General features: G+C 70.5%; 93 protein-coding genes, 2 tRNA genes and 2 pseudogenes (1 of these 97 cut by a window edge). 34 read left to right on the top strand and 63 right to left on the bottom strand.

Going from position 1 to position 115,343, the window contains the following annotated elements; genetic code table 11:
• Both ABT254_RS21475 and ABT254_RS21480 read left to right on the top strand, forming a co-directional pair.
• Positions 1-578: the 3' portion of a hypothetical protein gene (locus ABT254_RS21475; protein ID WP_351472295.1), read on the top strand. The gene continues 37 nt to the left of window position 1, outside the view; only the last 578 of its 615 coding nucleotides appear in the window; its start codon lies off the left edge, out of view; the stop codon is at positions 576-578.
• Entirely contained in the window at positions 578-1,012 is a 435-nt protein-coding gene (locus ABT254_RS21480) for a hypothetical protein (protein WP_351472297.1), read from the top strand. The genes ABT254_RS21475 and ABT254_RS21480 overlap by 1 nt, the downstream gene beginning before the upstream one ends.
• A 202-nt stretch (positions 1,013-1,214) precedes the next feature.
• Here the strand turns inward: ABT254_RS21480 and ABT254_RS21485 are convergent, their stop codons facing one another.
• From ABT254_RS21485 to bldG, 13 genes are all read right to left on the bottom strand, one after another.
• Entirely contained in the window at positions 1,215-2,666 is a 1,452-nt protein-coding gene (locus ABT254_RS21485) for an AAA family ATPase (RefSeq protein ID WP_389073329.1), read from the bottom strand.
• 60 nt (positions 2,667-2,726) lie between these two features.
• Positions 2,727-2,993, bottom strand: a complete 267-nt coding sequence (locus tag ABT254_RS21490; RefSeq protein ID WP_351472303.1) for a hypothetical protein — start codon at positions 2,991-2,993, stop codon at positions 2,727-2,729.
• A 418-nt stretch (positions 2,994-3,411) separates the two neighbouring features.
• Positions 3,412-3,488 (bottom strand) — tRNA-Thr (locus tag ABT254_RS21495).
• A gap of 107 nt (positions 3,489-3,595) precedes the next feature.
• The gene (locus ABT254_RS21500) at positions 3,596-5,179 is read right to left on the bottom strand and encodes an alpha/beta hydrolase (protein WP_351472306.1); all 1,584 of its coding nucleotides are present in this window, start codon (positions 5,177-5,179) and stop codon (positions 3,596-3,598) included.
• Between the two features lie 106 nt (positions 5,180-5,285).
• A complete protein-coding gene (locus tag ABT254_RS21505; protein WP_351472308.1) occupies positions 5,286-6,491 on the bottom strand; it encodes a DNA polymerase III subunit delta' in 1,206 nt (401 codons plus the stop codon).
• 498 nt (positions 6,492-6,989) lie between these two features.
• Positions 6,990-10,205, bottom strand: a complete 3,216-nt coding sequence (gene tmk / locus ABT254_RS21510) for a dTMP kinase (protein ID WP_351472311.1) — start codon at positions 10,203-10,205, stop codon at positions 6,990-6,992.
• 195 nt (positions 10,206-10,400) lie between these two features.
• Positions 10,401-13,235, bottom strand: coding sequence for a type I DNA topoisomerase (gene topA / locus ABT254_RS21515; protein WP_351472314.1), 2,835 nt, complete (start codon positions 13,233-13,235; stop codon positions 10,401-10,403).
• A gap of 249 nt (positions 13,236-13,484) precedes the next feature.
• Entirely contained in the window at positions 13,485-13,682 is a 198-nt protein-coding gene (locus tag ABT254_RS21520) for a hypothetical protein (protein ID WP_351472316.1), read from the bottom strand.
• Between the two features lie 408 nt (positions 13,683-14,090).
• Entirely contained in the window at positions 14,091-15,617 is a 1,527-nt protein-coding gene (locus tag ABT254_RS21525) for a DUF7059 domain-containing protein (RefSeq protein WP_351472318.1), read from the bottom strand.
• A gap of 44 nt (positions 15,618-15,661) precedes the next feature.
• Complete coding sequence (locus ABT254_RS21530) at positions 15,662-16,255, bottom strand: small secreted protein (RefSeq protein WP_351472321.1); 594 nt, start codon at positions 16,253-16,255, stop codon at positions 15,662-15,664.
• Positions 16,256-16,447: 192 nt separating this feature from the next.
• Positions 16,448-18,853 carry a sodium-translocating pyrophosphatase gene (locus tag ABT254_RS21535; RefSeq protein WP_351472324.1) on the bottom strand — a complete coding sequence of 802 codons (2,406 nt, stop codon included), beginning with the start codon at positions 18,851-18,853 and terminating at the stop codon, positions 16,448-16,450.
• 296 nt (positions 18,854-19,149) lie between these two features.
• Complete coding sequence (locus ABT254_RS21540; RefSeq protein WP_351472326.1) at positions 19,150-19,584, bottom strand: ATP-binding protein; 435 nt, start codon at positions 19,582-19,584, stop codon at positions 19,150-19,152.
• 118 nt (positions 19,585-19,702) lie between these two features.
• Positions 19,703-20,044 (bottom strand): anti-sigma factor antagonist BldG, encoded by a 342-nt coding sequence (gene bldG / locus ABT254_RS21545; protein ID WP_003975386.1) that lies wholly within the window; start codon positions 20,042-20,044, stop codon positions 19,703-19,705.
• Between the two features lie 161 nt (positions 20,045-20,205).
• On the opposite strand from bldG, the gene ABT254_RS21550 reads away from it, so the two are divergent.
• Positions 20,206-22,659, top strand: a complete 2,454-nt coding sequence (locus ABT254_RS21550) for a DEAD/DEAH box helicase (protein WP_351472329.1) — start codon at positions 20,206-20,208, stop codon at positions 22,657-22,659.
• Here ABT254_RS21550 and ABT254_RS21555 read toward each other — a convergent pair.
• The 7 genes from ABT254_RS21555 to ssd all read right to left on the bottom strand — a co-directional run bounded on the left by ABT254_RS21555 (position 22,544) and on the right by ssd (position 27,927).
• Complete coding sequence (locus tag ABT254_RS21555) at positions 22,544-22,999, bottom strand: Rv3654c family TadE-like protein (RefSeq protein WP_351472332.1); 456 nt, start codon at positions 22,997-22,999, stop codon at positions 22,544-22,546. The genes ABT254_RS21550 and ABT254_RS21555 overlap by 116 nt on opposite strands.
• Positions 22,996-23,361, bottom strand: a complete 366-nt coding sequence (locus tag ABT254_RS21560; RefSeq protein ID WP_351472335.1) for a TadE family type IV pilus minor pilin — start codon at positions 23,359-23,361, stop codon at positions 22,996-22,998. Before ABT254_RS21560 ends, ABT254_RS21555 begins: the two co-directional genes overlap by 4 nt.
• Positions 23,348-23,557 (bottom strand): DUF4244 domain-containing protein, encoded by a 210-nt coding sequence (locus tag ABT254_RS21565; RefSeq protein ID WP_351472338.1) that lies wholly within the window; start codon positions 23,555-23,557, stop codon positions 23,348-23,350. The genes ABT254_RS21560 and ABT254_RS21565 overlap by 14 nt, the downstream gene beginning before the upstream one ends.
• 78 nt (positions 23,558-23,635) lie before the next feature.
• On the bottom strand, positions 23,636-24,424 hold the full coding sequence (locus tag ABT254_RS21570; protein ID WP_351472341.1) for a type II secretion system F family protein: 789 nt from the start codon (positions 24,422-24,424) through the stop codon (positions 23,636-23,638).
• Positions 24,421-25,281, bottom strand: coding sequence for a type II secretion system F family protein (locus tag ABT254_RS21575; RefSeq protein WP_351472344.1), 861 nt, complete (start codon positions 25,279-25,281; stop codon positions 24,421-24,423). The genes ABT254_RS21570 and ABT254_RS21575 overlap by 4 nt, the downstream gene beginning before the upstream one ends.
• Entirely contained in the window at positions 25,274-26,452 is a 1,179-nt protein-coding gene (locus tag ABT254_RS21580) for a TadA family conjugal transfer-associated ATPase (RefSeq protein WP_351472859.1), read from the bottom strand. Before ABT254_RS21580 ends, ABT254_RS21575 begins: the two co-directional genes overlap by 8 nt.
• Before the next feature lie 371 nt (positions 26,453-26,823).
• Entirely contained in the window at positions 26,824-27,927 is a 1,104-nt protein-coding gene (ssd, locus tag ABT254_RS21585; protein WP_351472347.1) for a septum site-determining protein Ssd, read from the bottom strand.
• Between the two features lie 581 nt (positions 27,928-28,508).
• On the opposite strand from ssd, the gene ABT254_RS21590 reads away from it, so the two are divergent.
• Positions 28,509-29,354 carry an HAD family hydrolase gene (locus ABT254_RS21590; protein WP_351472350.1) on the top strand — a complete coding sequence of 282 codons (846 nt, stop codon included), beginning with the start codon at positions 28,509-28,511 and terminating at the stop codon, positions 29,352-29,354.
• 379 nt (positions 29,355-29,733) lie between these two features.
• Here ABT254_RS21590 and ABT254_RS21595 read toward each other — a convergent pair whose 3' ends face one another.
• A complete protein-coding gene (locus ABT254_RS21595; protein WP_351472353.1) occupies positions 29,734-30,558 on the bottom strand; it encodes a Fic family protein in 825 nt (274 codons plus the stop codon).
• Positions 30,559-30,659: 101 nt separating this feature from the next.
• On the opposite strand from ABT254_RS21595, the gene ABT254_RS21600 reads away from it, so the two are divergent.
• Positions 30,660-31,640 carry an ATP-binding protein gene (locus ABT254_RS21600; protein WP_351472355.1) on the top strand — a complete coding sequence of 327 codons (981 nt, stop codon included), beginning with the start codon at positions 30,660-30,662 and terminating at the stop codon, positions 31,638-31,640.
• 3 nt (positions 31,641-31,643) lie between these two features.
• On the opposite strand, the gene ABT254_RS21605 is transcribed toward ABT254_RS21600, so the two are convergent.
• Positions 31,644-32,915, bottom strand: coding sequence for a polysaccharide deacetylase family protein (locus tag ABT254_RS21605; RefSeq protein WP_351472358.1), 1,272 nt, complete (start codon positions 32,913-32,915; stop codon positions 31,644-31,646).
• A 335-nt stretch (positions 32,916-33,250) separates the two neighbouring features.
• On the opposite strand from ABT254_RS21605, the gene ABT254_RS21610 reads away from it, so the two are divergent.
• The 6 genes from ABT254_RS21610 to ABT254_RS21635 all read left to right on the top strand — a co-directional run bounded on the left by ABT254_RS21610 (position 33,251) and on the right by ABT254_RS21635 (position 41,488).
• Positions 33,251-35,647, top strand: coding sequence for a SulP family inorganic anion transporter (locus tag ABT254_RS21610; protein ID WP_351472361.1), 2,397 nt, complete (start codon positions 33,251-33,253; stop codon positions 35,645-35,647).
• 321 nt (positions 35,648-35,968) lie between these two features.
• A complete protein-coding gene (gene acs / locus ABT254_RS21615; RefSeq protein WP_351472364.1) occupies positions 35,969-37,927 on the top strand; it encodes an acetate--CoA ligase in 1,959 nt (652 codons plus the stop codon).
• A gap of 155 nt (positions 37,928-38,082) precedes the next feature.
• Entirely contained in the window at positions 38,083-39,519 is a 1,437-nt protein-coding gene (nhaA, locus tag ABT254_RS21620) for a Na+/H+ antiporter NhaA (protein ID WP_351472367.1), read from the top strand.
• 56 nt (positions 39,520-39,575) lie between these two features.
• Positions 39,576-40,079 carry a phage holin family protein gene (locus ABT254_RS21625; RefSeq protein WP_351472370.1) on the top strand — a complete coding sequence of 168 codons (504 nt, stop codon included), beginning with the start codon at positions 39,576-39,578 and terminating at the stop codon, positions 40,077-40,079.
• Entirely contained in the window at positions 40,076-41,044 is a 969-nt protein-coding gene (locus ABT254_RS21630; protein ID WP_351472375.1) for an alpha/beta fold hydrolase, read from the top strand. Before ABT254_RS21625 ends, ABT254_RS21630 begins: the two co-directional genes overlap by 4 nt.
• Before the next feature lie 261 nt (positions 41,045-41,305).
• Positions 41,306-41,488 carry a hypothetical protein gene (locus tag ABT254_RS21635; protein ID WP_232649421.1) on the top strand — a complete coding sequence of 61 codons (183 nt, stop codon included), beginning with the start codon at positions 41,306-41,308 and terminating at the stop codon, positions 41,486-41,488.
• A gap of 28 nt (positions 41,489-41,516) precedes the next feature.
• On the opposite strand, the gene ABT254_RS21640 is transcribed toward ABT254_RS21635, so the two are convergent.
• The 3 genes from ABT254_RS21640 to nth form a co-directional block, all read right to left on the bottom strand.
• On the bottom strand, positions 41,517-42,716 hold the full coding sequence (locus ABT254_RS21640; RefSeq protein WP_351472379.1) for a MarP family serine protease: 1,200 nt from the start codon (positions 42,714-42,716) through the stop codon (positions 41,517-41,519).
• 119 nt (positions 42,717-42,835) lie between these two features.
• Positions 42,836-43,531 carry an NUDIX hydrolase gene (locus ABT254_RS21645; RefSeq protein WP_351472382.1) on the bottom strand — a complete coding sequence of 232 codons (696 nt, stop codon included), beginning with the start codon at positions 43,529-43,531 and terminating at the stop codon, positions 42,836-42,838.
• Positions 43,532-43,624: 93 nt separating this feature from the next.
• Positions 43,625-44,602, bottom strand: coding sequence for an endonuclease III (gene nth, locus ABT254_RS21650; RefSeq protein ID WP_450748216.1), 978 nt, complete (start codon positions 44,600-44,602; stop codon positions 43,625-43,627).
• A gap of 336 nt (positions 44,603-44,938) precedes the next feature.
• Between nth and ABT254_RS21655 the strand changes: the two genes are divergently transcribed.
• Positions 44,939-45,613, top strand: a complete 675-nt coding sequence (locus tag ABT254_RS21655) for a Crp/Fnr family transcriptional regulator (RefSeq protein ID WP_115906767.1) — start codon at positions 44,939-44,941, stop codon at positions 45,611-45,613.
• Positions 45,614-45,701: 88 nt separating this feature from the next.
• The gene (locus ABT254_RS21660) at positions 45,702-46,532 is read left to right on the top strand and encodes a nucleotidyltransferase domain-containing protein (protein WP_351472389.1); all 831 of its coding nucleotides are present in this window, start codon (positions 45,702-45,704) and stop codon (positions 46,530-46,532) included.
• On the opposite strand, the gene ABT254_RS21665 is transcribed toward ABT254_RS21660, so the two are convergent.
• The 4 genes from ABT254_RS21665 to sp36 form a co-directional block, all read right to left on the bottom strand.
• Complete coding sequence (locus tag ABT254_RS21665; protein ID WP_351472392.1) at positions 46,529-47,359, bottom strand: MBL fold metallo-hydrolase; 831 nt, start codon at positions 47,357-47,359, stop codon at positions 46,529-46,531. The genes ABT254_RS21660 and ABT254_RS21665 overlap by 4 nt on opposite strands.
• Positions 47,360-47,519: 160 nt before the next feature.
• Positions 47,520-48,413, bottom strand: coding sequence for an NUDIX hydrolase (locus tag ABT254_RS21670; RefSeq protein WP_351472395.1), 894 nt, complete (start codon positions 48,411-48,413; stop codon positions 47,520-47,522).
• A 59-nt stretch (positions 48,414-48,472) separates the two neighbouring features.
• A complete protein-coding gene (locus ABT254_RS21675) occupies positions 48,473-48,937 on the bottom strand; it encodes a RidA family protein (protein ID WP_351472398.1) in 465 nt (154 codons plus the stop codon).
• Complete coding sequence (sp36, locus tag ABT254_RS21680; protein WP_003967454.1) at positions 48,934-49,092, bottom strand: Sp36 family protein; 159 nt, start codon at positions 49,090-49,092, stop codon at positions 48,934-48,936. Before sp36 ends, ABT254_RS21675 begins: the two co-directional genes overlap by 4 nt.
• Positions 49,093-49,187: 95 nt before the next feature.
• Here sp36 and bagA point away from each other — a divergent pair, with 95 nt between their 5' ends.
• Both bagA and bagB read left to right on the top strand, forming a co-directional pair.
• Positions 49,188-50,165 carry an ATPase BagA gene (gene bagA / locus ABT254_RS21685; protein WP_351472401.1) on the top strand — a complete coding sequence of 326 codons (978 nt, stop codon included), beginning with the start codon at positions 49,188-49,190 and terminating at the stop codon, positions 50,163-50,165.
• 58 nt (positions 50,166-50,223) lie between these two features.
• On the top strand, positions 50,224-51,591 hold the full coding sequence (bagB, locus tag ABT254_RS21690) for an ATPase BagB (RefSeq protein WP_351472404.1): 1,368 nt from the start codon (positions 50,224-50,226) through the stop codon (positions 51,589-51,591).
• Positions 51,592-51,605: 14 nt separating this feature from the next.
• Here the strand turns inward: bagB and wblA are convergent, their stop codons facing one another.
• Positions 51,606-51,944 carry a transcriptional regulator WblA gene (gene wblA, locus ABT254_RS21695; RefSeq protein ID WP_185124443.1) on the bottom strand — a complete coding sequence of 113 codons (339 nt, stop codon included), beginning with the start codon at positions 51,942-51,944 and terminating at the stop codon, positions 51,606-51,608.
• A gap of 407 nt (positions 51,945-52,351) precedes the next feature.
• On the opposite strand from wblA, the gene ABT254_RS21700 reads away from it, so the two are divergent.
• Positions 52,352-54,625, top strand: coding sequence for a transglycosylase domain-containing protein (locus tag ABT254_RS21700; protein WP_351472407.1), 2,274 nt, complete (start codon positions 52,352-52,354; stop codon positions 54,623-54,625).
• 66 nt (positions 54,626-54,691) lie between these two features.
• Here the strand turns inward: ABT254_RS21700 and ABT254_RS21705 are convergent, their stop codons facing one another.
• The gene (locus ABT254_RS21705) at positions 54,692-55,159 is read right to left on the bottom strand and encodes a GatB/YqeY domain-containing protein (RefSeq protein WP_351472410.1); all 468 of its coding nucleotides are present in this window, start codon (positions 55,157-55,159) and stop codon (positions 54,692-54,694) included.
• A gap of 119 nt (positions 55,160-55,278) precedes the next feature.
• Between ABT254_RS21705 and ABT254_RS21710 the strand changes: the two genes are divergently transcribed.
• The 3 genes from ABT254_RS21710 to ABT254_RS21720 all read left to right on the top strand — a co-directional run bounded on the left by ABT254_RS21710 (position 55,279) and on the right by ABT254_RS21720 (position 57,161).
• Positions 55,279-56,205, top strand: a complete 927-nt coding sequence (locus tag ABT254_RS21710; RefSeq protein ID WP_351472413.1) for a metallophosphoesterase — start codon at positions 55,279-55,281, stop codon at positions 56,203-56,205.
• Between the two features lie 54 nt (positions 56,206-56,259).
• Positions 56,260-57,045, top strand: a complete 786-nt coding sequence (locus ABT254_RS21715) for a Pr6Pr family membrane protein (protein WP_351472416.1) — start codon at positions 56,260-56,262, stop codon at positions 57,043-57,045.
• 42 nt (positions 57,046-57,087) lie between these two features.
• Positions 57,088-57,161: transfer RNA gene (locus tag ABT254_RS21720), tRNA-Pro, on the top strand.
• Between the two features lie 301 nt (positions 57,162-57,462).
• On the opposite strand, the gene ABT254_RS21725 is transcribed toward ABT254_RS21720, so the two are convergent.
• The 5 genes and pseudogenes from ABT254_RS21725 to ABT254_RS21745 form a co-directional block, all read right to left on the bottom strand.
• Positions 57,463-58,011, bottom strand: a complete 549-nt coding sequence (locus ABT254_RS21725; RefSeq protein WP_351472418.1) for a hypothetical protein — start codon at positions 58,009-58,011, stop codon at positions 57,463-57,465.
• A gap of 417 nt (positions 58,012-58,428) precedes the next feature.
• Positions 58,429-58,674: pseudogene (locus ABT254_RS21730) on the bottom strand (tyrosine-type recombinase/integrase); the annotation flags it as partial.
• Positions 58,675-58,711: 37 nt separating this feature from the next.
• Positions 58,712-59,428, bottom strand: coding sequence for a tyrosine-type recombinase/integrase (locus tag ABT254_RS21735; protein WP_351472421.1), 717 nt, complete (start codon positions 59,426-59,428; stop codon positions 58,712-58,714).
• A 139-nt stretch (positions 59,429-59,567) separates the two neighbouring features.
• Complete coding sequence (locus ABT254_RS21740; protein WP_351472423.1) at positions 59,568-60,842, bottom strand: PIN-like domain-containing protein; 1,275 nt, start codon at positions 60,840-60,842, stop codon at positions 59,568-59,570.
• A 494-nt stretch (positions 60,843-61,336) separates the two neighbouring features.
• Positions 61,337-61,736, bottom strand: a pseudogene (locus ABT254_RS21745) (tyrosine-type recombinase/integrase); the annotation flags it as partial.
• A gap of 55 nt (positions 61,737-61,791) precedes the next feature.
• On the opposite strand from ABT254_RS21745, the gene ABT254_RS21750 reads away from it, so the two are divergent.
• Positions 61,792-61,995: a hypothetical protein gene (locus ABT254_RS21750; RefSeq protein ID WP_351472426.1), complete on the top strand. Its 204-nt coding sequence runs from the start codon at positions 61,792-61,794 to the stop codon at positions 61,993-61,995.
• 77 nt (positions 61,996-62,072) lie between these two features.
• Here the strand turns inward: ABT254_RS21750 and ABT254_RS21755 are convergent, their stop codons facing one another.
• The 8 genes from ABT254_RS21755 to ABT254_RS21790 all read right to left on the bottom strand — a co-directional run bounded on the left by ABT254_RS21755 (position 62,073) and on the right by ABT254_RS21790 (position 71,807).
• Positions 62,073-62,258: a hypothetical protein gene (locus tag ABT254_RS21755; RefSeq protein ID WP_059211561.1), complete on the bottom strand. Its 186-nt coding sequence runs from the start codon at positions 62,256-62,258 to the stop codon at positions 62,073-62,075.
• Between the two features lie 544 nt (positions 62,259-62,802).
• Positions 62,803-63,573, bottom strand: coding sequence for a hypothetical protein (locus tag ABT254_RS21760; RefSeq protein ID WP_351472429.1), 771 nt, complete (start codon positions 63,571-63,573; stop codon positions 62,803-62,805).
• Positions 63,570-64,127, bottom strand: a complete 558-nt coding sequence (locus tag ABT254_RS21765; protein ID WP_351472432.1) for a SigE family RNA polymerase sigma factor — start codon at positions 64,125-64,127, stop codon at positions 63,570-63,572. The genes ABT254_RS21760 and ABT254_RS21765 overlap by 4 nt, the downstream gene beginning before the upstream one ends.
• Positions 64,128-64,158: 31 nt before the next feature.
• Positions 64,159-64,656: a hypothetical protein gene (locus ABT254_RS21770; RefSeq protein WP_351472435.1), complete on the bottom strand. Its 498-nt coding sequence runs from the start codon at positions 64,654-64,656 to the stop codon at positions 64,159-64,161.
• 821 nt (positions 64,657-65,477) lie between these two features.
• Entirely contained in the window at positions 65,478-67,169 is a 1,692-nt protein-coding gene (locus tag ABT254_RS21775; RefSeq protein WP_351472437.1) for a hypothetical protein, read from the bottom strand.
• 178 nt (positions 67,170-67,347) lie between these two features.
• Positions 67,348-67,890: a hypothetical protein gene (locus tag ABT254_RS21780; protein ID WP_351472440.1), complete on the bottom strand. Its 543-nt coding sequence runs from the start codon at positions 67,888-67,890 to the stop codon at positions 67,348-67,350.
• Between the two features lie 29 nt (positions 67,891-67,919).
• Positions 67,920-69,767: an FG-GAP-like repeat-containing protein gene (locus ABT254_RS21785; protein WP_351472443.1), complete on the bottom strand. Its 1,848-nt coding sequence runs from the start codon at positions 69,765-69,767 to the stop codon at positions 67,920-67,922.
• Positions 69,768-69,812: 45 nt separating this feature from the next.
• Positions 69,813-71,807 carry an Ig-like domain-containing protein gene (locus tag ABT254_RS21790; protein WP_351472862.1) on the bottom strand — a complete coding sequence of 665 codons (1,995 nt, stop codon included), beginning with the start codon at positions 71,805-71,807 and terminating at the stop codon, positions 69,813-69,815.
• Between the two features lie 507 nt (positions 71,808-72,314).
• Between ABT254_RS21790 and ABT254_RS21795 the strand changes: the two genes are divergently transcribed.
• Complete coding sequence (locus ABT254_RS21795) at positions 72,315-76,328, top strand: nSTAND1 domain-containing NTPase (protein WP_351472446.1); 4,014 nt, start codon at positions 72,315-72,317, stop codon at positions 76,326-76,328.
• Between the two features lie 175 nt (positions 76,329-76,503).
• On the opposite strand, the gene ABT254_RS21800 is transcribed toward ABT254_RS21795, so the two are convergent.
• The 3 genes from ABT254_RS21800 to ABT254_RS21810 all read right to left on the bottom strand — a co-directional run bounded on the left by ABT254_RS21800 (position 76,504) and on the right by ABT254_RS21810 (position 78,747).
• Positions 76,504-76,971, bottom strand: coding sequence for a hypothetical protein (locus tag ABT254_RS21800; protein ID WP_351472449.1), 468 nt, complete (start codon positions 76,969-76,971; stop codon positions 76,504-76,506).
• A 91-nt stretch (positions 76,972-77,062) separates the two neighbouring features.
• Entirely contained in the window at positions 77,063-77,827 is a 765-nt protein-coding gene (locus ABT254_RS21805; protein ID WP_351472452.1) for a TIGR03943 family putative permease subunit, read from the bottom strand.
• Positions 77,824-78,747: a permease gene (locus ABT254_RS21810; protein ID WP_351472865.1), complete on the bottom strand. Its 924-nt coding sequence runs from the start codon at positions 78,745-78,747 to the stop codon at positions 77,824-77,826. The genes ABT254_RS21805 and ABT254_RS21810 overlap by 4 nt, the downstream gene beginning before the upstream one ends.
• Before the next feature lie 373 nt (positions 78,748-79,120).
• Here ABT254_RS21810 and ABT254_RS21815 point away from each other — a divergent pair, with 373 nt between their 5' ends.
• Positions 79,121-80,989 (top strand): NAD-binding protein, encoded by a 1,869-nt coding sequence (locus ABT254_RS21815; RefSeq protein ID WP_351472868.1) that lies wholly within the window; start codon positions 79,121-79,123, stop codon positions 80,987-80,989.
• Between the two features lie 141 nt (positions 80,990-81,130).
• On the opposite strand, the gene ABT254_RS21820 is transcribed toward ABT254_RS21815, so the two are convergent.
• Positions 81,131-82,945 (bottom strand): S9 family peptidase, encoded by a 1,815-nt coding sequence (locus ABT254_RS21820; RefSeq protein WP_351472455.1) that lies wholly within the window; start codon positions 82,943-82,945, stop codon positions 81,131-81,133.
• A gap of 114 nt (positions 82,946-83,059) precedes the next feature.
• Between ABT254_RS21820 and ABT254_RS21825 the strand changes: the two genes are divergently transcribed.
• Positions 83,060-83,905, top strand: coding sequence for a class I SAM-dependent methyltransferase (locus tag ABT254_RS21825; protein WP_351472458.1), 846 nt, complete (start codon positions 83,060-83,062; stop codon positions 83,903-83,905).
• A gap of 53 nt (positions 83,906-83,958) precedes the next feature.
• Positions 83,959-84,738 carry an SURF1 family protein gene (locus tag ABT254_RS21830; RefSeq protein WP_351472460.1) on the top strand — a complete coding sequence of 260 codons (780 nt, stop codon included), beginning with the start codon at positions 83,959-83,961 and terminating at the stop codon, positions 84,736-84,738.
• A 258-nt stretch (positions 84,739-84,996) separates the two neighbouring features.
• Here the strand turns inward: ABT254_RS21830 and ABT254_RS21835 are convergent, their stop codons facing one another.
• The 4 genes from ABT254_RS21835 to ABT254_RS21850 form a co-directional block, all read right to left on the bottom strand.
• Positions 84,997-86,034 carry a hypothetical protein gene (locus ABT254_RS21835; RefSeq protein ID WP_351472463.1) on the bottom strand — a complete coding sequence of 346 codons (1,038 nt, stop codon included), beginning with the start codon at positions 86,032-86,034 and terminating at the stop codon, positions 84,997-84,999.
• A gap of 113 nt (positions 86,035-86,147) precedes the next feature.
• Complete coding sequence (locus tag ABT254_RS21840; protein ID WP_123966511.1) at positions 86,148-86,753, bottom strand: SigE family RNA polymerase sigma factor; 606 nt, start codon at positions 86,751-86,753, stop codon at positions 86,148-86,150.
• 525 nt (positions 86,754-87,278) lie between these two features.
• Positions 87,279-88,337: an aspartate-semialdehyde dehydrogenase gene (locus ABT254_RS21845; protein ID WP_351472466.1), complete on the bottom strand. Its 1,059-nt coding sequence runs from the start codon at positions 88,335-88,337 to the stop codon at positions 87,279-87,281.
• Positions 88,337-89,614, bottom strand: a complete 1,278-nt coding sequence (locus ABT254_RS21850; protein ID WP_351472469.1) for an aspartate kinase — start codon at positions 89,612-89,614, stop codon at positions 88,337-88,339. Before ABT254_RS21850 ends, ABT254_RS21845 begins: the two co-directional genes overlap by 1 nt.
• A gap of 250 nt (positions 89,615-89,864) precedes the next feature.
• Here ABT254_RS21850 and ABT254_RS21855 point away from each other — a divergent pair, with 250 nt between their 5' ends.
• The 3 genes from ABT254_RS21855 (at position 89,865) to ABT254_RS21865 (ending at position 92,709) form a co-directional block, all read left to right on the top strand.
• Positions 89,865-90,593 (top strand): cyclodityrosine synthase, encoded by a 729-nt coding sequence (locus ABT254_RS21855; RefSeq protein ID WP_351472472.1) that lies wholly within the window; start codon positions 89,865-89,867, stop codon positions 90,591-90,593.
• Positions 90,583-91,785: a cytochrome P450 gene (locus ABT254_RS21860; protein ID WP_351472475.1), complete on the top strand. Its 1,203-nt coding sequence runs from the start codon at positions 90,583-90,585 to the stop codon at positions 91,783-91,785. Before ABT254_RS21855 ends, ABT254_RS21860 begins: the two co-directional genes overlap by 11 nt.
• Positions 91,786-91,974: 189 nt before the next feature.
• Positions 91,975-92,709 carry a TSUP family transporter gene (locus ABT254_RS21865; protein WP_351472478.1) on the top strand — a complete coding sequence of 245 codons (735 nt, stop codon included), beginning with the start codon at positions 91,975-91,977 and terminating at the stop codon, positions 92,707-92,709.
• Positions 92,710-92,894: 185 nt separating this feature from the next.
• Here the strand turns inward: ABT254_RS21865 and ABT254_RS21870 are convergent, their stop codons facing one another.
• The 3 genes from ABT254_RS21870 to ABT254_RS21880 form a co-directional block, all read right to left on the bottom strand.
• Positions 92,895-93,557, bottom strand: coding sequence for a DUF5063 domain-containing protein (locus ABT254_RS21870; RefSeq protein ID WP_351472481.1), 663 nt, complete (start codon positions 93,555-93,557; stop codon positions 92,895-92,897).
• Positions 93,550-94,149, bottom strand: a complete 600-nt coding sequence (recR, locus tag ABT254_RS21875) for a recombination mediator RecR (RefSeq protein ID WP_099930378.1) — start codon at positions 94,147-94,149, stop codon at positions 93,550-93,552. Before recR ends, ABT254_RS21870 begins: the two co-directional genes overlap by 8 nt.
• Positions 94,150-94,229: 80 nt before the next feature.
• Positions 94,230-94,574, bottom strand: a complete 345-nt coding sequence (locus ABT254_RS21880) for a YbaB/EbfC family nucleoid-associated protein (RefSeq protein WP_030942250.1) — start codon at positions 94,572-94,574, stop codon at positions 94,230-94,232.
• A gap of 293 nt (positions 94,575-94,867) precedes the next feature.
• Between ABT254_RS21880 and ABT254_RS21885 the strand changes: the two genes are divergently transcribed.
• Positions 94,868-95,620 carry an SLATT domain-containing protein gene (locus ABT254_RS21885; protein WP_351472485.1) on the top strand — a complete coding sequence of 251 codons (753 nt, stop codon included), beginning with the start codon at positions 94,868-94,870 and terminating at the stop codon, positions 95,618-95,620.
• A 184-nt stretch (positions 95,621-95,804) separates the two neighbouring features.
• On the top strand, positions 95,805-98,522 hold the full coding sequence (locus ABT254_RS21890) for a type 1 periplasmic-binding domain-containing protein (RefSeq protein WP_351472488.1): 2,718 nt from the start codon (positions 95,805-95,807) through the stop codon (positions 98,520-98,522).
• Positions 98,523-98,567: 45 nt separating this feature from the next.
• On the opposite strand, the gene ABT254_RS21895 is transcribed toward ABT254_RS21890, so the two are convergent.
• A complete protein-coding gene (locus ABT254_RS21895) occupies positions 98,568-99,971 on the bottom strand; it encodes a M20/M25/M40 family metallo-hydrolase (RefSeq protein WP_351472491.1) in 1,404 nt (467 codons plus the stop codon).
• Between the two features lie 92 nt (positions 99,972-100,063).
• Entirely contained in the window at positions 100,064-101,950 is a 1,887-nt protein-coding gene (locus ABT254_RS21900; protein ID WP_351472494.1) for a serine/threonine-protein kinase, read from the bottom strand.
• Positions 101,951-102,158: 208 nt separating this feature from the next.
• On the opposite strand from ABT254_RS21900, the gene ABT254_RS21905 reads away from it, so the two are divergent.
• The 4 genes from ABT254_RS21905 to ABT254_RS21920 all read left to right on the top strand — a co-directional run bounded on the left by ABT254_RS21905 (position 102,159) and on the right by ABT254_RS21920 (position 107,578).
• Complete coding sequence (locus ABT254_RS21905; RefSeq protein WP_351472497.1) at positions 102,159-103,514, top strand: aspartate aminotransferase family protein; 1,356 nt, start codon at positions 102,159-102,161, stop codon at positions 103,512-103,514.
• Between the two features lie 137 nt (positions 103,515-103,651).
• Positions 103,652-104,353, top strand: a complete 702-nt coding sequence (locus tag ABT254_RS21910; protein ID WP_351472500.1) for a GntR family transcriptional regulator — start codon at positions 103,652-103,654, stop codon at positions 104,351-104,353.
• Positions 104,350-106,794, top strand: a complete 2,445-nt coding sequence (locus tag ABT254_RS21915) for a dolichyl-phosphate beta-glucosyltransferase (protein WP_351472503.1) — start codon at positions 104,350-104,352, stop codon at positions 106,792-106,794. The genes ABT254_RS21910 and ABT254_RS21915 overlap by 4 nt, the downstream gene beginning before the upstream one ends.
• A gap of 133 nt (positions 106,795-106,927) precedes the next feature.
• Positions 106,928-107,578, top strand: coding sequence for a putative DNA-mimic protein (locus ABT254_RS21920; RefSeq protein WP_351472506.1), 651 nt, complete (start codon positions 106,928-106,930; stop codon positions 107,576-107,578).
• A 12-nt stretch (positions 107,579-107,590) separates the two neighbouring features.
• On the opposite strand, the gene ABT254_RS21925 is transcribed toward ABT254_RS21920, so the two are convergent.
• From ABT254_RS21925 to ABT254_RS21935, 3 genes are all read right to left on the bottom strand, one after another.
• The gene (locus ABT254_RS21925) at positions 107,591-107,881 is read right to left on the bottom strand and encodes a hypothetical protein (protein ID WP_351472509.1); all 291 of its coding nucleotides are present in this window, start codon (positions 107,879-107,881) and stop codon (positions 107,591-107,593) included.
• Between the two features lie 326 nt (positions 107,882-108,207).
• Positions 108,208-110,037: a bifunctional metallophosphatase/5'-nucleotidase gene (locus ABT254_RS21930; protein ID WP_351472511.1), complete on the bottom strand. Its 1,830-nt coding sequence runs from the start codon at positions 110,035-110,037 to the stop codon at positions 108,208-108,210.
• A 156-nt stretch (positions 110,038-110,193) separates the two neighbouring features.
• On the bottom strand, positions 110,194-111,477 hold the full coding sequence (locus tag ABT254_RS21935; RefSeq protein ID WP_115906819.1) for an adenylosuccinate synthase: 1,284 nt from the start codon (positions 111,475-111,477) through the stop codon (positions 110,194-110,196).
• Between the two features lie 195 nt (positions 111,478-111,672).
• Between ABT254_RS21935 and ABT254_RS21940 the strand changes: the two genes are divergently transcribed.
• Entirely contained in the window at positions 111,673-112,503 is an 831-nt protein-coding gene (locus ABT254_RS21940) for a diacylglycerol kinase family protein (protein WP_351472514.1), read from the top strand.
• Here ABT254_RS21940 and ABT254_RS21945 read toward each other — a convergent pair.
• From ABT254_RS21945 to ABT254_RS21955, 3 genes are read right to left on the bottom strand one after another with little or no spacing between them, the layout of a single operon-like run.
• Complete coding sequence (locus ABT254_RS21945; protein WP_351472517.1) at positions 112,481-113,092, bottom strand: Uma2 family endonuclease; 612 nt, start codon at positions 113,090-113,092, stop codon at positions 112,481-112,483. The genes ABT254_RS21940 and ABT254_RS21945 overlap by 23 nt on opposite strands.
• Positions 113,093-113,127: 35 nt before the next feature.
• Positions 113,128-113,892: an ethanolamine ammonia-lyase subunit EutC gene (gene eutC / locus ABT254_RS21950; RefSeq protein ID WP_351472520.1), complete on the bottom strand. Its 765-nt coding sequence runs from the start codon at positions 113,890-113,892 to the stop codon at positions 113,128-113,130.
• A complete protein-coding gene (locus ABT254_RS21955) occupies positions 113,889-115,271 on the bottom strand; it encodes an ethanolamine ammonia-lyase subunit EutB (protein ID WP_351472523.1) in 1,383 nt (460 codons plus the stop codon). Before ABT254_RS21955 ends, eutC begins: the two co-directional genes overlap by 4 nt.
• Positions 115,272-115,343 lie beyond the last annotated feature (72 nt).

A 115,343-nucleotide genomic window follows, 5' to 3' on the forward strand; every position in this document is an offset into this window, starting at 1 on the left:
GTCTGGCCGCCCTCCTCTACTTCGGACGTGGACGGGTACTGGGCAGTGGCCGACGCGGGCTGAAGCGGCGCTTCGGCCCCGAGTACGCCCGCACCGTCGCCCGCCACGACGGCGACACCAAGGCCGCCGAGCAGGAACTCGACAGGCGCGTGGAACGGCACGGGTCCCTCACCGAGCGGCCCTTGTCACCCGACGCCCGCGAGTACTACGTGACTCAATGGGCCGCCGCCCAGGAGCAGTTCGTCGCGTCACCACAACAGGCCGTCACCGAGGCGGACGCGCTTCTGGCAGGCCTGGCAAGGGATCGCGGCTTCCCCGACGGCGAGCAGTTCGAGGACCAGATCGCCGCCCTGTCCGTCCACCACGCCCACTACGTCCAGGGCTACCGCAGCATGCACACCGCAGCCCGCGGCCAGAGCGGCACCGAGGAAATGCGGGAGGCCATGGTCGAAGCCCGAAGCCTCTTCGAGGCGCTGGTCACCGAACAGCCGGCCGACCCGGACCGGCCGACCCCCGACGACCAAGGCCACGCACCGTGGCCACTGACCCGCCGCCATGCGAAGGGAAGCAGCACCTGATGTCGCTCAACGCCGAACACGCACGGCAACCCCGGACCGGGGGCCCGGATGATCCCGCGACGCAAAGCGCCCCGCAGGCACCTCGCACCGAACCCGATCACGCACCGCGTGAGCCCGGCGCCGGCGCCGACAGCCCCGATCGGGGGGCGGGCCAGGACCTGGTCTCGCAGGACGAACGGGACAAGCTCACCCTGCGCCTCCAACAGGCCCTGACCAGCTTCGTCGACAGCCCGCGCGAAGCGGTGGAGGAGGCCGACGCCGTCCTCGACGATGTCGCTGCCCGGTTCACCGACACCCTCACGGAACGGCGCCGCATCCTGCGCGCAGGCTGGCAGGACACCCACGCGCAGACCGAGGAACTACGACTCGCGCTGAGGCAGTACCGGGAGATCACCGAACGGCTGCTGCACATGTCGGCGCCTGCCGGTCAGTGACACCGTCCTCCCCGCAGGAACACCGCCGCCGCAGGCACGTCGCCGACATGTCGTAGTGGCCGCCCGCGTTCAGCCCGACCGTCCGGCGACGGGTCGCGGATGATCGTAGGAGCCCGCGACCTCCTCTCCGGAGAGCCCGAACTCATCATGCGGGTACGTCAACCGGCGCGGCAACCCGCTCCCCAGCGCTGCTGATCAGCAGTCACTCGCCGTGGTAAAGGCGAGGCAGGTCGATGAGTTGGATCGTGCGGTCGTCCTTCGCGAGGTGGTGCAGTTCATCGGTGAAGCCGGTGCCGCTGAAGCACAACAGCCGTGTCGCCTCGGTGGCCGTGCCGCTTCTGGTCAGGAGGGAACGGATGTGCCGGAGACGTTCCAGGTGGCCGGCTCCCATCACGTCGCTCCACTTCGCTTCTCCGATGGCGAGCAGCACCTGGCGGCCCTCGTGGGACTCACCGTGGACGGCGACGTCGACTTCGTGGCTGGTCCTGGCCGCGGGGTCGTTGACGGCACCGCTGGCGACCCGCGTGACGTGCCCTCCGTGAGTGTCGGGCGCAGCGTGCCAGCGGGCCCATTCCCTACAGACCTGCTCGAAGTGCGGGCCGACGACTTTACTGCGGAAGGTGGACTGGGCGCGGCGCCATACGTCGGAGGCCCGCCCGGGGCGTTCCAGATCGCCCCAGGCCGGGCGCATGACCGCGTGGTAGAAGGTGACGAGCGGCTCGGCGATGCGGTAAGCGGAGCGGTTACGGCGAAAGGCATCGGCCTCGTGGGTGATCATGCCGACGTCCTGGAGCACGCTCAGCGGGTGGGCGAGGTCGGTGGACTTGCGCCCCAGGTAGTCGGCGATGCCACCACGAGCGGCGTTGCCGGAGGCGATGGCTGCCAGTACCGAGTGGTACAGCGCGGTGTCACGCAGTTCGGGCTCTTCGGCGAGGAGGTAGCGGGCCTCCCGGAAGAGCGGACGCGCCGGGTTGAGGACGGCACGGATGACCCAGGCGTCGAAGTCGTCCGGCCCGGCAGGGGTGTCCCCCTGTGTGAATTCACGGCGGTAGGCGGGTGTACCCCCGACGATGGCGTTGGTCAGAAGCGCCGTACGCGGGTCGTCGATCTGCCAGAACTCGGCCGCGAGCCGGAAGTCCAGGGTCGGGACCACGAGTTCGAGGCCGGCCCGGCCACGCAGCGGAGCATTGCCGGACAGCAACCGGCCCATGAACGACAGCGCGGAGCCGCACAACAGCAGACGCACGGGAGTGTTGGTGTGCTGGGCAGCAGGGTCCAGAGCGCGCTGGATGATCGAAGGCAGGGAGGGAGACGCCTTGGCGAGGAAAGGGAACTCGTCGATGACCGCCACGGTGGGCCCGCCCGAGTCGGCAATGCGCATGAGTTCCGTGACCGCCTCGTCCCAGTGCGCGAAACGGAACGGAGTGGGCTGCCCGCGATGACGGGCCAGCGCCTCACCGAACTGACGCAGGGCGTCGGCCTCGGTGGTCTCGGTGGCGGTGAACATGAAGCCGCCACTGGCACGAGTGACAGCGTCGAGCAGGAAGGTCTTGCCCTGTCGGCGGCGACCGGAGACCACGCCCAGCGTGGCCCGCGGGCCAGGCAAGGTGGCGAACCGGGTCAGCTCGGCCCATTCGAAAACACGGTCGAACATCTCGGCGGGCTTGTCCACAGCACCACCTCCAACATATAGATGGAGTTATTATAGCTGAACTTATTCGTCACGCCGATCGACGATAACCGTTTCCAGCCGATGCGCCCGTTGAGGATTCCGGCTCGTTCCGCGGTCCTTCCGCGTTCGCGCCGCCGGGCCGCCCTGCGGCTCTTCCGGCCGGGTGGAGGTGTCGTAGACCTTCGATGAGGAGGCGGGCGGGATCGAGCCGAGCAGTGGGGGCACGCCGTAGCCGGAGTTCGAGGCCGCGAGGATCTCCGCATCGTCGGCCTTCAACTCGTGCCGTCCGGACGGCTCCGGGAGTACCACGGTGCACCTCGCGCACGTACGGCATTCACACTCCCGCCCTCGCCCCGGACAGCATCACCGGACCGACGGAACCGACCGAGCCAACCTTCCTGCGCAGGGTTGTGCGACATCGACAACTTGGCCATAGCCAGCGCTTCCCGCTCGGACGCCCGCCATCAATGCCAGCTGCTGCACTACAGATGCACGGATGCGCTCCCCTCCCGCACGCCATTGCCGACCAGAACCGATGAGGCGGCGGCGAGCCCTCGAACCCACAAGGTCAGAGGGGTACCGGCACGCGCACCCCCGCGAACCACACCACCAGAAACCTCCGACCTACGCATTGCGGCTGCACTGGTCAACAGCCGCAATCCCGGCCGGACGAGACAACATGAATGACAGAAAACCCCAGGTCAGAGGCCTGACCCGGGGTTCCAAATGGAGCCGCCTTCGGGATTCGAACCCGAGACCTACGCATTACGAGTGCGTTGCTCTGGCCATCTGAGCTAAGGCGGCGCGCCGTCCGCACTATGGTGCGATCAGCAACGTCGGTAAGTCTACACAGTTTCGGGGGGTGCTCCGTACCAGCCCCGGGCGGGGGTGCCGCGGGGCTGGTAGTAGGCCTATGAGCAGCGCTTTCCCTGGGTCGGAGGGGTTCCGCGGAGCAGGTAGGCGTCGATCGTGGAGTCGATGCAGGTGCTGCCGCGGCCGAAGGCGGTGTGGCCGTCGCCCTCGTAGGTGAGGAGGCGGGCCGAGGCGAGCTGGCGGGACAGGGACTGGGCCCATCGGTACGGGGTCGCCGGGTCGCGGGTGGTGCCGACCACGACGATCGGGGCCGCACCCTTCGCCTTGATGCGGTGCGGGGCCCCGGTGGGCTGCACCGGCCAGTACGCGCAGTTCAGGGAGGCCCAGGCAAGGCCCCTGCCGAAGACCGGGGAGGCCTGCTCGAAGGACGGGAGCGCCTTCTCCACCTGTTCGGGGCCGGCGAAGGCGCCCGGGAGGTCCAGGCAGTTCACGGCGGCGTTGGCGGACATCAGGTTCGTGTAGCGGCCTTGGGCGTTGCGCTCGTAGTAGCTGTCGGAGAGGACGAGCAGGCCCGCGCCGTCCTTCTCCTTCATCGCCGAGGTCAGCGCCTCGCGCAGCTGCGCCCACGTGCCCTGGTCGTACATCGCCGCGATCACGCCGGTGGTGGCGAGGGCCTCGCCCAGCTTGCGGCCGTCGGCGTCGCCGGTGGGGATGGGGTGCGTGTCCAGTTCCTTGAAGAAGGCGCTGAGGTTGTCGCCGACCTGGGCGGGCGTGGTGCCCTTGCGGCCGAGCGGGCAGTCGGGCTGCTGCACGCAGTCCTTCGCGAACGACTGGAACGCCGTTTCGAATCCCGCGGTCTGGTCCAGGTTCAGCCGGCGGCTGCTCAGGGACGGGTCCATGGCGCCGTCGAGCACCAGCCGGCCCACCCGCTCCGGGAAGAGTCCGGCGTACGTCGCCCCGAGGAACGTCCCGTACGACGCCCCCACATACGTCAGCTTCGAGTCCCCCAGCGCCGCCCGCAGGATGTCCATGTCACGCGCCGCCTCGACGGTGGAGACGTGCCGCAGCAGCTGGGCCGAGTGCTGCCCGCAGCTCTCCGCGAACTTCCGGTACGCGCGGACGAGTTGGTTCATCTCATGGACGGAGTCGGGGGTGGTGTCCGTCTGTGTGTAGGCGTCCATCTGCCGGCCGTCGAGGCATTCGACGGGCTCGCTGCGGGCGACGCCGCGCGGATCGACGGCGACCATGTCGTAGCGGGCGCGGACCTCCGCCGGGTAGCCGACACCGGCGTACTGCTGCAGGTACCCGATCGCCGAGCCGCCCGGCCCGCCCGGGTTCACCAGCAGGGAACCGAGCGGCTTGGCCTTGCCGGTGGCCTTCTTGCGGGCGACTGCGAGCCGTACGTCCCCGGCATCCGGCCTGGCGTAGTCGAGCGGGGCCTTCATCGTGGCGCACTCGAAGCCCGTGGGGCCGCAGGTGCGCCAGCTCAGCTTCTGTTCGTAGTACGACGAGAGAGCGGACGGCGTCGACTGCGGCAGCGCGGCCAGCACCGCCTCCGCCGCATTGCCGCCGGTGCTCGCGGTGCCCCCGGAGGAGCAGGCGGAGACGAGCAGTGCGGCCGCGGCGAGGAGGGTGGCTGCGGTTCTGGGACGGCAGGAACGGAAGCTGCGCCTGATGTACATCAGGCGAGCGTAACTCTGCGCATCCATTCAGATGCGGTGCGTGCACGCCGTGGCTCGTATGAATTACCTCGTCAACTTCCCGTTGATCAACGGAGTTCGCGCGCGGTCAGCCCGCTCTGAGGGCCATCGTCATCGCCTCGACCGCCAGCAGCGGAGCAACGTTGCGGTCGAGGGCCTCGCGGCAGGCGGCGATCGCCTCGATGCGGCGGAGGGTGGACTCGGGAGAGCCGGCGCGGGCGAGGCGCTCAAGGGTGTCCTCGGCGTCCCCGTTGGCGAGGGCCACGCGGGTGCCGAGCTGAAGAGCCAGGACGTCGCGGTAGAAGCCGGTGAGGTCGGTCAGGGCCAAGTCGAGGCTGTCGCGCTGCGTACGTGTTCTGCGCCGCTTCTGCTTGTCCTCGAGGTCCTTCATCACGCCCGCCGTGCCGCGCGGCATCCGGCCGCCCTGGGCCGCGCCCAGCGCCGCCTTCAGCTCCTCGGTCTCCTTGCCGTCCCGCTCCTCGGCGAGCTGCTTGGCGTCCTCGGCGGCCGCGTCGACGAGTTCCTGGGCGGCCTTGAGGCAGCCGCCGACGTCCTCGACGCGCAGGGGGAGTTTCAGGACGGCGGCGCGGCGCTCGCGGGCGGCCGGGTCGGTGGCCAGGCGGCGGGCCCGGTCGACGTGTCCCTGCGTGGCGCGGGCCGCCGCGGCGGCGACGGGCGGTTCGATGCCTTCCCGCCGTACGAGCATGTCGGCCACGGCGTCCACGGAGGGCGTGAGCAGGTTCAGATGCCGGCAGCGGGAACGGATCGTGGGCAGGACGTCCTCGATGGAGGGGGCGCACAGCAGCCAGACCGTACGCGGGGCGGGCTCCTCCACGGCTTTCAGGACGGCGTTGGCCGACTTCTCGTTCAGCCGCTCGGCGTCCTCGACGAGGATGACCTGCCAGCGGCCGTTGGCCGGCGAGGTGAACGACTTGCGGACGGTGTCACGCATGTCGTCGGCGAGGATCTGTGTGCCGACGGCCGCAACGGTGGTGACGTCCGCGTGCGTGCCGATGAGCGCGGTGTGGCATCCGTCGCAGAACCCGCAGCCCGGGGCTCCGCCGAGCGCGCGGTCGGGACTGACGCACTGCAGGGCGGCGGCGAACGCCCGCGCCGCCTGGATCCGTCCGGCGCCCGGCGGCCCCGTGAACAGCCAGGCGTGCGTCATCTTCGACGCCTCCGGCGGTGGTGCGTCGGCGGCGGCTGCGGTGACCAGCGCATCGGCGTCCCGGGCAGCGGCGCCGAGCTGCTCGGCCACCTTCTCCTGGCCGACGAGGTCGTCCCAGACGGTCATGCGCTCACCCCGCCCTTTCCTCACGATTCACGTTGCGGGATCCATTGTGCGGCCCGGCACTGACAACGACGGCCGAGCACCCGGTGCCACCCGACAGCTCCCGTGCGACCTGGGCGAGGGAGCGGCTGTGCTGCTGCTCCGCAGCGGGCGAAGCAAGCCCGGGCGGGCCGGCTCCCCGCCCGAGTCCCAGCGCAGAGCGCCGAACCCTGGCGAGCAGGCACCGCAACCTTCGGCCCCACCGGCCACCCCGCCCGGACGCCGAAGCCGCCCGCGTCTCCACGACGCCGGCGGCTTCGCAGTGCGACGCACCGGCCGGCCCCGCGTCAGCAAGGATCCCGCCCGGTCCTCGACGCCGTCCGGGCCTGACCCGCACCCGCTTATCCCTGCAACTCCGCACGGCAACCGCAGCCGACCCGGCACCGGCACCGGCACCGGCACCGGCACCGAGCGAGGCCGGTCCACGCTCAGGCGGCGCGCCCGGCCACGGGCGAGCCGGTCTCAGCCCCGGCGACCCCGGCCGCGCCGCCCCCGGCCCGCGCCGTCGTCGTCGTGCTCGTCCTCGCGCGGGCCGAGCAGTTCGTCCGCCAGGGTCGGCAGGTCGTCCAGCGGTGTCTCCTCGGCCCAGTCGGAGCGGGCCCGTCGCCTGGGCTCGCCGTCCGCGTCGATCTGGGGCATCTCCCGCGTGCGGTCCTCGGCGCCGTCCGGCCGCGCTCCCGTGCGCTCGTCCCGGAAGAGCCCCGGCGGCACCCGGTGCGCGGGGTCCTCGCCCCGCACGGGAGGCAGCAGGGCGGTCTCGTCCTCCGCACCGGACGGCACCGGCGGCAGGACCGCCGTCTCGTCGGCCGCCCCAGGCACGACCGGCGGCAGCACGGCCGTCTCGTCCGTCGCCCCCGTGGGAGCCGGCGGCTGGGGCAGCTTCGCCGTCACCTCGGACTCGGACTCGCCGCCGCGCGCAGCGCCCGGCTTCTCCTCCCGCACCGGCCGCAGCACCGCGGTCTCCTCGACCGGACCGCCCGACGCGTTCGTCGGCGTCACCACCGGTGTCGGCACCGTCGACGCATCCGGCGGCACCGCGGGTGCCGCAGGCCGCCTGGGGCCCGCCTCAGCGGCGGCCGCGGCCTGCTCGGCGAGCCGCCTCGCCTCCTCGGCGCGCAGCAGCGCCTCCTCGGCCTTGCGCTGCTTCTCCAGGCGCCGGGCCTCGGCCTCGGCGTGCAGCCGGGCCTCTTCCTCGGCCTGCTTGCGCCGCCGCTCCTCCTCGGCCCTGCGGCGGGCCTCCTCCTCGGCGCGAGCCTTCTCCTCCGCGAGCAGACGGGCCTGCTCCTCCTCGGCACGGCGGCGCGCCTCCTCGGCCCGCAGCCGGGCCTCCTCCGCCTGCCGTTCGGCCTCGCGGCGCTGGGCCTCCTCCAGCTCGCGCCGCTTGCGCTCCTCCTCCTCGGCGCGCAGGCGCTCGAGCTGCTCCTGGCGCTCGCGCTCCAGCCGCTCCTCCTCGGCCTTGCGCGCGGCCTCCTCCTCGGCCCTGCGGCGGGCCTCCTCCTCAGCCTTCTTGCGCGCCTCCTCCTGGGCCTTCACCTCGGCCTCGGACAGCGGCAGCATCTGGTCGAGCCGGTGCCGTACGACGGTGGTCACGGCCTCGGGCTCCTGGCCCGCGTCCACCACCAGGTACCGCCCGGGGTCGGCCGCGGCCAGCGTGAGGAAACCGGACCGCACGCGCGCGTGGAACTCGGCCGGCTCCGACTCCAGCCGGTCCGGCGCCTCCGTGAACCGCTCACGCGCGATGTCCGGCGCGACGTCGAGGAGCACGGTCAGATGCGGAACGAGGCCGTTCGTCGCCCAGCGGTTGATACGGGCGATCTCGGTCGGTGACAGGTCACGGCCCGCCCCCTGGTAGGCCACCGAGGAGTCGATGTAACGGTCCGAGATGACCACCGCGCCCCGCTCCAGGGCGGGCCTGACCACGGTGTCCACGTGTTCCGCGCGGTCCGCCGCGTACAGCAGGGCCTCCGCGCGATGGGACAGCCCCGCGCTCGACACGTCCAGCAGGATCGACCGCAGGCGCTTGCCCACCGGTGTCGCCCCCGGCTCACGGGTCAGCACGACCTCGTGACCCTTGCCGCGGATCCACTCGGCGAGAGCCTCGGCCTGCGTGGACTTGCCGGCCCCGTCGCCGCCCTCCAGGGCGATGAAGAAACCGTTCGAGGCCGGTACGGTCACCGGGTCGTCGCCGCCCAGCAGCGCGTCCCGCAGGTCGTGCCGCAGCGGCACGCCCGAGCGGTCGTCGACCTTGGCCAGCACCAGGGCGGCCACCGGCAGCAGCAGCGCCCCCACCAGCATCAGGGTGAACGCGGCGCCGCCGTGTGCGAACACGAACTTGCCGTTCTCCAGCCGGTGCGGCCCGATCCCCGCCGCCACCACGGGCGCGATCACGGCGCCGAGCGCCACGCACACTCGTACCACCGCGTGCAGGTGCTCCGTCGTACGCGCCCGCCGGTAGTCCTCGGCCTCCTGGTCGAGCAGCGTGTGGCCGGTGTTGGCGGCCACACCCGCGCCGATGCCGGCCAGCGCGACGATCAGCATGACCGTGGTGACGTCCGGGACGAGCCCGGCGGCCAGCAGCGCGACCCCCGTGAAGGCGATCGCCAGCGCGAGCAGCCGGCGCCGCGACAGCGTGGGCAGCACGGAAGGCGCCGTACGGATGCCGACGACGACACCGCCCGTCAGCGCGAACACCAACAGCCCGTACGTCACCGGACCGCCGTGCAGGTCCGTGGCGTGCAGCACGCAGACGGCGACGGCCGCGGAGACCGCCCCCGCGACGGCGGCGGCCGAAAGCACCAGCAACGGGATGGCGCCCGTACGGCCCTTGTCCACGCCCGCGCCCGTCTTGGGGCGGCGCAGCCCTTCGAGCGGCGAACGCGCGCGCGGGGTGCGCGTGTCGGGCAGCTCCAGGAAGGTCACCACGGACAGCGACGCGGCGAACAGCCCGGCCGCCACATAAGAGGCGAGGGCCGCCTGGTGCTGGTCGAACCAGTCGAGCCCGGTGCCGAGAAGGTTGTTGAGCAGCCCCGCGACGACGAGTGCGGCGGCCGCCAGCGGGATCGCCACGAAGCTCGTGCGCAGCGACAGGCGGCGCAGAGCGTCCATGTGGTCCGGCAGCGGTCGTACCGTCGCGCCCTCCGGGGGCGGGGCCGGCAGCAGGGCGGGCGCCGCGCTCTCGCGGCACACCGTCCAGAAGCGCTCGGCAACCGCCGTGACAAAGGCCGTGACCAGCAGCGCGGCGAGCGCGTTGCCGGGGGTCCAGTCGATCCACAGGGGCGCGACGATCAGCGCGGCGACCCGGACGCCGTCGGCGCCGACCATGGTCCAGCGGCGGTCGAGCGGGCCCTCCTGGGACGTCAGGGAGGTCAGCGGCCCCAGCAGGACGGCTCCGAAGAGGAGCGTCGCCAGGATGCGCACTGCGAAAACGGTCGCCACTGCGAACGCCACGCCCCGGTATCCACCGCCGAACGAGCCCTCGCCGATCGCTGCCTGGAGGGCGAGGAGCACCAGCACGAGGAGGGCGAGCGTGTCGCCGACTCCGCCCACGAGTTGTGCGCTCCACAGCCGTCGCAGTTGCGGTCGGCGCAGCAGGGCGCGGACGGCACGCTCGCGGGAGTCCGCGACAAGGGCGTCGTCGGGGGCCGGGTGGTGGCCCGTTGGCTGCTCGGCTCGCGTCATGCATTCAGCCTATCGGGACCGACTGACAGCCCGGGGCGCGCGTGCGGACGTGCGCACGCCCCGACACCAAAGCGATATCGGGGCGTTCGTTTTGCGAAGCGACCGTGGAGGAAGGTGCCCCGGATCAGTCGTCCCCGACTCAGCCGTCCTTCCTCCGCCGTCCTGACTCAGTCGTCCTGACTCAGTCGTCCTGACTCAGTCGTCCGACGTCGTCTTCGAAGCCGTCGCCTTCTTCGCGGCGGTCTTCTTGGCGGTGGTCGTCTTGGCAGCCGTCTTCTTCGCGGCCGTCGTCTTCTTCGCAGCCGTCTTCTTGGCGGTCGTCGCCTTCTTGGCCGGGGCCTTCTTCGCGGGCGCCTTCTTCGCCGTCTTCTTGGCGGGCCCCTTCGCCCGCTTCTCGGCGAGCAGTTCGAAGCCGCGCTCGGGGGTGATCTCCTCGACGCTGTCGCCGGAGCGCAGGGTCGCGTTGGTCTCCCCGTCGGTGACGTACGGCCCGAAGCGGCCGTCCTTGACGACCACCGGCTTCTCGCTGACCGGGTCGGTGCCCAGTTCCTTCAGCGGCGGCTTGGCGGCCGCACGGCCACGCTGCTTGGGCTGCGCGTAGATCTCCAGGGCCTCTTCGAGCGTGATCGTGAAGAGCTGCTCCTCGGACTGCAGCGAACGCGAGTCCGTGCCCTTCTTCAGGTACGGCCCGTACCGCCCGTTCTGCGCGGTGATCTCCTGGCCCTCGGCGTCCGTACCGACGACCCGCGGCAGCGACATCAGCTTGAGCGCGTCCTCGAGCGTCACCGTGTCCAGCGACATCGACTTGAACAGCGAGGCCGTACGCGGCTTCACGGCGTTCTTGCCGGTCTTCGGGGTGCCCTCGGGGAGCACCTCGGTGACGTACGGGCCGTAACGGCCGTCGCGGGCGATGATCTGGTGGCCCGTCTGCGGGTCGGCACCGAGTTCGAAGTCGCCGCTCGGCTTGGCGAGCAGCTCCTCCGCGAGCTCGACGCTCAGCTCGTCCGGCGCGAGGTCCTCGGGCACGTCCGCGCGCTGGTGCCCCTCGGCGTCCTTCTCGCCCCGCTCGATGTACGGGCCGTAGCGCCCGACGCGCAGCACGATGCCGTTGCCCACCGGGAACGACGACACCTCGCGCGCGTCGATCGCACCCAGGTCGGTCACCAGCTCCTTGAGGCCGCCGAGGTGGTCCCCGTCGCCGTTGCCCGCCTCGGCCGCGCCGCCGATGCCGTTGGCCTCGCCGAAGTAGAACCGCTTCAGCCACGGCACGGCCTGCGCCTCGCCGCGCGCGATGCGGTCGAGGTCGTCCTCCATCCTGGCGGTGAAGTCGTAGTCGACGAGCCGCCCGAAGTGCTTCTCCAGGAGGTTGACCACGGCGAAGGACAGGAAGGACGGGACGAGCGCCGTGCCCTTCTTGAAGACATAGCCGCGGTCGAGGATCGTGCCGATGATCGACGCATACGTCGACGGACGGCCGATCTCGCGCTCTTCGAGCTCCTTGACCAGGCTGGCCTCGGTGTAGCGGGCCGGGGGCTTGGTGGCGTGCCCGTCGACCGTGATCTCCTCGGCGCTGAGCCGGTCGCCCTCGGCGACCTGCGGCAGCCGGCGCTCGCGGTCGTCCAGCTCCGCGTTCGGGTCGTCGGCACCCTCGACGTAGGCCTTCAGGAAGCCGTGGAAGGTGATCGTCTTGCCGGACGCGCTGAACTCGACGTCCCGGCCGTCGGCGGCCGTGCCACCGATCTTCACCGTGACGGAGTTGCCGGTCGCGTCCTTCATCTGGGAGGCGACGGTCCGCTTCCAGATCAGCTCGTAGAGCTTGAACTGGTCGCCGGTCAGGCCGGTCTCGGCGGGAGTGCGGAAACGATCACCCGAAGGCCGGATCGCCTCGTGCGCCTCCTGCGCGTTCTTGACCTTGCCGGCGTACGTCCTAGGGGCCGACGGCAGGTAGTCGGCGCCGTACAGCTGTGTCACCTGGGCGCGGGCGGCGGCCACGGCGGTGTCGCTCAGCGTCGTGGAGTCCGTACGCATGTAGGTGATGTAGCCGTTCTCGTACAGCTTCTGCGCGACCTGCATGGTGGCCTTCGCGCCGAAGCCCAGCTTGCGGCTCGCCTCCTGCTGCAGCGTCGTCGTACGGAACGGGGCGTACGGCGAGCGGCGGTACGGCTTGGACTCGACCGAGCGCACCGAGAACTGCGTGTTCTCCAGGGCGGCGGCGAGGGCGCGGGCGTTCGCCTCGTCGAGGTGGAGGGTGTTCGCGCTCTTGAGTTGTCCCAGGGAGTCGAAGTCGCGGCCCTGCGCGACCCGCCTGCCGTCGACGGTCTGCAGGCGGGCGACCAGCGACGACGGGTCCGAGGGATCCCCCGCGCGGCCGGTCGCGAAGGTGCCCGTCAGGTCCCAGTACTCGGCAGAACGAAAAGCGATGCGCTCGCGTTCCCGCTCCACCACGAGTCGGGTCGCGACGGACTGGACACGGCCGGCCGACAGCCGCGGCATGACCTTCTTCCACAGGACCGGCGAGACCTCGTAGCCGTAGAGGCGGTCGAGGATGCGGCGGGTCTCCTGGGCGTCGACCATGCGCTGGTTGAGGTCGCGCGGGTTGGCGACGGCCTCGCGGATCGCGTCCTTGGTGATCTCGTGGAACACCATGCGCTTGACCGGGACCTTGGGCTTCAGCACCTCCAGGAGGTGCCACGCGATGGCCTCGCCCTCGCGGTCCTCATCGGTGGCGAGGAAGAGCTCGTCGGAGTCGGCGAGCAGGTCCTTGAGCTTCTTGACCTGGGCCCTTTTGTCAGCGTTGACCACATAGACGGGCTGGAAGTCGTGTTCGACGTCCACACCGAGGCGGCGGACCTCGCCGGTGTACTTCTCCGGCACCTCCGCGGCGCCGTTGGGAAGGTCGCGGATGTGCCCGACGCTCGCCTCGACGGTGTAGCCGGGGCCGAGGTAGCCCTTGATCGTCTTCGCCTTGGCAGGCGACTCGACGATGACGAGTCGGCGGCCGCCGTGTGCGGTCTCGCTGGTCGGGGACAACTTCGCTCTTCTCTCCGGTCGACGCTTGGGCCTCCCCGGATGGTTCTCGGTCCCGGGGGCGGGTCGTGGTGACGCTGCGGAGTGTGACGGTACATCCCGCCCCCGTGTCAAACGGGAAAAGCCCGCAACGGCCACTCGAACGGTAACCCGACTACCGCCATTCCTGCCGCCCGGAGTACCCACCGGCCTTTTCGAGCCAGTCCGGAGGATCACCTCTCAATTAACCAAGCCGCAGCTCCGGGGCTGCTTTCAGACCCGGGTCAGGCACCATGTTCCAAGGGCCAGCATGATCACCGCGGCAAGGCCCGCGACGGTCGCCGATGCGACGGGGTTCACACCGTGGGCGACCGGCTCGCGACACCCCACCCGGGCCACGGTCCATGCCAGCAGCGCCCCTCCGAACAGGGCGAACACCACACCTGCGAAGATCGCCGGTCCGCTCTCCATGGCTTGCCGTGCCCCTTTTCTCCCGTTCGCGAGTGCCCCGCCCGGCGAGACTGACACGCGCGGGCGGCGCACAGGCGAACCCGGGGTGAACGCGGAGCCGACGGACTCCGGGACTCACCCGGGACCGGGACCCCGCCCAGCCTTCACACGCGCCCCAGCCGTTCCGTCCCGTCACACAGCCGTACCCGATGCGCTCGGGCCGCGGCGCACAGGTCGACTCGAATTAGTTGCTGCACAGCTCGTTCCCGCTTGTTCCGGCAGGCAGTCCCTGCTTGTTCCGGCGCAACTCGTGCGCTTTGCCGATGACCTTCTCACCGGTCAATTCGTCAGGGGTCGCGAACTGCCGCCGCCACAGACCCGCAAATCCGTGCCCGCGTCCCTAAAACGGCCCCCTTCGCCGTCGCGCCCCTACGCCGGCTCGAGGAATCCCTGCTCCACCAGCAGTCTGATCTGCGCCGGCGTACGGTCGCGCAGCAACACCGGGTCCTCGCCGACCAGTTGGGCGATCGCGTCCAGGATGCGGCCGGCGCTCAGCGAACCGTCGCACACGCCCGCGAAGCCCGCGCCGACGGTGTCCACCTTGGTGGCCCGCCGCATGCCCCGGTGCTGGCGCAGCACGACGTGCTCCGGGTCCTCGGCGCCGGGCAGCCCGACCTGCTCCTGGACGACCTCGGACACGAGCTTGAAGTGCCCTTCCAGCAGGGCCGCGTCGTCGTGCGCCCGCAGATAGTCGAGACGGTCGAAGTGCGCCCGTACCGTGTCGCCGAGAGGCTGCTCGACCGGGTGCGGCCACTCCTCCACGGTGATCGAGGGCACGGCGGCCGTCGTCCTGCGCAGGGTGATCCAGCCGAACCCGACGGCCTTCACCTTGCGCGCCTCGAACTCGTCCAGCCAGGCGTCGTAGCGCGCCTGGTACTCGGCCGGGTCGCCCCGGTGGTCACCGGCGTCCCTGAGCCACAACTCGGCGTACTGCGTGACGTCCTGGACCTCGCGCTGCACGATCCAGGCGTCGCAGCCGCGCGGCACCCACGACCTGATCCTGTCCTGCCAGTCCTCCCCCTCCACGTGCTGCCAGTTGGCGAGAAACTGCGCGAACCCGCCCTCGTTCAGACGGTCGCCCGCACCTTGAACGAGCGTGCGGCACAGATCGTCCCCGCCCATCCCGCCGTCCCGGTAGGTCAGCCGTGCGCCGGGCGAGATCACGAAGGGAGGGTTCGACACGATCAGGTCGTACGTCTCGTCCTCGCGCACCGGCTCGAACAGCGAGCCCTCGCGCAGCTCGGCCGCCGGGGCACCGGAGAGCGCCAGCGTGAGCGCGGTGATGTGCAGCGCGCGCGGGTTGAGATCGGTCGCCGTCACGCGCGTCGCGTGCTGCGCGGCGTGCAGCGCCTGGATGCCGGAGCCGGTGCCGAGGTCGAGGGCGGCGGAGACGGGCGTACGGACGGTGATGCCCGCGAGGGTCGTGGACGCGCCGCCGACACCGAGGACGACGCCCTCCTCACGGCTGCCGATCCCGCCCGCTCCACCGACCGCACACCCGAGGTCGGACACGATGAACCAGTCCTCGCCGCCGGGCCCGCCGTACGGCCGCACATCCACCGCAGCGGCCACCTCGCCCCCGCCGACGGGCACCAGCCAGCCGTCCTCCAGACACTCCTCGACGGGCAGAACGCCGGCCACACGCGCGTGCGGCACGGGCTGCTGCAACAGGAACAGCCGTACGAGCAGCTCCAGCGGCGTGTCCCCGCGGGTGGCCCGGAGCGCGGGCACGGTCTCGCTGCGCGCCAGCGCCGCGTACGCGGGGGCGCCGAGCAGTTCGAGCAGCCCGTCGGCGGTGAAGGACGCCCCGAGCAGGGCGTCCCGCAGCCGGGCGGCGACGTCGGTACGGCCGGGAGCAGGGGCAGCGGGCAGGGCGGGCAGACCTGAGGTACTCACGCCCCCCATTGTGGCGGGGCCGAGGGGCCGGCTGCAGCTTTGGCTCAGCTCACCGCCGGCGAGGGGGCGGTGGAAGCGCTCTTGCAGCTGGACTGCTTGGCCATCGACTTGCCGACGTCGCCCGCCTCGAGGTTCTTCAGGGCGTCGTTACCGCTCGTGCTCAGCTTGTCCAGCGAGGTCGCGATGCCCTTGAGGCCGTCGGCGAACTTGGCCTGGTCCTTGACGTCGAGGCCGTCGACCTGCTTCTTCAGAGCGGCGTACGACGCGGCGATGTCGTCGAGCTCCTTGACCGCGTCCGTCTGCTTCTTCGCACCGTTGTCGACGTCGGGGGCCCCGGCCTTGCGGACCGCGTCGCCGATCGCCTTGTAGGCGTCCGACATGTCCTGGAAGGCCTGGGAGTCGGTCTTCCGGACGGCGTCCGGCGTGCTGTTGTCCGAGGTCTGCTTCTGGATCGCGGCATTGGCGGCCTCGATCTTCTTCGCCTGCGGCTGCACCGCGTCGCAGACCTGCTTGGCCCAGGCATCCAGCTTGTCGTTGCCTTCGCTGCTGCTGGTGCATCCGGACAGCGCCAGTACCAGTACCGCACCGCCGGACAGTGCGGCCGCGAGCTTCTTGTTCACCGGATTGGTCCCTTCCATGGCTCTCGGCCCCGGAACATACACGCCGGGCGGGTGACAGCCGCATACCGAACGACGACTATGACACCATTTATGACCAATTACACCAGGCGAGAGAAGGCTCACGGCGAGGGTGTGAAAACACGAGGCGGGCGGGCGGCGCGTCAACACGCGCCGCCCGCCCGCCTCTTGAGCCGGACCTCGTGGGGCCGCCTACGAAACCACCGCAGGATCGGCCGACTTGGACACCCGCTCGGCGCCGCCCTCGTCGCCCACGGCGATCCCGCGCCGCTTGGAGACGTAAACCGCCCCGACGATGACAAGCAGGGCGAGGATCGCGATCACGATCCGTACCCCGAGGCTCTTGTCCTCGCCGTAGCTGAACTTGATCACCGCGGGCGCGATGAGCAGCGACACCAGGTTCATCACCTTCAGCAGCGGGTTGATCGCGGGACCCGCGGTGTCCTTGAAGGGGTCGCCGACCGTGTCGCCGATCACCGTCGCGGCGTGGGCCTCACTGCCCTTGCCGCCGTGGTGGCCGTCCTCGACGAGCTTCTTGGCGTTGTCCCAGGCACCGCCGGAGTTGGCGAGGAACACCGCCATCAGCGTGCCCGTGCCGATCGCGCCGGCCAGATAGGCGCCGAGCGCGCCGACACCGAGCGTGAACCCGATGAAGATGGGCGCCATCACGGCGAGCAGACCAGGCGTGGCGAGTTCCCTCAGCGCGTCCTTGGTGCAGATGTCGACGACGCGCCCGTACTCGGGCTTCTCGGTGTAGTCCATGATCCCGGGATGCTCGCGGAACTGCCGCCGCACCTCGTAGACCACGGACCCCGCCGACCGCGACACCGCGTTGATCGCCAGCCCCGAGAAGAGGAAGACGACCGCCGCGCCCGCGATCAGGCCGACGAGGTTGTTGGGCTGCGAGATGTCCATCATCAGGCTCATCGGGGCGCCCGCTCCGGAGAGCTTCTCGCCGACGTCCTGCGCGCCGGTCGTGATCGCGTCACGGTACGACCCGAAGAGCGCCGATGCCGCGAGGACCGCGGTGGCGATGGCGATGCCCTTGGTGATGGCCTTGGTGGTGTTGCCGACCGCGTCCAGGTTGGTGAGCACCTGGGCGCCGGCGCCTGTGACGTCGCCGGACATCTCGGCGATGCCCTGCGCGTTGTCGGAGACCGGGCCGAAGGTGTCCATCGCGACGATCACGCCGACCGTGGTGAGCAGGCCGGTGCCGGCCAGCGCCACAGCGAACAGCGCAAGCATGATCGACGTGCCGCCGAGCAGGAAGGCCCCGTAGACGCCGAGACCGATCAGCAGGGCGGTGTACACGGCCGATTCCAGACCCACCGAGATACCGGCGAGGACGACGGTGGCCGGGCCGGTCAGCGAGGTCTTGCCGATGTCCATGACAGGGCGGCGGTTGGTCTCGGTGAAGTAGCCGGTCAGCTGCTGGATCACAGCGGCCAGCACGATGCCGATCGCCACCGCGACGACCGCGAGGATCCGCGGGTCGCCGTCCTTGGCCTTGATGGCGGCATCGGTGACGCCGTCGAGGTCCGAGTACTTGGACGGGAGATAGATGAAGACGGCCGCCGCCACCAGCACGAGCGAGATCGCCGCGGAGATGAAGAAGCCCCGGTTGATCGCAGTCATGCCACTGCGGTCGGCCCGGCGCGGGGCGACCGCGAAGATGCCGATCATGGCGGTGACGACACCGATCGCGGGCACGATCAGCGGGAAGGCCAGTCCGGAGTCGCCGAAGGCCACCTTGCCGAGGATCAGCGCGGCGACCAGGGTCACGGCGTACGACTCGAAGAGGTCCGCCGCCATGCCCGCGCAGTCGCCGACGTTGTCGCCCACGTTGTCGGCGATGGTCGCGGCATTGCGCGGGTCGTCCTCCGGAATGCCCTGCTCGACCTTGCCGACCAGGTCGGCGCCGACGTCGGCGGCCTTGGTGAAGATGCCGCCGCCGACACGCATGAACATGGCGATCAGGGCGGCCCCGAGGCCGAAGCCTTCGAGCACTTTCGGCGCGTCGGCCGCGTACACCAGCACCACGCAGGAGGCGCCCAGCAGACCGAGCCCCACTGTGAACATGCCGACGACGCCGCCCGTACGGAAAGCGATCTTCATGGCTTTGTGCGAGACGGCGGTGAGATCCTTTTCCGGCTCACCCTCCGCCGGGGTCGCTTCCCGGGCCGCCGCGGCGACACGGACATTGCTGCGCACGGCGAGCCACATACCGATATAGCCGGTGGCTGCCGAGAACGCCGCGCCGATCAGAAAGAAGATCGATCGTCCGGCGCGCTGATTCCAGTCGTCCGCGGGCAGCAGCATGAGCAGGAAGAACACGACGACGGCGAATACGCCGAGCGTGCGCAGCTGCCGGGCCAGATAGGCATTCGCACCTTCCTGGACCGCTCCTGCGATCTCCTTCATGCTGTCGGTGCCCTCGTCCGCCGCCAGCACCTGGCGGACCAGGATGCCTGCGACCACGAGCGCGGCCAGCGCGACGACCCCGATGACCGTCACGATGATCCGGTTGTCGTCTGTCAGTACTGCGGCTGCGAGGGTCGTGGGGTGGTCAAACTGATGAGGGGTAGAAAGCCCCGCCATTCGTCCTCCTTGACGCTTGGGCTGAGCTCAAGATGTGGACGGATTGTAGGTACCGCGACCTGATCAAAACAGTCCACGGTAAACGGAATTGGCCTTCACATGCTCTTCAGCAAATGATCGACGTCAAGCCACAGAACCCGAAAGAGGTAATGCCTCAAAGGCATTGACGCCTGCATTGACGCTTGATCAAATTATCGGGTGATTGATCGTGAATTCCTTCACGAATTCCCGGGAACGGCCGGAAAAACACCAAGGGCCCTGCTCAGCAGGGCCCTTGGACGTCTTGCGAGGGTGAGTCAGGCGAGCACCGCAGCGGGCGGTGGCGTGGTCGGCCAGGTCATGCGGATCAGCCCGCCGTGCGCGCCGGCGGACACCTCCACGTCGTCGACGAGTCCGCTGATGACCGCGAGGCCCATTTCGTCCTCCTCGGTCTCCACGTCCTCACCCGACGAGCCCGGCGCCCCGTCCCCGGGGGACGAGCGAGGTGCCTCGTCGCCGACCTCGATGGAGAACTGTTTCTCCTCCTCGACCAGCTGCACCTTCACCGGCGCCGTGATCCCGGCGCTCTGGTGCAGTCCGACGGCACGGCTGCAGGCCTCGCCGACGGCGAGTCTGACCTCGTCGAGGACGGCCTCGTCCACTCCGGCCCTGCGCGCCACCGCTGCCGCCACCAGCCGTGCGGTCCTGACGTGCTCGGGCAGCGCGCTGAAGCGGAGTTCAACGGTGGCCATGCATCCCCCTCGGAACTACGGGCGTGCGGTCGGGGGACCGGGCTGCCGAAAGCCCGGACCCCTTCATTGAACTTCTTCCGCCTTGGGAGCGGTCCTTTCCCGCTCCCCGGGGCGGTGGTCAGTCGGTGGCCGCCACCGCTTCCTCGACCGAGGTGTGGATCGGGAACACCTTGGTGAGGCCGGTGATACGGAAGATCTTCAGAATGCGCTCCTGGTTGCAGACCAGGCGCAGCGAGCCCTCATGGGCACGCACCCGCTTCAGGCCGCCGACCAGCACGCCGAGCCCGGTGGAGTCGAGGAAGTCCACGCCCTCCATGTCGACGACGAGGTGGAAACTCCCGTCGTTCACCAGCTCGACCAGCTGCTCGCGCAGCTTGGGCGCGGTATATACGTCGATTTCTCCACCGACCTCGACGACCGTACGATCGCCGACGGTACGGGTCGACAGGGACAGGTCCACGGATCCTCCAGCACCTTGCTACTCGAGCGGTCGCCCCTCGGGACACCTCGGCAGAGCCCCCGGAACGGTTCGCCAGCCGCGATGGCATTCAATCACTTACGGCAGACGTGCACGACGCCTTGGTCCCATTGTCCGTCACGCCGGTGACACACTCGGTGCCGATGGCCAAGAATCACCGATCCGATCGATCCCCTGTGGACCCCGTGTCCCGGCTCGCACCGGGCACGATCCTGGGTCGGCTCGCCTCCGGGCCGAGCCGGGCTTCGCGCATCACTCATACGGAGCACTTGCCCCCGCGCGAGGGTCGGCATGCCGTCTGGCCTGACCGGATTCGGCCGGAGGTCATCGCGGCGGTGCAGGCCTGCGGCATCGAGCACCCCTGGGCCCACCAGGCACGCGCCGCCGAGCACGCGCTGGACGGCGACTCGGTGGTCGTCGCCACGGGCACGGCGTCCGGCAAGTCCCTGGCCTACCTCGTCCCGGTGCTCTCGACGCTCCTGGACGGTTCGCAGGCCCCGAACGGCCGCGGGACGACCGCCCTCTACCTGGCTCCCACGAAGGCTCTCGCGGCGGACCAGTGCCGTTCCGTGAAGGAACTTTCACAACCTCTGGGAAATGCCGTACGTCCTGCGGTGTACGACGGCGACACGCCCTTCGAGGAACGCGAATGGGTCCGCCAGTACGCCAACTACGTCCTGACCAACCCGGACATGCTGCACCGCGGCATCCTCCCGTCCCACCCCCGCTGGTCCTCCTTCCTGAAGTCGCTGAAGTATGTGATCATCGACGAGGTCCACACCTATCGCGGGGTCTTCGGCTCGCACGTCGCCCAGGTGCTGCGCCGCCTGCGCCGCCTGTGCGCCCGCTACGGCGCCTCCCCGGTCTTCCTGCTGGCCTCCGCGACCGCCGCGGAGCCCTCGGTCGCCGCCCGGCGCCTGACCGGCCTCCCGGTGGTCGAGGTGGCCGACGACGCCTCACCGCGCGGTGAACTGGTGTTCGCCCTCTGGGAGCCCCCGCTCACCGAGATGCAGGGCGAGAAGGGGGCACCCGTCCGCCGTACCGCCACCGCCGAGACGGCCGACCTGCTGACCGACCTCACGGTGCAGGGTGTCCGCTCGGTCGCCTTCGTCCGCTCCCGGCGCGGCGCCGAGCTGATCTCGGTGATCGCCCAGGAACGCCTCGCCGAGGTCGACCGCTCCCTCGCCCGGCGTGTCGCGGCATACCGCGGCGGCTATCTCCCCGAGGAGCGCCGCGCCCTGGAACAGGCCCTGCACTCCGGCGAACTCCTCGGCCTCGCCGCGACCACCGCGCTCGAACTCGGCATCGACGTCTCGGGGCTGGACGCCGTGGTGATCGCCGGGTATCCGGGCACGCGCGCGTCCCTGTGGCAGCAGGCGGGCCGCGCCGGACGCGCCGGGCAGGGGGCCCTGGCCGTCCTGGTCGCCCGGGACGACCCCTTGGACACCTTCCTCGTCCACCACCCCGAGGCCCTCTTCGACCAACCCGTGGAGTCCACGGTCCTCGACCCCGACAACCCCTACGTCCTGGCCCCGCACCTGTGCGCGGCCGCGGCGGAACTGCCGCTGACGGACGAGGACTTCGAGCTCTTCGGCCCCGCCTGTGAGGAGCTGCTGCCGCAGCTGGAGGCCGCGAAGCTGCTCCGTCGCCGTACGAAGGCCTGGCACTGGACCCGCCGGGAGCGGGCCGCCGACCTCACCGACATCCGCGGCGAGGGCGGCCGGCCGGTCCAGATCGTCGAGTCGGGCACGGGCCGCCTGCTCGGCACGGTCGACGCGGGCGCCGCCCACACCACCGTCCACGAGGGCGCGGTCCACCTCCACCAGGGACGTACCTACCTCGTGCGCTCCCTGGACCTGGAGGACTCGGTGGCCCTGGTCACGGAGGCGAGTCCCTCGTATTCGACGGTCGCCCGGGACACGACGTCCATCGCCGTCCTGGAGACGGACACCGAGATCCCCTGGGGCGACGGGCGCCTGTGCTACGGCTCCGTCGAGGTCACCAACCAAGTGGTCTCCTTCCTGCGTCGTCGGCTGATCACAGGCGAAGTGCTCGGCGAGACGAAACTCGACCTCCCTCCTCGTACGCTGCGCACGCGCGCGGTGTGGTGGACGGTCACCGAGGACCAGCTGGAGGAGGCCCGGATCGACCCGGAGATCCTCGGCGGCGCCCTGCACGCCGCCGAGCACGCGTCGATCGGCATGCTGCCCCTCTTCGCGACCTGCGACCGCTGGGACATCGGCGGGGTCTCCGTCCCGCTGCACCCCGACACCCTCCTCCCGACCGTCTTCGTCTACGACGGCCACCCAGGCGGCGCGGGATTCGCCGAGCGCGCCTTCCACACCGCCCGCGCCTGGCTCACCGCCACCCGCCAGGCCATCGCGTCCTGCGAGTGCGAGGCCGGCTGCCCGTCCTGCATCCAGTCCCCCAAGTGCGGCAACGGCAACGATCCGCTGCACAAGAGGGGGGCGGTGCGGCTGCTCACGGTGCTGTTGCGGGGGGCGCCGGAGGAGAAGTCCGGCCAGAACCCGGTGGCGGAGCCGGGTCCGGGGGCACCGTCGGCGTCGGCGGCCCCGCAGGTCCCGCCCGTGCCCTGACCTCCGCCGCGAACGGCCCCCGCCCCGAGGCCGCCGTCACGTCCGAGACCTCGCCGGCGATCACGCACCGCACCAGCCGGACGCCCTGCGCGCGGGCCACCCGGTCGGCCCGGGCGCAGGCCGCCGCGGTGCCGTCCGCCCAGTGGTCCGCCGCCGCGAGTGCCGCGAGGTCCGCACCGCCGGCAGCACGGTGCCGGACCACGACGGCCTGCCCCAGGGCGAGCACGACCCCGAACACCACGCACAGCACGGTGATCGCACCGAGGCTCCAGACGGTGGCGGAACCGCGGTCCCCGCCCCGGACGACGGCCCACCGGCGGGTGAAGAAGCCGCCGGTCACGGCCCCACCCCCACGGTCTCCTCCGCCGCGGCCACGGCCTCCTCCCGTACGTCGAAGGGCAGACCGCGCAGCAGCGGCGGTCTGGCCGCCACGACCACGCGGACCTGGTCCCCCTCCCGGTCGACCGTGACCTTCGCGCCGCGCGGGGCCGCCTCACGGGCCACCTGGACGACCTTGTCGCCCGGGTCCTGGCGGGCCGCCGCACGCGCCCCGGTGCGCGCCGCGTCCACGCACTGGATCTGAGCGGCCACGACCAGCAGCGCCCACACCAGGGCCATCGCGAACATCACCAGCACGGGCAGCACCATGGCCGACTCCGCGGTCACGAACCCGCTGTCCCCGCCCCGCTCACATCTGCGCATCGAGCGCCCGCTTCACGATGCCCTGCAGCTCCGCGCCGACCTCTCCGCTGGTCACCACCTTGTAGAGGACCACCGCGAACGCCACCGCCGCCACGATCCCCATCGCGTACTCCGAGGTGACCATCCCCGCGTCCCTGCGCGCCGCACGCGCCCTGCACACCAGGGCACGCAGCCGCGCCCATACCGCTTCGTACATCTCAACCCCCGTGAGGTTCAGTCCTGTTGACCATTCACTGCTCGATGCCGGCGCCCGGGCGCCGTCCGCTGCGTCCCGTCATCCACCACCCCCTCCCAGCACCCCACCGGCGAGCCCGATCACCACGGGCAGTACGCCGACCGTGATGAAGGCGGGCAGGAAGCACAGGCCCACCGGTGCGGTGACCATGACGGCCGCCCGCCGGGCGCGTGCCGTCGCCGTGCGGGACCGGTCGGCGCGGACGTCCGCCGCGAGCCGTGCGACCGGTGCGGCTGCGGGGAGTCCGGACACGTCGGCCCGTTCCAGCAGCCGGGCCAGGGCTTCGGCGCCCGGCAGCGCGGCCAGCCGCTGCCAGGCCTCGGCCGGTTCGCCGCCGAGCCGCACCTCGGCCGCGCCCCGCGCCAACGCGTCCCCGACAGGGCCGCCCAGGGCCTCTCCCACGGCCTGCGCCGCGACCACGGGCCCGGCACCGGCGGCGATGCACGCGGCCACCAGATCGGCCGAGAGCGGGAGTTGACGAGCCGCCTCCGCCGGGTCGCAGACCTCCGCGTCGCTCCCGGCCGGCCGTCGGCCACGCCACCACCACAGCCCGCCCGCGACGGCCAGCCCCACCGCGAGGCCGGCGAGGCCGCCGACCAGGACCCATCCGGCGCCCACGACGCCCACCGCGGGCAGCCACCGCCGCGCCGCATTCCGTGCCTCGAAGCGCGGCCGACCCCGCGTCACCGCGGCATCGGCCACCAGTCCGGCCAGCCGCCTGCGCACTCTTCGCTCACGCCGTACGGTCTCCAGCCGGCGCAGCAGCCACCCGAGGACGAGCAACATCCCCACGGCCGCCCCCAGCCTGTGGACAACTTCCGTGCTCACGCCGCCTCCGCTCGTCGCACGATCCGCATCGCCCACCACATCCCGAGGCCTTCCAGCAGACCGCCGACCAGCAGGCAGCCGAGCCCTGCCCCGGTGTGCAGCAGCACGTGCAGGGGGTCGGCCCCGAGGGCGGTTCCCAGGGCGAGACCCAAGGCCGGCAGTCCCGCGAGCATCACCGCCGTGGACTTCGCCCCCGCCAACTGGGCCCGCAGATCCGCGCGTTGTTCCCGCTCGGCCCGCAATGCCCCTTCGAGCCGGTCGAGCCCGGCGGCGAGTCCCGCGCCCTGGTCCACGGCCACCCGCCAGCACGCGGCGAGGCCCAGCAGTCCCTCGGCGCCCGGCTGCCGTGCCGCCGCCGCGAGCGCGTCCGGGACGTCGCCGCCGAACCGCGCCGCCGCCAGCACCGCAGCCTGCGCGTCCCCGAGCCCGCCGGAGTCCCGCGCGGCACGCGGCAGCGCGTCTCCCGGCTGCCGCCCGGCCCGAACCTCCCCGGCGAGCGCCCCGCACAGCGCGATCACCGCGTCCCCGCGGCGCTCCCGGTCCCGCCGGGCCTCCCCGGCCAGCCGCACACGCCGCAGCAACGGCACCCCGGCCGCCCCCGCGACGACCGGCAGCACCGACGCACCCAGCACCGCGAGCACCACCCCGACGGCCGCCGCCCACCACTCGGGCCGCAGCCGCCCGCGGATCCGCCGCAGCCCTCCGGCGACCTCCCGCCAGGCCGGCGGCCCGGTGCTCACCACCCCGCCGCCCGCGAGCAAGAGCTGCGCCCGGCGCGCCCCGGAGTGCCACCCGCCCATCAGCAGGGCCGCCGCGCCGACGCACAGCACGCCCGCTCCCATCGCCGTCTCACCCATGACGTCCCCCTTCGAAGGTCTTGCCGGACCCGCTGTGCAGCAGCTCCCGCAGCCGCTCCCAGCCCCGTTCGTGCACGAACGCCTCCGCGCCCCACCGCAGCGCCGGCACCGTCCGCACCAGCCCCGACGGTTCCCGCTCCAGTACGTGCACCTCGGCGATGCGCCGCCGTCCGGTCCGGTCCCGCACGAGATGCAGGACCACCGACAACGCCGCCCCCAACTGGCTGTGCAGCGCGGCCCGGTCGAGCCCGGCCGCCGTACCGAGTGCCTCCAGCCGGGCCGGTACGCCGGAGGCGGCGTTCGCGTGGACGGTGCCGCAGCCGCCCTCGTGGCCGGTGTTCAACGCGGCCAGCAGATGCACCACTTCGGGCCCGCGCACCTCGCCCACGACCAGCCGGTCCGGCCGCATCCGCAGTGCCTGCCGCACCAGGTCCTGGAGCGTGACCAGGCCCGCGCCCTCCTGGTTGGCGGGTCTGGTCTCCAGCCGTACGACGTGCGGATGGTCCGGCCGCAGCTCCGCGGAGTCCTCGGCGAGCACGATCCGCTCGCCGCGTCCGACCAGTCCCAGCAGCGCGCTCAGCAGCGTCGTCTTGCCGCTGCCCGTCCCGCCGCTGACGAGGAAGGACAGCCGTGCCTCGAGCAGTGCCCGCAGCACGCGGTCACCGCCCGGCGGTACCGTGCCCGCCGCGACCAGCTCGTCGAGCGTGAACGCCCGGGGCCGTACGACGCGCAGCGACAGACAGGTGCAGCCGACGGCCACCGGCGGCAGCACCGCATGCAGCCGCGTCCCGTCGGGCAGCCGCGCGTCGGCCCACGGCCGTGCGTCGTCGAGCCGCCGCCCGGCCACCGCGGCCAGGCGCTGCGCGAGACGTCGTACGGCGGCCGCGTCCGGGAAGGACACCGACGTCAGCTCCAGTCCGCCGCCCCGGTCGACCCAGACCCGGTCCGGGGCGGACACCAGCACATCGGTGACCGACGGATCGACGAGCAGCGGTTCCAGAGGCCCGCTGCCGACCAGTTCGGACCGCAACTGCTCGGCCGCGCCGAGGATCTCGGCGTCCCCCAGGACCCGCCCCTGTTCCCGCAGGGCCTGCGCCACGCGCGCGGGGGTCGGCTCGGCCCCACTCTCCACCAGCCACTGCCGTACGCCGTCCAGGAGACCGGAGGGCATCTGCGCAGCCACGGCCGCGGAGGCAGAACCGCCGCCCGCTCGCCACAGCCCCGCCGAGCCGGGCCCTGGTACATCACCCGGACCCGACACCTCACCCAGCCGCCCAGCCGTCTGGGAGGACACACGCGGCCCAACCCACGACGGCACACGCGCCGTGTCGGCGCCCGGCCGCCACCGCCCCGCCACACCGGGCCCCGGCACATCACCCGCATCCGACACCTCACCCAGCCGCCCAGCCGCCCCCGGCGACACACGCGCCCCGGCCCACGACGGCACACGCGGCGTGTCGCCCGGCCGCCGCACCGCTCCGGAAGCCCCCCGCACCGGAGCGGCCCCCGAACCGCCCGTCCCTTCGCCTCCCCCATACGTGCTCATGCGCTCCCCGCCTCCGTCAGCGCCCGCTCCCAGAACTCCTTGCAGAAGCGCGCCAGGGGCCCGCGGCCGTCCGCGGCGGGCGGCGTCCTGCCCTCCCCCGGGCGCAGCAGCCCCGCCTCCACGGGCAGCTCGCCGGCCAGGGGCAGTCCGAGCAGCCGGGCCACCTCGCGGTCGTCCAGTCCGGGCGCGTACGGCCCTCGTACCGCGACCCGCAGATCGCGCACGACCATGCCGACGGCGGACGCCACCCGCCCGGCCGCGGCGACGGCGCGCAGTTCGCCGGGGGCGACCAGGAGCCCGAGGTCGAGCTGGGCGAGGGCCTCGGCGACCCCGTCGTCGATGCGGCGGGGCAGATCGACGACGACGGTGCCGCCCCGTCGCCTGGCCGCCGCGAGTACGGCCCGTACGGCCTGTGCCGGGACCGCGATGCGGTCGCCGCGGTCCCAGCTGAGCACCCGCAGGGAGTGGAGCTGCGGCAACGACTCCTCCAGGGCCCCGCTGCCGACCCGGCCACGGGAGGCGGCGAAGGCTGGCCAGCGCAGTCCCTCGGCGCTCTCGCCGCCGAGCAGTACGTCGAGTCCGCCGCCCAGCGGATCGGCGTCCACGAGCAGGGTGCGCAGCCCCTCGCGTGCGGAGGTGACGGCGAGGGCGCACGCGAGGGTGGACGCCCCGGCCCCGCCGCGGCCACCGATGACGCCCACGGTGAGCGCCGGACGGCCCACGCCCTCGGCCACATCGGCGATGCGGTCGACCAGCCACTGTTCGCCGTCCGGCAGGACCAGCACGTGGTCGGCGCCGATCTCCACGGCCCGGCGCCAGACCCCGGAGTCGTCCTGGTCGCGGCCGACCAGCACCACTCCTCGTCTGCGGGCGGCTCCGCGCAGCCGCCGCGCGGCGTCGTCGCCGACCAGGACGAGCGGTGCGGCCTCCCAGCCGCCGGCGCGCTCCGGCACCGAGTGATGGACCTCGGGTGTCGCTCCTGCCGCGGCGCACAGGCGCAGCAGGTCGTCGAGGAGTTCGACGTCCTCCGTGACGATCAGTGGTCCTGCCTGCCGCCCCGAGGCGGCGGGCGGCGGTTCATGTGTGACGGCTCCGGCCACGGTCCGAGTCCCCCTTCGCTGCATCTCTCGCGCAGCCCCTGCGGCCCCGCGATTCCCAAACGTGTGAAGAACCGGCAACCGGTCTCCATATGAGCGGCCGATACGAACCGGCCAAACCCGCCCGACAAACCGGAACCGGTCTTGAACTCGGCGTGAGCGGGACGCGTTTGAATCACGGTGCAGCGATCCCGGAAATCTTGCGGATCATGCTCGATAACTGTGGACAAGTCGGTGGTTGTGAATAAAGCCATCACCCATACCGGTGACCCCTGCGCCCACGCGTGCGTGCCTTCCACAGAGCATCCCGACGACTACACACGGTGACGGATCATGGGCATGCGGAAGGGGCGGCCGCAGCCGCCTCATCACGGCCGTACAGCCGCGCCAGGAAGTGAAGGGAGTGGAAAAACCCGCCCGGACATGCGACGACCCCCACCGGGGGGGAGAGTGGGGGTCGTCTCCACGGCCGACTCGGGGGGGGAGGAGCCGGACCGGGTTAGCACGGTCGCGAACGATCCGTGACTTCCATGGTGTACCCGAGACCCTTCTCAGGCAAACCCACGCGCCCCACCTTACGCCGAATGGGCTGCGCCTATGCTCGGGGCGTGGAAAACCACTCCTTGCCCCGCACAGCGGCCTTCTTTGACCTGGACAAGACGGTCATTGCGAAGTCGAGCACGCTCACGTTCAGCAAGTCGTTCTACCAAGGCGGCCTGATCAACCGCCGGGCCGCCTTGCGTACCGCATACGCCCAGTTCGTCTTCCTCATCGGCGGCATGGACCACGACCAGATGGAGCGGACGCGCGAGTACCTGTCCTCGCTCGTCCGCGGCTGGAACGTCCAGCAGGTCAAGGAGATAGTCGCCGAGACCCTGCACGACCTGATCGACCCGATCATCTACGACGAGGCCGCCTCCCTCATCGAGGAGCACCACACCGCCGGCCGCGACGTCGTCATCGTGTCGACGTCGGGGGCGGAGGTGGTGGAGCCGATCGGCGAGCTGCTCGGCGCGGACCGCGTGGTGGCGACGCGCATGGTCGTGGGCGAGGACGGCTGCTACACCGGCGAGGTGGAGTACTACGCGTACGGCCCGACGAAGGCCGAGGCGATCAAGGAACTGGCCCGGTCCGAGGGGTACGACCTCGACCGCTGCTACGCCTACAGCGACTCGGTGACCGACCTGCCGATGCTGCGGGAGGTCGGCCTTCCGCACGCCGTGAACCCGGACCGCGCGCTGCGCCGCGAGGCACTCGCGCGCGGGTGGCCGATTCTCGATTTCCACCGGCCGGTCCGGCTCAAGCAGCGGATCCCCGCATTCTCCGTACCGCCGCGCCCGGCCCTCGTCGCGGCCGCGGCAATAGGCGCCGCGGCGGCTACCGCGGGTCTTGTCTGGTACGCCAGTCGGCGGCGGGCAGCGATCGTCTGACCTGGCGGTTCGCCGACAGCAAGAATCTGTTCGACATCCCGGCGCCCGTTTACAGCCTATTTGAGACCAAAAGTAAAGAAGTGCAGCCAGGGCTTCCGCTTGCTTCGGACCTGGAGTACAAAGGGGTTAACGGCCCGCGAGACCAAGGACATCCGAAAGGATCACCTTAATAACGCATTTGGCCCCACGGACCGAGCATGAACACCGGGCACCCACGCGACGTCGACCCGTCGATTACGGGCCAGCCACACCAGGCCACGGGCAAAGTTCCCGGCCTGATGGGCAACATATCGAGGACGCTTGGTAACTCGGTGAGCATGCCAGCGGCGGTACGAATCCTCGTACCGCCGCAACCCTTTTCCGGACCCTGCCGAGCTTCCTACGCCGCCCCGCGCTGCAGTGCCTCGCACACGGCCGTCGACTCGCGCGCCCCCAGCTCGACCGCCCTGCCGCAGTGGGCGATCCAGGCGGCCATGCCGTCCGGCGTACCGGAGACGTATCCCTCGAATGCCGCCAGATAGGCGGCGCGCCCCAGCTCGGCGTGCCCGACCTCGGCCGGGCAGACGGACTTCGGGTCGAGGCCGCTGCCCACCAGGACGATGCGCTCGGCGGTGCGCGCGACCAGGCCGTTGTGGGACGCGAAGGGGCGCAGCGCGAGGAGTTCGCCGTGCACGACGGCGGCCGTCACCAGGGCGGGCGCGGAGCTGCCGGTGATGATCAGCTCCGCGAGGCCCTCCAGTCGGCCGTGCACCTCGTCGGCGGCCGGCAGCGGCAGCTCGATCAGCGGCTCGTCGACCGGCTCGCCCGCCAGCCGCGGCCGCCCGACCTCGTCCCCGTTGGTGGCGGCGGCCACCAGGTGGAGCCGGGCGAGCACCCTCAGGGGCGACTGCCGCCACACGGAGAGCAGTTGGCCCGCCTCCGCGGTCAGCCTCAGGGCGGCGCCCATCACGCGCGCGTCGTCGTCACCGCTGAAGTCGGTGCGCCGGCGCACCTCCTCCAGGGCCCAGTCGGCGCCGGACAGCGCGGCGGAACCGCGGGCGCCGCGCAGCGCCGCCTCGGAGGTGATCTCGTTGCTGCGGCGCCGCATGACCCGGTGCCCGTAGACCCGGTCCACGGCCTTGCGCACGGATTCCACGGACTCGGCCACCCCGGGCAGCGAGCCCAGGGCCGCGAGCGGATCGGCGTTCGCGCCTGTCGTACTCATGAGTACGACACTAGCCACCCCCGGGGCGCGCCCCACGATTGAGTGGTCTTCCTCACGCCCGTCTGCCACATACAGCTATCCCCCCATTACCCTTGGTGAACATGAAAATTGCTTTCGTCGGGAAGGGCGGCAGCGGCAAGACGACCCTGTCCTCCCTGTTCATCCGCCATCTCGCGGCAACCGGAGCGCCGGTCCTCGCCGTGGACGCGGACATCAACCAGCACCTGGGCGCCGCGCTGGGCCTCGACGAGGCGGAGGCCGCCGCGCTGCCGGCGATGGGCGAGAGGCTGCCGCTGATCAAGGACCATCTGCGCGGCTGCAACTCGCGTATCACCTCCGCCGAGACGATGATCAAGACCACCCCGCCCGGCGAGGGCTCGCGGCTGCTGCGGGTGTGCGAGGACAACCCGGTCTACGAGGCCTGCGCGCGGCCGGTGGAACTCGAAGGCGGTGCCGTGCGTTTGATGGTCACCGGCCCCTTCACCGACGCCGACCTGGGGGTCGCCTGCTACCACTCCAAGACGGGAGCGGTGGAGCTGTGCCTGAACCACCTGGTGGACGGGCAGGGCGAGTACGTCGTGGTGGACATGACGGCGGGCTCGGACTCCTTCGCCTCCGGCATGTTCACCCGCTTCGACATCACGTTCCTCGTCGCCGAGCCGACCCGGAAGGGCGTCTCCGTCTATCGCCAGTACAAGGAGTACGCCCGTGACTACGGCGTCGTCCTGAAGGTCGTCGGCAACAAGGTGCAGGGGCCGGACGACCTCGACTTCCTCCGCGCCGAGGTCGGGGACGACCTGCTGATGACCGTCGGGCACTCGGACTGGGTGCGCGCCATGGAGAAGGGCCGGCCGCTCAGGTTCGAGTTCCTGGAGGACGCCAACCGCCGGGCTCTGCGCGCCCTCCAGGTCGCCACCGACGCGACGTACGAGCTGCGCGACTGGGAGCGCTACACACGGCAGATGGTGCACTTCCACCTGAAGAACGCGGCCTCGTGGGGTGATGCCCGCACCGGGGCCGACCTGGCCGCGCAGGTCGACCCCGGGTTCGTACTCGGTGAGGGTGTCGCCGCCTCCGCCTGACGGCTACTGCTGGGCGGCCGGCGCCCCGGGAACGCCCTTCGGGGCCGGGGCCGGGTGGCCCGACAGGAAGGCCGCCCAGCCCTGCTTGGGCGCCTGGCCCACCTTCAGGGTGCGCAGTTTCGCCAGCGTGTGCGGGTCCTGGGCGTCCAGCCAGTCGACCAGCTGGTGGAAGGACACACAGCGCACGTCGGGCTTGTTGCAGACCTTCTCGACGACCTCGTCGACGGCCCGCATGTAGGTACCGCCGTTCCAGGACTCGAAGTGGTTGCCGATGACCAGGGGTGCGCGGTTGCCCTTGTAGGCGCGACGGAAGCCCTTGAGCAGGCCGTCGCGCATCTGGTCGCCCCAGTAGTCGAACTTGTCGGGGTCGCCCTGGGTCTGCGTGCCGGACTGGTTGACCATGAAGTTGTAGTCCATGGTGAGCTGCTCGTAGGAGTGCCCGGGGAAGGGCACGAGCTGCATCGACAGGTCCCACAGCCCTTCCCTCTTCTTCGGCCAGACCTGGTCGTTGACCCCGCTGGTGTCGTAGCGGAAGCCCAGCCGGCTCGCGGCCTTCACGAAGTTCTTCTGGCCCTCCAGACAGGGCGTGCGCGCGCCGATGAGCTCCTTGTCGTAGTCGAAGGGCAGTGGGGCCGCCTTCTCCATGCCGGAGTTGGTCTTCCAGCTCTTCACGAACTTCTTGGCCTGTGCGATCTCGCTCATCCACTGCGCGACCGACCACTGGCCGACGCCGCCGTTCCTCCCGCAGAAGTGGCCGTTGAAGTGGGTGCCGATCTCGTTGCCCTCCAGCCACGCCAGGCGCAGCTGCTTCACGGTGTCGGCGATGCCCTGCTCGTCGTTGAAGCCGATGTCCGAGCTGCCCGGCGAGTGCTCCGGGGGCTTGTAGAGGTCGCGTTTCTCCTCCGGCAGCATGTACACGCCGCTGAGGAAGTACGTCATGGTCGCGTGGTTGGCCTTGGAGAGCTTGCGGAAGTGGGAGAACAGCTTCTGGCTGTCCTCGCCGGCGCCGTCCCAGGAGAAGACGACGAACTGCGGGGGCTTCTGGCCGGGCCGCAGACGCTCGGGTCTGGGCAGATGCGGCTGGGCTCCGGTGTACGCCGTGGAGCCGTCGCCGATCAGGCGGACCACGCTCCCCTTCGCATGGACCGGACGGACCTTCTGCGGACCGAGAGCACCTGCCTTGGGACCGTGGGAGCCGATCGCACAGCCGGCGACCCACGCGGCACAGGACGCGGTGATCACGACGCCCACGGCGATCCTCTGGGTGGCGGTCATGTTCCGCTCACCTTCTTCCTTCTCTCAGGCCAACGCCGATGAGGGCGTTTTCTGGTGGTATGCCGGGGCAGCCCGACAGCGCCGCCAAGGTCGCACGGGGCCGAGAAGGAATTAGTACGACAAGCCGATGAAATGACCGCTTCACTCATTAGAGTGAGCGGTTACCCCATTTGCCAGGAAAGTCTATGCCTGGCCTTTACTCTGAATTACGATCCATTTACCGAGCGTTGATTCATCCCGCCGCTGCACGCCGTGACCCATGGCCGCGTCCCGACCCCCGCCCATCGGCGGGGACGACCTGATCCGCGACCGCGCTGCCCGGAGGAGACGGGAACATGTCAGCCTGCGCCCCCACCCGCGCCACCGACCCGAGTCGGACCCGGTCCGACCACCAACCCCACAGCCCACCGCCGGGCCCGCGCCGCCGCTTCCGCATCGCGGGCGCCGACGTGTCGGCCGCGGTCGCGGTCTTCCTGATCGCGCTCCCGCTGTCGCTGGGCATCGCCCTCGCCACCGGCGCCCCGCTCCAGGCCGGCCTGGTGGCCGCCGGGGTCGGCGGGCTCGTCGCCGGCCGGATCGGCGGCTGTCCGCTTCAGGTCAGCGGCCCGGCCGCGGGACTCACGGTGGTCACCGCCGACCTCATCCACCGCTACGGCTGGCGTACGACCTGCGCCATCACGGTCCTCGCCGGCCTCGCCCAACTGGGCCTCGGCTGCCTGCGCGTGGCCCGCACCGCGCTCGCCGTCAGCCCCGCCATCGTGCACGGCATGCTCGCCGGAATCGGCGTCACCATCGCCGTCGCCCAGCTGCACATCGTCCTCGGCGGCACCCCGCAGAGCTCCGTCCTCGCCAACCTCCGGGCCCTGCCCGCCCAGTTGGCGAACCTGCACCCCGCCGCCGCGACCGTCAGCGTGCTGACCCTGACCCTGCTGCTGCTCTGGCCGCGGATCCCCGGCCGGGCGGGACGCCTGCTGCGCAGGATCCCGGCCGCGCTCGTCGCCGTGGCCGGCGCCACCACGGCCGCCTCGCTCTCGGGGGTCCGCGTGCCCAAGGTCGACCTGCCGTCGTGGAGCAGCCACGCCCTGGCCGGTCTTCCCGAAGGCCCCGCGCTCGGCCTGACCGCGGCCGTGCTGACCACCACGCTGGTGTGCAGCGTGCAGTCCCTGCTCGGCGCGGTCGCCGTGGACAAGCTGGTGGCCGCGAGACCAGGACTGACCGCCCGCGTCAAACGCGCCGACCTGGACCGCGAACTGCTCGGGCAGGGCGCCGCCAACATCGTCTCCGGCACGCTCGGTGGACTGCCGGTCGCCGGTGTCGCCGTGAGAAGTTCGGCGAATGTGAACGCGGGGGCGGTGAGCCGGAACTCCACGATGCTGCACGGCGTTCTCGCAGTGATCGCCGCGCTGCTGATGGTCCCGCTCCTGGAGCTCATCCCGCTCGCCTCGCTCGCCGCCCTGGTGATGGCCGTCGGCATCCAGATGGTGTCCCTGCACCACATCCGCACGGTGACCCGCCACCGAGAAGTGCTGGTGTACGCCGTCACCACACTCGGCGTGGTGTGCCTCGGCGTCCTGGAGGGCGTGAGCCTCGGGATCGCCGTGGCCGTCGCCGTCGCCCTGCACCGCCTCGCCCGCACCCGCATCACCCACGAAGAGAAGGAGGGAGTCCATCACGTACATGTCCGAGGGCAGTTGACGTTCCTCGCGGTGCCACGGCTCAGCCGGGCCCTGCATCTCGTACCCCAAGGCGCGCACGCCGTGGTGGAGTTGGACGGTTCGTTCATGGACCACGCGGCGTACGAGTCACTGCAGGACTGGCAGAACGCGCACACCGCACAGGGCGGCTCCGCCGAGGTGACCGGGCGCCGGATCGGAACCCGGCCCCTCACCGAACCCATGCCGCACGGCGAGGAGCACGGGGAGTCCTCCGTCGGCTGCCGCTGCCGTCCCTGGACGCCATGGCGCAACCACCAGTGCGAGCCCCCGCAGTCCGCACCGGACACCGGTCGCCCCGGTGCGCCCGGCGACCCGGGTGGGCCGGACGGGTCCGGTCCCGGCGGCCGGAGCGGGCACCAACTGGCGCGCGGCATCAGCGCGTTCCAGCGCAACACCGCACCGCTCGTGCGCGGTGAGCTGGCCCGGCTCGCGCGGGAGGGGCAGCGGCCGTCCCAGCTCTTCCTCACCTGCGCCGACTCGCGCCTCGTCACGTCCATGATCACCTCCAGTGGACCGGGGGACCTGTTCGTGGTGCGCAATGTGGGCAACCTCGTTCCCCTCCCTGGTGAGGAGAGCGGCGACGACTCGGTGGCGGCCGCGATCGAGTACGCGGTGGACGTGCTGAAGGTGCGGTCCATCACGGTGTGCGGGCACTCCGGGTGCGGGGCCATGCAGGCCCTGCTCGACGCCGAGCCCGGCGGCGCCGGGACACCGCTGAAGCGGTGGCTGCGACACGGGCTGCCGAGCCTTGAGCGCATGGCCGACGAGAGCCGGCCGTGGGCGCGGCTCGCGGGCCGGACGCCGGCCGACGCGGTCGAGCAGCTCTGTCTGACCAATGTGGTGCAGCAGTTGGAGCATCTGCGCGCCCATGAGTCGGTGTCGCGGGCCCTGCGGGACGGGACGCTGGAGCTGCACGGAATGTACTTCCACGTCGGCGAGGCCCAGGCATATCTGCTCACGGAGGCGGAGTACGGCAAGGTGTTCGGCGTCGTGGAGGCGGCTGACCGGTCCGCCTGACGGACGGCGGTTCACCACGGGTGTGCGGCCCCGCTCGGTGCGGTCGCGCACCCGTGGTGTGTCCGGTCCCGGGCTGTCCCGACACGCCCGGGCCGGCAAAGACGTGACCGTCTCCGCGCGGGACGGGTGCACTGGGACGCGAGAGGCGCTGCAAGTGCTGAACTCCGCCCCGTCGGCGTCCGTGGGTACGGATGACCCCGGACACCTCAGCACACCGCCCACAGGTCTAAACCAATTTCCGATCGGCCCTTGTCATCGGCACCCCGAGTCTGATGAGCTGTGGCCTGGGACACAACGGACACCCTGAGAAAGGGAGATGTCGTGAGCAACGAAAGCCTGGCCAACCTCTTGAAGGAGGAGCGACGCTTCGCGCCGCCGGCTGACCTGGCTGCGAGCGCCAACGTCACGGCGGAGGCGTACGAACAGGCCAAGGCTGACAGGCTCGGCTTCTGGGCCGAGCAGGCCCGGCGGCTGACCTGGGCCAAGGAACCGACCGAGACGCTTGACTGGTCGAACCCGCCGTTCGCCAAGTGGTTCAAGGACGGCGAGCTCAACGTCGCGTACAACTGCGTGGACCGGCATGTCGAGGCGGGCAACGGCGACCGGGTCGCCATCCACTTCGAGGGCGAGCCCGGTGACAGCCGTGCGATCACCTACGCCGAGCTCAAGGACGAGGTGAGCAGGGCCGCCAACGCGCTGCTGGAGCTGGGCGTTCAGGCGGGCGACCGGGTCGCCGTCTACATGCCGATGATCCCGGAGACGGCGATCGCGATGCTGGCCTGCGCGCGGATCGGTGCCGCGCACTCCGTCGTCTTCGGCGGTTTCTCGGCCGACGCGCTCGCCACGCGCATCCAGGACGCCGACGCCAAGGTCGTCATCACCTCCGACGGCGGCTACCGGCGCGGCAAGCCGTCCGCGCTCAAGCCGGCCGTCGACGAGGCGATCGGCAAGGTGGACAACGTCAACCACGTGCTGGTGGTCCGCCGTACCGGCCAGGAGGTGGCCTGGACCGAGGGCCGCGACGTGTGGTGGCACGAGATCGTCGAGCGGCAGTCGGCCGAGCACACGCCCCAGCCGTTCGAGGCCGAGCACCCGCTGTTCATCCTGTACACCTCCGGCACCACGGGTAAGCCGAAGGGCATCCTGCACACCTCAGGCGGCTACCTCACCCAGACCGCGTACACCCACCACGCCGTCTTCGACCTCAAGCCGGAGACCGACGTGTACTGGTGCACGGCCGACGTCGGCTGGGTCACCGGGCACTCGTACATCGTCTACGGCCCGCTGGCGAACGGCGCGACGCAGGTCATGTACGAGGGCACTCCGGACACCCCGCACCAGGGCCGCTTCTGGGAGATCGTGCAGAAGTACGGGGTGACGATCCTGTACACGGCGCCGACGGCGATCCGTACGTTCATGAAGTGGGGCGACGACATCCCCGCGAAGTTCGACCTGTCCAGCCTGCGGGTGCTCGGGTCCGTGGGTGAGCCGATCAACCCCGAGGCCTGGATCTGGTACCGCAAGAACATCGGCGCCGACCGGACGCCGATCGTGGACACCTGGTGGCAGACCGAGACCGGCGCGATGATGATCTCGCCGCTGCCGGGCGTCACCGCGACCAAGCCGGGCTCCGCGCAGACACCGCTGCCCGGCATCTCCGCCACCGTCGTCGACGACGAGGCGAACGAGGTGCCCAACGGCGGCGGTGGCTACCTGGTCCTCACCGAGCCGTGGCCGTCGATGCTGCGCACCATCTGGGGCGACGACCAGCGCTTCCTCGACACGTACTGGTCGCGCTTCGAGGGCAAGTACTTCGCCGGTGACGGGGCGAAGAAGGACGACGACGGCGACATCTGGCTGCTGGGCCGCGTGGACGACGTCATGCTCGTCTCCGGGCACAACATCTCGACGACCGAGGTGGAGTCGGCGCTCGTCTCGCACCCGTCGGTGGCCGAGGCGGCCGTCGTCGGCGCGGCGGACGAGACGACGGGCCAGGCGATCGTCGCCTTCGTGATCCTGCGCGGCACGGCGAACGCCGAGGACGAGAACCTCGTCGCCGAGCTGCGGGGCCACGTCGGCGCCACCCTCGGCCCGATCGCCAAGCCGAAGCGGATCCTGCCGGTGGCGGAGCTGCCGAAGACCCGCTCCGGCAAGATCATGCGGCGACTGCTGCGGGACGTCGCCGAGAACCGCCAGCTCGGCGACGTGACGACGCTGACGGACTCGACGGTCATGGATCTCATCCAGGCGAAGCTCCCGGCGGCACCCAGCGAGGACTGACCCCCGTAGTCCCTCGGTCCCGGAGGGGCGCCCGGCGCGAGAAAGCGCCGGGCGCCCCTTTTAGGTAAACTAAGCAAAACTGCGTGACCCTCAAGGTGTGCCGGGAAGTCTGGTCGGCAAGCAGCACTCCCCTGCCATCGACCGGAGGTCTCCCCGTGACCGCGCCCCGCACCACCGCCCCCCGCAAGGTCCTCGGACGTCTGTCGCTGCCCGAGCGGACCTTCGTCGCGGACGCGCTGCGCACCGAGACCGTCGGCGGTGTGCTGCTGCTCATAGCCGCGATCACGGCTCTGATCTGGGCGAACATACCCGCGCTGCACCACAGCTACGAGAGCGTCAGCCACTTCCACCTCGGCCCCGGCGCCCTCGGCCTGCATCTGTCGGTCGCCCACTGGGCCGCAGACGGGCTCCTCGCGGTGTTCTTCTTCGTCGCCGGCATCGAGCTCAAGCGCGAGCTGGTCGCCGGTGATCTCCGCGACCCCAGGGCGGCCGCGCTGCCGGTCGTCGCGGCCCTGTGCGGGATGGCCGTACCGGCGCTCGTCTACACCCTCACCAATCTGAGCGGCGGCGGCTCGTTGCAGGGCTGGGCGGTGCCCACCGCCACCGACATCGCGTTCGCACTGGCGGTGCTCGCCGTCATCGGTACGTCGCTGCCGAGCGCCCTGCGCGCCTTCCTGCTCACCCTCGCGGTCGTGGACGACCTCTTCGCGATCCTGATCATCGCGGTCTTCTTCACGAGCACGATCAATTTCGCCGCGCTGGGCGGCGCGGTCGTGGGCCTCGCCGTCTTCTGGCTGCTGCTGAGGAAGGGCGTGCGCGGGTGGTACGTGTACCTCCCGCTCGCGCTCGTCATCTGGGCGCTGATGTACAACAGCGGCGTCCATGCGACGATCGCGGGTGTGGCGATGGGCCTGATGCTGCGCTGCCACCGCGAGGAGGACGAGGCGCATTCCCCGGGCGAGCACATCGAGCATCTCGTACGGCCCCTGTCGGCAGGTCTCGCCGTCCCCCTCTTCGCGCTGTTCAGCGCCGGTGTCGCCATCTCGGGCGGCGCGCTCGGCGACGTGTTCACCAAGCCGGAGACGCTGGGTGTCGTCCTCGGGCTCGTCGTCGGCAAGGCGCTCGGGATCTTCGGCGGCACCTGGCTGACGGCCCGATTCACCCGGGCCTCGCTCAGCGAGGACCTCGCCTGGGCCGATGTGTTCGCGGTGGCGACACTGGCCGGTATCGGCTTCACCGTGTCGCTGCTGATCGGCGAACTCGCCTTCGACGGGGACGCCGTACTGACCGACGAGGTCAAGGCCGCCGTACTGACGGGCTCCCTCATCGCCGCGGCCGTGGCGACGGTGCTGCTGAAGATACGGAACGCCAAGTACCGCAGGCTGTGCGAGGCCGAGGAGCGCGACGAGGACCTCGACGGCATCCCGGACATCTACGAGGAGGACGACCCGGCGTACCACCTGCGGATGGCCGCGATCTACGAGAACAAGGCCGCCGAGCACCGCCGGACCGCCGAACGGAAGGCCGCCGAACGACGCGCGCTTGCCGAAGTGCCGGGCGGGGCAGGCGAGGACGACGACCGTCCGGCATGATCTGACGGGACGGTACAAAAGGACCGTACACAAGCAGTAGGACGAGGGAGACCCCGATGAGCGCACCCGACGGCAGCCCGGTCGGCGCCGAACGCAGCATCGGCCAGCTGTTCGCCTCGGCGACGACCGAGATGTCGGCACTGGTGCATGACGAGATCGCGCTGGCCAAGGCGCAGCTCAAGCAGGACGTCAAGCGCGGCGCGACGAGCGGCGGCGCGTTCACCGGGGCCGGCGCGGTCCTGGTGTTCTCCCTGCCGATGCTCAACTTCGCGCTGGCGTACGGCATCCGGACCTGGAGCGGCTGGAACCTCGCCGTCTGCTTCCTGCTGTCCTTCGCGGCGAACGTGCTGGTCGCCGGCTTCCTCGCACTGATCGGCGTGGTCTTCGCGAAGAAGGCGAAGAAGAGCAAGGGCCCGCAGAAGGTCGCGGCGTCGATGAAGGAGACGGCGGGGGTCCTGCAGAAGGCCAAGCCGCACCCGCGGCCGGAGCCGTCCGACACCCCGGCGCTCGAGGACCGGGCCCCCGCGGCCATCGAGGCTGTGGCACGCTCGTCCTCATGACGGGCTCCTCCCCCTCCCCGGGGCAATCACCTTCGGCGCAATCCACCTCGGTCGTACGGCCGGAGGCCCTGCCCGACGGGACGAAGGTGACCCATCGGGACGTGGCCGCCAACGGCGCCCGCTTCCACATCGCCGAGGCCGGCGACGGGCCGCTGGTGCTGCTGCTGCACGGCTTCCCGCAGTTCTGGTGGACCTGGCGGCACCAGCTGACCGCGCTGGCCGACGCGGGCTTCAGGGCCGCCGCCATGGACCTGCGCGGCGTCGGCGGCAGCGACCGCACCCCGCGCGGCTACGACCCCGCGAACCTCGCCCTCGACATCACCGGCGTGATCCGCTCCCTGGGCGAGCCGGACGCCGCGCTGGTCGGGCACGACCTGGGCGGATATCTGGCGTGGACCGCGGCCGTGATGCGCCCGAAGCTGGTCCGGCGGCTCGCGGTCGCCTCCATGCCGCATCCCCGGCGCTGGCGCTCCGCGATGCTCTCGGACGTCAAGCAGACCCGCGCCGGCTCCTACATCTGGGGGTTCCAGCGGCCCTGGATCCCCGAGCGGCAGCTCACCGCGGACGACGGCGCGCTCGTCGCCGAGCTGATCCGGGAGTGGTCCGGGCCGAACCCGCCGGACGAGGAGGCGGTTCAGACGTACCGCCGCGCGATGTGCATCCCCTCGACCGCGCACTGCTCGGTCGAGCCGTACCGCTGGATGGTCCGCTCGATGGCCCGCCCGGACGGCATCCAGTTCAACCGCCGTATGAAGCGCCCCCTGCGGGTGCCGACCCTCCATCTGCACGGCTCACTCGACCCGGTGATGCGCACCCGCAGCGCCGCCGGCTCCGGCGAGTACGTCGAAGCGCCGTACCGCTGGCGGCTGTTCGACGGACTGGGGCACTTCCCGCACGAGGAGGATCCGGTCACTTTCTCAACCGAGTTGGTCAACTGGCTCAAGGACCCCGAACCGGACCGGTGAACCACGGCTGCGCCAAGCACTGCCGGGGGTCCGGGGGTCGCCCCCCGGGAAAGCACAGCCTGCACGAGGAGGATCCGGTCGTTTTCTCGACAGAACTGGTCAACTGGCTGAAAGACCCCGAGCTCGATCGGTGACCGAGCCGATGCGCCCGGTATCCGGATCTGAACATGTGTCCTACGAACAGCCAATTGCCTGGCGCATAGGCCAATTGGGGGCTCAGGGCGCGGTTATCGACCTTGGGGTGGGGGCAGACGTCGGGGTATGGGCTGGACGCACGACTACAGTGACGCAGCACGCAATCGCCGCTCGGCCAGTGGCCTGAGCCCCCACCAGCGAGGCGGTGCACCGCAGATGGCGGGCACAGACCTCAGGGTGGGCATTCCGCGCATTCTGCGCCGCCGGGCCCGCTGGGTCTCGGTACGCCTGCGCCATCCCCGAGGCTGACCCGCCTCAACTTTCCCCGAACGGCGGCTCACAGCGCGCAGCTGTCGCTGTCCACCTGCTGGTTCGCGGTACGCCCCTTGGTGATGTCCTCCTGGATCTCGTCCGCGGTGAGGGCGTACCCCGTGTCGGCGTCGTCGAGGGACTTCGCGAACACCACCCCGTACACATTGCCCTTGGGCGTGAGCAGCGGGCCGCCGGAGTTGCCCTGGCGGACGGTCGTGTACAGCGAGTAGACGTCCCGGCGGACGGTACCGCGGTGGTAGATGTCCGGGCCGTTGGCCGGGAGGCGGCCACGCACGCGTGCGGCCCGGACGTCGTACGACCCGTTCTCCGGGAAGCCCGCGATGATCGCGTCGTCGCCGCTGCGGGCGTCCGTGGTCGTGAACTTCAGGGCGGGCGCCTTGAGATCGGGTACGTCGAGTACGGCGATGTCGCGGTGCCAGTCGTAGAGGACGACCGTCGCGTCGTACTTCCTGCCCTCGCCGCCTATCTGGACGGTGGGCTCGTCGACGCCCCCGACCACATGCGCGTTGGTCATGACGCGGCGGTCGCCGAAGACGAAGCCGCTGCCCTCCAGGACCTTGCCGCAGCTCTGCGCGGTGCCCATGACCTTGACGATGGAGCGCTTGGCGCGCGAGACCACGGGGCTGTTCGCAAGGGCCGGGTCGGGGGGACGGACGTCGTTGATCGGCTCGTTCGAGAACGGGCTGAAGACCTGCGGGAAGCCGTTCTGCGCGAGGACCGAGGAGAAGTCCGCGAACCAGGTGTCGGCCTGATCGGGCAGGGCCCGGGCGACACCGAGGAGCACCTTGGAGCCGCGGACCTCCTTGCCGAGGGTCGGCAGCGTCGTACCGGCCAGGGCCGAGCCGATCAGCCAGGCCACGAGGAGCATCGCCACGACGTTGACCAGGGCGCCGCCCGTCGCGTCCAGCGCGCGGGCAGGCGACCAGGTGATGTAGCGGCGCAGCTTGTTGCCGAGATGGGTGGTCAGAGCCTGGCCGACGGAGGCGCAGACGATGACGACGACCACCGCGACGACGGCGGCCGTCGTGCTCACCTCGGCGTTGTCGGTCAGTGCGTCCCAGATGACAGGGAGGACGTAGACGGCGACGAGACCGCCGCCCAGGAAGCCGATCACCGACAGGATGCCGACGACGAACCCCTGGCGGTAGCCCACGATCGCGAACCACACGGCGGCGACCAGCAACAGGATGTCCAGCACGTTCACCGGTTCGAGCCTCGCCTCATCACTCTGCGGTCACCTCAGGTCGGCCGGGGGCCGGCCCGCCGCGCAGCGGCGACCGATCACGGTGTCCCCCGGGAAGACACAGCACGGCAGACACCCTGTCATGACCGCCAGTCGAGCGGGACCTGCTTCTCCCGGTCCCAGGGCCGCTCCCAGCCCGCGTAGTGGAACAGACGGTCGATGATCCCGGCCGTGAAGCCCCAGACCAGGGCCGATTCGACCAGAAATGCCGGGCCTCGGTGGCCACTGGGGTGGACGGTGGTGGCCCGGTTGGCCGGGTCCGTGAGATCCGCCACGGGGACGGTGAACACCCGGGCCGTCTCGTTCGGATCGACGACCCCGACCGGGCTCGGCTCGCGCCACCAGCCCATCACGGGCGTCACCACGAAGCCGCTGACCGGGATGTACAGCCTGGGCAGCACGCCGAAGAGCTGCACACCGGAGGGGTCGAGCCCGGTCTCCTCCTCGGCTTCGCGGAGAGCGGCCCGCAGCGGCCCGTCGGCCTTCGGGTCGCCGTCCTCGGGGTCGAGGGCACCGCCGGGGAAGGACGGCTGCCCGGCGTGGGACCGGAGCGAACTCGCCCGTTCCATGAGCAGCAGCTCGGGGCCGCGCTCACCCTCGCCGAACAGGATCAGTACGGCGGACTGCCGCCCCGCCCCGTTCTCCGGCGGCAGGAAGCGGCTCAGCTGCAGCGGCTGCACCGTCTCCACGGCCCGCACCACCGGATCCAGCCACTCGGGCAGCCCCTCCTTGCTGAGCACGACCGGTCCACCCTGCGTATTACTCGCGCGCGTCATCGCCACCCCCGTCCTGCCGAGTCCAACGCCCCGAAGGCGCGAGATCGTTCCTGAACCCGCGCCGTCCGGCCCGGGCCCGTGCCGTGCCGCCCGTCATCCGGCCCCCAGCGGCGGCGCCGGTTTGCCCCCGGCGTCCAGGTACGACTGCGGGGGCTTGAGGCGCTGGCCGGGGAAGCCGCCCTTCTCGTACTTGAGCAGCTTCTTCGCCTTCTCCGGATCCGTCTCGCCCTCGCCGTACGCCGGGCAGAGCGGGGCGATGGGGCAGGCGCCGCAGGCGGGCTTGCGGGCGTGGCAGATGCGGCGGCCGTGGAAGATCACGTGGTGCGAGAGCATCGTCCAGTCGCTCTTGGGGAAGAGCCCGCCGACAGCGGCCTCGATCTTGTCCGGGTCGGTCTCGTCCGTCCACTGCCAGCGCCGCACCAGCCGCTGGAAGTGCGTGTCCACGGTGATGCCGGGCCGCCCGAAGGCGTTGCCGAGCACGACGAAGGCGGTCTTGCGGCCCACACCGGGCAGCTTGACCAGGTCTTCCAGACGGCCGGGGACCTCCCCGCCGAACTGCTCCACCAGCGCCTTCGACAAGCCCATGACCGACTTGGTCTTGGCCCGGAAGAAGCCGGTCGGACGGAGGATCTCCTCGACCTCCTCGGGGTTCGCGGAAGCCAGGTCCTCCGGGGTCGGGTACTTGGCGAACAGCGCGGGCGTCGTCTGGTTGACCCTGAGGTCGGTGGTCTGGGCGGACAGGACGGTGGCGACCACGAGCTGGAAGGGGTTCTCGAAGTCCAGCTCGGGGTGGGCGTACGGATACACCTCGGCGAGCTCGCGGTCGATGCGGCGGGCGCGGCGGACCAGGGCGGTGCGCGACTCGTTCTTCGGCGGCCTGGCGACGGACTTCGCGGGAGGGGCGCCCTCGACGGCGGCAGTGGCCTTCTTGGGCGCGACAGTGGCCTTCTTCGGCGCGGCGGCAGCTTTCTTGACGGCCGCCGTCTTTTTCGCGGTCGTCTTTTTCGCCGCGGGCTTCTTCGCGGCCGGCTTCTTCACAGCAGCCTTCTTCACTGCGGCGGCCTTCTTCACCGCAGCGCTTTTCGTCACTTTTGCCGGTTTCTTTCCGCCACCGGAGTTCTGTTCGCCCACAGCGGAATCACGACGTACAACCACCCGCCCAGCCCCCTTGGCCTGTGCTCTCACCGGCGATTTGGACACCCGGCCAGCCTAAAGCCCGGCACTGACATCCGCCCCGGACCGGGGAGATCGGCCCCCAATTGGACCCCTGCCGCTTACCTCGGGACAGGTGTGCGGCATCCTTGTGACAGATCACACTGTTTGGACCGTCCGGCAAAATGGGGAACACGGTCCCCTGGTACCAAGGGGGAGCAAGATCCCCTGAGCAGGTCGACAAGGAGAGAACTCGTGGACGACGTTCTGCGGCGGAACCCGCTCTTCGCGGCGCTCGACGACGAGCAGGCCGCGGAGCTCCGCGCCTCCATGAGTGAGGTCACCCTCGCGCGCGGTGACTCGCTCTTCCACGAGGGCGACCCCGGTGACCGGCTTTACGTCGTCACCGAGGGCAAGGTGAAGCTCCACCGCACCTCCCCCGACGGCCGCGAGAACATGCTCGCCGTCGTCGGCCCCAGCGAGCTGATCGGCGAGCTGTCGCTCTTCGACCCGGGCCCGCGCACCGCCACGGCCACCGCCCTGACCGAGGTCAAGCTCCTCGGTCTCGGCCACGGCGATCTGCAGCCCTGGCTGAGCGCCCGCCCCGAGGTGGCCGGCGCCCTGCTGCGCGCCGTCGCCCGCCGGCTGCGCAAGACCAACGACGCCATGTCCGACCTGGTCTTCTCCGACGTCCCCGGACGCGTCGCCCGCGCCCTGCTGGACCTCTCGCGCCGCTTCGGCGTGCAGTCCGAGGAGGGCATCCACGTCGTCCACGACCTGACGCAGGAGGAGCTGGCCCAGCTGGTCGGCGCCTCGCGCGAGACGGTCAACAAGGCGCTGGCCGACTTCGCGCAGCGCGGGTGGCTCCGCCTGGAGGCACGGGCCGTGATCCTGCTCGACGTCGAGCGGCTGGCGAAGCGCTCGCGGTGACCTCGGCTGGGGGCTGCCGCCCCCAGACCCCCGCCTCGGCCTGAACGGCCTCGTCCTCGAACGCCGGACGGGCTGGTGCAGTGACCCCGTGTCCGAGAACGCGACCTCCAGAGGCCTCGACGCCCAGGGCTGCATCCAGCGCGAAGGCTCCCTCGCGCGCGTGCCGCACGCCTTCCGGCCCGTCGTGGCCGCCGCGCGCGACGGGCTGCTCGAGGTGTTCGGGGTGCGGCTGGACAGCGCGTACCTCTACGGGTCCGTTCCGCGTGGCAACGCGCGCGTGGGGCGCAGTGATCTGGATCTGCTGGTCGCGCTGCGGCAGGAGCCCACGGCCGCGGACCGGGAGGCCACCCGGACACTCGGTGAGGCCCTCGACAAGGAGTTCCCGCAGATCGACGGGGTCGGCACGCTGCTCTACGGCCGGTCGCGGCTGCTGAGCGAGCTGGAGACCCACGACCTGGGCTGGTTTGTCGCCTGTCTGTGCACGCCGCTGCTCGGTGAGGACCTCGCCGAGTACCTGCCGCGCTACCGCCCCGACTCCCTGCTCGCCCGCGAGACCAACGGGGACCTGGCCCTGCTGCTGCCCCGCTGGCGGCAGCGGATCGCGGACGTCGAGAACGCCGAGTACGCGGCCGAGGGCCGGCGCCCCCTCGTGCGGTTCATGTCCCGGCATCTCGTCCGCACCGGATTCACCCTGGTCATGCCCCGCTGGAACGGCTGGACCAGCGATCTCGCGGAGATGGCGGAGGCCTTCGGCGCGTACTACCCGGAGCGGGCCGAGCAGATGCGCGCGGCGGCCGTCCTCGGGTACGAGCCCCGGGGCGATTCCGCGGTACTGCGGTCGTACGTGGACGACCTCGGGCCCTGGCTAGCCGAGGAGTACGCACGCGTGCACGGCATCAAGGCGCCGCGGCCCGACTAGATGAGCCCGTGCTCCTCCAGGTAGTCCAGCTGCGCCCGCACCGACAGCTCGGCCGCCGGCCACAGGGAGCGGTCCACGTCCGCGTACACGTGCGCGACGACCTGGGGCGGTGTGCGGTAGCCGTCCTCGACCGCCGTCTCGACCTGGGCGAGGCGGTGGGCGCGGTGGGCGAGGTAGAACTCGACGGCTCCCTGGGCGTCCTCCAGGACGGGGCCGTGGCCCGGCAGCACCGTGTGGACGCCGTCGTCGACCGTGAGCGACCGCAGCCGCCGCAGCGAGTCCAGATAGTCGCCCAGGCGGCCGTCGGGGTGCGCCACGACGGTCGTACCGCGGCCCAGGACGGTGTCTCCCGTCAGGACGGCCCGGTCGGCCGGGAGATGGAAGCAGAGGGAGTCGGAGGTGTGACCGGGGGTCGGCACGACCCTCAGCTCCAGGCCGCCGACCGTGACCACGTCCCCGGCGCCGAGCCCCTCCTCGCCCAGCCGCAGCGCCGGGTCGAGGGCCCGCACCTTCGTGCCGGTCAGCCCGGCGAAGCGGGCGGCGCCCTCCGCGTGGTCCGGGTGGCCGTGGGTCAGCAGGGTCAGGGCGATGCGCTTGCCGGCCTTTTCGGCGGTGTCCACTACATTGCGCAGGTGGCCGTCGTCCAGGGGGCCGGGGTCGACGACGACGGCCAGGTCGGAGTCGGGCTCGGAGACGATCCAGGTGTTCGTGCCGTCGAGGGTCATCACCGAGGCATTGGGGGCCAGGACGTTGACGGCCCGGGCGGTGGCTGGGCCGGTGAGTACCCCGCCCCGCGGCTGGCCGGGAAGGGCTGCTGCGTCGGTCATACGTTCTCTTCCGTCGGCGTCGTCAGTCCGTCAGGTCGTCGGCCACACCCGGGCGCAGCACCCCGCCGCGCCGGATCCGCCCCTTCCATCGCCTGCCCGCGCTGCGGCGCCAGGAACACACCAGGAACCCGGCCCCCACCCGGAAGGGCTGCTGCGTCCGTCATGTGGAGGCTCCACCGGCGGACAGGTCGGTCGGACTGGCGGTCGGAATGTGCTTCGTGAACTCGTCGTGGCCCGGCCAGGACAGCACGATCTCGCCGTCCTTCAGCCGTGCCTGCGCGAGGACGGGCGTCAGGTCGCGGTCGGGGGCCGCGGCGAGCGCGTCGGCGGCCGAGGCACAGGAGGCCAGCTGGCGCAGGGTCGCGATGGTGGGCGGCATCATCGTCAGCTCGCCCTTGTCGTACGAGGCTGCCGCCTCCCCCGGGCGGATCCATACCGTGCGGTCGGCCTCCGTGGAGGCGTTGCGGGTGCGCTGGCCGTGCGGGAGGGCGGCCACGAAGAACCAGGTGTCGTAGCGCCGGGACTCGAACTCCGGGGTGATCCAGCGGGTCCAGGCACCGAGCAGATCCGAGCGCAGGACCAGGCCACGGCGGTCCAGGAACTCGGCGAAGGAGTACTCGCGGGCGGCCACGGCCGCACGGTCGGCCTCCCAGTCCTCGCCCGTGGTGTCACCGACCACGGAGTCCGCGGACGGTCCGGCGAGCAGGACGCCCGCCTCCTCGTACGTCTCGCGCACGGCCGCGCAGACGATCGCCTGGGCCGCCCTCTCGTCGACGCCGAGCCGCTCGGCCCACCACGCGCGCGTGGGCCCCGCCCAGCGGACGTGATGCTCGTCGTCGCGGGGGTCGACGCCGCCGCCCGGATATGCGTACGCGCCTCCGGCGAAGGCCATGGAGGCGCGTCTGCGCAGCATGTGCACGGCGGGGCCGCGGTCGGTGTCCTTCAGGAGCATGACGGTGGCCGCGCGCTTCGGAGCGACCGGGGTGAGCGTGCCGTCCGCGAGCCCGCGGATGCGTTCCGGCCAGTCCTGCGGAAACCACTGCCCATTCGCCATGGGCGGAGGCTATCCCGTGGTGCGCGAATGTTCGAGAGGTCCCCGAGGTCAGAGCGCCGCTACGGGACGAGCTCGACCTGGATCTCGACCTCGACCGGTGCGTCCAGCGGCAGCACCGCCACACCGACCGCACTGCGCGCGTGCACGCCCTTGTCGCCGAGGACCTCACCGAGCAGTTCGCTGGCCCCGTTGACCACACCGGGCTGGCCGGTGAAGTCCGAGGCCGAGGCGACGAAGCCCACGACCTTCACCACGCGCGCGATGCGGTCCAGGTCACCGGTGACGGACTTCACGGCGGCCAGGGCGTTCAGCGCGCAGGTGCGGGCGAGTTCCTTGGCCTCCTCGGGCGTGACCTCCGCGCCGACCTTGCCGGTGACGGGCAGCTTGCCCTCCACCATCGGGAGCTGTCCGGCCGTGTACACGTAGGCGCCGGACTGCACGGCCGGCTGGTACGCGGCCAGCGGCGGCACGACCTCGGGCAGGGTCAGACCGAGCTCGGCCAGCTTCGCCTCGACGGCGCTCATGCCTTCTCCCGCTTCAGGTAGGCCACCAGCTGCTCGGGGTTGTTCGGCCCGGGCACGACCTGGACGAGCTCCCAGCCGTCCTCGCCCCAGGTGTCCAGAATCTGCTTCGTTGCGTGGACGAGCAGTGGCACAGTCGCGTATTCCCACTTGGTCATGTGGCCGACTTTAGCCGCTGCCCGCCCCCCGCCCGCTGTCGCGTTGTCCACAGGCTGTCGCGTGCTCGGCACACAGACTGGTTAGGCTCGAAGACGTGAGCAGGCTCCAGGTCGTCAGCGGCAAGGGCGGGACCGGAAAGACCACGGTCGCCGCCGCTCTCGCGCTGGCCCTCGCGACCGAGGGGAAGCGGACGCTTCTCGTCGAGGTCGAGGGGCGCCAGGGCATCGCGCAGCTCTTCGAGACGGAAGCGCTGCCCTACGAGGAGCGGAAGATCGCCGTCGCTCCAGGGGGCGGGGAGGTGTACGCCCTCGCCATCGACCCCGAACTGGCCCTTCTGGACTACCTCCAGATGTTCTACAAGCTGGGGGGCGCCGGCAGAGCCCTGAAGAAGCTCGGCGCGATCGACTTCGCCACCACCATCGCGCCGGGCCTCAGGGACGTGCTCCTGACCGGCAAGGCGTGCGAGGCGGTGCGGCGCAAGGACAAGGCCGGGCGGTTCGCCTACGACTACGTCGTCATGGACGCCCCGCCCACCGGCCGCATCACCCGCTTCCTGAATGTGAACGACGAGGTGGCGGGCCTCGCCAAGATCGGCCCGATACACAATCAGGCGCAGGCCGTGATGCGGGTGCTGAAGTCGCCCGAGACGGCCGTGCACCTGGTGACGCTGCTGGAGGAGATGCCCGTCCAGGAGACCGCGGACGGGATCGCCGAACTGCGCGCCGCGAGGCTGCCGGTGGGCCGGGTCATCGTGAACATGGTGCGGCCCGAGGTGTTGGACGCGGAGGATCTGGAACTCGTACGCAGCGTGCCGCGTTCTTCTGTTGCCAGGTCGCTGTCGGCGGCAGGACTCGGCGGTGCGCGCCGCGGCGGGAACGCGGAGAAGCTGGTGGACCCGCTGCTGCAGCAGGCCGACGAGTACGCCGAGCGGTATGCGCTGGAGCACGAGCAGCGGGCGGTGCTGGCCGAGCAGGGCCTGCCGCTGCACGAACTGCCGCTGCTCGCCGAGGGCATGGACCTGGCGGGGCTGTACGAGCTGGCCACCGAGCTGCGGGAGCAGGGCCTGTCATGAGCCGGGGCACGCGGAGCACGAGCCGTCAGCAGCACAAGCAGCAGAAGCAGGGGATGTCATGAGTCCGGAGCCGTCCCACACACAGGACACCGCCCGCCACCACCTGACCCCCGCGCGGGTGCTGGACGTCGACCCGCTGCTCGACGACCCCGAGACGCGGATCGTGGTGTGCTGCGGCTCGGGCGGTGTGGGAAAGACCACGACCGCGGCCGCTCTCGGCCTCAGGGCCGCCGAGCGCGGGCGCAAGGTGGTCGTGCTGACCATCGACCCGGCGCGCCGGCTCGCCCAGTCCATGGGCATCGACTCGCTGGACAACACCCCGCGCCGGGTGAAGGGCGTCGAAGGCGACGGTGAACTGCACGCCATGATGCTCGACATGAAGCGCACCTTCGACGAGATCGTCGAGGCGCACGCGGACGGCGAGCGGGCCGCCGCGATCCTGAACAACCCCTTCTACCAGTCGCTCTCCGCGGGCTTCGCGGGCACGCAGGAGTACATGGCGATGGAGAAGCTGGGGCAGCTGCGCGCGCGGGACGAGTGGGACCTGATCGTCGTCGACACCCCGCCCTCCCGCTCGGCGCTGGACTTCCTGGACGCGCCCAAGCGGCTCGGCTCGTTCCTCGACGGCCGGCTGATCCGCCTGCTGACCGCCCCGGCCAAGCTGGGCGGGCGGGCCGGCATGAAGTTCCTGAACGTCGGGATGTCGATGATGACCGGCACGCTCGGCAAGCTGCTCGGCGGTCAACTCCTCAAGGATGTCCAGACGTTCGTCGCCGCGATGGACACGACCTTCGGCGGGTTCCGCACCCGCGCGGATGCGACATACCGGCTGCTGCAGGCGCCCGGGACGGCGTTCCTCGTGGTGGCGGCCCCGGAGCGGGACGCACTGCGGGAGGCCGCGTACTTCGTGGAGCGGCTGGCCGCCGAGGACATGCCGCTGGCCGGTCTGGTGCTCAACCGGGTCCACGGCAGCGGCGCCGCCCGGCTGTCGGCCGAGCGCGCGCTCGCCGCCGCGGAAAATCTTGTGGAGCCCCGCATTGTCGATCAGGACGGCGGGAAAGCTGGACTTCGTAACTCTCCCGACACGTACGGCAGTTCAGGCTCCCCCGCTTCCGAATCCCCTGCCGGCGGGTCCGCCGAGCCTCTCGCGTCCGAGAACCACTCCCCCGGTCCGGATCAGGAGGACGAGGGCGCCCAGGGCGTCGAGCGGCTCACCGCCGGCCTGCTCCGGTTGCACGCCGAACGTATGCAGCTGCTCTCCCGCGAGCAGCGCACGCGTGACCGCTTCACCGCGCTCCACCCCGAGGTGGCGGTGGCCGAAGTGGCCGCGCTGCCCGGCGATGTGCACGACCTCGCAGGGCTCAGGGACATCGGGGACCGGCTCGCGGCCAACCGGCCGGAGCTGCCCGAGGCTGCCGTCGACTGAGCCGAGGGGTGCCCTCAGCTCACCGCCGCGTAGTTCTCGTACACCTCGTCGTCGTCGAGCGGCAGGATCCCCACGCCGCGTTCGTACTCCAGACGAGCCGTCTCAAGAAGCCGGCGCCAGGAGGTGACGGTGGGTCGCCTGCGCAGCAGTGCGCGGCGCTCCCGCTCCGTCATGCCTCCCCACACGCCGAACTCGACGCGGTTGTCGAGCGCGTCGGCCAGGCATTCCGTGCGTACCGGACATCCGGTGCACACCGCCTTGGCCCTGTTCTGCGCTGCTCCCTGAACGAACAGTTCATCCGGATCGGTAGTGCGGCAGGCGGCCTGCGCACTCCAGTCGGTTACCCAGCCCATACCGGCGCCGTCCTCTCCCGAATCGAGGCTCCCCCACGGCGGCAGCGGCATATTCACCGCCGCCAGTTGAGGACGTTACGGAAGGTGGGCACAGCGCAACACCCCCTTCGGGCCCAATCTTGAATGGCCCGAACGGACTATGCGTAAGCGGCAGATCACCCGGGGGAGTGAGCTGGCGACATAGGTGACTTTCCCCGCAAAACGGGACAGTTCAGTTGAGTCACAACGGACGCCAGGTGACACACAAGGCGGATTCGGACACGCCCCCATCAAAAAGTTGGGGAACCTCCGGAACGATTCGGGGTCGCCGGACGTATTGATACGTGGCCCTACTGCTGTGACAGTTGAGAGCAGCTTAGGCCAAGGCATATACGCGTGTCCGGCGAATGAGAACGTAGGCTGCCCTCATGCCAAAGAAGCGCTCGGGCGGTGGCCTGTCCCCCACGCAGCAGGCCGCCAAGTTCCTCGGTGTCAGTGTGCTCGCGGGGGCCGTCCTGGCCGGTATCGCGCTGCCTGCCTTCGGCGCGCTGGGACTTGCCGCCAAGGGTTCGGTGGAGAGTTTCGACGAGCTGCCCGCCAACCTCAAGACGCCACCCCTGAGCCAGCGCACCACGATCCTCGACGCCGACGGCGGCCAGATCGCCACGGTCTACTCGCGTGACCGCACGGTGGTCGGCCTCAAGGACATCTCGCCGTACATGCAGAAGGCGATCGTCGCGATCGAGGACTCGCGCTACTACCAGCACGGCGCGGTCGACCTGAAGGGCATCCTGCGCGCGCTGAACAAGAACGTGCAGAGCAGCGGGGTCGCCCAGGGCGCCTCCACGCTCACCCAGCAGTACGTGAAGAACGTCTTCGTGGAGGAGGCGGGCGACGACCCGACGAAGGTCGCGCAGGCCACCCAGCAGACCCTCGGCCGCAAGATAAAGGAGCTGAAGTACGCGATCCAGGTGGAGGAGGAGCTCGGCAAGAAGAAGATCCTCGAGAACTACCTGAACATCACGTTCTTCGGTGAGCAGGCCTACGGCGTCGAGGCCGCGGCCCAGCGCTACTTCTCCAAGCACGCCAAGGACCTGAACGTGCAGGAGGCCGCGCTGCTGGCCGGCATCGTCCAGTCACCCAGCCGGTACGACCCGGTCAACGACTCGACGGAGGCCACCAGGCGCCGCAACGTCGTCCTCCAGCGCATGGCCGACATGGGCGACATCTCGCAGGCGGAGGCCGACAAGGCCAAGAAGACGCCGCTGGGCCTCAACCCCAGCCAGCCGAAGAACGGCTGCATCACCGCGGTCAAGGGCGCCGGCTTCTTCTGCGACTACGTCCGCGAGGTGTTCCTCAACAACCCGATGTTCGGCAAGACCAAGGAGGCCCGGGCGAAGGTCTGGAACCAGGGCGGTCTGACGATCCGTACGACGCTCGACCCGCAGGCCCAGTCCTCGGTCCAGGCGTCCATCAAGGAGCACGTCTACAAGACCGACGACGTGGCCACCGCGGCCACCATCGTCGAACCCGGCACCGGCAAGATCCTCGCCATGGGCCAGTCCCGCCCGTACGGCTTCGGCAAGCACGAGACGCAGATCGACCTGTCGGTGAACCAGGACATGGGCGGCGGCGCGGGCTACCAGCCCGGTTCGACGTTCAAGCCGATCGTGGCCGCGGCCGCCATAGAGGGCGGCACGCCGGCGACACAGACGTACTCCTCGCCGTACGAGATGGACTACCCGGCCCCGGTCCAGGCCTGTGACGGCAGGACCTGGAACGAGAAGGGCGTCAAGCTCACCAACGAGAACATCGAGGAGCACGGCCCGTACTCGATGAAGGAGGCGACCGCCAAGTCGGTCAACACCTACTACGTGCAGCTGATCAGCGACATCGGCATCTGCCCGGTGACGACGATGGCGCAGAAGATGGGCGTCAAGCGGGCCGACGGCAAGAAGATCCAGCAGGCCCCGTCCATCGCGCTCGGCACCCAGGAGATGTCGCCGCTGACGATGGCGAACGCGTACGCCACCTTCGCCTCCCGCGGCATGTACTGCACGCCGGTCGCCATCGAGTCCATCACCCGGACCGTCGGCAGCCAGAAGAAGTCCCTCGCGGTGCCGAAGACGACCTGCACGCGCGCGATGTCGCAGAAGACCGCCGACACCGTGACCACCCTCCTCAAGGGCGTGGTCGAGGACGGTACGGGCCAGGAGGCGGGCCTCGACAACCGCCCGAGCGCCGGCAAGACCGGTACCACGGACAACCGGTACGCGGCCTGGTTCGTGGGCTACACCCCGAACATGGCGGGCGCGGTCTGGGTCGGCGACCCGGCCCACAAGCGCCAGATGAAGGACATCACCATCGGCGGTGTCTGGAACGAGAAGGTGTACGGCGGCAAGGTCCCCGGCCCGATCTGGCGCGACATGATGACCGGCGCCCTGGACGGCAGGCCGGTGGAGGACTTCAACCTCGTCAACATCCCCGACCCCAACAAGGGCAAGGGGAAGGGCCACGACGACGGGAACAACGGTGACAACGGCGGCACCACGGACGGCGGCCTCATCGGCGGTCTGACCGGCGGCGCCACGGACGGGGGCGCGAACGGGGGCACCACCTTCCCGACGCCCACCTACTCCTTCCCGGACAACCTGTTCCAGGGCCAGAGCAACGGCAACGGGAACGGGGGACGGCACGGCTGACGCTCAGGCCCGGGCCACGACGGCCCGGGCCTGACACACGTCTCCCGGCGGTGCGTCCCGCGCCGCTCAGCCCGCGAGCAGCTTCTTCACCGCGGCGGCGACCCGGCCGCCCTCGGCCAGGCCCGCGACCTTCGGGTTCACGATCTTCATGACGGCGCCCATGGCACGCGGGCCCTCGGCGCCGGCGGCCCTGGCCTCACCGACGGCCTGGGCGACGATGTCGTCCAGCTCCTCGTCGCTGAGCTGCTTGGGCAGGTACTCGGCGAGCACCTCGCCCTCCGCCTTCTCCCGCTCGGCGCTCTCGGCCCGGCCACCCTGCGCGAAGGCCTCGGCCGCCTCCCGGCGCTTCTTCGCCTCCTTGGTGATCACCTTCAGCACCTCGTCGTCGGAGAGCTCGCGCTTCTCCTTGCCCGCGACCTCCTCCTTGGTGATCGCGGCGAGCGTCAGCCGGAGCGTCGAGGAGCGGAGCTCGTTGCGCTCCTTGATCGCGGCGTTGAGGTCTTCCTGCAGCTTCGACTTGAGCGTGGTGGTCATGGATCCGATTGTCGCAGGTGCGCAACGTCCGACGCCCGTTCATTTAAAGGGCGGTGGGGCTCGGGCCTCCCAGGGGCGGCGCGGCTCGAGGGGTCCCGCGGGTCTGACACGATGGATGTATGCGCGCTCGATACGGAGTACCTCTGGGGATCGCGGCGGCCGGTGCCGCCGGTGTGGTGTACGCGGCGGGATTCGAGGCCCGCTCCTTCCGGCTGCGACGGGTGACGGTTCCCGTCCTGCCGGCCGGCATGCGTCCCCTGCGGGTCCTCCAGGTCTCCGACATCCACATGGTCGGCGGCCAGCGCAAGAAGCAGCGCTGGCTGCGTTCGCTGGCGGGCCTGCGCCCCGACCTGGTGATCAACACGGGCGACAACCTGTCCGACACGGAGGGCGTGCCCGAGGTCCTGGACGCCCTCGGCCCCCTGATGGACTTCCCGGGCGCGTATGTCTTCGGCTCCAACGACTACTACGGCCCCAGGCCCCGCAACCCCGCCCGCTACCTGCTGGAGAAGGTCCAGGGCCGCCACGGCCTGAACGGCAACCCTCCGGTGGTCGGCGCGATCCACAATCCGTGGGAGGACCTGCGGGACGGCTTCGACGCGGCGGGCTGGCTGAATCTCACCAACACGCGCGGCACCCTGAAGATCGAGGGCGTCACCCTGGAGCTGACGGGCCTGGACGACCCGCACATCAAGCGCGACCGCTACACACAGGTGTCCGGCGGCCCGTCCGCCGGCGCGGACTTCTCGATGGGCGTCGTGCACGCCCCGTACCTGCGGGTACTGGACGCCTTCGCGGCGGACGGCTACCCCCTGATCCTGGCCGGCCACACCCACGGCGGTCAGCTCTGCATCCCCTTCTACGGCGCCCTGGTCACCAACTGCGACCTGGACCCGGCGCGGGTGAAGGGCCTGTCCACGCATACGGCGGAAGGCCGTACGTCCTATCTGCACGTCTCGGCGGGCTGCGGCACCAACCGCTACACGCCGGTACGGTTCGCCTGCCCGCCGGAGGCGACTCTGCTGACGCTGGCGCCCAGGGAGTAACCCGGTCGCCCCACCCACATCGCGACATATGCCCCCTTTGCCTAGCTTGGGGGCATGACCGCACCCATACCCAGGGACATACCGGACCTCCCGGCACTGCCCGGCGGGTCCCTGTTTTCGCCCTCCTACGTCCCCGCCTCCGCGGTGCTGGCCCCCGTACACCGCCCCCTCGCCGCTGTGTACCGCCTGCTGGTCGCCCTGGCGGCAGCGGCGGCCGTGACGATCGAACTGCTCCTCGGCAGCCCGGTCCACGTCCTGAGCTACTTCGCGATCCAGAGCAACATCCTGCTGGCCCTGGTCTTCACGCTCGCGGCCCGTCGCGCCTGGGCGGCCCGCCGCCCGCTCCCCTCCGCCCTGACGGGTGCGACGCTGCTGTACATCACCATCACGGGGCTGGTGTACCACCTGCTGCTGAAAGGGGCCTCGCCCCCGTTCTCCATGACGGGCGGCACCACACCCCCGGCCGGCTTGCAGTGGATCAGCAACCAGATCCTGCACACGGCCGTCCCCGCCGCCGCACTGCTGGACTGGCTGCTCCTGACGGCCCCCGGCCGCCTCCACCTCCGCCAGGCACCGACGTGGCTGCTCTACCCCCTGGCCTACCTGGCGTTCTCCCTCGGCCGGGGCGAACTGATCATCCCCGGCACACCGGGCCGCTATCTCTACCCGTTCCTGGACGTCGGCCTGCACGGCTACAAGAGCGTCCTCGGCAACGCCCTCCTCCTCGGCCTCGCCTTCTACGGCCTCGCCGTCCTCATGGTCGCCCTCGACCACATCCGCCCGAACCCCGTCCGCCACCGCGCGAAAACCGGATTTCGTCTCCAGCCACCAGTGGGCTAAAGTAAACGACGTCGCCGCGACAAGCAGGACATGCGACGACATCGGGGTGTAGCGCAGCTTGGCAGCGCGCTTCGTTCGGGACGAAGAGGTCGTGGGTTCAAATCCCGCCACCCCGACGCTGGTCAGAGGGCCATTCGCATGATCGCGAATGGCCCTCTGACGTGCTCGGGGGCCAAACAGGGGCGAAACGACGTTGATCAGACCCCGCCCCCGTGCTGCCGCTCGCGGCGATCTCACCACGACGCGTCGCGATCACCGCGCCAGATGCCTGAGGCCCTTCGCACCGTCCTCGGCTGGCCGCGGCCTCGACCCGGACGGCGGACGTGAGCCACACGTGGCAGTCGGTGCGGGAGCACGGTGGGAGAAAGGCGAACCAGGCCCCCGGCGCTGGGCCGATACTCTGCCAGAGAACAGGCTTCAGAGAATTCCGTTACACACCTCCGTTGCGCGAATCGCGGACACTAATTCCACTCCATAGGTGGGAGCTGAATCCCTTAGTCCTTGGCATTGCCGCTTATCCGTGAAGACAGAGTAGATATACTCACTCCACGCGGCCCAGCCATCGCACCTGTCGGCTTCCGCCGGAGAATCGTCACGTAAGACGAGGTGTCGATCCGCGGGCGCGCAGTCTACCAAGTCGGGCAGTATCTCATAAAGATAGTCAACATACACGAGCTCCCATCCCAAAACATAGGAAACTCGCGTACGTTCAGCTTCATCTTTTATATCTTCCAGTGGCGTGCCACGAAATACATAGTCGGTCACCTTTGCATTATCCGGAGACCCGAGAAAATCCTTCCTTGACAAGAGATGCTCATACAATCCATCAAGACGCTGAGCTGTACTCTGCTTGACGGCTTCCTTGCTCTGCCTTGCGGCTTCCTTCGCTTGCTCATTCGTAGCAACTGTTTGGAACCCCAAAAAGACCAGGGTGACGAGCGTCAGCACGCCAACGAAGATTTCCACTCCGAACTTCCATCGATCGAGAGCAGAAATTAACGAGGAGCCCTGGGGGTCACCTGGATCCGACGGGGGTTCCGGATTCGAGTCAGGTGGCGGCGCGGGGGTCGAAGGCGGATCCGGGGGGCCCGAAGGCTCTGGAACAGACATACGAATCTCCGTCCTTCCAACCACACGATCGACTAGGAATTTTAAGCGTTGGCCGAAAATTCGGAGAAGAGTGCGTGAGCGCTTAAGTCAGTTACCGCAAACGTCTACTGCGCAGGCGGCGTCAGTATTGACCAGACTTCCTCCTCGCTTCGCGTTTAGCTCCCTGCGTAGCAACCAGCTCGTGAACTGCTGACACATGCGTCAACCTAGTTGCACATCAGCCCAATAGGCAGCCGAGCGCCGGTAGCCAAACAGGGAGCTAAGCTCAGCGGGTCAAGCGGCGTCCCCGCCCTCTTCCTGATCACTAGCGAAGATGTCATCCATCGCTTCGGCGCCCGCTGTGATCACCGGACGGAGCTGCTTGCGGTAGACCGCCTCCGTGGTGGCCTGGCCGCTGTGGCCGACCAGGAGCGCGATTTGCTCCAGCGGGATGCCGTGGTCAGAGAGAAGGGACACGAAGCTGTGCCGAAGCTCCCGCGGGGTCCACTCCGGCTTGAGTCCTGCCTCCTTGGCGATGGCCTTGAAGTCTCGCCGGACGTTGGCCGCGTCGAGCGGCTCACCGCTCCGTGCCGTGAAGACGCGGCCGGGTAGGGCTCCACTGCATCCCTCTCGATGACCGCTCCTGCTTCTGCCATCGCATGTGCTCTTCGAGAACGTCGGCCACCTGCTTCGGCAGTGCGATGGTTCTGCGGCTTCTCCTGGTCTTCGTCTCACCGTTGCGCACTGAGCGCCACACCGCGACGTGGGGCGGAGTGCCGTCCTTCGTCTCCAGGAAGACGTGATCCCAGGTGAGGGGCCGCGCCTCTTCCGTGCGGACACCTCTCAGGAGCGAGAGCACGAGGTAGGCATACAGCCGTGACGGGCGGGCGGCAGTGAGCACGGCTTTCGACTGCTCCAGGTTCAGCGCCTTGCTCGGACGGCCGGGGCGCCCCTCCGGTGCGGTGACCAGTAGGGCGACGTTCCGGGCAGCCTTGTCCCGGCGCTGAGCGTGCGCGATGGAGCGGCGCAGGATGGCGAGCAGGTCGCGCAGGCTACGCGTCGCCAGGAATTCGGCGCGGTCGTCCAACCAGTCGTCGACGTCGTCCCCGCTGAGTTCCTTCAGCTTGGCCTTGCCGATGAACGGGATCAGGTGCTTGTTTGCCATCGAGCGGTTCTTGCCGATGGTGCCCTTCTCATCGCGCCCCTTCAGCCCGCGCTCCAACCAGTCGTTTACCGCGTCGGCCACGGTGTAGTTGGCCGGCGCCTTGACGCCGGTCTGCACCTCCTTCTTCAAGTCCCGGATCTTCTGGCGGCCTCGGGCAAGAGAAGCCCGGCTTCATGCCCCGCTGATTTCTCTCCTGCCCTCGTTGCTGAGCCTACTCGCCTTGTAGGCAGGAGAGAAACTACGGCGCCTCGCCAACCATCTACAAAAGTTACTGATCCCTCAAGCCTTCGATTTCGCCCTGGAATGCAGATCGTCTAGCTTCCAGTGAGGCGTAGCTACTCTCCGTCGATCGCAAGATATCCAGGATTCGATACAATTCCTGTCGCGCCGCATCTCTATTATGCAGGAGACTACGGACGGTAGCATCTTCGAGGAGATCCGCACCATCAGTACCGTCTTTAATCTTGACTAGAGCCAATGCCTCCTCCGTCATTTGCACTCGCTGCTCTGCCGCGCCCGCTTGGGATCGATAATTAGCCATCATCGCCCGCATGCGATCCAAGTGGACTTCCAGCTCAGCAGCTTCCTGACGCAACGCGAGTTGCCTAATTTCCTTCCGTCTCGCCTCATTCCTCCTCTCCTCGACATTCCGCATATTGACCTGGTCAATGGTATCTTGACTTACCTTGACATCCAGGACACGCGCTGCGCGAGTTAGGAACACAGCCAGGGGTAGCTGATGATAATCCGTCCCCGCCACTCTGCGCATTTCGCGTACCAGTTCCACCCTTGGGCCCACTGAAAGGCCACACTGGATCCTGACCCAGTCCTCCTTTGTGTCCGTTGAGACGAAAAGGATGTCGACAGAGTCAGATTTCGCTTTATCTAGCATCTGACTCCAAATAAAGTAGTCACCAACCCCCTCCTCTTTCTTTTTGCGTACATCTACATAACCAGGGGGCATTTCCTGTTCCCCCCTCCTTAGGGCTTCCCTCTTGGCCTCTTCACGCTCTTCTTCGGAAAATTCAGGACCCACCCTCCCGTCAAAAAATGCAGCCAAGTGCTCCAGGATGGGATCACCGGAAAGAATTCCTTGAGGCGTCAGATCGAATTCTGCCACCTCTTTCTCGACAACTTGAGTGATCTGTGCGATTGAATCATTGAGTGGAGCTAGATATTCATTCGCCCTGCCATCGGCAAGCGAGTGCAGCTTATAGAAATCCCGCAGTGCCGCCTTCAGCCCCTCGGCCGCCTCGGAGACTGCCTCAGACTTCTTCGTGAGTGAGGTCACATGGGCCGCGACACTCGATAGCCGGTTCTCATAGAATTCGTCAGCCACCTGCCTTGGGATCCAGATCCGCGGAGCGATCTTCTTGAGTACCTCAAGGTATTCACCTCTAGCAGAAGGTTTCATACGGTAGAGATTCAATACTGCATTCGTGTCCAGTACGATTACGCTCGACCTGATGGCATCATCGACTTCCTCTACAGGCTTCCGAAGAAATTGCTCATAGCCTGACGTAAACGATCCATAATTAGTCATTTCATTCCCCTCCCGAACGCCCCATCAGGTTATGCGCATCTAGGAACGCTCGCCAGCAAGTTTCAGGAATACGTGGTGTGCTCAGGTTCATTCACCACAGGAGCTAGCCGGATCACAAGCCGCGTACACGCCCGGTCAGGACGCAGACGGAGCCCAGGTGATCTCTCACGTTCTCAAGACCCGATACGGCGGGCATGTGCTCTGACCAGCGTCGCTCTCGCATCAGATGGGGGCCAAACGGTGAAGCCGCACGAGGACCGTGTCGGACAGTAATGGACTGGCCGACGAACGAGCAGGTCAGTACCCCCGAAGCAAGGTCACAGGGGGCCCAATCGCGTTCGGAACGAAGAGGTCGTGGGTTCAAATCCCGCCACCCCGACAGCTGAAACACCAGGTCAGGGCCGGTTATCCTTCACGGGAAACCGGCCCTGACTCGTTCCGCAGGGTCCTGGGGAGTGGATGGGGAGTGGATCAAGGAAATCGGCTCCCCAACGTCACTCGCCGTTCGCCCTAAGCAGCGCATCGAGAGCGTGCACCGATGACAGCGGGTGCATGGCATACCGTGCCGCCAACGCCAACGCCTCCTCCCACTGCTCGGCCAGTTCGTTCATGAGCCGGTTTTTCATCCGCGCTGTGATGTGCGAGTAGCGGGCTTGCACCGAGCTGTCCTCGTGTCCCATCCGTTCATCCATGAGTTTGGGCGGGGTCCCGAGTTCCTCCATGACTGTCCTATGGGAGTGCCTGAGCCCATGCGGAGTGAGACCCCGTGCGATCGGCAGCCAGCACGCGTCGGCACGGCCCGAGGCATTCCGGCCCCGCGCCGGCACCCCGGGCCAGGGGTGCGCCATCACGGGTACGGGGTGCGCCTCCCGCGGGGGCCTTCTTCGGGTACCACAAGGCGCCTTATCGGCGGCATCAGTACGCAACGGCGGCAGCTCTCAAGGTCGACGTGACGACGCTCTGGGACGACGACCGCAATGCCGCGAGTGCATCGGACCTGGCGAAGGCCGAGATCGTCACCGCCTATCCGCATCGTCACACGGTGCCGTCATATCTCTGGCGCGAGATGTGCGAGCGTGCCACGGCGCGCATCGACATCCTCGTGTATGCCGGCATCTACCTGGCGGAGGACCCTCACTCTTCTCGACGCTGAAGAAGAAGTCCGAGAGCGGCGTCCGCATCCGAGTTCATCGCGACCAGCCGCGCCACGCGCGTCGAGGCATTTCGGGCTTATCGGCGGTCAACCGTCCCGGTGTCGTCCACCTGCTCGCCTTCCGCCTGGGACGGCTCAGTCCTGGGGACATCTGGATGCATGGCCGCCCGTTCGGCAGGATCGTCCCGCTCGCCCTCAGCCTGGGAGGGCGTGTGAGAGTACAGCCACGGTTCGTAGTCCGAGTCCGAGGCGCCAGTTTTCATGGCAGGCCTCCTTGGTCGCTTGCCTTCCATGCTCCTCCTAGGACCGCAACAGAGCTAGGGCGGCAGCAGGCTCTGGACGAGACGTGGACGAAAAGTCGGCGTTTTGAATACTGGACGCACGTCCCTGCTGGTCGGAGGGGGTGCGAGCGAGTGACCTTGAGGGGACTGTAAATCTGCCGGCTCAGCCTTCCCAGGTTCGGATCCTGGCGCCGCTACACAGGCCCCTCGTCGTGCTCATGGTCGATCAGGTGGACTGCCTTGCGCCGTCTCATGGTCGAGCGCCCCGTCTCGATGTGTGTGGACGGAGCGTTGACGGGATTTCCGACCCGCTGCCCGGTGCGCCGCAGGCGGGCTGGGGTTTTGGCGTTCGCCACCGGCGCCGTCCAACCCCTGGTCGACGCCGCTGTGCGGGCCTCCGTAGCGGGCGTGGGCCCTGCACGGTTTCTCCCCGCAGGGGCAGGAACACGCGGCCGTACTCGCGCGCCTCCTCGTGCAGCGGCGTCACTCGCTGGAATGCGGCTTTTCAGCTGCCGGCAGTGGCTGGTCAGTGCCAGTTGGTGTCGTGGGTGAGTCGCTTGTCGTGGGTGTCGTACTGGTCGACTGCGGTGATGGTCTGTCCGTTGGGGATGGGTGCGGCCCAGGCGCGGTAGGTGGTGCCGGGGACGGTGACGGTGGTGGCTTTGACGTGGCTGCCGTCGGAGAGGGAGAGGACGCCGTAGGCGACGTCGGCTTCGGGGTTGGAGACCATGAGCCGGCTGCCGCTGAGGCCTTTGTCGTGCAGGCCCCACAGGCCCATTTCGACAGAGGCGTGGGGGTCCTGTGTGCCGGTGACGGGCTGGCAGTCGCTCCAGGGGCCGCCTTGGTGGTCGATGCGGACGCCGCCGATGTACATGCGCTGGCACAGCAAGGATGTGGCCTGAGTTTTTGTTCCGTCGGGGAGTGTGGGCAGGGTGTAGCCCTTGGGCAGTGTCCGGTGGAACTCCAGCGCCACCGACCAGCGGTGCCCGTCTGTCGTCCCTTCGGCCACCCGGGCACGGACCGTGCCGGGAGTCGGGGTGCGGGGTGAGCTCGCGACGGGCGAGGGCCGGCGCGCGGGGGCGACTTCACCAGGCGGTGGCTTCAGGAACGCAGCCATCAGCCCGAGGCCCACGACGCAGGCGGCACTCAGCACGGCAGCCGCGGCACGGCGGCGGTTTCTGCGGGCCCGCGCTGCCGTCAGGATCTGGCCGATGGGGGCCTGGGACGAGGGGTAGGCCTCGCGTGACCGGGCGAAGGCCTCGCGTGCCCAGTCTTCTTGGCCATGGTCTGGAATCATCGTGCCTCTGCGGGGCGGCTGTGCGGGTAGTTGCAGGCGAGGGTCGACCGGCTGCGCAGCTTGGCCAGGGCTCGGGACGCCTGGCTTTTCACGGTGCCGACCGAGCAGCCGAGGACGTCTGCCACTTCCTCTACGGACAGGTCCTCGCAGTAGCGCAGCACCACGACCGCTCGCTGCCGCTCGGGCAGGTCGGCGAGTTCGCGGGCCAGAGTGTCGTACACGTCCACGCCTCCGGCACCGGCCCCCTCGTCGTGGACGGGGCCGGTGTCGGGCAGCGAGGGGAGAAGGAGGTGGGTGATCCTGCGGCGGCGGTGCCGGCTGCGGTTGGTGTTGACCAGTGCGCGGCGAACGTAGTGTTCGGCGCCCTCCGGTTCCAGCCGCTGCCAGTGCGGGTACACCTTCGCCAGCGTCGTCTGCACCAGGTCTTCGGCTTCGTGGAAGTCACCGGTGAGCAGGTACGCGGTGTGGGTCAGGGCCCGCCAACGGGCGGTGACGAACCGGGTGAACTCCGAGTCCGGTCCGCCGTCCGCGGCCTTGCGGTCACTTGGCTGCACAGCAGGAGGTGCCCGTCCTTCGTCTGACTGGTCAGCGCCAGTTGGTGTCGTGGGTGAGTCGGTTGTCGTGGGTGTCGTACTGGTCGACTGCGGTGATGGTCTGTCCGTTGGGGATGGGTGCGGCCCAGGCGCGGTAGGTGGTGCCGGGGACGGTGACGGTGGTGGCTTTGACGTGGCTGCCGTCGGAGAGGGAGAGGACGCCGTAGGCGACGTCGGCTTCGGGGTTGGAGACCATGAGCCGGCTGCCGCTGAGGCCTTTGTCGTGCAGGCCCCACAGGCCCATTTCGACAGAGGCGTGGGGGTCCTGTGTGCCGGTGACGGGCTGGCAGTCGCTCCAGGGGCCGCCTTGGTGGTCGATGCGGACGCCGCCGATGTACATGCGCTGGCACAGCAAGGATGTGCCCTGTGCCGAGGATCCGTCGGGAAGTCTGGGCAGGGCGTAGCCCTTGGGGAGTGTCCGGTGGAACTCCAGCGCCACCGACCAACGGTGCCCGTCCACTCGCCCGCTGCCGATCACCTGCGTGACCACCTCCGGCACCTGTCGGTGAGCGGAAGCAGGCCGCTTGGCAACGACGGATGCGGGTGCTGACGCCGGGTGTGCCGCCGGGCCCGACGCCGCCTCGCTCGCGGAGGCACCGAACGAGATCCCTCCGAGCGCGGCGACTGCGACGGTCGCCATGGCTGCCTTCCTGGCAAAACTGAGAGCCACGGAGCATTTCTCCTTCAAAGCTGCCGCCCGGCGCCACGCCGGGCGGTCCTCGACGGCCGGCGCGCTGGGCCCGCGTGCCGACCTGCGGCAACCACCGGGAGCGGTGGCCGCCGCTTGGACGTCCACCCGTAGGTACTCCCAAACACTCACAGCGGGTTGCACGCCGCGCGACATCGCTTCGCGGCATCCCCGCTCGCCAGTGCCTGGGACCCATCGGGCGCCAGGGCCGGCCAGGGGGGCATCCATGGGGCGTCCGGCCGCCGTGCCGCCGTATGGCCAGGCCATGCACACTCTGCCGAGCGGTCGGTAAATCTGCCGGGGACCGTGCAGCGGGGCCGCACTAGATCTTGGTCGGCTTCCCAGGAGGGGATCTCCGGTGGCGCGGGGCGAGCTCGGCCGGAGCGCGCCGAACCCGGCCAGCCCTCGCCTGCCCGGCCCTCGCCAACCCGGTCACCGACTACCGCGTCGCCCTGAAGGACGCGGACAGCGGCATCCCGGAGGCCCGGCCCCACGGAGGACATCCTCGGCACCCCACCAGACCGGCGCACGGCCGACTACGTGTCGTCCGCCTCTGCTGACGCCCTCCGGCGTGGAGTCCGGATCGCGGAGAAGAGGCCGGACGCCGGAGGGGTGAGCCGCCGTCAGCTCACTGTGATCTTCACCGAGGAACTGTGTGCGGCGGCGAAGGCGGCCGTTGCCGCTGTGAGCAGTCGGTAGGTGAAGGTGCCCTTCGTCTTCTCTCCCAGGGTGAAGGTGACCTGCCCCGTGGCGGACTGGGGCTTGGCCGCGATGGTCGTCCAGGTGCCGCTGCGGTACACCTGGAGCTTCACCGTGGCGCCGGTCTCCCTGGAGGAGACGGTGCCGTTGAAGGTGACCGTGGTGCCGCGCCTGACGCTGGTGGCGGATGCCTTCAGTGTCACCTTCGGCGAGACGGACACCTTGAGGGCGGCCGAAACAGGCTTGGTCCCGGCCACGGCGACCAGGCGCAGGCTCTCGTTGCGGGCGGGCCTGGTGGTCAGCGCGATGAGGCCGTTGCCGTCCGTCGTGCCGGTGGTCACGGTCTTCCAGGTGGTGCTGCCTGCCGGCCGGGCCTGAAGCGAGACCGTGCGGGAGGCCAGTGGATTCCCCGTGCCCGCGGTGAGCAGGCCGCTCACCTTCACGCTCTGGCCGAGCACGACGGCGCCCGGGGCCGTCGCCGTCAGCTTGTCTGCCGTCACGACCGCCTGCACGGAGGAGGTGCCGACCGCGCCCGTGCTGTCCGTCACCGTCACCGTGACGGTGTGCTTGCCGACCGGCCAGGCCGAGGTGTCGAGGGCGTCGCCCCAGCTGGTGTCGGCATAGTGGCCCTCGCTCCGTACCTGGAGCGGGGAGAAGGGGGTGTCACCGTCGGCGTAGGAGCGCACGGTCGTACCGTCGACCGCGACCTCCTCCTTGGTCAGCCACACCTCGTAGTACCTGGGGTCGGAGACCGTCCTGTTCCAGCCGTACGGCAAAGCGGCCGTCCACTCGATGTCCATGGAATCCGCACCGCCGTAGGCGAGTTCGGGCGTGCCCGTGGTGGCCGCCACGGTCGGGCCGGGCGTGGCCGTGAGCCGCAGAGACACCGGGGCCGAACGGTAGCCGTCCTTGTCGACGGCGACGGCCTGGATCACCGGGTGGTACGCCATGGCCGAGTAGGTGCTGGTGTAGCTGTACGGCGCGGTGTCGTCCGTCGCGCGGGGCTTGTTGCTCTTGGAGAACAGGGCCGTCTCGTAGAAGTCGACGTGGTCGATCGCGGAGCCGCCGGTGGCCGACCGGGCGTCCACGGTGTACGTGGTGGCCCCCCACACGAGCGCGTTCGGCTGCGGGGAGGTGAACGCCGCCGACGGATTGGCGACGGTAAGGCTGACGGTGCCGCCGATGGTCTGGGCCGCGGCTCCGGAGCCGGTGTCGTCCGGGGTTTCGGTGACCGTGACGTTCAGGGTGTTGAGGCCGTCCGGCAGATTCCGCGTGTCCAGCTTGAAGTAGCCCGTGCCGACGGAACCGACCGTCACCGAGCTGTAGTTGTCGGATCCCGCGCGCGTGGTGTACGCCGCCTTTCCCGTACCGGCCTCGAAGTGGAAGCCCGCGTCGGCCACGGCAGTGAAGCGGACGAGGACGTCACCCCGGTAGGCGCCCGAGGCGTCCTGGGCCTCCTGAGCACCGGTGACCGAGTCCGCCTGTTCGGCGACGCTCGGGTCACCGACCACGCCGGTGCCCGAGGGACCGTCGTCAGCCAGGGCGGGCCCGGCCGCGGAGGCGGAGAAGAGGAGGACCACGCCCAAGGCTGTGGCCGCACGCAGGGAAGACCGCACCGTGGCGACTCCGTAGGGGAAGGGGCGACGTCGGCCGTCCCGGATCACTGAGGGAGCCATACCGTACATACGTTCCCCGGACATCGAGAGACCGGGGCGCCGTCTGATCGATGTGGACGCCATACGCGGCCCTCAGTCAGGACGAACCAGGTGCCGCGCAGAACCGGAGATGCGACGTTCAGCCAGGGAGCGTCCTGCCGCGCCGGCGCCTGGCGACCGCGAAGCCCGCCAGTGCCAGTACGGCGACGCCGGCGCCGGTGGCCGCCACCGTGGTGGTGTTCATCGCGGATGATCCCGATGCCTGGGGGCAGTACGGGCCGCCCCCCGCGACGGTGATGGTCGTATGCCTCTGCTCGGCGGTGAGTCCCTTGCGGGGGGCGGCGATGTCGACGGGAAAGCTGCCCGGTTCGAGGCCGCAGCGGAGGGTTCCTGCGCCCTGGCCGAAGCTGTTCTTCTGCAGGGTCACCTCGACCGGGTGCCGGAACGCCGGGGAGGTCACCGTGAAGCTGCCGTTCCCGTCGGCGGCCAGGGACGTCAGGTCGACTCCCGAGGTGACCTCGACGGGCGCGCCCGGCCTCAGCGGCCCGTCGGGGGTGCTGTCGCCGTCCGTGGGGGCGAGGCTGACGGCGAGGCCCGGGTCCCCGGCCGCGTGGGCGCCCGGGGCGACCGCGAGACCGAGGACGGCCGCGGTGCAGAGGACGCCGACCGCGCGCAGGTACATCCGTGGTACCTCGCCTTCCTGAAAGGTGATCAGCCGGCCTTGGGCGGGACGAGCATGTGTTCGTGGCCGAGGGTCGTCGTGGTGTCGGTGTAGAGGGTGGTCTCGCCGTCGGACCAGCGCACGAGGAGGTCGTCGGGGCCGCCGGGTGTGTAGGCGCCGGCGGTCATGACGGCCGCGTGCGTCCACAGTGTGTTGGACGACCTCAGCTTGATCTCCGTTCCCACTCCGGAGGCGGAGGAGTCGCGGTAGAGGCTCAGTCCGCCGTCGGACGAGCGCACGACGACGTCCCAGTTGGCGCCTCCGGTGAAGTTCCCGGCGGCGAGGAGGGTGGCGTGGCGCCAGGTGTCGTTGGGGGGCCGCAGCCGGTGTGCGTGGAGGAATCCGCGGCCGTCGACATCGGTGTAGAGGGTGGTTCCGCCGTCGGACCAGCGGACCATGACGTCGTCGGGCGAGGCGTTGGCGCTGTAGCGTCCGGCGGTGATCTGGACGGCGTTCTTCCAGGTGCTGCGGGGCTTGGCCAGCTGGGTTTCCCCGGCGAAGCCGCCGTTGCCGTCGCCGGTGTAGAGGGTGACCTCGCCGTCCGTCCAGACCACTACGAGGTCGGAGGCGTCGTCGCCGTCGAAGTTCCCGCCGGCGATGGTCCTGGCGTGGGTCCAGGTCGAGGACTTGGCGATCCGGTGTTCGCCTGAGAAACCGCCGTTGCCGTCCCCGGTGTACAGGGTGACCTCGCCGTCCGACCAGACGACGATCATGTCGGTCCTGCCGTCGCCCGTGTAGTCGCCGGAGGCGGTCTTCCTGGCCTGCTGCCACACTCCCCCGCCGGTGGGGTACATGCTGTAGCCGCGCGGGTACTGGGTCGGAGTCGTGTTGTTCTGCGCGGCCGCGTAGATCTCGAGGGCCCGCTGGTCGAAGGTCGTGGAGAACGAGATGCGGTCGCTGTTGTTCTCCAGGCCGCCGCCGTAGTAGCCGCCGAGGTTGCCGATGACGGTCCCGCTGCCGGTCGTCCTGTTCAGGCCGGTGATCCAGGGGCTTCCGGAGGTGCCTCCGTAGAAGCCGCCGCAGTCCATGCGCATCTGGTGGTAGCCGGGCAGCCGGCGGGTGTTGACGCCGGCGCAGATGAAGGGCCGGTTCTTCGGGTTGTGGCTGCCCGGGTAGCCGATGACGGTGACGTTCTGCTTGTACCGGCCGTTCACCTGGCCGAGTCGCAGCGCCGCACCGACGGCGTTCTGCACGCTCTGCCCTCGCCCGTTGGCGGCGACCCGGGCGAAGGCGTAGTCGAAGTCGGAGTAGGCGTCGCGGGTGGGGTGGCCCGCGGCCTGGTACCAGCGTGTGTCACGGACCCAGTTCTGCACCGCGAACCGGCCGTAGGGGGCGGGGTTGTTCGCGCTGCCGTCGTAGCGGGGCACGAACATGCCCTTGGTGCCGCCGGAGCAGTGCGCGGCGGTCAGGACGACGTTGCCCTGCGGGCTGTCGACGACGCTCGCGGAGCAGAAACGCCCCGTCAGCCGGTCGGTGGCCGGGTCCCTCACGTAGTGGAAGAACGTTCCCACCGTGGGGACTCCGGCGAAGTAGGCGCCGTTCTTCTGAGCGGCCGCACCCGTCACGGCGGCGGATTCGGCCTTCGCGGCGGCCGGGGCCTCGCCGCGGGGGCTGTCCGGGGTGGCCCTGGCCATCCGCTCGGGGGTCCAGAACTTCTCGGCCTCGGCACTCGTCCATGCTCCTGCCCGGCCCGCGTCGTGCGCGGTCGACACGGCCGGCACCGTCCCGGTGGCGTCGCCGGGGTGCGCGGAGGCGGGGGACGCCGCTGCGAGGAGGAGAGCACAGGCCGCTGTCGCGGCACGGGTTGCGAACGTGCCGCGGAGGGTGGGTATTCGCACGGTTTCCTTGTCTGTGGGCACAGGTGTGGCGAGAAGCGCCCGGTCTCAGCTCGTGAAGATGAAGTACTTCCACGTCCCGTAGGTCGTCGAGTTCACGTTGTCGCCCGACGTCGTGTCGATGTAGGACGACCGGATGCGGAAGCGGACGCCCGTCGGTGGGGTGCCGGTCAGTTCGAGGGTGTCCTGGCCGCCCGAGCCGAGTACGAGGTACTCGCTGTGCGTCCCGCGCCAGGCGCCGTCCTGGTAACCCTGCACCTCGACCCGGTACTTGCGGTTCGGGTACGGCGTCATCGTCGTGTCGAACACGGGGTCCTTGGACTTGTGGAAGTAGCGGTACGTCTGGTTCCACGCGGTCTGGGACTTGTAGTAGCCGCTGAGCGCGGTCGAGACCCGGACCCGTGCGCCCACGGTGCTCGTGACCGTGGCGGGCGCGTAGCGGGTGTCGCCCGCGAACTTGGCCGTCAGCTTGGTGTCGCGGGTCAGGTAGAGGCTCACGGACAGGTTTCCGGAGGAGTCGACCGCTCCGGACTTGACCAGCTTGTTGGGCTTGTCGCCGCCGTACGGGTCGGCGTAGATCTCGACGGTCCGGTTCTTGTATGTCGTCCCCAGGTGCGCCGTGAACTTCACCTGGGTGTTGTACGAGTACACCTTGCCGTTGTTGTCCAGGGTCAGGGCGGTCGCCGTCTTCGTGACGTTCACCGTGCTGGTGGCGGTGGTGCTCGCGTGGTAGTCGTCGCCCGCGTAGCCGACCGTGTACGTGACCTGCCCGCCGGCCGGCGGGGTGTCCGCGAAGGAGTACGAGCCGTCGGCGCCGACCGTCGCCGTGCCGAGCGCCTTGCCGGACGGGGACTCGTCGTCCGTGCGGCGGACGGAGAGCGTCGTGCCGGGCGGGAAGGAGGCGTCCGAGGTCAGCTTGCCCGTGACGGACAGGGCCTGGGCGCGCGGCGCGGTGGCCGGGGCGCTCGCCGTGAGGGTGGTGTCCGCCTTGGCCGGGTTGTCGAGGACGCGCAGCGAGTACACGTCCGAGTCGTTGTACGACACCGCGAACAGCTTGCTCGCGTCCGGCGCCCAGGCCAGGCCCGAGGCCGCGAGGGTGTCGGCGGCGCTGCCGCCGTCGGTGTTCGGGAAGTCGTACTCCCGCACCGGCGTGGAGATGCCCGGCCTGAAGATGTGGACGTCCGGGTCGTACCAGGAGAAGGTGCCCGCGGCGACCGCGCCGTCGGGGGCGATGTCGACCGCGTTCGGGTACGGGTTGGTGGGGTAGCTGCCGTCGTCGGAGAGGTCCGAGAGCTTGAAGACCTCCTGCTTGTACGGGGCGCCGCTGGCCGTGACGACGTCCTTGCCGTCGGGGGTGACGGCGAGGTCGGTGAGGTTGCTGCTGTCGCCCGGGTCCCAGACGTACGCGGTGCGGGACGCCGAGCCCGACGACACGTCGAACACCGCGAGTTCCGCCGGGCTCTGTCCGGGGGCGCCCGCCACGACGGTGTTGGGGGCGCCCGGCGAGGAGCCGAGGATCGGGGCGTCGTTCCAGGTCTTGTCGGTGTCCTGGTGGAGCGTGACGACCGCGTCGGTGCCGCTGAGGTCGAGCGAGCCGATGTTTGCGCTGCCGCCGTTGCGGTAGCCGAACCAGAGCTTGCCATCGGCGAGCGCCGGGTATTCGGGCTGGGTGCCGGCGCCCGTCGGGTAGCGGTGGGCCTCGGTGGCGGTCGCGGTGTCGATGGCGACGATCGCGTCGGCGTCCTCGACGGCCGCGTACAGGGTCGCGGAGTCGGCGGAGAGCTCCAGGCCGCGGACGCCGGGAAGGGACTCGATCGTGCCGACGACGGTGCCGCTGTAGTCGGTCGCGACGACCTTGCCGCTCTTCGGGTCGCTGATGAAGACCCGCCGGTGGACGCCGTCCACGACGACGTCACCGGTCGAGGTGACCGGCAGGAGGGTGCTGGAGTCGGCCAGCGCGGGCACGGCCGAGGTGAGCGCGAGCGCGGTCGTGCCGAAGAGGACCGCGAGTGCGGTCGCGGCCGTGAGAGTACGGGTGCGGATGCGCACGGTGGTTTCGAACCCCCCGGAACGAAAAAGAACCCCTGTTGAACTGGGGAAGTGAGCGGAGCGTAGGTCACGCCGGTGACGGCTGATGCAAGGGAGGGTCAACGGTGATCAAAAAAGTCCGCGATGGTGATCAACCTCGCAGCGACTCGGCCACACAGTGATCAAAAGCACTCCGCGCCGTTCGGCTCCGGTCCCTCCCCTCGTGGGGACCGGTGTCGAACGGCGCGGATCTCGGAGGCTCAGGCGAAGGGTCCGGCGCCGCCGTCCCGTGGCTTACGCGGAAGCCTGGCCGAGAAGGTTCGGCGCCGTGCGCTGTCTTCCTGAGCGCTGAGCTGATGGCCTGCGCGGACGGTGCCCGACGGGTTCGCCCTTGCGTCGTGATCCTGCCAGCTGTGGCTTCCCGTGAGGAGATTCCGGTGCCGGTCCGGAGGCTTTCGCCGCAGGTCAGCCGTATAAAGTGAGTTTTCCGGTCCGGATGACCAAGCGCGGGGGGAGTAAGGAGTGGAGGCCTTGGGTTCCGACTCAGGGGCACGTACTGCCTTCGCGGAGCGGCTCGCTCTGCTGTACAAGGAGGCGGGCAACCCTCCTCTCGCGCGGGTGGCCGAGGCGGTCGTACAGCTTCAGCGGGTGGACGAGCGGGGGCGCCCCGTACGGGTCTCCGCCCAGCGGATCAGCGACTGGCGGCGGGCCAAGAACGTGCCGGCCCAGTTCGCCGCCCTCACCGCGGTGCTGCACGTCCTGATCCCGCAGGCGCGGCGGGCCCGGCCCACGCCGGTCTCCGCCGGTCTGTACGACCTGGGGCAGTGGCAGCGGCTGTGGGAGCGTGCCCTGGCCGACCCGGCCGGTGACCGTCCCGCGGCGGCCGCCGAAGCGGACGAGCGGCCTCCGGTCGAGGATCCGGTCGCCCCCAGTGTGTGCCCGTACCGCGGGCTGGCCTCCTACCGGCAGCAGGACGCCCGGTGGTTCTTCGGCCGGGAGCGCAGCACCGGCGCCCTCGTCGACCAGCTGCTCGCGGCGGAGCAGACCGGTGGGCTCGTCATGCTCGTCGGTGCCTCCGGGGCGGGGAAGTCGTCCCTGCTCAACGCCGGTCTGGTGCCCGCCGCGCAGAACGGCGCGCTGGGCGGCGACGACAGCCGCCCGAGGACGGTCGTACAGCTCGTGCCGGGAGCGGATCCCGTCGGGGAGCTGACCCGGTGCATCCCCGAGCTCGCCCCCGTCATGTCCGAGGCGGACGGCTCCGCGGCCGCGGAACCCGGCACTCCCGCGTTCGCGCAGGCCGTCCGGGGTGCCGTCGCCGAGTGGGCCCGGCGCGAGGCGCCCTCCGGCGAGCGTCCGGTCCTCATCGTGGACCAGTTCGAGGAGGCGTTCACCCTCTGCGCCGACGAGGCGGTCAGGCACGCGTTCGTGCAGATCCTGCACGCCGCGAGTTCGTCAGCCGGAGCGGACGACCCGGCCGCCCTGCTCGTCGTCCTCGGCATCCGGGCCGACTTCTACGAGCAGTGCCTGCGCTATCCCGAACTGGCCGATGCGCTGCAGCACCGGCACATGGTGCTCGGACCGCTCAGCACGGCCGAACTGCGCGAGGCGGTGACCGGGCCGGCCAAGGCCGTGGGCCTCGAGCTCGAACCGGGGCTCGCGGAGCTGATCGTCCGGGAGGTGAGCGCCGACGGGCCGCGCGGGGCGCACGACGCCGGGGTGCTGCCGCTGCTCTCGCATGCGCTGCTCGCCACCTGGCAGCGGCGCAAGGCGGGTCGGCTGACGCTGGCCGGTTACCGGGCAGCGGGCGGCATCCAGGGCGCGGTGGCCGCGACCGCCGAGCAGGCCTGGTCGAGCCTGGACCCGCCGGCGCGCACGGCCGCGCGGCTGCTGCTGCTGCGGCTGGTCCGGCTCGGCGAGGACACCCAGGCCACCCGCCGCCGGGGGACCCGGCGGCAGCTGGCGCAGGAGTCGACGGATCCCGGCAAGACGGAGGAGTCGCTGGAGGCGCTGGTTCGCGCCCGGCTGGTGACGCTCGACGCGGAGACCGTGGAGATCACCCACGAGGCGCTGCTGACCGCCTGGCCGCGGCTGCGCGACTGGATCGACGAAGGCCGCGGCGATCATCTGCTGCGCCAGCGGCTGGAGGAGGACGGCCGGGCCTGGGAGGGCTCGGGGCGCGACTCCTCGCTGCTGTACCGGGGTTCGCGGCTGGCCCAGGCCCGCAGCTGGGCGAAGTCCGCCGGCGACACCTTCCTGACCCGCAGCGCGGTGGAGTTCCTGGCCGCTTCGGTACGGCTGCGCAAGCGCACCCTGGTGATGCGGCGCGGGGCGGTGTCCGCGCTGGTCGTCCTGTCGGTCCTGGCCGTCGGCGCGGCGGTCATGGCCTGGCAGCAGCGCAATGACGCGGTGTTCGAGCAGGTGGTCGCCGAGGCCGACCGCGTCCAGTACACCGATCCCTCGCTCTCCGCCCAGCTGGACCTGGTCGCCCATGATCTGCGGCCGGACGACGCGGGCACCAACAACCGGCTGGTCTCGATCGTGAACGCGCCGCTGGCCACGCCGCTGCTCGGTCACACCGGTGCCGTCTACCTCACCTCGTTCAGCCCGGACGGGAAGCTCCTGGCCACGGCCAGCTACGACCGCACGGTCCGGCTGTGGGACGTCGGCGACCGCACGCACCCGAAACCGCTGGGCAAGCCGCTCACCGGCCACAGCAGCTGGGTGAGCACCGCACTCTTCAGCCCGGACGGCCACACCCTGGCCAGCGCCGGCGACGACGGCACCGTCCGGCTGTGGGACGTCCGGGACCCCGCGCACCCCAAGCCGCTCGGCACGCCCTTGAACGGCCACACCGGCACGATCTATCTGCTCGCCTTCAGCCCCGACGGCCGCACGCTCGCCGCTGCCGGCGAGGACCACACCGTACGGCTGTGGGACATGACCGACCCGGGCCGGCCTGCGGCGCTCGGTGCGCTGAGCGGGCATTCCGCGGCCGTGCGGTCCGTGGCCTTCAGCCCCGACGGCCGGCTGCTGGCAGCGGGCGGCGACGACAACACGATCATGCTGTGGGACATGTCCGATCCGCACCGCCCGAAGCGGGTCGACAGAGTACTGAAGGGGCACACGGACACCGTCCACTCGGTGGCCTTCAGCCCCGACGGCCGCACTCTCGCCAGCGGCAGCGCGGACGACACCATCCGGCTCTGGGACGTCACCGACCCGCGCAACGCCACCGAGCTCGGCTCGCCGCTCACCGGCCACACCGGTCCCGTGTGGTCCGTGGCCTTCAGCCCGAGGGGCGGCTTGCTCGCGGCCGGCAGCGCGGACAGCACGGCCAGCCTGTGGAACGTCAGCGACCCGGCCTCCCCCTCCCAGGTCGGCGAGCCGCTCGCGGGCAGCAGCGGCGAGATGTACGCCGTGGGCTTCAGCCCCGACGGCCGCACCCTCGCCACCGGCAGCGGCGACAGCAAGGTCCGCCTGTGGTCGGTGCCGACCTCGGACATGGTCGGCGCCTTCGGAGCGTTCCGCCCGGACGGGCAGGTGCTCGCGATGGCCGCGCGCGACGGGCGGATCCGGCTGTGGAACGTGAGGGTTCCCGGCCGGCCCGTGGCGATGGGCAAACCGTTCATGCCCCCGGACGGCGGCCAGCGCCAGCTGGCCTTCTCCCCCGACGGCCACACACTCGCCGTGATGAGCGGCCGCCAGAAGCTGTATCTGTGGAACGTCACCGACCCGGCCCGGCCGGTCCTTCACGGGACGCCCCTCGCCATAAGGACCCGCTTCACAGGCACCGACGCGCTGGCCTTCAGCCCGGACGGGCGCATCCTGGCGAGCCCCTACGACGACCGCACCATCCAGCTGTGGAACGTCGCCGACCCCTCCCGTGCCGTCAAGTTCGGCGCACCGCTCACCGGTCACAAGGGCTTCATCAACAGCCTCGTCTTCAGCCCGGACGGCCATACCCTCGCCAGCGGCAGCGCGGACGCCACCATCCGCTTCTGGAACGTCACCGACCCCCGTCGTGTCACCTCCCTCGGCACACCGCTCACGGGGCACGGCGGACCGGTCAACGTCCTCGTCTACAGTCCGGACGGCTCCACGCTGATCAGCGGCAGCGACGACGACACGGTCCGGCTGTGGAAGGTCACCGACCCCCGCGAGGCGACCGAGGAGGGCAGCCCCCTGACCGGTCACACCGAAGCGGTCGTGTCGCTCACCCTCAGCCAGGACGGCCGCACCCTGGCCAGCGGCGGCAACGACAACACCGTCCGCCTCTGGAACGTGGCCGACCCGTCCGAGGCCGCCCCCATCGGGCAGTCGATGAGCCCCAATGCCAAGACGGGCAACTTCCTGTCGTTCAGCCCGAGGAGCCATCTGCTGGGGGTGTCCAGCGGCTCCGACACCGTGCGGCTGTGGAATCTGGACACGGACGACGCGATCCGGCACATCTGCTCGACCACACAGCGTGTTCTGACACCGGAGAAATGGCACGAATATCTGCCACGCCTCTCGTACAAGCCTCCGTGCGGTCAATAGTCCGACCTGGTGGAAGCCCTGGTGACCGCCCCTGGTCAACAGGGCCGACCCAGTGATCCCGGCCACATCCCCGCGGCGCGGCAGAACAGTCGACTCCCGCCGGGCCTTCGGCCTTGTTACGCTTGGCCACAGCCCGATCGCTGGTGCATCCCCCGTCGCCAGCGGTCGGGCATTCTCATGTCCGGCCGGCGCTCAGCCACTGCGCGACCCTGCGCACCGTGGTCTCGTCGAGTCGCTCGACGAGGGCCTGTACGGCTGCGTGGTCGTCCGGTGCGAGGTCGTAGAGCCCTGCCTTGCTCAGCCCGGCCATGAGCACCTGCTGCCGCCGGCCGCTCATCCGTTCCGTCAGCGTCCTCGGCTCCTCGGGGCCGGCCGACGGCGGCTGCGGCGCAGGGGCTGTGGTCGGGGTCGACACGTCGAAGCGCTGCCACGCCCCGTCCGTCGGGCCCCACAGGCCGACCTCGAAGTCGCCGCCGCGCGCCCGGACGGTCTGGGCCATCTCGCCGAGCGCGTACTCCACGGGAGCACGGTGCGGGGCCTCGGCACACACCTCCCAGGAGGCCGAGGAGGGCCGGTAGAACTGCGCGACCCAGCGGGGAGCCCCGGTCGGCTGCGGACTGGCTGGACGTGTCGTGGTCTCCACTGCGCTCACCCCTTCATTCACCCGTTCCCCCACCTGCTTTCGGACTGCACAGCAGGGGGACGGTAACTGACGGGCCGTCAGATATCCAGGGTCAGTTGTTCCAGGACTCGTCGTACGGGTCCTTGGGCGTCGGCACGGGTGTCGCCGCCGTGACGCGGAAGTACGGTATCGGGCCGTTGTTGACGGGGTCCTTGGTCTGCCCGGCGGTGTAGGTCCCGGTCACCTGGAGCCACTTGTCCGGTTGCAGCACCGGCGGGATCGTGCCGGTCAGGGCGATCTTCACCGGCTGGGCGTCCGCGGCACAGCAGTTGAGGGCCATCCGGACCAGATACGGGTTGCCCGTACGGTCCAGCGCGACGAACCCGGTGACCTTGATCCGGCGGCCGTCGATGGACCGCCCGTGGTCGTAGACCGCGCGGCTCGCGTAGTCGACCACGGTGAGGTCGAGCGGGCCGGTCGCGGGCAGCCGGTTGTAGCCGTAGGGCTGCTGCAGGGCCGTACCGGTGCGCATGGCGCTGTAGGAGCCGAGGGCCGGCGGGGCGACCAGGATGAGGGCGAGGAGAGGCAGGACGAGGAGCCAGGAGACGCGGGGTTCGCGGTGGACGTGACCGTCGCCGTGGTGGTGGTCCTGTCCCCCGCCGTGATCGTGGCCGTGCCCGTCCGCCCGGTTCTCCCTCCGCCCTCGCCACTCGTACCAGACCGTGGCCAGCGCCGCCGCGATCAGCACCCCGCCGGACAGGAGCAACAGCGGCTGCAGACCCGCCTTGACGTAGCGCAGGTACAGGTTGGTGAAGCCCGCGTGCAGCAGGGCCGCACCCGTCAGGAACAGGACCGCCGCCTGTGCCTGCCGGTTCACAGCAGCACCGCCCCGGTCAGGACCGCGCCGGCGATCGCGAGGGCGAAGGTGGCGGGGGCGAAGCGCAGGGCGAAGCCCCGGCCGAAGGTGCCCGCCTGCATCGCGAAGAGCTTGAGGTCGATCATGGGGCCCACCACCAGGAACGTCAGCTTGGCCGTGAGCGAGAACTGGGTCAGCGACGCCGCGACGAACGCGTCCGCCTCCGAGCAGATGGACAGCAGGACGGCGAGGATCGCCAGGGCCAGGATCGCGACCAGCGGGTTGGCCGCCGCCGTGCGCAGCCAGCTCGCCGGGGCGAGGGCCTTGAGCGTCGCGGCGGCCATCGCGCCGATGACCAGGAAGCCGCCCGCGTGCATCACGTCGTGCCGGACCGAGCCCCAGAAGGCGGCCCCCTTGCTCTGGCCGTCGTAGTGCGGACGCTCCGGCGGGCGCAGCCAGTCGGTGCGGCCCAGGCGTTGCCACAGCCAGCCCATCAGACACGCCACCAGCAGGCTGCCGACGAAACGGGCGAGGACCATTTCCGGGTTGCGGGGGAAGGCGACCGCGGTCGCCGTCAGCACGATCGGGTTGATCGCCGGGGCGGAGAGCAGGAAGGCGAGCGCCGCGGCGGGGGTGACGCCCCGGCGCACCAGCGCGCCCGCCACCGGCACCGACGCGCACTCGCAGCCCGGCAGCACCGCGCCCGCGAGCCCCGCGACCGGCACCGCCAGCACGGGCCGCTTCGGCAGCGCGCGGGCGAAGAACGACGCCGGTACGAACACCGCGATCGCCGCCGACAGCAGCACCCCGAGGACGAGGAAGGGCAGCGCCTGCACGAGCACGGCCACGAACACCGTCATCCAGCTCTGCATCACGGGTGCGGAGAGCGCCCCCCGGATGGGGCCCTGCAGCAGCACCAGCAGGAGCAGGAGCATGGTCAGGACGAGCGGGGACTTCGACTCTGGGGATTTCGCGTCGGAGGTCGGGTCGGAGGATTCCGGGTCGGAAGGTTCCGCGTCGGAAGGCTTCGGATCCGACCGTTTCGGGTCGGGTGATCTCGTGGCGGGAAGGCCGTCCACCGGCTCATGGCTGTCCGCCCCCGCAGGGGCTGCTTTGGTGATGGCCACGGGCGTGGTACCTCCGGTGGTGGGGAAGGGCGCTGGTTTCCCTCCCCATCCATACGGTGGAGAAGGCGCACCCGTTCAGTGACTACGGTCGGTTGCTTCTGGAACCGCTTCTCGCGCCCTGGCACTCTTCTCACTCGTGGGGAGCGTTCCGAATCAAGGTGCGGCAAGTGGTGACGTGTCGGCGCACATGGTGGTGTGCGGCGACGACGGACTGGCGCATCGGCTGGCCGCCGAACTGCGGGGGGTGTACGGCGAACAGGTCACGCTCGTGGTGCCGCCCGCCGACCGCGGGGTGCGGCCGCCGGTGGTCGGGCGCGCGCGGGCGACGACAGCGGCACTCTTCGACCGGATGGTGAACGCGGCCGTCAGCCGGGCGAACGGCGCCGCCGCCGAACCCGTGGGAAACGCCCAGGTCGTGGAGGCCGCCGAGGCGACCGAGGAGGTGCTCGGCGCGGCGGGCGTGGAGCGGGCCGCCGCGCTGGCGCTCGTGTACGACGACGACGAGACCAACATCCGTGCCGCCCTCACCGCCCGCCGGCTCAACCCCCGGCTGCGGCTCGTCCTCAGGCTCTACAACCGCCGGCTCGGCCAGCACATCGAGGAACTCCTCGACCAGGCGGCCGCGTTGGCGACCGGCGACGGCGCCTCCTCCGGCAACGACACCTCCACCACCGTGCTCTCCGACGCCGACACGGCCGCGCCCGCGCTGGCCGCCACCGCCGTCGCCGGCACCAGCAAGGTCGTACAGACCGACGGGCTGCTGCTGCGGGCGGTGGAACGGACGCCGCTCGCGGGGCAGTTGGCCCGGCCGGGGCTGGCCACGCTGGCGCTGCTGTCCGCGGACGGCGCCGACAGCGGCGGCGAGCACGGGCCGGAGCTGCTGCCCGACGCGGCGGCGGTCCGCGCCGCGACCGGCCGCGGCACCGTCGTACTGGAGCAGGTGTCCTACGCCGGACCCCAACTGCCCCCGTCCCGCGGGGCTTTGGCGTTCTCCTCGCTGTTCTCGCGGCGGCTGCGGTGGTCGCTGGCGGGCATGGCGGGTTGCGTGATCGCGCTCGCGGTGGCGTTGTGGCTGGTGACGGGGGTGCATCCGCTGAGCGCGTTCTATCTGACGCTGCTCGATCTGTTCGCCATCGACGACCCCGCCATCGGCCAGCCCGTCGGGCGGCAGATCCTTCAACTCCTCTCCGGGCTCACGGGGTTGCTGCTGCTGCCGGTACTGCTGGCGGCGGTGCTGGAGGCGCTGGGCACCTTCCGGACCGCGGGTGCGCTGCGGAAACCGCCGCGGGGGCTGGGCGGGCATGTGGTCCTCCTCGGGCTCGGCAAGATCGGTACGCGGGTGCTGACCAGGCTGCGGGAACTGCACATCCCCGTGGTGTGCGTCGAGTCCGACGCGGATGCCCGGGGACTGGCCACGGCGCGGCGGCTGCGGGTTCCCGTGGTGCTCGGGGACGTCACCCAGGAGGGCGTTCTGGAGGCCGCCAAGATCCACCGTGCGCATGCGCTGCTGGCGGTGACCAGCGCGGACACGACGAACCTCGAGGCCGCGCTGTACGCGCGGTCCGTGCGGCCCGATCTGCGGGTCGTGCTGCGGCTGTACGACGACGACTTCGCGACCGCGGTGTACCGCACGCTGCGGGCCGCTCATCCGCGCGCCTCCACGCGGAGCCGCAGTGTGTCCCACCTGGCGGCGCCCGCCTTTGCCGGAGCGATGATGGGGCGGCAGATTCTGGGGGCGATTCCGGTGGAGCGACGGGTATTGCTGTTCGCCGCGATGGATGTGGCCGGGCATCCGCAGCTGGAGGGGAAGACGGTTGCGGAGGCGTTTCGGGCGGGGGCTTGGCGGGTGTTGGCGTTGGATACGAGCGCTGCGGGTGGCCGCCGGGAGGAGCCCGCGGCGGAGGAGGCGTACGAGGACGTACGGGGGTCGGGGCTGGTGTGGGATCTGCCGGACGGGCGGGTGCTGAAGGGGACTGACCGGGTGGTGCTGGCGGCCACCCGGCGGGGGTTGGCGGAGCTGTTGGGGCGGCGGCCGCGGGAGCGGGCCGGGGCTTGAGCGGCACCCGGCGCCTCGGCTGGGGGCGGGGGGCGCTGGCCGGGTGCCGCCTGCGCCCACCCGTGCCGCCCCAGCGGCACGACTGCCCGCAGGCTAGGGCGGCGCGACCGCCCGCAGACTCCCGCGGCACGATCGCCGTAGCTACGCCAAGTAGCGCTCCGCGAACTCCAGTTCCAGTCTCACCTGCTTGATCCGTTCGTCCACCACCAGGGAGCCGTGGCCCGCGTCGTAGCGGTAGACCTCGTGGGTGGCGCCGCGGGCTTCGAGGCGTTTGACGTAGTTCTCGATCTGGCGGATCGGGCAGCGGGGGTCGTTGACGCCGGCCGAGATGTAGACGGGGGCTCTGACCTGGTCCACGTAGGTCAGGGGGGACGAGGCCTCGAAGCGTTCGGGGACCTCCTCGGGGGTGCCGCCGAGGAGGGTGCGGTCCATGGCCTTCAGGGCCTCCATCTCGTCGTGGTACGCCGTGACGTAGTCGGCGACCGGGACCGCCGCGATGCCGAGCGACCAGGCGCTCGGCTGGACGCCGAGGCCGAGGAGGGTGAGGTAGCCGCCCCAGGAACCGCCGGTGAGGATGAGGCGGTCGGGGTCCGCGAGGCCGGAGTTGACCGCCCAGGCGCGGACCGCCTCGATGTCCTCCAGTTCGATGAGGCCGACGCGGTGCTTGAGGGCGTCGGTCCAGGCGCGGCCGTAGCCGGTGGAGCCGCGGTAGTTGACGCGGATCACCGCGTACCCGTGGTCGACCCAGGCCGCCGGGCCCGCCGCGAAGGCGTCGCTGTCGTGCCAGGTGGGGCCGCCGTGGATGTCGAAGACCGTGGGCAGGGGGCCCAGGGCGCCTTGCGGCTTCTGGACCAGGGCGTGGATACGGCCGCCGGGGCCGTCCACCCACACGTCCTCCACCGGCACCGAGCCCGGGGACTTCATGCCGGGCGGGTCGAGGACGACCGCGCCCGTGGTCGAGCGGACCGCGGACGGTTCGGCGGCCGAGGACCAGAGGTACTCCACGCTGCCGTCGGGCCGGGCCGTGGCACCGGAGACCGTGCCGGGCGGGGTGGGGATCTTCGTCAGGGCGCGGCTCGCCAGCTCGTACCGGAACATTTCGCTGCGGGCCTCGAAGCTGTGCACGATGAGCAGGCCGGTACCGTCCGGGTACCACTCCGCGCTCACGTCGCCGGGCAGCTCCAGGGCCAGGTCGGTCTCCTCGCCCGTCGCCACGTCCCACACCAGGGGCTCCCAGCGGCCGCGGCGCTGGTGGCCGATGAGCAGCCGGGTGTCACCCTCGACGGGGGCGAAGCCCAGGACCTCCAGGCCCAGCTCGACCGTGCCGCCCTTGGTGTCGTCCAGCTCGGCGACCGCCGTGCCGTCGAGGCGCAGCACGCGCAGCGCGGAGTGCATGGCGTCGCCGTGCTCCGTGTGCTCGATGGCGATCAGCGAACCGTCGTGGGAGAGGTCGCCGACGCCGGCCGACTCGCGGTGGCGGTAGATCTCCACCGGGGCCTCGCCGGTGCGCGCGAGATGGATCGTCGTACCGTCCTCGTCCGTGGAGCGGCCGACGATCGCCGTACGGCCGTCCCGGGCGAGGGCCAGGCCCGCCGGGTAGGAGGCCTCCAGACCGGGTGCCGCGAGCTCGTCCGCACCGCCCTCGAAGGGCTGTCTGCGCCAGACGCCGAACTCGTCGCCGTCCTTGTCGTCGAACCACCAGATCCATGCGCCGTCGGGGGTGAGCAGGCCCTCCGTCGTGCCGTTCGGCCGGTCCGTGACCTGGCGTTGTCCGCCGGTCGCACGGTCCCAGGCGTACAGCTCGTACGTCCCCGTCGCGTTCGACACGAACAGGGAGCGGTCCGGTGCGTCCTCCGCCCAGTCGGGCAGCGACACCCGCGGCGCCCGGAAGCGCTTCTCCCAGTCCGGCATGTCCTCGTTCCGCTCCGGCGCGGCGGAGGCGTTGCTCTCAGTCATGGCCCCATAGTGCCTGGCCCCGCAGACAATTCGCTGGCGAGGCCCCCAGCCTGTGGATAACTTCTACCGGGCATTTACCGAACGCACGTCCAAGCAGGTCAGGATCCTCGACTCATGTCTTCTCCCAGCGCTTCCCCCGCCCCTGCCGACTGGCGCGAGGCCAACCGCGCCAACTGGGACGAGAGGGTCCCGCTGCACACCGCCGGCGACTACTACGACCTCGACGGCTTCCGGGCCGGCAAGGACCCCCTGCGCCCCTTCGAACTGGCCGAGGTCGGTGACGTGACCGGCAGGTCGCTGCTGCATCTGCAGTGCCACATCGGCACCGACACCCTGTCCTGGGCCCGGCACGGCGCCGCCCGCGTCGTCGGCCTGGACTTCTCCGAACCGGCCGTCGCGGTCGCCCGGGATCTCGCCGCCGACCTGGGCCTCGGACCCGAGCGGGCGCAGTTCGTCGCGTCCGACGTGTACGACGCGGCCTCCGCGCTGGCTGCGATGCCCGAGTCCTCGTACGACATCGTCTACACCGGCACCGGTGCGCTGTGCTGGCTGCCCGACATCCGGCGCTGGGCCGAGACGGCCGCAGGCCTGGTGGCGCCCGGGGGGTTCCTCTATCTCGCCGAGTTCCATCCGCTGACCGATGTCCTCGACGAAGAGACCGGCTCGCGGGTCGTGCGGGACTACTTCGACCGCGAGCCGCAGGTCTACGACTTCCCCGGCACGTACGCGGCGGAGAGCGCCGACACGGTCCACAACCGGACCGTGCAGTGGACGCACCCGCTCGGCGAGGTCGTCTCCGCGCTCGCCGCGGCGGGTCTGCGCATCGACTTCCTGCACGAGCACGACGTCTCGGTGTTCAGGCAGTTCGAGGCCTTCGAGGAGCGGGACGGCTACTTCCGTCTTCCCGCGGGACGGCCCCGGTTTCCGCTGATGTACTCGCTGCGGGCGGCCAAGGCCTGATCGTCCGAACCCCGCGGCCGGGCCCGGCGGGGCCGCCCCGTACCGTTGACGGTGTGTACCGGTTTCTGCTGACGCCCCGTTGGTGGGGGATCAACGTCTTCGTGCTGCTCGCCATCCCCTTCTGCATCTTCATGGGGTCGTGGCAGCTGAGCCGGTTCGAGGACCGGGTGCAGGCCCATCGGGACGCGACCGAGCAGGTCACGACTGACCGGCACGAGGCGGCCCGGCCGCTGCGGGAGCTGCTGCCCGTGAACAAGGCGACCTCCGGGCGGCAGGCCACCGCGACGGGGCGGTACGGCAAGCAGCTGCTCGTGCCGGACCGGCAGCTCGACGGCAGGCGCGGTTTCTACGTGCTGACGCTGCTGCGCACCGACGGCGGCAAGGCGCTGCCGGTGGTGCGGGGGTGGCTGCCGGGGTCCGCCGACGCGGCGAAGGCGCCTGCCGCGCCGAGCGGGGAGGTCACCGTCACCGGTGCGCTGCAGGCGTCCGAGACGCCGGGGGACAACGGGGTGAGTGCGCAGGGGGGGCTGCCGGGCGGGCAGACCGCGGCGATCAGTTCGGCTTCGCTGGTGAATCTTGTGCCGTACGACGTGTATGACGCGTGGGTCACGCTGGACAAGGCGGATGCCGGGATGACTGCTGTGCCGGCGACGGCGCCTGCGGACTCGGGGCTCGATCTGAAGGCGTTCCAGAACCTGGGTTACACCGGGGAGTGGTTTGTCTTCGCCGGGTTTGTGGTGTTCATGTGGTTCCGGCTGCTGCGGCGTGAGGCGGAGTTTGCGCGGGATGCTGCGATGGGGCTGGTGGCCGAGGAAGAGGGCGTGGCTGTCTGAGCCCGGCTCTCGGTGACCCGGCGCTGCGGCTTGGGGGGTGTTGCTTGCCCGCGCTTGCGGGGGGCCGCCTGTCTTTGGGACGGGAGCCGCCCCAGGCGGCACGACTGCCCGCAGGCTGGGCAGGGTACGGCGGCACGGATGCCGCAGGCTGCGCGGGCCGCGGTGGCGGGCTGCCCGCCGGCTGCGCAGGGTACGGCGGTACCGATCCCCGCAGGTTGCGGCGGGGCGGCTGGCTCGCAGGGTGGAGGGCCTCGGGGGCTACGACCCGGCCAGTACCCCGGTGTAGATGACCGTCCCCGCGCAGGCGTTGGACACCGTCGCCGAGACCGTTGGGGAGCCGGCTGCTGTTGTGTGGGAGACGATCACGCTGCCGTCTGCCGTGCCGTCCGCTCTCATCATCTGGGTGGTGACGCCGCTGTCCGTGCCGGTGGAGGTGGTGCCGGACGAGCTGCCGGCGTCCTCGGTCGGGCTGGGGCTGGCGGTGGAGCCGCCGTCGGTGGTGCCTCCGCTGGGGCCGCCCGTGGTGGGACAGGCCTCCGAGGGGACCCAGGCGAACTTCAGCTCGTAGGCCGCCCCCGGCTGCAGCTGCAGCCCGGTGATCTCGGTCGACGGGTCGGGCAGGCCGGGCGCGGCGTCCCCGGCCGCATGCCGTGCCGTGGAGACCTTGGTGCCGTCCGCGGCGCCCTGCGCGAGGGCGTTGACCGTGCCCACGCCGCCGACGGTACAGGCGGAGGTGGAGATGTTGACGACACGGAAGGTGCCGTAGACCACGCCTCCGGCGTCGGGGGCGGCGAGGGACTCGGTGGGCGAGCCGAGCTGGTCGGCCGTGCAGACGGGGGCGGCGGCCGCGCTGGTGGAGGCGGGGTTGGTGCTGCTGCCCGGGCCCGTACCGGGGCCCTTGCCGTCGCCCTTCGAGTCGCCCTTGCCCTTGCCGTGGGACTTGCCCGGGTTTGCGCCGGCAGTGCTCTCACTGCCGCCCGCGTTTTTTCCCTGGCTCGCCCCACCCTGTGCCTGCGAGGCCTGGCCGGCGACGGACGGGTTGACATCGGAGCCGGTGGAGTTGGAGACGTGCACCAGGGCCGGGACGGCGGTGCCGAGGAACAGCGCGGCGGCCGCCATGCCGACCATCGCCTGCCGCTTGCGGGCGCGCCGTGCGGGCACGGCCCGCCGCAGGTGGTCCAGCGTGCCGTCGCGCGGTTCGACCGTCTGCACCGCCTGGTGCAGCATCCTGCGCAGAGCCAGCTCGTCCGAGTCGAGCCCGCCCTCGGGGCTCTGGTCGTCGGGGCCGTGGTTCACAGTTCCGTTCCCAGCGTGCGATTTCCTGTGCTCTTGCTCTTGCGTTGCCGTCGGCTCGTGCCATGCGTAGGGCTCATGGCGGTCATGGGAGTCACGTCCCTCGCCGTGCTTGTTCATGCCGGTGCCTCCATCGCGAGGCGCAGGGCCGCGATGCCGCGCGAGCCGTAGGCCTTCACCGAGCCCAGCGATATCCCGAGCGTCTCGGCGACCTGCGCCTCGGTCATGTCCGCGAAGTAGCGCAGCACCAGGACCTCGCGCTGGCGGCGCTGGAGGCCCTTCATCGCCTTGATCAGGGAGTCGCGCTCCAGCTGGTCGTACGCGCCCTCCTCGGCGCTCGCCATGTCGGGCATCGGCTTGGACAGGAGCTTGAGGCCGAGGATGCGCCGGCGCAGGGCGGAGCGGGAGAGGTTGACGACCGTCTGACGCAGGTAGGCCAGCGTCTTCTCGGGGTCGCGGACCCGTTTGCGTGCCGAGTGCACGCGGATGAAGGCCTCCTGGACCACGTCCTCGCAGGAGGCGGTGTCGTCGAGCAGGAGGGCCGCGAGACCGAGCAGCGAGCGGTAGTGCGCGCGGTAGGTCTCGGTGAGGTGGTCGACGGTCGTACCGGCCGCCGCTGTGTCCTCGGCGTAGTCGGCGCCGTCACGCTGATTCGGTATGCGGGCGGGCCGCGCTGCGGGCATGGGCGCGATCACCGGCATGCCGCCGGGCGCGCCGGGCATGCGGGGTCGGAGCGACGGGCGGGGCGGCCGTAGGGCCGTACCGCGGGTCGCCGCCTGGAAGTCGAGAACCTCTGCCACGCCAGTTGGACACGTTCCCCCCCGTCAGGGTTGTACGTGCCGGGCGTCACTTTTGCGTCATGTGCCGCAGCCGGCCGTCCGGTGTCAGGCAGCGCAACTGACCGTGCGTCGAACGCCCTCATGCCTACCCGCTCTTCCCCTATATCCCGAATGTCCGAGGCGTCCCCACGCCTCACCGCGCATCCCCGCGCCCCCGAAGGGCGTTCGCAAAGACGCTCCCCGCCCTTCGCGTGGTTGCGAAGAGCGGGGAGGGAAATCTTCGGATGCCTTGGTGGCCCGAGGCAAGTGGTACGGACCATTGGCCGGGCCACATGTCGCCCACAGATCCTACAAACCAAACAGCCCACGGCCAGGACTTTTCCGGCAGTAATCCCTTACTTGTACATGTGTTGCAGGCAACACGGCACGTCATGGGAGCGCAACCATGGTCACAGCCCGTCACGCGGACTACCGGAATTCCGTCGCCACCAGCTCCGCGATCTGCGCGGTGTTGAGGGCCGCACCCTTGCGGAGGTTGTCACCGCAAACGAAGAGTTCCAGCGCCGTGGGGTCGTCGAGGGCGCGCCGCACCCGGCCCACCCAGGTCGGGTCGGTGCCCACGACATCGGCGGGGGTGGGGAACTCGCCGGCCGCCGGGTCGTCGAAGAGGACGACTCCGGGGGCGGTGGCGAGGATCTCCCGGGCGCCGTCGACGGTGACCCCGCCCTGGAAGCGGGCGTGGACGGTCAGGGAGTGCGTGGTGACCACGGGGACCCGTACACAGGTCACGGCGACGGGCAGCTTGGGCAGGCCGAGGATCTTGCGGGACTCGTCCCGCACCTTCATCTCCTCCGAGGACCAGCCGTCCTCGCGCAGGGATCCGGCCCACGGTACGACGTTCAGCGCGACCGGCTCCGGGAAGGGCCCGGTGTTGTCCCCGACGGCCCGCCGCACATCGCCGGGGCTGGTCCCCAGCTCCGTACCGGCGACGAGGGACAGCTGCTGCCGCAGGGTCTCCACCCCGGCCCGGCCCGCACCGCTGACCGCCTGGTACGAGGAGACCACCAGCTCGCGCAGCCCGAACTCGGCGTGCAGCGCACCCAGAGCGACGATCATGGAGAGGGTCGTGCAGTTGGGGTTGGCGATGATCCCGCGGGGCCGGCGGCGGGCGCAGTGCGGATTGACCTCCGGGACCACCAGCGGCACCTCCGGGTCCATCCGGAAGGCACCCGAGTTGTCCACCACCACCGCGCCCTTGGCGGCGGCGATCGGCGCCCAGTGCGCGGACACCTCGTCGGGTACGTCGAACATGGCGACGTCGACCCCGTCGAAGGCCTCCTCGGTCAGGGCGACCACCTCGACCTCCTGACCGCGCACGGCCAGCTTGCGGCCGGCCGAGCGCGGTGAGGCGATCAGACGGATCTCGCCCCAGATGTCCGCGTGCTGGGACAGGATCTGGAGCATGACCGTGCCGACGGCTCCGGTCGCTCCCACGACCGCGAGCGTCGGCCGTACGGGCCCGGGCATCAGCGTCCGGTGCCGCCGTAGACGACCGCCTCGGCGGTGTCGGAGTCCAGGCCGAAGGCGGTGTGCACGGCGCGCACGGCCTCCGGCACGTCGTCGGCGCGGGTGACGACCGAGATACGGATCTCGGAGGTCGAGATCAGCTCGATGTTCACGCCCGCGTCGGACAGCGCCTCGAAGAAGGACGCCGTGACACCCGGGTTGGTCTTCATGCCGGCGCCGACGAGGGAGATCTTGCCGATCTGGTCGTCGTAGCGCAGCGAGTCGAACCCGATGGCCGTCTTCGCCCGCTCCAGGGCGTCGATGGCCTTGCGGCCCTCGGTCTTGGGGAGGGTGAAGGAGATGTCCGTCAGCCCGGTGGAGGCGGCGGACACGTTCTGCACGACCATGTCGATGTTGATCTCGGCGTCGGCGATGGCGCGGAAGATCGAGGCGGCCTCGCCCGGCTTGTCCGGGACGCCGACGACCGTGACCTTGGCCTCCGAGGTGTCGTGCGCGACACCGGAGATGATGGCCTGCTCCACCTTCTTGTCCCCTTGCTCGATCGGCTCACTGCTGACCCAGGTGCCCTGCAGCCCGCTGAAGCTGGACCGGACGTGGATCGGGATGTTGTAGCGGCGGGCGTACTCCACACAGCGGTGGAGCAGCACCTTGGAGCCGGAGGCGGCGAGCTCCAGCATGTCCTCGAAGGAGATCCAGTCGATCTTCTTCGCCTTCTTCACCACGCGCGGGTCGGCGGTGAACACGCCGTCGACGTCGGTGTAGATCTCGCACACCTCGGCGTCGAGTGCGGCGGCCAGCGCGACGGCCGTCGTGTCGGAACCACCGCGGCCGAGCGTGGTGATGTCCTTCTTGTCCTGGCTGACGCCCTGGAAGCCGGCGACGATGGCGATGTTGCCCTCGTCGAGGGCCGTGCGGATACGGCCGGGCGTGACGTCGATGATCCGGGCTTTGTTGTGGACGGAGTCGGTGATGACGCCTGCCTGGCTGCCGGTGAACGACTGGGCCTCGTGGCCCAGGTTTTTGATCGCCATGGCCAGCAGTGCCATGGAGATCCGCTCTCCGGCGGTCAGCAGCATGTCGAACTCACGCCCGGCCGGCATCGGAGATACCTGCTCGGCGAGATCGATCAGCTCGTCCGTCGTGTCGCCCATCGCGGAAACGACGACGACCACCTGGTGGCCGTTCTTCTTCGCTTCCACGATTCGCTTGGCGACGCGCTTGATGCCCTCGGCATCGGCTACGGAGGAGCCTCCGTACTTCTGCACGACAAGGCCCACGTGCGCTCCTCGCTCGTCCCGTATGTGTCGGCTCATTTTACCGAGCGCCCGGTTACGACCTTTGTGAAACCACATGGTGAGACCCGGCGCTCCAGCCCAGCCCCTGCCCACCCGGGACGTGAACAGTCCGCAAAGTGGGCCAGGTCACCCGTTGACGCTCTGAGTAGCCGACCGATAACTTCGCGTCGTCGTCGCCACACCAGGAGCACAAGGCTCCATCGGGACTAGCGACGCGAAGGATTCTCCTTCCTTGACGACTGCGACCGTTTCCGAGATCCAGCACGTCACACCGGCCGACCTCTTCCTGGTCCGCCCCTTCACCCCGCACTGCGAGGTCATCCGCACCGCCGCCGACCACGCCGTCATCGGCGTCTCCCCCGGCAACAGCTATTTCTCCGCACAGCGCATACACGACCTGGCCCGCTGGGGCCTCGCCCTCTTCGAGCGCGTGGACTTCGTCTACACCGACCTGCACGTGGCCGAGATGTACGAGGCCTCCGGCTATACGGCCGACGACGCGCGCCGCAAGGCGGTGAAGAACCTGCGCGGAGTACGCGCCAAGGTCCTCGCCGCCGTCGAGGCCGCCGACCCCGGCGGCACCCGTCTGAGGGCCCACGCCATGTCCGGGCTGCGCGACAACCCGGCGTACCGGGAGATCCACGAGGACCTGCGCTCCCGGCTGTCCGGCGACGACGAGTTCCGTACGACCTGCGAGAAACTCGTCGACTCCTTCCTGTCGACCAAGGCGCGGGAGGTGACCGCGCGGCAGCGGGCCGTGTGCATGGAGTACGTCACCGCGGAGGCGCCCCTCTTCCTGGACACCCCCGCCATCCTGGGTGTCCCCTCCTCCCTCAACTGCTACCACCAGCTCCTGCCGATGGCCGAGCTGCTCTACTCGCCCGGCGCGGGGCTGCGTGCCTCCCGCAACCAGGGCCACGCCATCGTCACGCCCGCCGAGGGAGCCACCGATGCCCGCTGAGACCATGCCCACCGAGGAACTCATCGACTTCCCGTTCTCCTGGCGCGGCGACCAACTGCCCGCCGAAGTCGCGGAGTTGCGCGAGTCGACACCCGTGCGGCGAGTGCGCACCATCGCGGGTGACCAGGCCTGGCTGGTGTCCTCGTACGAGCTGTGCAAGCAGGTCCTGGAGGACCCGCGGTTCAGCCTGAAGGACACCTCGGCCCCCGGGGTTCCCCGCCAGTACGCGCTGACGATCCCGCCCGAGGTCGTCAACAACATGGGGAACATCACCGGCGCAGGACTGCGCAAGGCCGTGCTCAAGGCCCTCAATCCGAAGAGCCCCGGCCTGGTGGAGTGGCTGCGGTCCTACGCCGACGAGCTCGTCGAGGGCCTGGTGCGCGAGGGTGCTCCCGTGGACCTGCGGGGCGGTTTCGCCGACCCGTACTCGGCGGGCATGCACTGCCGCATCCTCGGCATCCCGCAGGCGGACGCACCCGGGCTGATGCGGAGCCTGGACATCGCGTTCATGAACTCGGCCTGTCCCATAACGGGCGCCCGGCTCAACTGGGACCGCGACATCGCGTACATGACCGAGCGGCTGGACGACCCGGCGACCACGGGTCTGATGGCCGAGCTCGCCGCCCTGCGCGCCGACCCCGACTACGCCCATCTCACCGACGAGATGCTCGCGACGGTCGGCGTGACGATGTTCGGCGCGGGTGTCATCTCGACGTCCGGCTTCCTGACCATGGCCCTGGTGTCGCTGATCCAGCACCCCGAGCTGCAGGAGGAGCTGGTCGCGGACCCCGGGAAGATCCCCGCGGCCGTCGACGAGCTGCTGCGCGTCAACCTCTCCATCGGCGACGGGCTGCCGAGGCTGGCGACCGAGGACGTACTCCTCGGTGACGTGCGGGTGGCGGCGGGTGAGCTGGTCCTCGTCCTCGTCGAGGGCGCGAACTTCGACCCGTCCGCCTTCCCCGACCCGCACACCGTCGACCTGACCCGCGCCAACTCCACGGCCCACCTCTCCTTCGGCGGCGGCAGCCACTACTGCCCCGCCACCGCCCTCGGCCGCAAGCACGCCGAGATCGCACTGGAGCGGCTGCTTCAGCGGATGCCCCGGCTGCGTCTCGCGGTGCCGATCGAGCAGCTGGTGTGGCGGACCGGGTTCATGAAGCGGATCCCGGAGCGGCTGCCCGCCATGTGGTGATCCACCCGGACTCGGCGGCCGGTCGTCCTCGACTTTCAAGCATTGGGGTGCGCCTGTTGCGCGTACTTCTGGTGGAAGAGGATGAGCCGGTCGCCGAGTCCCTCCACCGCGGGCTTGGGGCACCACGGGCGGCGCCGCGCTGCGTACAGCGCGGATCCAAGGCCCTGCCAACCCGCTGGGGGTGACCACTTGACCGCGACCGACGTACTCCTGGCGGGCATCGTGCTGCTCGGTTCCAGCGTGCAGTGGCTGACCGGCATGGGCTTCGCGCTGGTCGCCGTACCCGCGCTGGTGCTGCTGCTCGGGCCCGCCGAGGGTGTCGTGCTCGCCAACTGCGCGGCGGGCGCCATCAGCGTCGTGGGGCTGGCCGGCGGCTGGCGGCGGGTGCGGCCGGGCGCGATGCTGCCGCTGTGCGCGGCGGCGGCCTGCACGGTACCGGCGGGCGCCTGGCTGACCCGCCAACTCCCCGAGCCCGTGCTGTTGTTGGCGATGGGCGCGCTGGTGACGGCCGCTGTGCTGCTGGTGATGCGGGGTGCGCGGGTGTCGGCGTTGCGGGGCACGAAGGGGGCGGTGGCCGCCGGCGCGGTGGGCGGGCTCATGAACTCGGCGGCGGGGGTGGGCGGCCCGCCGGTGTCCTTGTACGCGGTCAACGCGGGTTGGACGGTACGGGAGTTCGTGCCGAACGCGCAGTTCTACGGGGTGGTGGTGAACGCGTTCTCGGTGGCGGCCAATGGGGTGCCGGAGCTGGGCGGGGCGCGGTGGGGGTGGGTCGTCGCCGCGATGGCGGTGGGCGCGGTGATCGGGCGGGGGCTCGCCGAGCGGATACCGGAGGGACGGGCCCGGCTGCTGGTGTTGGGGCTGGCGCTGGCGGGCGGGGTCACGGCGGTGGGGAAGGGGGTATGGGGGCTTTGGAAGCAGACGTAGGCGCGCGGGCGCTCGACCTCCGCCTGGCCGCTCCCGGTGACAACGGCTGCCGTATCCATGCCGGTTCCTCTCCCTCGACGGCCGGGGCGCTGTGCCCCGGCACATGAGTGGAGAGTCCCGACGGGGCGTCGGCGTGCAACACCGACACGGGATGTGAGGCCGGGCCTCACCCGCCCGCTTGCCGCCTACTTGCCGGGCTGCAGCCCCAGCGGCCCCCCGATCTCCTCCTGCATCACCTTGCCGGCTTCGAATTCGAGCGTCTCGTCGCCCATCGGGGTCTGGTCCGTGTCCAGGCCGTCCAGTTCCTCCAGGGGCTGGTTCAGGCGGACGTGGGCCACCACCGACTGCAGGGCCCGCAGGGTGGCCGAGGCCGTCGAGCCCCAGTTGGAGAAGTAGGAGAACTGCCACCACCACAGGGCCTCCGTGGTGCGGCCCGCGCGGTAGTGGGCCATGCCGTGGCGGAGGTCGGTGATGACGTCGGTGAGGTCGTCGGAGATACGGGCCGGGACCGGGGCCTTGCGCGGCTCGTAGGGGTCGAAGACCTCCGAGTAGACGTCGATCGGGTCCAGGAGGCGGGCCAGGTTCTCGCGGAGTTCGTCGACGTCGGCGTCCGGGCCGGTGTCCGGCTCGTAGCGCTCGTCGGGGACGATGTCCTCGTGCGCGCCCAGGCGGCCGCCGGCCAGCAGCAGCTGGGAGACCTCCAGGAGGAGGAAGGGCACGGCGGAGTCGGGCTCGTCACCCTTCGCCACCTCCGTCACCGCCACCAGGAAGCTCTCCACCTGGTCCGCGATCTGGACCGCGAAGTCGTCCGGGTCCTGCGTCGCGTCATGCAGCGTGGCGTCAGACATCTAGGAGTCGTCTCCCCTCGAAGGCGCGGCCAAGGGTCACCTCGTCCGCGTATTCCAGGTCTCCGCCCACCGGGAGGCCGCTGGCCAGGCGGGTGACCTTGAGGCCCATGGGCTTGATCATGCGGGCGAGGTACGTCGCTGTGGCCTCGCCCTCCAGGTTCGGGTCCGTGGCCAGGATCAGCTCCGTGACCGTCCCGTCGGCCAACCGCGCGAGAAGTTCCCGTATACGGAGGTCGTCGGGGCCCACGCCCTCGATGGGGCTGATGGCCCCGCCCAGGACGTGGTAACGGCCGCGGAACTCGCGGGTCCGCTCGATCGCGACCACGTCCTTCGGCTCCTCCACCACACAGATGACGGAGGGGTCGCGGCGGCTGTCGCGGCAGATGTTGCACAGCTCTTCCTGCGCGACGTTGCCGCAGGTCGCGCAGAAGCGGACCTTCGCCTTGACCTCCATCAGGGCCTGCGCGAGCCGCCGTACGTCCGTCGGTTCCGCCTGCAGGATGTGGAAGGCGATCCGCTGGGCGCTCTTGGGACCGACGCCGGGCAGCCGCCCCAGCTCGTCGATCAGGTCCTGCACCACGCCTTCGTACACGGACTGCCGTCCTTCCCGGGGTTCCTTACAAGTACGTACGGTAGTTGGCGGACGCCGCTCTTAGAAAGGCAGGCCGGGTCTCAGAACGGCAGGCCCGGGATACCGCTGCCGCCGCCCAGGCCCTGGGCCAGCGGGCCCAGCTTCTGCTGCTGGAGGTTCTGGGCGTTCTCGTTGGCCGCCTGGACCGCCGCGACGATCAGGTCCGCGAGGGTTTCGGTGTCTTCGGGGTCCACCGCCTTCGGGTCGATCTTCAGCGCACGCAGTTCGCCGGAGCCGGTGACGGTGGCCTTCACCAGTCCGCCGCCCGCCTGCCCGTCGACCTCCGTCTGTGCCAGCTCCTCCTGCGCCCGCTGCAGGTCCTGCTGCATCTTCTGGGCCTGCTGGAGCAGCTGCTGCATATTGGGCTGGCCACCACCGGGAATCACGATCAGCTCCTGGTTTCGTACGGCTGTATGGGCGAGGTTTTCCCGCCTGGCACGAGCCTACGTGGTCCAGGCAGCCATCGCCCCAGCACTCTTTCGAGTGAGGCGTTGCCGAGTCCTATACCTGATCAAGACCCACTTACGGGCGGAATAGAGGTGAATTAGGGGGCCGAGCCACCCATTGGGCGGTAGGAAGGGTCGGGCACATCGGGATCGGATGTCACGCAACGTGTTCGGTCCTGGTCAGCCTCGTGATCAGTCTCGTGATCAGCGTCGTGATCAGTAGGGAGTGCCGTGTGGGTCAGCCGGAGATGCAGCCCGAGGGGCCGGCTCAGGACGGGTGGGGCGAGGGTGCGGCCGGGCTGCGGCCGGGCGATCTGATCGGGCGGTCGTTCCCGCTCGGGGACTGGGGCGAGCCGGCCGAGCGGCTGCACGAGCTGTATCTGTGGGTGGAGCGCGGGGCGCTCCAGACGGCGGCCTGGTATCTCGCGGACCGGGTGTGGAAGCGGCGGGGTGCGCGGGCGCTGCGCACGGGGGCCGCGGTGGGGGCGGTGACCGGGGCCGCGCTGCCGCTGCTGGATCTGACCGGGGTGATCGCCGGGATGGCCGCCTGGGGGTATCTGGCGCTGCTGTTCGCGGTGGCGTGTGTGGCCGTGGACCGGTTCTTCGGTGTGACCTCGGGCTGGATAAGGGATGTGGCGACCGCGCAGGCCGTGCAGCGGCGGCTGCAGGTGCTCCAGTTCGACTGGGCCTCGGAGAGTGTGCGGGAGGTGCTGGGCCCCGCGGAGGGCACGGCGAGCGAGGCCGTCGAGCGGTGCCTTGCGGTGCTGCGGCGCTTCTCGGAGGACGTGACGGAGCTGGTGCGCGCGGAGACGGCCGACTGGATGGTGGAGTTCCGGACCGGCGGCTCGGCCCCGATGGGGATCCAGTCGGCGCCGGCCGGGGCGGGCCGGCAGGAGACGGGCAGCGCGCCGGGCCGCTTCCCGCTGCCTCCGGGGGCGGGCTCACGGCCGAACATGCCGCGTCAGCGGCCGCCCGAGCCGCGGTGACGGCCGGTGCCCCGCTGTTCCGCCGGGGCGCCCGACGCACGCAGGGGGCGTGCGTGAGGAGGAGAAGAGGCCCGTGTGAAAGTTATCGAAGCGCTTCACTAACGCGTTGTGATCCGACGACACCTGTCGGTATCCTCCAACTTCCTTTATGGAAAGGCCTGTTGGCGACGTTGGGGGCTTCTGTATGGCTGCGGCGCATGACGACCTCGACGGTTTCCCGGACGACAGCAAGGCCGACGTCTTCGTACAGCGGTTCTCGACGGCAGTGGCTCCCGCGAACCGCGCTCACCTGGCCACGAAGCCCCCGATGATCCTGCTGCGCGTCCCGGGCGACCGCGACGCCTACGAGGCAGGTACCCACCGGGTCGTCGAAGCTCTCCGCCGGGCCCTCGACCAACGGGGACCGCTCGTTCCGTATGCGCATCTCGGCGCCGCGGAGGAGGACGACGTGCTGTTGTCCGAGCGCGCCGGGCTCGTGCTGCAGGACGCGCCGCCGGAGCACATGACGCCCGACCACTTCCCGCACTTCACCCTGATCTGCGATCTCGTCGACTACATCCGCAGGGACATCCGCGCGAACCCGCAGCTCTGGCCGGGCTCACATGCAAGGCAGCTGCGCGAGTACGCCTGTGACCAGCAGAAGGCCAACAAGCGTGGCCTGTTGGGGGTGCTGCCGAAGAGCGGTCCGCCGCCGGGGAGCCTCAAGGACTGGCTGCTGCTCATCTGCTGGCTGTGGGCTACCAGCAACCTGCCCCGCCGGCTCTGGTCGGACTGGATGTCCCGCCGGGTGATGCGCCGCTGGCTCGGCGACCAGCCGGTGGCAGACGGCGGCAGCAAGCTCTTCCGCGTGGTCGACCACGTCGCCAACCTGCAGTCCACGCGCCTCAAACGGCCCGCCGACGACCCGCGCCACGAGGAGGCGCTGCAGGAACTCGACCAGCTCGTCACCCGCGCCCTCCTCGAGGACCTGCGCACGCCCAAGGTCGGCGGACTGCCCCTGCCCCGGCGCAGGCGCCGCACCGCGCGTCCCGTACTGCTGGTGGAGCTGCCTCCGGCGGGCGCGACGGGCTCCCGCGCGGCCGAGCGCTTCCTGCGCGCCCTGCACCAGGCCCGCGCCACCATGAGGGACCCCAAGGATCCCGGGCCGCTCGTCATCGCCGTGGGGCAGCCGTCGGTCGCGCTGCTGAACGACCTGGGCAATCCGGGCGAGAGCAATTTCTCGCAGGCCGGGATGCACCTCAGCCAGAAGGACGGGCCACCGGTTCTGGTGACCTTCGACGAGAACGCGCTGCGCGGCCCGGGCATCCCCATCCCTCCGGTCGAGATCGACCGCCGTTTCAAGACCAGCTGGCGTACCACGACGTCGCTCCTGGCGGGCGGACTGGCACTGGCACTTGTCGGCGCGGGGCTCGCGGTCGCCAAGGCCGTCGGACCCACCCCGGACACCTCCTGCGTCGGCGGCAGCGAGTCCGTGGCCGAGTCCGCCCGCCGCTCCCCCATCCCCCTGGACCCCGGTGGCTGGTACAAGGCGGCCCAGAACGCGATCGGCAGAGAGAACGCGCGTGTCCTCAACTACGAAAGACACGGCCGGACCGTACGAAGGGTCGTCGTGTTCGTCTCCAACAGCCCGACGAACGAGAACGACGTCCGCTTCGACGGCACCATCCCCGAACTGCGCGGCATCGCGATGTGGCAGAACACGCTGAACACCAACGCCCAGTCCGACCAGTCCGCGGTCCCCCTGTACGTCGACGTGCGCCGCACCGGCGAGGCGTTCCGAAACGCGGTCGCCGCGGCGCGCGACCTCGTCACCGAGGTCAGGGCCGAGCGACCGGACACGAAGGGCTCCGACAGGGTCGTCGGCGTCCTCGCGTACGCGCAGAGCCGGGAGGGGACCCGCGCCGCCCTCGACGTACTGGGCCAGGCCCGGATCCCCACCATCGGTACCACCGCGACCGCCGACGAGATGCTGTCAGGCGCCGCGGGCCGCAGCTACTGGCCCTTCACTCCGAGCAACAGCCGCGAGGCCAGGATCGAGTCGTCCTTCGCGAGCCGCAAGAACATCGTGGCCCGGGCGGACAACCCGAACGCGTGCACGCCCGCCAAGAACGCCATCGTGATCGAGAGCTCCGCCGACCTCTACAGCAGCAGCCTCGCCTCGAAATTCCTGGCGGACTTCCCCGGCACCCACCAGATCTTCAACTTCAACCAGGACGACGACTTCGACCCCCCGGCGCCCGACGGTGCCGAGAACCAGTCCAACCCCGACGCGCTGGCCCGACGGATCTGCCAGGCGCTGAAGGCCAGGCCCGAGTCGGTGGTGTACTGGTCGGCGCGGGCCAAGGACTTCACTGCGTTCGTCAACTCCATGCACACGGAGGGAACCTGCACCACGAACGCCATCACGGTTCTCGGCGGCAACGAACTGACCAACGTGGCACAGACCGGAGCCTTCAAGGACAAGAACTGGCTGCGCCTCTACTACTCCGCGCACCGGCTGCCCTCCTACGACCCCCGGGCGAGTTCGAAGACCAAGCAGTTCGTGGGCCTGTACGACGACTTCGTGAGGACCACCACGAAGGGCACCGACCCCTGGCGGGAGGACGGCCACTCAGCGGTTTCCTACGACGCCTTCCATGTGCTGTCGCAGGCCGTCACCGACGCCGGGCAGGACGACCCGGCCATCAGCCGCACCTCCGTCCTCCTCACACTCAGCAGCGGCGTCTCCTTCGACGGTGCCACCGGATTCGTCAGCTACGCCAACGACGTCCACGCACCGCCCACCGACAAGACACTCGTCCTGCTGCGGCAGCTGGGGGACCAGCCGGAGGCGGTGGTCGCCTGTGGGACGTACCGCCAGGGGGAGTCGAGCGCGAGCCAGGGGGTGCCGTGTGCGGGCTGAGCCGCGCATCCTGCCGGTGCGCCCCGCTCCTGCGGAACTGCCGGATCAGGACTGCGGGCTCGGGAAGGCCACCGGGCTGCGCAGACCGGCCCGGTTCACGGCCCGCACCCCGAAGAACACGTTGTCCTTCGACAGGTCCACCTCGTACGCGGTGACGTCCCCGGCGGGGATCACATGCGTCCACTCCGGTGCGGTGGTCTCGCGCCAGACGATCTCGTAGCCCGCCAGGTCGGGTTCCGTGCCCCGCGTCCACACCAGCCGGGTGGAGTTGGTCAGGGCGGAGGTCACGATCTTCGCCCCGCGCGGCGTGCCCGGCGCCTGGGCGAGGGTCCACAGGGCGGCCGCGTTGACCCGCGCGACCCGCTCGACGAAGTCGAAGTCGCAGAACTCCGGCAGGTCGCCGTACTGCTTGCCGCTCTCGTCGACGCGGACGTCCTGGTGCTGGTGGGCGAAGTCCTCGGCCGGCTCGGTGAAGCGGGCGGCCGGGTAGGCGCGTTCGAGGAAGGGGATGTGGTCGCCGCCGCGGAGGTAGCGGTCGCGGCGGTGGACGACACGGACGTGCATTCCGGTGGCGTCGTTGTCGGCGACGTCCCGCACGAAGCGGGCGAGCTGGCGGGACGGGGAGTCGTTCTCGCCGCCCACCGACCTGCGGACGGCGGCTTGTTCCGGGGTCTCCGAGGTCGGGACGCCCTCCGCGAACAGCCGGATGGTGTACGGGTCCTTGGTGCCGTCGTCGGCCGTGGAGCTGCCGACGATGTCGTTGGTGAACATCCCCTGGACATCCGTGCCGGCCGCCTTCAACTGCTGGGCCAGATACGTCGATCCGTACAGCCCCTGCTCCTCCCCCGCCACCGCAGCGAAGATGATCGTCGAGGCCGGGCGGCGGGTCGCCATCACCCGCGCCAGCTCCAGTACGACGGCCACCCCGGACGCGTCGTCGTCCGCGCCCGGCGCGTCGGCGGTGGCGTTCATGACGTCCGTGACCCGGGAGTCGTAGTGCCCGGAGACGACGTACACGCGCTCCGGGGTGACCGAGCCGCGCAGGGTGGCGAGCACGTTCGTGATCCTCGTGGGGGTGGGGATGCGGGAGGCCGGTTCCTGGACGTACGACTGGAGTTCGGCCGTCATCCGGCCGCCGGAGGTGGCGGCGCAGGAGCGCAGCTCGGCGAGGAGCCAGTCGCGGGCGGCGCCGATGCCGCGGTCCGGATTGTCCTGGGCGGAGAGGGTGTGGCGGGTACCGAAGGAGACCAGCTTGCTGACGGTGGCCTCGATGCGGGCGGAGTCCAACTCCCGTAGCAGTGTGCGAAGTTCGCGGCTCGGGGGCTGTGCGGTGGCGGGCGGGCGGTGGCCCGGCGTGGCGGCTTCGGCCGGGCCCGGCGCCGCCCCGAGCGCTGCCGCGCCGGCCGCTGTCGCGGTCAGGACCGTTCTCCTGGTGGGGCTGGGACGCATGTGTCCTCCCGTGGCTGCCGATGCCGACGCTCCGCCAATCGTCATGGACACGCCACTACGGCACAAGGGTGCCCGCCGGCCCCGCAACGGCCTCACTGCCGGGTGTACTTCAGCTTCTCCCCGTTGCTGGTGTTCTCGCGCTGCAGGCTGCCGTCCGGCAGCAGGCTGAGCTCGGTGGCGTCGCCCGGCTTGCAGTAGCCGGGGTCGCCGGACGTCACGGTGGACGGGCCGATCTCCAGGGAGCCGCCGCTGCCCGGTGCCGCGGTCAGATCGGCCTGGAACACACAGTGGTAGGTGCCGCTGCTGGTGGGGCCGTCGGCGACGAGGGAGAGGACCGTGTCGCCCACCTCGCCCTGCTGGATGGTGAGTTCGCGGGTGTTCTCGCCGTCGGCGTTGGTGATGGTGGCCGTCCAGGTGCCCAGGTAACCGGACGGGATCGCACCGTCCGAGGGTGCGGAGGTGGTGGGCTGCGCGCTTGTCGGGGTCGTCGGGCTCGGCTCCGGCTCCGAGGGCGCCGCGCTGGTCGGGGCCGGGCTCGGCTTGTCGTCGGCCTTGTCGCTGCCGCCGTTCATGAGGGCGTAGACCGAGCCGCCGGCGCCGAGCGCGACGATCAGGGCGACCGCGATCAGCGCCGCGGTGGAACGGCCGCTCCGGCGGGGCGGTTCCTGCGGGGCGGGCGGGACCGGGCCGGTGTAGGACGGGCCGTAGGGCGGGGTGGAGCCGAGACCGCCGTAGCCGCCGGGCTGTTGGGGGTAGCCGTAGCCGCCGAGCTGCTGCGGCGGGTAGCCGTAGGCGGGCTGCTGCTGGGGGTGCTGCTGCGGATAGCCGTAGGCCGGGGGTGTCTGCGCATGGGCGGGCGGGGGTGTGGGTGCGCCCTGGCCCGCGACCATGGTGGGGAGGTGGTTCAGCGGCGCGCCGCTGCCCGGCTGCCCGGGCGGGGGCGGCCCGGCGGGCGTGCCCGTTTGCGGTGCGGAGTCGTCGGCGGCGGAGGCGTGCTCGGGCGGGGCCTCGGGCGCCGCCTTCCGCAGCGAGGGCCCGGCGGGCGCCGCCGCGCCCTCCTCGGGGTCTTCCGCGTCCAGCAACTGCACGGCGTGACGGCCGAGTTGGGCGACGAGCGCGCTCGGCAGCCAGGGGTCGCGCGAGCGGCCGCCGAGCACGGTGTCCTCGGCTCCCGTGCGCTCCAGCACCTGGTCCAGCGTCGGCCGCGCGCCCGGCTCCTTCTTCAGGCAGTCCCGTACGAGGTCGGCGACGCCCTCGGGCACCCCCTCCAGGTCGGGTTCCTCCTGGGCGATGCGGAACATCAGGGCGTGCACACCACTGTTGGCGCTGCCGAAGGGGAGCTGTCCGGTGGCGGCGTAGGCCAGCACGGAGCCCAGGCAGAAGACGTCGCAGGCGGGCGTGATCCGGTCGCCGCGCACCTGCTCGGGAGCCATGAAACCGGGCGACCCGACGAGCGCGCCGGTCCGCGTCAGCCCGCCGTCCGTCACCGTCTCCAGCGCCCGCGCGATCCCGAAGTCGATGACCCGCGGCCCGTCGATGGTGACGAGCACATTGGACGGCTTCAGATCCCGGTGGATGATCCCGGCGGCGTGGATGTCCCGCAGCGCGTGCGCGAGCCCGGCCGCGAGGATGCGCACCGAGCGCTCGGGCAGCGCCCCGTGGTCGTGCCCGACGACCTGCTGCAGGCTGGGCCCGGCGACGTACCCGGTGGCCACCCACGGCACCGCGGCCTCCGTGTCGGCGTCCAGGACGGGCGCAGTCCAGTGCCCGCCGACCTGCCGCGCGGACTGCACCTCCTGCCGGAACCGCGCCCGGAACTCCTCCTGCGCGGCCAGCTCCTCCCGCACCAGCTTCACGGCGACGGTACGGCCCCGGTCCGACCGGGCGAGATACACATGCCCCATGCCGCCGGCGCCCAGCCGGGCCAGCAGCCGGTAGGCCCCGATGCGCTGCGGGTCCCCCGCTGCGAGCTTCTCCATGGCTGCGCCGCCTTCCCCCCGTATGTGCAACAGACCGAGAATAGTGCGGTCGCGGGAGTAGTCGCCGGGAGCGGTGTCTACGGTTCCGTAACGCCGCGCCCGCCACCCCGCCGAGCCGCCCGGGCCCGACAACCTGTCGCGGAAACCCCCGCATGCCAGACAGGAAGCCGATACCGAGCGGGCACAGCGGGCTCCTACGCTCGCCGCCATGACCCCTCAGCCAGACCCCCAGGCCGGCGCCGCCGTGAAGGCCGCGGACCGTGCTCATGTGTTCCACTCCTGGTCCGCGCAGGAGCTCATCGACCCGCTCGCCGTCGCCGGTGCGGAGGGGTCGTACTTCTGGGACTACGACGGCAGGCGGTACCTCGACTTCACCAGCGGGCTCGTCTACACCAACATCGGCTACCAGCACCCGAAGGTCGTCGCCGCGATACAGGAGCAGGCCGCACACCTGACGACGTTCGCGCCCGCCTTCGCCATCGAGGCCCGTTCGGAGGCGGCGCGGCTGATCGCCGAGCGGACCCCGGGTGACCTGGACAAGATCTTCTTCACCAACGGCGGCGCGGACGCCGTCGAGCACGCGGTGCGGATGGCGCGGCTGCACACCGGGCGACCGAAGGTCCTGTCCGCGTACCGCTCCTACCACGGCGGCACCCAGCAGGCGATCAACCTCACCGGTGACCCGCGCCGCTGGGCCTCCGACGGCGCGGCCGCCGGCGTCGTGCACTTCTGGGCGCCGTACCTCTACCGCTCCCGCTTCTACGCCGAGACCGAGGAGCAGGAGTGCGCGCGGGCGCTGGAGCACCTGGAGACCACGATCGCCTTCGAAGGGCCGGCCACCGTCGCCGCGATCATCCTGGAGACCATTCCGGGCACCGCCGGGATCATGGTGCCGCCGCCCGGCTACCTCGCCGGGGTGCGGGAGATCTGCGACAAGTACGGCATCGTGTTCATCCTGGACGAGGTCATGGCCGGGTTCGGGCGGACCGGTGAGTGGTTCGCGGCCGACCTGTTCGGTGTCGTACCCGACCTCATGACCTTCGCCAAGGGCGTGAACAGCGGATACGTGCCGCTCGGCGGTGTCGCCATCTCCGGCGCGATCGCCGAGACCTTCGGGAAGCGGGCCTACCCGGGCGGTCTGACGTACTCCGGGCACCCGCTGGCCTGCGCCGCCGCCGTCGCGACGATCAACGTCATGGCTCAGGAGGGCGTCGTCGAGAACGCCGGGCGGCTGGGCGAGACCGTCCTCGGTCCGGCGCTGCGGGAGCTGGCCGAGCGCCACCCGTCCGTCGGCGAGGTGCGCGGCGTCGGCATGTTCTGGGCGCTGGACCTGGTGAAGAACAAGGAGACGCGGGAGCCGCTGGTGCCGTACAACGCGGCCGGCGAGGCGAACGCGGCGATGGCCGCCTTCGGCGCCGCCGCGAAGAAGCACGGCATCTGGCCCTTCATCAACATGAACCGCACCCATGTCGTGCCGCCGTGCAACGTGAGCGAGGCCGAGCTGAAGGAGGGCCTCGCGGCGCTGGACGCGGCGCTGTCCGTGGCCGACGAGTACACCGGGTAACGATCTCGGCCGCTCAGGTGCAGCACCGGACCACCACAGCTACGCGGGTAACCAGTGGGAGGTCGAACGCGTAAGGTGGCGTGCTCGTAGATAGGTACGTGCACGCCACCCGAACGCGACGAGGAGACGCCCGACCCATGCCCGGCAGCAGCGGCAACGGCTCCGTGACCCGCAGCACCCTGCGGCAGCAGATCGCCGACGCGCTTCGCGACGAGGTCCTCGCGGGGCGGCTCCAGCCGGGTCAGGAGTTCACGGTGAAGGAGATCGCCGAGCAGTACGGGGTCTCCGCGACGCCCGTGCGCGAGGCGCTCGTCGACCTGTCCGCGCAGGGCCTCCTCGACGCCGACCAGCACCGCGGCTTCCACGTCCACGAGTACTCGGTCGCCGACTACCGCGGCATCATCGAGGCCCGCAGCCTGGTCACCGACGGCATGTTCATCGCCCTGGACCGGGAGCAGGACCGTTTCCCCCCGCACGACGAGCCCCGTGCCGTCGCCGCCCTCGCCGGGGTCCGGCGGCGCGGCGAGGAGGCGCAGCGGGCCTCGCTGGCCGGCGACCTCACCGTGCTGATCGGCTACGACCTGCGCTTCTGGCACGAGCTCGGCACCCTCTTCGGCAACCCCTATCTGGCCGACTTCCTGCACCGGCTGCGCGTCCAGTCCTGGGTGTGCGCGGTGCAGCACCTGCGCCGGCTGTCCGATCTGCGCGGCGCCCTGTGGTCCGGCCACACCGACCTGGTCGACGCCCTGGCCAAGCGCGACACGAGGACGGCACGGGCGATCGTCGCCTCGTACAACGAGCACTCGCTGGCCCTCATCGAGCGGCTGGCGGACGAGTGAGCAAGCCGGCCAGGGGCACGCCTGCCTGGGCCGTGGACCTCACCGTCGTCATCCCCGCCTTCAACGAGGAGCAGCGCCTCGGCCCCACCCTCGACGCCGTCACCCGCTATCTGCGCGACAACGAGGGCCGCTGGGGCGAGTGGGAGGTCGTCGTCGCCGACGACGGGTCGACGGACGGCACGCGGGACCTCGTCACGGGCCTCGAGGACCCCCGCGTGCAGCTGGTCACCAGCCCGCACCACCGTGGCAAGGGCAACGCCCTGCGCCTGGGCGTCGCCGCCTCCCGCGGGCGGCGCGTGCTGGTCACGGACGCCGATCTCGCGGCCCCGATCGAGGAGCTGGAGCAGCTCGACAAGGCGCTCGGTGAGGGGAACGCGGCGGCGATCGGCTCCCGCTCCGTGCCCGGCGCGACGATCGGGGACCGCCAGCACCCGGTGCGCGAAGTGCTGGGCCGCGCCGGGAACTTACTCATACGCCGTACGACGGTGCCGGGCATACGCGACACCCAGTGCGGCTTCAAGCTGTTCGAGGGCGACAAGGCCCGCGAGGCCTTCGCCGCCTCCCGGATCAACGGCTGGGGCATAGACGTCGAGGTCCTGCGGCACTTCCACCGCGCCGACTGGCAGGTCGCCGAGGTCCCCATCCACTGGTCGCACCGGCCCGGCTCGAAACTGCGCCACCTCGACTACGTCCGCGTCCTCGCCGAACTGGCCCGGCTGCGCGTCCGCTCCCTGCGCCCCGCCGACGTCTTCGCCGTCGCCCTCTTCCTGCTCATGTCGATGGCCCTGTACTCGGGCCGCCTGTTCGACCCGGACCACCGCTATCTCCCCGACTCCCTCCAGGACCAGAACCAGTGGGAGTGGTTCTTCGACGTCACCGCCCACAACCTGGCCCACCTCCACAACCCCTTCTTCTCCGACTTGCAGGGCTTCCCCGACGGCGTGAACCTCATGGCCAACACGGTCATGCTCGGCCTCACCGTCCCGTTCGCCCCGCTCACCCTCCTCGCGGGCCCGGCGGTCTCCCTCAGCGTCGTGATGACGCTGGGCCTCGCCGCCACCGCGGCCGCCTGGTACCGCCTGATCGTGCGACGCGTCGTACGGCGGCGGTCCGCGGCCTTCGTCGGCGCGGCGCTGGCGGCGTTCGCACCACCGATGGTCAGCCACGCCAACGCGCATCCCAACTTCGTCGTGCTGTTCATGATCCCGCTGATCATCGACCGGGCGCTACGGCTGTGTACGGGCGCCCGGGTGGTGCGGGACGGCGTGATCCTGGGCCTGATGGCGGCCTACCAGGTCTTCCTCGGCGAGGAGCCGCTCCTGCTCGCGGCGATCGGCCTGGTGCTGTTCGCCGGCGCCTACGGCATCGCCCGCAGGGATGTGGCGCGGCAGGCCTGGCGGCCGCTCCTCAAGGGGCTCGGGATCGCGGCAGCGGTCTGTCTTCCGCTCGTCGCGTACCCGCTGGTCTGGCAGTTCGCCGGCCCGCAGAGCTATGCGCACATGCCGCACGGCGACAACTCGGGCAACAGCCCCCTCGCGCTGCTGTCCTTCGCCGAACGCTCCCTGGTCGCGGGCAACGCCCGGCGCGCGAACGCCCTCTCCCCCAACCCCACCGAGCAGAACGCCTTCTACGGCTGGCCGCTGGTCCTGCTCGCCTTCGCGATCGCCGTACGGCTGTGGGAGCAGGCCCTGGTCAAGGCGCTGGCGGTCACCGCGGTCGGCGCGGCGTTGCTGTCGCTCGGCCCCGAGTTCCGCATCCCGGCGACGGACAAGGTCTACCCGGGCCCCTGGGCGCTCCTCGCCAGGCTGCCGCTGTTCGAGTCGGTCATCGAGGGCCGGGTCGCGATGATCTGCGCCCCCGCGCTCGGCATGCTGCTCGCCCTCGCCCTGGACCGGCTGACGTCGACCCGCTCTCCCGGCACCCAGTACCTCGGCCTGCTCGGCGTCTGCCTGGCCCTGCTCCCGCTGATACCGGCCCCGCTGAGGACCGTCGAACGCCCCGCGACGCCCGCCTTCTTCACTTCCGGGGCGTGGCAGCCGTACGTCCGCGAGGGCGAGTCGCTCGTCACGGTGCCGCTGCCCGACGCCGGCGACGCTCAGGCGCTGCACTGGCAGCAGCAGGCCGGCCTCGGCTTCAGACTCCCCGGCGGCTACTTCAACGGCCCCTACGGCGCCGACCGCGTCGGCATCTACGGCGCCTCCCCCCGGTACACCTCCGACCTGCTGAGTGACATCCGCGACACGGGCGTCGTCCCCAAGCTGGACGCGACCTGGCGGGCACAGGCCCGGCGCGACTTCGCGTACTGGAAGGCGGGAGCCCTGGTGGTGGCCCCCGGACCGCACGAGGAGGCCCTGCGCAGGGCCGTTGCCGAACTTGTGGGCCGGGACGGGAAGTGGGTGGCCGGGGTATGGGTATGGGACCTGCACCAGGCGCTCCGCTGAGTGCGTCGCGATGGGCCGTCGGTTGTCTGCGGCTTCGCGAGGGCCGCTCGGTGCCTGTTCCGCCCGCGCGGAGCGCCGCCGCAGCCGTACCGATTACCCTGCCTTGACCGACTTGCCGTGTGAGGAGCCCTCTTTGGCCTGTGACCTGTGGCTGGTACCACTTGTCGACGTGTTGTGCCACACCCCCGACAATCCGTTCGCCGAGGAACTCGCGCAGTACAACAACGTGCTCGCCGCCGCCGGGCTGCCTCCGGTGCCGGTGTACCAGTACATGCCGGGTCTGTCCGGCGAGGTCGCCCCGGTGGCCGGCTTCGACTACGACGCGCTGCACTTCCTGCGCCGTGTCTACCTGCTCCAGGTGTGCGGGCTGCCGGTGACCCCGGTCGACGAGCTGGGCGGCGACTACGAGCAGTTGCTGGAGATGTTCGAGGCGACGGCCCAGCAGTCGCACCTCGTCTGGCACTACGACCACGCGGGCGCCTACGTCCCCGTGGACTTCCCCCAGCCCCTGTCGAACGACGAACTCCTCGCCGGCGGCGGCCCGCTGGGCTCCGCCCAGGCGCTGCTGCGCGAACTCGAGTACGTCGCCCCGTCGATCGGCATAGATCCGGCCAACCCTCCGGCGGCGCCGGAACCACCGCGCGCGCCGACGGAACTGGAGGAGCCCGCCGTCCCCGCGCCGTACGACCCCAGCCCCTTCGCCCGCGAACGCCATGTGTGGCTGGGCCTGCACGCGGCGGCGACGCGGAGCCTGGCGCAGGGGTCGATGATCGTCTTCAGCTAGTGCACCGGTCGGCTAGGGCACCTGGGAGAGGCCCTTCTCGACGTCCTCGAGGTTCATCAACGGCGTGTAGTCGATCCTGGCACCCAGGTTGAGGAAGAACGGCTCGCTGATGACCGGTATCTGGGAGACGTCCTGCAGGTCGAAGACCAGGAAGGCGGTGCGTTCGCCCTCGTCGGCGGTGAAGTAGGCCGCTTCGGGCTTGATCTGCTCCACCGAGGACTGGATCATCTTGCCGAGCGTGCCGTTCCGGATGGCCTCGTTCGACTTCTCCGTGTCGAAGTGCGCCCTGAGCAGTACACGCATAGCTCTCACCTTCTTCTGGTCGACGCACACGTGTACAGCTCCACCGTATGCCTGACTTGCGCACCATGCCCTGTTATGCACCGTGAGTGCTCTCCCGTACTCCCCGGGGGAGCAGAACAGCCGCCTCCTCCGGCGTCGAGGCACGCCGAGGCGGAGGTCGTCGAGGCCCATGCGGGCGCGTTCACGGCATGACGCGGGCCAGGGGGCACCCGGCGAACGGGCGCCCCCCTCATGTGCGTGACTCAGGTGCCGATGACGACCCGTACGACGCCCCAGCCCTTCTCGTCGTGCCACTCACGAACCGTCGCCGTAACCACGCGGGAAGGCTACGAGAACACCGCCGTCCCGTCCTGCGTCAGCCTCCAGTTGGTGACCGCGAAGTCCGCCGGGTTCAGCGTTCCCTTGGAGGTCACGTAGTCGATCATCAGCTGGCGGATCTCGTTGGTCGAGCTGTAGGCGATGTCGGCGGTGGCGATGTGCGGGTAGCCGGAGCCGCCGTTCGCGCGGTAGTTGTTGACCGCGACGACGAAGACCTGGTCGTCGGCGACCGCCTTGCCGTTGTACGTGAGGTTCTTGATCCGCGAACCCTCGGCCTGCGCGATGTCGATGTCGTACGAGACGCCGGCGGCCGTGTCGTACATGTAGTCCCAGAAGTTGTTGGCGTTGGTCAGCGTGGCGGTGTCGACCTTCGTGCCCGACGGGACCTGGTGGTAGTACTTCGCCGCGAACTCCAGGTAGTCCTTGAGCTGGGCGCCCGTGAGCTTCTTGCCGTAGAGCGTGTTGTCGTAGATGTAGAGCCCGGCGATGTCCTTGATGGTCACGCTCCCGGCCGGGATGTCGGCGGTGCGGCTGAAGGGCGCGGCGACCGAGATCAGCGGCAGCGCGGCATCGCTCGCCGACAGGCCCGCCTTCACCGACTGCATCTGGACCTCGTGGATGAAGTCCATGATCGGGACGTCCTTCCAGCAGGACTCCGCCGCCGAGAGGTCCTGGGTGCAGGAGCCCACGGCCGTGTTGACGTACTTCACCACGAGGTCGTGGTCGGCCTTGAGGAGTTTGGTGATCTCCGGGTCCTCCTCGACGCCCTTCGGGTCGAGGGTCTGGGCCGTCTTCTTCGTCACCTTCCACTGCCCGCAGTGCAGTTCGAGCTCGAAGTCGAAGACGGTGAGACGGTAGCCCCAGCAGTACGGCTCGGAGAGCAGCACGTCCTCGCCGGTGTCCGCGTTCTTGACGGTGTACGAGGACACCTCCTTGTGCGTGTGGCCGACCAGGATCGCGTCGATGCCGGGAACCTGCTCGGCGACGAGGTTGGAGGCGTTCTCGACGTACGGCAGCGCGTCGCCCCACGACGTGGAGCCGTCGAGACCCGAGTGGTCCGTCAGGAAGACGACGTCACACCCCAGCGCACGCAGCCGCGGCACGTACTTCTTCGCCTGTTCGACGAGCCCCGGGAAGACCATCTTCCCGCTGACGTTGTCCTTGTCCCACAGCGCGATACCGGGGTTGGTCAGGCCGAGGATGCCGACCTTGATGTCCGGGGCGCCGGGGACGCGGATGCGCTTCACGGTGTACGGGTGGAAGGCCGGCCGCAGGGTCTTCGCGTCGAGGGCGTTCGCGCCGAGCAGCGGGAAGTGACACTGCTTCTCGAACTTGCGCAGCGTCTCGATGCCGTAGTTGAACTCGTGGTTGCCAAGAGCGGCGGCGTCGTAGCGCATGTGGTTCATGGCGACGGCCATGGGGTGCTTGGGCCCCTTCTTGCCGTCCTTGCCGGTGATCGGGTCGACCCGCGCGAAGTAGTACGCGAGCGAGGTCCCCTGGATGATGTCGCCGGCGTCGACGAGCAGCACGTGCTCCTCGCCCTTGGCCTCGCGCTGCTGCTTGATGAGGGTGGCGACGCGGGCGACGCCGACGGAGTTGCCGGCCTTGTCGCTGTAGGCGGCGTCCTTGTAGTAGTCCCAGTCGAAGACGTGGCTGTGCAGGTCGGTGGTGCCCAGGATGGAGAACGTCCAGGTCTTGGGGGCCTTGGGGGCGTTCTCGGGCGTACGGTCTGCGGCCTGGGCGGTGCCGGCGCCGACCGCTCCCGCGGCAGCCACAGCCGCGCCGGTCACGGCCGACTTCTTCACGAACTCCCGGCGGTTCAGGGGACTGGCGGGCATACGGGGCTCCTGGTCATGGAGGGGAAGGGGAGGAGGGCGCGGCGGAACTACCCGCGTAGATGGTTGCGCCCCTTAGTTACATCCGGAACCAGGAACAAGCCATGGGCCGGTCAAGGAAGTCCATGACCGGCCCAACAGCTAACGGACATACGGGATTTACAGGAACGAGTTGATCTCGATCGTCTCGTCCCGGCCCGGACCCACGCCGATCGCGGAGATCGGTGCGCCCGACATCTCCTCCAGCGCCTTGACGTAGTTCTGGGCGTTCTTCGGCAGGTCGGAGAAGGACTTCGCCTTGGTGATGTCCTCGGACCAGCCGGGCAGGGTCTCGTAGACCGGCTTCGCGTGGTGGAAGTCCGACTGCGAGTACGGGAGTTCCTCGACGCGCCTGCCGTCGATCTCGTACGCCACGCAGACCGGGATCTCCTCCCAGCCGGTCAGGACGTCCAGCTTGGTGAGGAAGAAGTCGGTCAGGCCGTTCACGCGGGTCGCGTAGCGGGCGATGACGGCGTCGAACCAGCCGCAGCGGCGGTCACGGCCGGTGGTCACGCCCCGCTCGCCGCCGATGCGGCGCAGCGCCTCGCCGTCCTCGTCGAAGAGCTCGGTCGGGAAGGGGCCGGAGCCGACGCGGGTCGTGTAGGCCTTGAGGATGCCGATGACCCGGCTGATCTTCGTGGGGCCCACGCCCGCACCGGTGCAGGCGCCGCCCGCGGTGGGGTTCGAGGACGTCACGAACGGATACGTGCCGTGGTCGATGTCGAGGAGCGTGCCCTGGCCGCCCTCGAAGAGGACCACCTTGTCCTGCTCCAGCGCCTGGTTGAGGACGAGGACCGTGTCGGCGACGTACGGGGCGAGCTTGTCGGCGTAGCCCAGCAGCTCCTCGACCACCTGGTCGATGGCGATCGCGCGGCGGTTGTAGAGCTTGGTGAGGATCTGGTTCTTGACGTCGAGGGCCGCCTCCACCTTCTGGGTGAGGATGGACTCGTCGTAGAGATCCTGTACCCGGATGCCGACGCGGTTGATCTTGTCCGCGTAGGTCGGGCCGATGCCGCGCCCGGTGGTCCCGATCTTGCGCTTTCCGAGGAAGCGCTCGGTCACCTTGTCCACCGTCACGTTGTAGGGCGTGATGATGTGAGCGTTACCGCTGATCAGGAGCTTGGACGTGTCGACGCCGCGCTCGTTCAGCCCGTTCAGCTCGGAGAACAGGACCGACGGGTCGACGACGACACCGTTGCCGATGACCGGCGTGCAGCCGGGGGAGAGAATCCCGGAAGGGAGCAGGTGAAGGGCGTACTTCTGGTCGCCCACGACTACCGTGTGGCCGGCGTTGTTGCCGCCCTGGTAGCGCACCACGTAGTCGACGGATCCGCCTAGCAGGTCCGTCGCCTTTCCCTTGCCTTCGTCACCCCACTGAGCACCGAGCAGCACAAGTGCGGGCACGCGCGTACACCCCTTCCGGGCGGGGCATGTCCAAGGTCAGGGGCGTACGCGTAAGGTTCACCGCCGCGTGCACCGCGACCGTCGTTGGCCGCAAACCGTCGGACCGGATGCCCCGGAATAGACGAAGCCCCTGGCGCAATAGCGCAAGGGGCTCTTGCACAAAGATGCTACCCGAGGAAGCGAGGCAGGACCGAGGTGGTGACTTCCGCGACTTCCGATCAGCTGTTGGTGGTCATCGATCCGGTCGCCCGGCGGACGGACGGGGAGTCGGTACGCATCGCAAAAGACGTGCTCAGCGCGGGTGCGCACACCAAGGTGTGCCTGCCGGAGGGTCCGGAGGAGTTCGCCCGGGCGCTGGCCCGCCGGGGGTCGCGGCGGCCGGTGGTGGTGGGCGACGACCGTGCGCTGGTCCGCGCGGTGTCCGTTTTGCACCGGCGGCGGGAGCTGGCCGGATGTGCGCTGTCGGTGGTGCCGGTGGGCAGCCTGCTGTCGGTGGCCCGTTCCCTGGGGGTGCCCACGGGGGCGGTGGCGGCGGCGCGGGCGGTCCTGGACGGGGCCGAGCGGCGCCTGGACCTCCTGGTGGACGACAGCGACGGCGTGGTCCTGGGCGCCCTGCACATCCCTCCGGTGACCGGGCACACCCCGTCGGTGGAGGCGGGCCGCCCCTGGCTGCGCACGGCCCAGTCCTTCGTACGCACCCTGGTCCCCGCCCGCGAGACGACGGTCCCGGCACCCCGGGCCGCCCGGCTGCGGGTGGAGGTCGACGGCGTCACCGTGCTGGACCTGGACCAGCCGGTGGAGGCGGTGTCGGTGACGCCGGGCGCCGGTGGGGTGGCCGAGGTCGAGGTGAGGCCCCTGTCGGTGGGCGCGGAGGCCTCACCGGTACGGGCCCAGGGGCGCACCGTGAGCGTGTCGGGGGCGGACTTCCGCTACCGGGCGGACGCGGGCGTGTGGGGGCCGGTGCGGAGGCGGACGTGGACGGTTTGGGAGGGGGCTTGGGGGCTTACGGTGCCGAGTTCTTCGTAACGGCGGTCAGGAAGCCGCCGGTGTCGAGGGTGCAGTCGAACGGTGCAGGGATGGCGAGATCCTCGCCGAACGGCACCGTGCAACGTGACTCGTACCCCTTGGCAGAGGGGGTCGAGAAGACAGTGGCCTGCTTCTCCTGCATGTCGAGCAGAAGGTAGACAGGCACGCCCGCCTTCCCATAGACGAGAACTTTGTCGGTCAGATCGTTGTCCCGCGTGGACGAGGATGTCAGCTCGGCCACGAACGAGAGCGCATCGCCGTCCAAGTGGTTGCTGTCCGCATCAAATACCCGATCGTCCGCCGCGTAGACGTCCGGCCCGTAGGCACGCTCGCCTTCAGGGAAGACGAACAGATTGGGCGCCCGCTCGATCGTGTGGCCCGTGGGAAGATAACTCTCCAATTGCTGGCACACCAGGCGCATGACGCGGGTGTAGTAAGCCTTCGAAAACGGCGACAAGACGATGCTCGCCCTGATGATCTCGGCCTTGTAGCCGTCGGGCACGATCAGCTTGTCGAGGGCGTCCAGAAGGTCCTCGAAGCTGTGGGGCTCGGTGCCGCTTATCGTCGGTCGCTCAGTCATCAACGTCATGATGCGCCCTCCCCGTGATGCAGACCAGCCACCACTCAGAGCAGCCGGTCGGGCACAGCTTCGTGATCGCTTTCGTCCTTCAGCCCCACGCCCGTGATCCCCAGCTCCCGCCCCCTCCCCATCAACCCCGCCAACTTCCCCGCCGCCCCCTCGTACGTCAGCCCCAGCGGCGGCCGGATGTTGCTCAGGCAGTTGCGGTCGGCGTCCGTGGTCACGCCCGGGACCGGCCGGTACGTCAGATACGCACCCAGTGAGTCCGCCGCCGACATGCCCGGGCGCTCCCCGACCAGGACGACGACCATCGTCGCGCCCATCGTGGACGCGATGTCGTCACCCAGAGCGACCCGCGCCTGTTCCGCCAGCACCACCGGTGCGACGCTCCACCCCGCCAGCCGCGCCACCGTCTCCCGCACGACCGCCGCCGCATGCTCGTGCACCGCCCGGCTGGACAGCCCGTCCGCCACCACGAACACCACGTCCCAGTCGCCGGCCGGCAGATGCGCGCGGTCCGTCGCGTCCAACCGCCGCCCCAGATCGGGCCGTTGCAGATACGTCAGCCGGTCGGGCGCCGCACTGCGCACCCGTACCGTCGGCATCCCGCCCAGCCCCGCCGCGACCACCTCCGGCTCGAACGGCGAGTGCACCGCGTCCCGCGCCGCCGCGTGCGCGGTCTGGAGTTCGAGGCGGTGGCGGGTGGGCAGCGCCGAGCCCGCGCGGCCGAGGCCGATACGGGCCTGGGTGTGCCGGCGCATGGTGGCCCACAAGTCACCTACCGGTACCGCGATCTGAGTCTCCGTCATGCCGCCAGTTCCCTTCCGATCGCGGTCAGCGGATGGGACGCGACCTCGCGGATCCCGCCCCGCTCGTCCAGCAGCCCGCTCGACTCCAGCCAGGCCTCGAACTCCGGTGCCGGGCGCAGCCCGAGGACCTCACGGAGGTACAACGCGTCGTGGTACGAGGCCGACTGGTAATTGAGCATGATGTCGTCGCCGCCCGGCGTGCAGATCACGAAGGACGCGCCCGCGACGCCGAGCATCGTCAGCATGGTCGCGACGTCGTCGTCATCGGCGTCCGCGTGGTTCGTGTAGCAGATGTCCAGGCCCATCGGCAGGCCGAGCAGCTTGCCGCAGAAGTGGTCCTCCAGAGCCGCCCGGAGGATCTGCCGGCCGTCGTAGAGGTACTCCGGGCCGATGAAGCCGACCACCGTGTTCACCAGCAGCGGGTCGTAGCGGCGGGCGACCGCGTAGGCCCGCGCCTCCACCGTCTGCTGGTCCACCCCGTGGTGCGCGTCCGCCGACAGGGCGCTGCCCTGGCCGGTCTCGAAGTACATGACGTTGCGTCCGACCGTGCCGCGGTCCAGGGCGAGCGCCGCCTCGTACGCCTCGTCGAGCAGGCCCAGCGTCACACCGAAGGAGGCGTTCGCCGCCTGTGTGCCCGCGATGGACTGGAAGACCAGGTCCACCGGTGCGCCCCGCTCCATCAGGTCCACGCTCGTCGTGACATGGCACAGGACGCAGGACTGGGTGGGGATCGCGTACCGGTCGATCACTCCGTCCAGCAGCTCCAGCAGGTCCCGTACGGCCTTCGGGCTGTCCGTCGCCGGGTTGATGCCGATCACCGCGTCGCCCGAGCCCAGCAGCAGGCCGTCGAGCAGCGCCGCCGCCACTCCCGCCGGGTCGTCGGTCGGATGGTTCGGCTGGAGCCGCGTCGCGAGCCGCCCCGGCAGCCCGATCGTCGAGCGGAAGGCGGTGACCACCCGTACCTTCCGGGCCACGGCCACCAGATCCGCGTTCCCCATCAGCTTGGAGACCGCCGCGACCATCTCCGGCGTCAGCCCGGGGGCCAGCGCCGTCAGGGCCTGGCCGTCCGCCGCCAGCAGCCACTCCCGCAGCTCTCCGACCGTAAGCCCGGCCAGCGGCGCGAAGGCGGCCGCGTCATGCGTGTCGAGGATCAGCCGGGTCACGTCGTCGCTCTCGTACGGGATCACCGGCTCGGTCAGGAAGGTCGCCAGCGGCACCTCCGCGAGGGCCCAGCGCGCGGCCACCCGCTCCCGGGCGCTGCCGGCGGCGAGCCCGGCGAGACGGTCGCCGGAGCGCTCGGGGCTCGCGGCGGCGAGCAGCCGCGCGAGGGAGTCGAAGCGGTGGCGTTCGCCGCCGAGAGTGGCCGTGTAGGTGCTCATGCCGGCGACCGTACGAGGGGCGTGTTGCCGCCAGATTTCCTGGCGTTTCTAAAGGTCTGGTTGACAAACATT

The sequence above is a fragment of the Streptomyces sp. NPDC001137 genome (assembly GCF_040298885.1).
Taxonomy (GTDB): Bacteria; Actinomycetota; Actinomycetes; order Streptomycetales; family Streptomycetaceae; genus Streptomyces.

What these genes read in the sequence shown, in the direction of transcription:
- ABT254_RS21480 (WP_351472297.1), top strand. Translation starts at nt 578, where the DNA reads ATGTCGCTCAACGCCGAACACGCACGGCAACCCCGGACCGGGGGCCCG.
- ABT254_RS21485 (WP_389073329.1), bottom strand. Translation starts at nt 2,666, where the DNA reads ATGTTCGACCGTGTTTTCGAATGGGCCGAGCTGACCCGGTTCGCCACC.
- ABT254_RS21500 (WP_351472306.1), bottom strand. Translation starts at nt 5,179, where the DNA reads ATGTACATCAGGCGCAGCTTCCGTTCCTGCCGTCCCAGAACCGCAGCC.
- ABT254_RS21505 (WP_351472308.1), bottom strand. Translation starts at nt 6,491, where the DNA reads ATGACCGTCTGGGACGACCTCGTCGGCCAGGAGAAGGTGGCCGAGCAG.
- tmk (WP_351472311.1), bottom strand. Translation starts at nt 10,205, where the DNA reads ATGACGCGAGCCGAGCAGCCAACGGGCCACCACCCGGCCCCCGACGAC.
- ABT254_RS21520 (WP_351472316.1), bottom strand. Translation starts at nt 13,682, where the DNA reads ATGGAGAGCGGACCGGCGATCTTCGCAGGTGTGGTGTTCGCCCTGTTC.
- ABT254_RS21530 (WP_351472321.1), bottom strand. Translation starts at nt 16,255, where the DNA reads ATGGAAGGGACCAATCCGGTGAACAAGAAGCTCGCGGCCGCACTGTCC.
- ABT254_RS21535 (WP_351472324.1), bottom strand. Translation starts at nt 18,853, where the DNA reads ATGGCGGGGCTTTCTACCCCTCATCAGTTTGACCACCCCACGACCCTC.
- ABT254_RS21540 (WP_351472326.1), bottom strand. Translation starts at nt 19,584, where the DNA reads ATGGCCACCGTTGAACTCCGCTTCAGCGCGCTGCCCGAGCACGTCAGG.
- ABT254_RS21550 (WP_351472329.1), top strand. Translation starts at nt 20,206, where the DNA reads ATGGCCAAGAATCACCGATCCGATCGATCCCCTGTGGACCCCGTGTCC.
- ABT254_RS21560 (WP_351472335.1), bottom strand. Translation starts at nt 23,361, where the DNA reads ATGCGCAGATGTGAGCGGGGCGGGGACAGCGGGTTCGTGACCGCGGAG.
- ABT254_RS21565 (WP_351472338.1), bottom strand. Translation starts at nt 23,557, where the DNA reads ATGTACGAAGCGGTATGGGCGCGGCTGCGTGCCCTGGTGTGCAGGGCG.
- ABT254_RS21575 (WP_351472344.1), bottom strand. Translation starts at nt 25,281, where the DNA reads ATGGGTGAGACGGCGATGGGAGCGGGCGTGCTGTGCGTCGGCGCGGCG.
- ABT254_RS21580 (WP_351472859.1), bottom strand. Translation starts at nt 26,452, where the DNA reads ATGCCCTCCGGTCTCCTGGACGGCGTACGGCAGTGGCTGGTGGAGAGT.
- ABT254_RS21590 (WP_351472350.1), top strand. Translation starts at nt 28,509, where the DNA reads ATGGGCTGCGCCTATGCTCGGGGCGTGGAAAACCACTCCTTGCCCCGC.
- ABT254_RS21595 (WP_351472353.1), bottom strand. Translation starts at nt 30,558, where the DNA reads ATGAGTACGACAGGCGCGAACGCCGATCCGCTCGCGGCCCTGGGCTCG.
- ABT254_RS21600 (WP_351472355.1), top strand. Translation starts at nt 30,660, where the DNA reads ATGAAAATTGCTTTCGTCGGGAAGGGCGGCAGCGGCAAGACGACCCTG.
- ABT254_RS21605 (WP_351472358.1), bottom strand. Translation starts at nt 32,915, where the DNA reads ATGACCGCCACCCAGAGGATCGCCGTGGGCGTCGTGATCACCGCGTCC.
- ABT254_RS21610 (WP_351472361.1), top strand. Translation starts at nt 33,251, where the DNA reads ATGTCAGCCTGCGCCCCCACCCGCGCCACCGACCCGAGTCGGACCCGG.
- ABT254_RS21625 (WP_351472370.1), top strand. Translation starts at nt 39,576, where the DNA reads ATGAGCGCACCCGACGGCAGCCCGGTCGGCGCCGAACGCAGCATCGGC.
- ABT254_RS21630 (WP_351472375.1), top strand. Translation starts at nt 40,076, where the DNA reads ATGACGGGCTCCTCCCCCTCCCCGGGGCAATCACCTTCGGCGCAATCC.
- ABT254_RS21635 (WP_232649421.1), top strand. Translation starts at nt 41,306, where the DNA reads ATGGGCTGGACGCACGACTACAGTGACGCAGCACGCAATCGCCGCTCG.
- ABT254_RS21645 (WP_351472382.1), bottom strand. Translation starts at nt 43,531, where the DNA reads ATGACGCGCGCGAGTAATACGCAGGGTGGACCGGTCGTGCTCAGCAAG.
- ABT254_RS21665 (WP_351472392.1), bottom strand. Translation starts at nt 47,359, where the DNA reads ATGACCGACGCAGCAGCCCTTCCCGGCCAGCCGCGGGGCGGGGTACTC.
- ABT254_RS21670 (WP_351472395.1), bottom strand. Translation starts at nt 48,413, where the DNA reads ATGGCGAATGGGCAGTGGTTTCCGCAGGACTGGCCGGAACGCATCCGC.
- ABT254_RS21675 (WP_351472398.1), bottom strand. Translation starts at nt 48,937, where the DNA reads ATGAGCGCCGTCGAGGCGAAGCTGGCCGAGCTCGGTCTGACCCTGCCC.
- sp36 (WP_003967454.1), bottom strand. Translation starts at nt 49,092, where the DNA reads ATGACCAAGTGGGAATACGCGACTGTGCCACTGCTCGTCCACGCAACG.
- bagB (WP_351472404.1), top strand. Translation starts at nt 50,224, where the DNA reads ATGAGTCCGGAGCCGTCCCACACACAGGACACCGCCCGCCACCACCTG.
- wblA (WP_185124443.1), bottom strand. Translation starts at nt 51,944, where the DNA reads ATGGGCTGGGTAACCGACTGGAGTGCGCAGGCCGCCTGCCGCACTACC.
- ABT254_RS21700 (WP_351472407.1), top strand. Translation starts at nt 52,352, where the DNA reads ATGCCAAAGAAGCGCTCGGGCGGTGGCCTGTCCCCCACGCAGCAGGCC.
- ABT254_RS21705 (WP_351472410.1), bottom strand. Translation starts at nt 55,159, where the DNA reads ATGACCACCACGCTCAAGTCGAAGCTGCAGGAAGACCTCAACGCCGCG.
- ABT254_RS21710 (WP_351472413.1), top strand. Translation starts at nt 55,279, where the DNA reads ATGCGCGCTCGATACGGAGTACCTCTGGGGATCGCGGCGGCCGGTGCC.
- ABT254_RS21715 (WP_351472416.1), top strand. Translation starts at nt 56,260, where the DNA reads ATGACCGCACCCATACCCAGGGACATACCGGACCTCCCGGCACTGCCC.
- ABT254_RS21740 (WP_351472423.1), bottom strand. Translation starts at nt 60,842, where the DNA reads ATGACTAATTATGGATCGTTTACGTCAGGCTATGAGCAATTTCTTCGG.
- ABT254_RS21755 (WP_059211561.1), bottom strand. Translation starts at nt 62,258, where the DNA reads ATGAAAACTGGCGCCTCGGACTCGGACTACGAACCGTGGCTGTACTCT.
- ABT254_RS21760 (WP_351472429.1), bottom strand. Translation starts at nt 63,573, where the DNA reads ATGATTCCAGACCATGGCCAAGAAGACTGGGCACGCGAGGCCTTCGCC.
- ABT254_RS21780 (WP_351472440.1), bottom strand. Translation starts at nt 67,890, where the DNA reads ATGTACCTGCGCGCGGTCGGCGTCCTCTGCACCGCGGCCGTCCTCGGT.
- ABT254_RS21815 (WP_351472868.1), top strand. Translation starts at nt 79,121, where the DNA reads ATGGTGGTGTGCGGCGACGACGGACTGGCGCATCGGCTGGCCGCCGAA.
- ABT254_RS21820 (WP_351472455.1), bottom strand. Translation starts at nt 82,945, where the DNA reads ATGACTGAGAGCAACGCCTCCGCCGCGCCGGAGCGGAACGAGGACATG.
- ABT254_RS21825 (WP_351472458.1), top strand. Translation starts at nt 83,060, where the DNA reads ATGTCTTCTCCCAGCGCTTCCCCCGCCCCTGCCGACTGGCGCGAGGCC.
- ABT254_RS21840 (WP_123966511.1), bottom strand. Translation starts at nt 86,753, where the DNA reads ATGCCCGGCGCGCCCGGCGGCATGCCGGTGATCGCGCCCATGCCCGCA.
- ABT254_RS21845 (WP_351472466.1), bottom strand. Translation starts at nt 88,337, where the DNA reads ATGCCCGGGCCCGTACGGCCGACGCTCGCGGTCGTGGGAGCGACCGGA.
- ABT254_RS21860 (WP_351472475.1), top strand. Translation starts at nt 90,583, where the DNA reads ATGCCCGCTGAGACCATGCCCACCGAGGAACTCATCGACTTCCCGTTC.
- ABT254_RS21870 (WP_351472481.1), bottom strand. Translation starts at nt 93,557, where the DNA reads ATGTCTGACGCCACGCTGCATGACGCGACGCAGGACCCGGACGACTTC.
- ABT254_RS21890 (WP_351472488.1), top strand. Translation starts at nt 95,805, where the DNA reads ATGGCTGCGGCGCATGACGACCTCGACGGTTTCCCGGACGACAGCAAG.
- ABT254_RS21895 (WP_351472491.1), bottom strand. Translation starts at nt 99,971, where the DNA reads ATGCGTCCCAGCCCCACCAGGAGAACGGTCCTGACCGCGACAGCGGCC.
- ABT254_RS21900 (WP_351472494.1), bottom strand. Translation starts at nt 101,950, where the DNA reads ATGGAGAAGCTCGCAGCGGGGGACCCGCAGCGCATCGGGGCCTACCGG.
- ABT254_RS21905 (WP_351472497.1), top strand. Translation starts at nt 102,159, where the DNA reads ATGACCCCTCAGCCAGACCCCCAGGCCGGCGCCGCCGTGAAGGCCGCG.
- ABT254_RS21910 (WP_351472500.1), top strand. Translation starts at nt 103,652, where the DNA reads ATGCCCGGCAGCAGCGGCAACGGCTCCGTGACCCGCAGCACCCTGCGG.
- ABT254_RS21925 (WP_351472509.1), bottom strand. Translation starts at nt 107,881, where the DNA reads ATGCGTGTACTGCTCAGGGCGCACTTCGACACGGAGAAGTCGAACGAG.
- ABT254_RS21930 (WP_351472511.1), bottom strand. Translation starts at nt 110,037, where the DNA reads ATGCCCGCCAGTCCCCTGAACCGCCGGGAGTTCGTGAAGAAGTCGGCC.
- ABT254_RS21945 (WP_351472517.1), bottom strand. Translation starts at nt 113,092, where the DNA reads ATGACGTTGATGACTGAGCGACCGACGATAAGCGGCACCGAGCCCCAC.
- eutC (WP_351472520.1), bottom strand. Translation starts at nt 113,892, where the DNA reads ATGACGGAGACTCAGATCGCGGTACCGGTAGGTGACTTGTGGGCCACC.
- ABT254_RS21955 (WP_351472523.1), bottom strand. Translation starts at nt 115,271, where the DNA reads ATGAGCACCTACACGGCCACTCTCGGCGGCGAACGCCACCGCTTCGAC.